Source organism: Corynebacterium stercoris, assembly GCF_024160105.1.
Taxonomy (GTDB): Bacteria; Actinomycetota; Actinomycetes; order Mycobacteriales; family Mycobacteriaceae; genus Corynebacterium; species Corynebacterium stercoris.
In genome coordinates this window covers 114,360-227,394 of sequence record NZ_JAMFTQ010000003.1, presented here as the reverse complement: position 1 = coordinate 227,394, position 113,035 = coordinate 114,360, and the positions used below count along the sequence as shown (strand labels likewise).

At 66.6% G+C, this 113,035-nt stretch carries 104 protein-coding genes, 1 tRNA gene and 1 pseudogene (2 of these 106 only partly in view); 50 read left to right on the top strand and 56 right to left on the bottom strand.

Features of this window, described 5'->3' with window-relative positions; translation table 11 throughout:
• From cmtR to arfB, 5 genes and pseudogenes are all read right to left on the bottom strand, one after another.
• A protein-coding gene (gene cmtR, locus M5J20_RS04545; protein WP_253576847.1) for a Cd(II)/Pb(II)-sensing metalloregulatory transcriptional regulator CmtR crosses the window boundary here: on the bottom strand, positions 1–330 show its 5' portion. The gene continues 30 nt to the left of window position 1, outside the view; 330 of the gene's 360 nt are visible here — the first part of the coding sequence; it begins with the start codon at positions 328–330; the stop codon falls past the left edge of the window.
• An 82-nt stretch (positions 331–412) separates the two neighbouring features.
• A pseudogene (locus M5J20_RS04540) lies at positions 413–529 on the bottom strand (LLM class flavin-dependent oxidoreductase); the annotation flags it as partial.
• A 142-nt stretch (positions 530–671) separates the two neighbouring features.
• Complete coding sequence (locus M5J20_RS04535; RefSeq protein WP_256478076.1) at positions 672–956, bottom strand: type II toxin-antitoxin system RelE family toxin; 285 nt, start codon at positions 954–956, stop codon at positions 672–674.
• Positions 956–1,168 (bottom strand): type II toxin-antitoxin system RelB family antitoxin, encoded by a 213-nt coding sequence (gene relB, locus M5J20_RS04530; RefSeq protein ID WP_253576842.1) that lies wholly within the window; start codon positions 1,166–1,168, stop codon positions 956–958. The genes M5J20_RS04535 and relB overlap by 1 nt, the downstream gene beginning before the upstream one ends.
• A gap of 423 nt (positions 1,169–1,591) precedes the next feature.
• Entirely contained in the window at positions 1,592–2,032 is a 441-nt protein-coding gene (arfB, locus tag M5J20_RS04525) for an alternative ribosome rescue aminoacyl-tRNA hydrolase ArfB (protein ID WP_253576839.1), read from the bottom strand.
• A 236-nt stretch (positions 2,033–2,268) separates the two neighbouring features.
• Between arfB and M5J20_RS04520 the strand changes: the two genes are divergently transcribed.
• Positions 2,269–3,984, top strand: coding sequence for an FAD-binding protein (locus tag M5J20_RS04520; protein ID WP_253576836.1), 1,716 nt, complete (start codon positions 2,269–2,271; stop codon positions 3,982–3,984).
• A 72-nt stretch (positions 3,985–4,056) separates the two neighbouring features.
• Here the strand turns inward: M5J20_RS04520 and M5J20_RS04515 are convergent, their stop codons facing one another.
• Positions 4,057–4,212, bottom strand: a complete 156-nt coding sequence (locus tag M5J20_RS04515) for a hypothetical protein (protein ID WP_253576833.1) — start codon at positions 4,210–4,212, stop codon at positions 4,057–4,059.
• 189 nt (positions 4,213–4,401) lie between these two features.
• Here M5J20_RS04515 and chrA point away from each other — a divergent pair, with 189 nt between their 5' ends.
• Together chrA and M5J20_RS04505 are read left to right on the top strand one after the other, a co-directional pair.
• Positions 4,402–5,589: a chromate efflux transporter gene (chrA, locus tag M5J20_RS04510; protein ID WP_253576830.1), complete on the top strand. Its 1,188-nt coding sequence runs from the start codon at positions 4,402–4,404 to the stop codon at positions 5,587–5,589.
• A complete protein-coding gene (locus M5J20_RS04505; protein WP_253576827.1) occupies positions 5,589–6,233 on the top strand; it encodes a Fic family protein in 645 nt (214 codons plus the stop codon). Before chrA ends, M5J20_RS04505 begins: the two co-directional genes overlap by 1 nt.
• A 125-nt stretch (positions 6,234–6,358) precedes the next feature.
• Here M5J20_RS04505 and M5J20_RS04500 read toward each other — a convergent pair whose 3' ends face one another.
• Together M5J20_RS04500 and M5J20_RS04495 are read right to left on the bottom strand one after the other, a co-directional pair.
• Entirely contained in the window at positions 6,359–8,278 is a 1,920-nt protein-coding gene (locus M5J20_RS04500) for a vWA domain-containing protein (protein ID WP_253576824.1), read from the bottom strand.
• Positions 8,271–9,665, bottom strand: a complete 1,395-nt coding sequence (locus M5J20_RS04495; RefSeq protein WP_253576821.1) for a MoxR family ATPase — start codon at positions 9,663–9,665, stop codon at positions 8,271–8,273. The genes M5J20_RS04500 and M5J20_RS04495 overlap by 8 nt, the downstream gene beginning before the upstream one ends.
• 84 nt (positions 9,666–9,749) lie before the next feature.
• On the opposite strand from M5J20_RS04495, the gene M5J20_RS04490 reads away from it, so the two are divergent.
• From M5J20_RS04490 to M5J20_RS04475, 4 genes are read left to right on the top strand one after another with little or no spacing between them, the layout of a single operon-like run.
• The gene (locus tag M5J20_RS04490; RefSeq protein WP_253576819.1) at positions 9,750–10,028 is read left to right on the top strand and encodes a type II toxin-antitoxin system Phd/YefM family antitoxin; all 279 of its coding nucleotides are present in this window, start codon (positions 9,750–9,752) and stop codon (positions 10,026–10,028) included.
• Positions 10,028–10,444 (top strand): type II toxin-antitoxin system VapC family toxin, encoded by a 417-nt coding sequence (locus tag M5J20_RS04485; protein WP_367614882.1) that lies wholly within the window; start codon positions 10,028–10,030, stop codon positions 10,442–10,444. Before M5J20_RS04490 ends, M5J20_RS04485 begins: the two co-directional genes overlap by 1 nt.
• Positions 10,441–10,983, top strand: a complete 543-nt coding sequence (locus tag M5J20_RS04480) for a histidine phosphatase family protein (RefSeq protein WP_253576816.1) — start codon at positions 10,441–10,443, stop codon at positions 10,981–10,983. Before M5J20_RS04485 ends, M5J20_RS04480 begins: the two co-directional genes overlap by 4 nt.
• On the top strand, positions 10,980–11,708 hold the full coding sequence (locus tag M5J20_RS04475; RefSeq protein ID WP_253576813.1) for an SCO1664 family protein: 729 nt from the start codon (positions 10,980–10,982) through the stop codon (positions 11,706–11,708). Before M5J20_RS04480 ends, M5J20_RS04475 begins: the two co-directional genes overlap by 4 nt.
• 5 nt (positions 11,709–11,713) lie before the next feature.
• Here the strand turns inward: M5J20_RS04475 and M5J20_RS04470 are convergent, their stop codons facing one another.
• The 6 genes from M5J20_RS04470 to M5J20_RS04445 form a co-directional block, all read right to left on the bottom strand.
• Positions 11,714–12,505 carry an ABC transporter ATP-binding protein gene (locus tag M5J20_RS04470; RefSeq protein WP_253576810.1) on the bottom strand — a complete coding sequence of 264 codons (792 nt, stop codon included), beginning with the start codon at positions 12,503–12,505 and terminating at the stop codon, positions 11,714–11,716.
• Entirely contained in the window at positions 12,498–13,397 is a 900-nt protein-coding gene (locus M5J20_RS04465) for an ABC transporter permease (protein ID WP_253576807.1), read from the bottom strand. The genes M5J20_RS04470 and M5J20_RS04465 overlap by 8 nt, the downstream gene beginning before the upstream one ends.
• Before the next feature lie 11 nt (positions 13,398–13,408).
• Positions 13,409–14,407 carry an ABC transporter substrate-binding protein gene (locus tag M5J20_RS04460; protein WP_253576805.1) on the bottom strand — a complete coding sequence of 333 codons (999 nt, stop codon included), beginning with the start codon at positions 14,405–14,407 and terminating at the stop codon, positions 13,409–13,411.
• Between the two features lie 112 nt (positions 14,408–14,519).
• Complete coding sequence (locus tag M5J20_RS04455; protein ID WP_253576800.1) at positions 14,520–15,428, bottom strand: ADP-ribosylglycohydrolase family protein; 909 nt, start codon at positions 15,426–15,428, stop codon at positions 14,520–14,522.
• An 86-nt stretch (positions 15,429–15,514) separates the two neighbouring features.
• Positions 15,515–16,609: a sensor histidine kinase gene (locus M5J20_RS04450; protein ID WP_253576798.1), complete on the bottom strand. Its 1,095-nt coding sequence runs from the start codon at positions 16,607–16,609 to the stop codon at positions 15,515–15,517.
• Positions 16,609–17,283, bottom strand: a complete 675-nt coding sequence (locus M5J20_RS04445) for a response regulator transcription factor (protein ID WP_256478075.1) — start codon at positions 17,281–17,283, stop codon at positions 16,609–16,611. The genes M5J20_RS04450 and M5J20_RS04445 overlap by 1 nt, the downstream gene beginning before the upstream one ends.
• Positions 17,284–17,360: 77 nt before the next feature.
• Between M5J20_RS04445 and M5J20_RS04440 the strand changes: the two genes are divergently transcribed.
• Together M5J20_RS04440 and M5J20_RS04435 are read left to right on the top strand one after the other, a co-directional pair.
• Positions 17,361–18,347, top strand: a complete 987-nt coding sequence (locus M5J20_RS04440; protein WP_253576795.1) for an acyltransferase family protein — start codon at positions 17,361–17,363, stop codon at positions 18,345–18,347.
• Complete coding sequence (locus tag M5J20_RS04435; protein ID WP_253576793.1) at positions 18,244–19,104, top strand: trypsin-like serine protease; 861 nt, start codon at positions 18,244–18,246, stop codon at positions 19,102–19,104. The genes M5J20_RS04440 and M5J20_RS04435 overlap by 104 nt, the downstream gene beginning before the upstream one ends.
• 68 nt (positions 19,105–19,172) lie before the next feature.
• Here M5J20_RS04435 and M5J20_RS04430 read toward each other — a convergent pair whose 3' ends face one another.
• From M5J20_RS04430 to M5J20_RS04420, 3 genes are read right to left on the bottom strand one after another with little or no spacing between them, the layout of a single operon-like run.
• Positions 19,173–19,925 (bottom strand): ABC transporter ATP-binding protein, encoded by a 753-nt coding sequence (locus M5J20_RS04430; RefSeq protein ID WP_437177617.1) that lies wholly within the window; start codon positions 19,923–19,925, stop codon positions 19,173–19,175.
• 2 nt (positions 19,926–19,927) lie between these two features.
• On the bottom strand, positions 19,928–21,010 hold the full coding sequence (locus M5J20_RS04425; protein WP_253576790.1) for a FecCD family ABC transporter permease: 1,083 nt from the start codon (positions 21,008–21,010) through the stop codon (positions 19,928–19,930).
• A gap of 3 nt (positions 21,011–21,013) precedes the next feature.
• The gene (locus M5J20_RS04420; RefSeq protein WP_256478074.1) at positions 21,014–22,246 is read right to left on the bottom strand and encodes an ABC transporter substrate-binding protein; all 1,233 of its coding nucleotides are present in this window, start codon (positions 22,244–22,246) and stop codon (positions 21,014–21,016) included.
• A 283-nt stretch (positions 22,247–22,529) separates the two neighbouring features.
• Between M5J20_RS04420 and M5J20_RS11475 the strand changes: the two genes are divergently transcribed.
• Entirely contained in the window at positions 22,530–22,739 is a 210-nt protein-coding gene (locus M5J20_RS11475; protein ID WP_253576951.1) for a DUF3072 domain-containing protein, read from the top strand.
• A gap of 6 nt (positions 22,740–22,745) precedes the next feature.
• On the opposite strand, the gene M5J20_RS04410 is transcribed toward M5J20_RS11475, so the two are convergent.
• The 3 genes from M5J20_RS04410 to ku are packed head-to-tail and all read right to left on the bottom strand — an operon-like array spanning position 22,746 to position 24,908.
• Positions 22,746–23,030: a hypothetical protein gene (locus M5J20_RS04410; RefSeq protein ID WP_253576785.1), complete on the bottom strand. Its 285-nt coding sequence runs from the start codon at positions 23,028–23,030 to the stop codon at positions 22,746–22,748.
• Positions 23,020–24,054, bottom strand: coding sequence for a hypothetical protein (locus M5J20_RS04405; protein WP_253576782.1), 1,035 nt, complete (start codon positions 24,052–24,054; stop codon positions 23,020–23,022). The genes M5J20_RS04410 and M5J20_RS04405 overlap by 11 nt, the downstream gene beginning before the upstream one ends.
• 44 nt (positions 24,055–24,098) lie before the next feature.
• The gene (ku, locus tag M5J20_RS04400) at positions 24,099–24,908 is read right to left on the bottom strand and encodes a non-homologous end joining protein Ku (protein WP_253576779.1); all 810 of its coding nucleotides are present in this window, start codon (positions 24,906–24,908) and stop codon (positions 24,099–24,101) included.
• Positions 24,909–24,945: 37 nt separating this feature from the next.
• Between ku and M5J20_RS04395 the strand changes: the two genes are divergently transcribed.
• Entirely contained in the window at positions 24,946–27,285 is a 2,340-nt protein-coding gene (locus tag M5J20_RS04395) for an ATP-dependent DNA ligase (RefSeq protein WP_253576776.1), read from the top strand.
• On the opposite strand, the gene M5J20_RS04390 is transcribed toward M5J20_RS04395, so the two are convergent.
• Entirely contained in the window at positions 27,286–27,489 is a 204-nt protein-coding gene (locus tag M5J20_RS04390) for a hypothetical protein (protein ID WP_253576773.1), read from the bottom strand. It abuts the gene before it with no gap.
• Positions 27,490–27,562: 73 nt separating this feature from the next.
• Here M5J20_RS04390 and M5J20_RS04385 point away from each other — a divergent pair, with 73 nt between their 5' ends.
• Complete coding sequence (locus M5J20_RS04385; protein ID WP_253576770.1) at positions 27,563–28,945, top strand: MFS transporter; 1,383 nt, start codon at positions 27,563–27,565, stop codon at positions 28,943–28,945.
• Complete coding sequence (locus M5J20_RS04380) at positions 28,945–29,442, top strand: 2'-5' RNA ligase (protein WP_253576767.1); 498 nt, start codon at positions 28,945–28,947, stop codon at positions 29,440–29,442. Before M5J20_RS04385 ends, M5J20_RS04380 begins: the two co-directional genes overlap by 1 nt.
• Here the strand turns inward: M5J20_RS04380 and M5J20_RS04375 are convergent.
• Genes M5J20_RS04375 through M5J20_RS04365 form a run of 3 tightly spaced genes read right to left on the bottom strand, consistent with a single transcriptional unit; the run spans position 29,439 to position 33,268 of the window.
• Positions 29,439–30,221: a spermidine synthase gene (locus M5J20_RS04375; RefSeq protein ID WP_253576764.1), complete on the bottom strand. Its 783-nt coding sequence runs from the start codon at positions 30,219–30,221 to the stop codon at positions 29,439–29,441. The genes M5J20_RS04380 and M5J20_RS04375 overlap by 4 nt on opposite strands.
• Positions 30,209–31,651: a DHA2 family efflux MFS transporter permease subunit gene (locus tag M5J20_RS04370; protein ID WP_253576761.1), complete on the bottom strand. Its 1,443-nt coding sequence runs from the start codon at positions 31,649–31,651 to the stop codon at positions 30,209–30,211. The genes M5J20_RS04375 and M5J20_RS04370 overlap by 13 nt, the downstream gene beginning before the upstream one ends.
• Positions 31,652–31,660: 9 nt before the next feature.
• Entirely contained in the window at positions 31,661–33,268 is a 1,608-nt protein-coding gene (locus M5J20_RS04365) for a DUF4185 domain-containing protein (RefSeq protein ID WP_253576758.1), read from the bottom strand.
• 139 nt (positions 33,269–33,407) lie between these two features.
• Between M5J20_RS04365 and fdnG the strand changes: the two genes are divergently transcribed.
• The 3 genes from fdnG to nrfD are packed head-to-tail and all read left to right on the top strand — an operon-like array spanning position 33,408 to position 38,790.
• A complete protein-coding gene (gene fdnG, locus M5J20_RS04360; protein ID WP_253576755.1) occupies positions 33,408–36,674 on the top strand; it encodes a formate dehydrogenase-N subunit alpha in 3,267 nt (1,088 codons plus the stop codon).
• 13 nt (positions 36,675–36,687) lie between these two features.
• On the top strand, positions 36,688–37,707 hold the full coding sequence (locus tag M5J20_RS04355; RefSeq protein WP_253576949.1) for a 4Fe-4S dicluster domain-containing protein: 1,020 nt from the start codon (positions 36,688–36,690) through the stop codon (positions 37,705–37,707).
• Positions 37,708–38,790 (top strand): NrfD/PsrC family molybdoenzyme membrane anchor subunit, encoded by a 1,083-nt coding sequence (nrfD, locus tag M5J20_RS04350; protein WP_253576752.1) that lies wholly within the window; start codon positions 37,708–37,710, stop codon positions 38,788–38,790. It abuts the gene before it with no gap.
• A gap of 10 nt (positions 38,791–38,800) precedes the next feature.
• Here the strand turns inward: nrfD and selD are convergent, their stop codons facing one another.
• Positions 38,801–39,778, bottom strand: a complete 978-nt coding sequence (selD, locus tag M5J20_RS04345) for a selenide, water dikinase SelD (protein ID WP_253576749.1) — start codon at positions 39,776–39,778, stop codon at positions 38,801–38,803.
• A 24-nt stretch (positions 39,779–39,802) separates the two neighbouring features.
• Here selD and M5J20_RS04340 point away from each other — a divergent pair.
• The 3 genes from M5J20_RS04340 to selB all read left to right on the top strand — a co-directional run bounded on the left by M5J20_RS04340 (position 39,803) and on the right by selB (position 42,956).
• Positions 39,803–39,897, top strand: a tRNA-Sec gene (locus M5J20_RS04340).
• 21 nt (positions 39,898–39,918) lie between these two features.
• Positions 39,919–41,220, top strand: coding sequence for an L-seryl-tRNA(Sec) selenium transferase (selA, locus tag M5J20_RS04335; RefSeq protein WP_253576747.1), 1,302 nt, complete (start codon positions 39,919–39,921; stop codon positions 41,218–41,220).
• The gene (gene selB / locus M5J20_RS04330; protein ID WP_253576744.1) at positions 41,217–42,956 is read left to right on the top strand and encodes a selenocysteine-specific translation elongation factor; all 1,740 of its coding nucleotides are present in this window, start codon (positions 41,217–41,219) and stop codon (positions 42,954–42,956) included. Before selA ends, selB begins: the two co-directional genes overlap by 4 nt.
• Before the next feature lie 6 nt (positions 42,957–42,962).
• Here selB and M5J20_RS04325 read toward each other — a convergent pair whose 3' ends face one another.
• The 9 genes from M5J20_RS04325 to M5J20_RS04285 all read right to left on the bottom strand — a co-directional run bounded on the left by M5J20_RS04325 (position 42,963) and on the right by M5J20_RS04285 (position 53,007).
• Complete coding sequence (locus M5J20_RS04325) at positions 42,963–43,385, bottom strand: cupin domain-containing protein (RefSeq protein ID WP_253576741.1); 423 nt, start codon at positions 43,383–43,385, stop codon at positions 42,963–42,965.
• 88 nt (positions 43,386–43,473) lie between these two features.
• Positions 43,474–44,589: a hypothetical protein gene (locus tag M5J20_RS04320; protein WP_253576738.1), complete on the bottom strand. Its 1,116-nt coding sequence runs from the start codon at positions 44,587–44,589 to the stop codon at positions 43,474–43,476.
• A gap of 22 nt (positions 44,590–44,611) precedes the next feature.
• Entirely contained in the window at positions 44,612–45,544 is a 933-nt protein-coding gene (locus M5J20_RS04315; protein ID WP_253576734.1) for a DUF808 domain-containing protein, read from the bottom strand.
• A 149-nt stretch (positions 45,545–45,693) separates the two neighbouring features.
• A complete protein-coding gene (locus tag M5J20_RS04310) occupies positions 45,694–47,649 on the bottom strand; it encodes a dipeptide ABC transporter ATP-binding protein (protein ID WP_253576731.1) in 1,956 nt (651 codons plus the stop codon).
• Positions 47,646–48,608: an ABC transporter permease gene (locus tag M5J20_RS04305; protein ID WP_253576946.1), complete on the bottom strand. Its 963-nt coding sequence runs from the start codon at positions 48,606–48,608 to the stop codon at positions 47,646–47,648. Before M5J20_RS04305 ends, M5J20_RS04310 begins: the two co-directional genes overlap by 4 nt.
• Positions 48,609–48,678: 70 nt before the next feature.
• Positions 48,679–49,662 (bottom strand): ABC transporter permease, encoded by a 984-nt coding sequence (locus M5J20_RS04300; protein ID WP_253576728.1) that lies wholly within the window; start codon positions 49,660–49,662, stop codon positions 48,679–48,681.
• A 150-nt stretch (positions 49,663–49,812) separates the two neighbouring features.
• Complete coding sequence (locus tag M5J20_RS04295) at positions 49,813–51,525, bottom strand: ABC transporter family substrate-binding protein (protein ID WP_253576726.1); 1,713 nt, start codon at positions 51,523–51,525, stop codon at positions 49,813–49,815.
• 261 nt (positions 51,526–51,786) lie between these two features.
• Positions 51,787–52,323, bottom strand: a complete 537-nt coding sequence (locus M5J20_RS04290) for a ribonuclease FAU-1 family protein (protein ID WP_253576723.1) — start codon at positions 52,321–52,323, stop codon at positions 51,787–51,789.
• 3 nt (positions 52,324–52,326) lie between these two features.
• Positions 52,327–53,007, bottom strand: a complete 681-nt coding sequence (locus M5J20_RS04285; RefSeq protein ID WP_253576720.1) for an Rv1157c family protein — start codon at positions 53,005–53,007, stop codon at positions 52,327–52,329.
• Positions 53,008–53,251: 244 nt separating this feature from the next.
• On the opposite strand from M5J20_RS04285, the gene M5J20_RS04280 reads away from it, so the two are divergent.
• The 7 genes from M5J20_RS04280 (at position 53,252) to M5J20_RS04250 (ending at position 58,856) form a co-directional block, all read left to right on the top strand.
• Positions 53,252–53,572, top strand: a complete 321-nt coding sequence (locus tag M5J20_RS04280; protein WP_253576718.1) for a hypothetical protein — start codon at positions 53,252–53,254, stop codon at positions 53,570–53,572.
• Between the two features lie 94 nt (positions 53,573–53,666).
• The gene (gene typA, locus M5J20_RS04275; RefSeq protein WP_253576715.1) at positions 53,667–55,583 is read left to right on the top strand and encodes a translational GTPase TypA; all 1,917 of its coding nucleotides are present in this window, start codon (positions 53,667–53,669) and stop codon (positions 55,581–55,583) included.
• Positions 55,583–56,458 (top strand): N-acetyl-1-D-myo-inositol-2-amino-2-deoxy-alpha-D-glucopyranoside deacetylase, encoded by an 876-nt coding sequence (gene mshB, locus M5J20_RS04270; protein ID WP_253576712.1) that lies wholly within the window; start codon positions 55,583–55,585, stop codon positions 56,456–56,458. The genes typA and mshB overlap by 1 nt, the downstream gene beginning before the upstream one ends.
• On the top strand, positions 56,458–56,820 hold the full coding sequence (locus tag M5J20_RS04265; protein WP_253576709.1) for a hypothetical protein: 363 nt from the start codon (positions 56,458–56,460) through the stop codon (positions 56,818–56,820). The genes mshB and M5J20_RS04265 overlap by 1 nt, the downstream gene beginning before the upstream one ends.
• A gap of 16 nt (positions 56,821–56,836) precedes the next feature.
• Positions 56,837–57,160, top strand: a complete 324-nt coding sequence (fdxA, locus tag M5J20_RS04260; RefSeq protein ID WP_253576704.1) for a ferredoxin — start codon at positions 56,837–56,839, stop codon at positions 57,158–57,160.
• Positions 57,161–57,163: 3 nt separating this feature from the next.
• Positions 57,164–58,261, top strand: a complete 1,098-nt coding sequence (gene dapC / locus M5J20_RS04255) for a succinyldiaminopimelate transaminase (protein ID WP_253576701.1) — start codon at positions 57,164–57,166, stop codon at positions 58,259–58,261.
• A 4-nt stretch (positions 58,262–58,265) separates the two neighbouring features.
• The gene (locus M5J20_RS04250; protein WP_437177616.1) at positions 58,266–58,856 is read left to right on the top strand and encodes a GtrA family protein; all 591 of its coding nucleotides are present in this window, start codon (positions 58,266–58,268) and stop codon (positions 58,854–58,856) included.
• 9 nt (positions 58,857–58,865) lie between these two features.
• On the opposite strand, the gene M5J20_RS04245 is transcribed toward M5J20_RS04250, so the two are convergent.
• The 6 genes from M5J20_RS04245 to M5J20_RS04220 form a co-directional block, all read right to left on the bottom strand.
• Positions 58,866–59,612 carry a hypothetical protein gene (locus tag M5J20_RS04245; RefSeq protein WP_253576697.1) on the bottom strand — a complete coding sequence of 249 codons (747 nt, stop codon included), beginning with the start codon at positions 59,610–59,612 and terminating at the stop codon, positions 58,866–58,868.
• Positions 59,613–59,703: 91 nt separating this feature from the next.
• The gene (locus M5J20_RS04240; RefSeq protein ID WP_253576695.1) at positions 59,704–60,291 is read right to left on the bottom strand and encodes a GNAT family N-acetyltransferase; all 588 of its coding nucleotides are present in this window, start codon (positions 60,289–60,291) and stop codon (positions 59,704–59,706) included.
• A complete protein-coding gene (gene dapD, locus M5J20_RS04235; protein WP_253576692.1) occupies positions 60,281–61,255 on the bottom strand; it encodes a 2,3,4,5-tetrahydropyridine-2,6-dicarboxylate N-succinyltransferase in 975 nt (324 codons plus the stop codon). Before dapD ends, M5J20_RS04240 begins: the two co-directional genes overlap by 11 nt.
• Positions 61,256–61,288: 33 nt before the next feature.
• Positions 61,289–62,641, bottom strand: a complete 1,353-nt coding sequence (locus M5J20_RS04230) for an amino acid permease (protein WP_253576689.1) — start codon at positions 62,639–62,641, stop codon at positions 61,289–61,291.
• Positions 62,642–62,645: 4 nt separating this feature from the next.
• The gene (locus tag M5J20_RS04225; protein WP_253576686.1) at positions 62,646–64,016 is read right to left on the bottom strand and encodes an amino acid permease; all 1,371 of its coding nucleotides are present in this window, start codon (positions 64,014–64,016) and stop codon (positions 62,646–62,648) included.
• Between the two features lie 48 nt (positions 64,017–64,064).
• On the bottom strand, positions 64,065–65,021 hold the full coding sequence (locus tag M5J20_RS04220; protein ID WP_253576684.1) for a 2,3,4,5-tetrahydropyridine-2,6-dicarboxylate N-succinyltransferase: 957 nt from the start codon (positions 65,019–65,021) through the stop codon (positions 64,065–64,067).
• Positions 65,022–65,065: 44 nt separating this feature from the next.
• On the opposite strand from M5J20_RS04220, the gene dapE reads away from it, so the two are divergent.
• From dapE to M5J20_RS04185, 7 genes are all read left to right on the top strand, one after another.
• Positions 65,066–66,151 carry a succinyl-diaminopimelate desuccinylase gene (gene dapE / locus M5J20_RS04215; protein ID WP_253576681.1) on the top strand — a complete coding sequence of 362 codons (1,086 nt, stop codon included), beginning with the start codon at positions 65,066–65,068 and terminating at the stop codon, positions 66,149–66,151.
• A gap of 31 nt (positions 66,152–66,182) precedes the next feature.
• A complete protein-coding gene (locus M5J20_RS04210; protein ID WP_253576678.1) occupies positions 66,183–66,983 on the top strand; it encodes an LOG family protein in 801 nt (266 codons plus the stop codon).
• Positions 66,976–67,812 (top strand): dihydropteroate synthase, encoded by an 837-nt coding sequence (gene folP, locus M5J20_RS04205; RefSeq protein WP_253576676.1) that lies wholly within the window; start codon positions 66,976–66,978, stop codon positions 67,810–67,812. Before M5J20_RS04210 ends, folP begins: the two co-directional genes overlap by 8 nt.
• Complete coding sequence (locus M5J20_RS04200) at positions 67,809–68,549, top strand: glucosyl-3-phosphoglycerate synthase (protein ID WP_253576673.1); 741 nt, start codon at positions 67,809–67,811, stop codon at positions 68,547–68,549. Before folP ends, M5J20_RS04200 begins: the two co-directional genes overlap by 4 nt.
• Before the next feature lie 10 nt (positions 68,550–68,559).
• Positions 68,560–68,955 (top strand): hypothetical protein, encoded by a 396-nt coding sequence (locus M5J20_RS04195; RefSeq protein ID WP_253576670.1) that lies wholly within the window; start codon positions 68,560–68,562, stop codon positions 68,953–68,955.
• The gene (locus M5J20_RS04190) at positions 68,927–69,094 is read left to right on the top strand and encodes a DUF3117 domain-containing protein (RefSeq protein ID WP_234948652.1); all 168 of its coding nucleotides are present in this window, start codon (positions 68,927–68,929) and stop codon (positions 69,092–69,094) included. The genes M5J20_RS04195 and M5J20_RS04190 overlap by 29 nt, the downstream gene beginning before the upstream one ends.
• A 75-nt stretch (positions 69,095–69,169) precedes the next feature.
• The gene (locus M5J20_RS04185; protein ID WP_253576668.1) at positions 69,170–70,033 is read left to right on the top strand and encodes a methyltransferase domain-containing protein; all 864 of its coding nucleotides are present in this window, start codon (positions 69,170–69,172) and stop codon (positions 70,031–70,033) included.
• A gap of 3 nt (positions 70,034–70,036) precedes the next feature.
• Here M5J20_RS04185 and M5J20_RS04180 read toward each other — a convergent pair whose 3' ends face one another.
• Both M5J20_RS04180 and glgA read right to left on the bottom strand, forming a co-directional pair.
• On the bottom strand, positions 70,037–71,455 hold the full coding sequence (locus M5J20_RS04180) for a GH32 C-terminal domain-containing protein (protein ID WP_253576665.1): 1,419 nt from the start codon (positions 71,453–71,455) through the stop codon (positions 70,037–70,039).
• Positions 71,455–72,615: a glycogen synthase gene (gene glgA, locus M5J20_RS04175; protein ID WP_253576662.1), complete on the bottom strand. Its 1,161-nt coding sequence runs from the start codon at positions 72,613–72,615 to the stop codon at positions 71,455–71,457. Before glgA ends, M5J20_RS04180 begins: the two co-directional genes overlap by 1 nt.
• Before the next feature lie 145 nt (positions 72,616–72,760).
• Here glgA and glgC point away from each other — a divergent pair, with 145 nt between their 5' ends.
• Complete coding sequence (gene glgC, locus M5J20_RS04170) at positions 72,761–73,978, top strand: glucose-1-phosphate adenylyltransferase (protein ID WP_253576659.1); 1,218 nt, start codon at positions 72,761–72,763, stop codon at positions 73,976–73,978.
• Here glgC and M5J20_RS04165 read toward each other — a convergent pair whose 3' ends face one another.
• Positions 73,979–74,635: an O-methyltransferase gene (locus tag M5J20_RS04165; RefSeq protein ID WP_437177618.1), complete on the bottom strand. Its 657-nt coding sequence runs from the start codon at positions 74,633–74,635 to the stop codon at positions 73,979–73,981.
• Between the two features lie 134 nt (positions 74,636–74,769).
• Between M5J20_RS04165 and sigE the strand changes: the two genes are divergently transcribed.
• Genes sigE through tatB form a run of 3 tightly spaced genes read left to right on the top strand, consistent with a single transcriptional unit; the run spans position 74,770 to position 76,203 of the window.
• Positions 74,770–75,372, top strand: coding sequence for an RNA polymerase sigma factor SigE (sigE, locus tag M5J20_RS04160; protein ID WP_253576653.1), 603 nt, complete (start codon positions 74,770–74,772; stop codon positions 75,370–75,372).
• Between the two features lie 47 nt (positions 75,373–75,419).
• Positions 75,420–75,761, top strand: coding sequence for a zf-HC2 domain-containing protein (locus M5J20_RS11415; protein WP_367614878.1), 342 nt, complete (start codon positions 75,420–75,422; stop codon positions 75,759–75,761).
• Between the two features lie 10 nt (positions 75,762–75,771).
• The gene (tatB, locus tag M5J20_RS04150) at positions 75,772–76,203 is read left to right on the top strand and encodes a Sec-independent protein translocase protein TatB (protein ID WP_253576651.1); all 432 of its coding nucleotides are present in this window, start codon (positions 75,772–75,774) and stop codon (positions 76,201–76,203) included.
• On the opposite strand, the gene M5J20_RS04145 is transcribed toward tatB, so the two are convergent.
• Positions 76,200–77,342 (bottom strand): Mrp/NBP35 family ATP-binding protein, encoded by a 1,143-nt coding sequence (locus M5J20_RS04145; protein ID WP_253576635.1) that lies wholly within the window; start codon positions 77,340–77,342, stop codon positions 76,200–76,202. The two genes, tatB and M5J20_RS04145, sit on opposite strands and share 4 nt — an antisense overlap.
• Positions 77,343–77,437: 95 nt before the next feature.
• Between M5J20_RS04145 and M5J20_RS04140 the strand changes: the two genes are divergently transcribed.
• On the top strand, positions 77,438–77,944 hold the full coding sequence (locus M5J20_RS04140) for a YflT domain-containing protein (protein WP_253576633.1): 507 nt from the start codon (positions 77,438–77,440) through the stop codon (positions 77,942–77,944).
• 12 nt (positions 77,945–77,956) lie between these two features.
• Positions 77,957–78,622, top strand: a complete 666-nt coding sequence (locus tag M5J20_RS04135; RefSeq protein WP_253576630.1) for a substrate-binding domain-containing protein — start codon at positions 77,957–77,959, stop codon at positions 78,620–78,622.
• A 76-nt stretch (positions 78,623–78,698) separates the two neighbouring features.
• Here the strand turns inward: M5J20_RS04135 and M5J20_RS04130 are convergent, their stop codons facing one another.
• From M5J20_RS04130 to M5J20_RS04120, 3 genes are all read right to left on the bottom strand, one after another.
• The gene (locus M5J20_RS04130; protein ID WP_253576627.1) at positions 78,699–82,439 is read right to left on the bottom strand and encodes a multifunctional oxoglutarate decarboxylase/oxoglutarate dehydrogenase thiamine pyrophosphate-binding subunit/dihydrolipoyllysine-residue succinyltransferase subunit; all 3,741 of its coding nucleotides are present in this window, start codon (positions 82,437–82,439) and stop codon (positions 78,699–78,701) included.
• Positions 82,440–82,540: 101 nt separating this feature from the next.
• Positions 82,541–86,269: an ABC transporter ATP-binding protein gene (locus M5J20_RS04125; protein WP_253576618.1), complete on the bottom strand. Its 3,729-nt coding sequence runs from the start codon at positions 86,267–86,269 to the stop codon at positions 82,541–82,543.
• A complete protein-coding gene (locus M5J20_RS04120; protein ID WP_253576610.1) occupies positions 86,250–87,143 on the bottom strand; it encodes a hypothetical protein in 894 nt (297 codons plus the stop codon). The genes M5J20_RS04125 and M5J20_RS04120 overlap by 20 nt, the downstream gene beginning before the upstream one ends.
• Before the next feature lie 120 nt (positions 87,144–87,263).
• Between M5J20_RS04120 and M5J20_RS04115 the strand changes: the two genes are divergently transcribed.
• Together M5J20_RS04115 and M5J20_RS04110 are read left to right on the top strand one after the other, a co-directional pair.
• A complete protein-coding gene (locus M5J20_RS04115; RefSeq protein ID WP_253576607.1) occupies positions 87,264–88,853 on the top strand; it encodes a carboxylesterase/lipase family protein in 1,590 nt (529 codons plus the stop codon).
• A 72-nt stretch (positions 88,854–88,925) separates the two neighbouring features.
• A complete protein-coding gene (locus M5J20_RS04110) occupies positions 88,926–89,843 on the top strand; it encodes a hypothetical protein (RefSeq protein WP_253576605.1) in 918 nt (305 codons plus the stop codon).
• A gap of 30 nt (positions 89,844–89,873) precedes the next feature.
• Here the strand turns inward: M5J20_RS04110 and M5J20_RS04105 are convergent, their stop codons facing one another.
• A complete protein-coding gene (locus M5J20_RS04105; RefSeq protein ID WP_253576604.1) occupies positions 89,874–90,398 on the bottom strand; it encodes a hypothetical protein in 525 nt (174 codons plus the stop codon).
• 222 nt (positions 90,399–90,620) lie between these two features.
• Between M5J20_RS04105 and M5J20_RS04100 the strand changes: the two genes are divergently transcribed.
• The 5 genes from M5J20_RS04100 (at position 90,621) to M5J20_RS04080 (ending at position 95,723) form a co-directional block, all read left to right on the top strand.
• Positions 90,621–91,937, top strand: a complete 1,317-nt coding sequence (locus tag M5J20_RS04100; RefSeq protein ID WP_253576602.1) for an MFS transporter — start codon at positions 90,621–90,623, stop codon at positions 91,935–91,937.
• Positions 91,934–92,932 (top strand): nucleoside hydrolase, encoded by a 999-nt coding sequence (locus tag M5J20_RS04095; protein ID WP_253576600.1) that lies wholly within the window; start codon positions 91,934–91,936, stop codon positions 92,930–92,932. The genes M5J20_RS04100 and M5J20_RS04095 overlap by 4 nt, the downstream gene beginning before the upstream one ends.
• A gap of 101 nt (positions 92,933–93,033) precedes the next feature.
• Positions 93,034–93,858 carry an ECF transporter S component gene (locus tag M5J20_RS04090; protein ID WP_253576598.1) on the top strand — a complete coding sequence of 275 codons (825 nt, stop codon included), beginning with the start codon at positions 93,034–93,036 and terminating at the stop codon, positions 93,856–93,858.
• On the top strand, positions 93,859–94,539 hold the full coding sequence (locus M5J20_RS04085; RefSeq protein WP_253576596.1) for an energy-coupling factor transporter transmembrane component T family protein: 681 nt from the start codon (positions 93,859–93,861) through the stop codon (positions 94,537–94,539).
• Entirely contained in the window at positions 94,530–95,723 is a 1,194-nt protein-coding gene (locus M5J20_RS04080) for an ATP-binding cassette domain-containing protein (RefSeq protein WP_253576595.1), read from the top strand. The genes M5J20_RS04085 and M5J20_RS04080 overlap by 10 nt, the downstream gene beginning before the upstream one ends.
• A gap of 7 nt (positions 95,724–95,730) precedes the next feature.
• On the opposite strand, the gene M5J20_RS04075 is transcribed toward M5J20_RS04080, so the two are convergent.
• The 5 genes from M5J20_RS04075 to M5J20_RS04055 form a co-directional block, all read right to left on the bottom strand.
• A complete protein-coding gene (locus M5J20_RS04075) occupies positions 95,731–96,798 on the bottom strand; it encodes a ParA family protein (RefSeq protein ID WP_253576594.1) in 1,068 nt (355 codons plus the stop codon).
• Positions 96,799–96,847: 49 nt separating this feature from the next.
• Positions 96,848–99,784 carry a DEAD/DEAH box helicase gene (locus tag M5J20_RS04070; protein ID WP_253576592.1) on the bottom strand — a complete coding sequence of 979 codons (2,937 nt, stop codon included), beginning with the start codon at positions 99,782–99,784 and terminating at the stop codon, positions 96,848–96,850.
• A 2-nt stretch (positions 99,785–99,786) separates the two neighbouring features.
• Positions 99,787–100,182: a (deoxy)nucleoside triphosphate pyrophosphohydrolase gene (locus tag M5J20_RS04065; RefSeq protein ID WP_253576590.1), complete on the bottom strand. Its 396-nt coding sequence runs from the start codon at positions 100,180–100,182 to the stop codon at positions 99,787–99,789.
• A gap of 86 nt (positions 100,183–100,268) precedes the next feature.
• Positions 100,269–101,264, bottom strand: coding sequence for an L-lactate dehydrogenase (locus tag M5J20_RS04060; RefSeq protein WP_253576588.1), 996 nt, complete (start codon positions 101,262–101,264; stop codon positions 100,269–100,271).
• 75 nt (positions 101,265–101,339) lie between these two features.
• Positions 101,340–102,761 (bottom strand): amino acid permease, encoded by a 1,422-nt coding sequence (locus M5J20_RS04055; protein WP_253576586.1) that lies wholly within the window; start codon positions 102,759–102,761, stop codon positions 101,340–101,342.
• A 381-nt stretch (positions 102,762–103,142) separates the two neighbouring features.
• On the opposite strand from M5J20_RS04055, the gene M5J20_RS04050 reads away from it, so the two are divergent.
• Both M5J20_RS04050 and M5J20_RS04045 read left to right on the top strand, forming a co-directional pair.
• The gene (locus M5J20_RS04050; RefSeq protein ID WP_253576584.1) at positions 103,143–105,473 is read left to right on the top strand and encodes a DEAD/DEAH box helicase; all 2,331 of its coding nucleotides are present in this window, start codon (positions 103,143–103,145) and stop codon (positions 105,471–105,473) included.
• 187 nt (positions 105,474–105,660) lie between these two features.
• Positions 105,661–106,608, top strand: a complete 948-nt coding sequence (locus M5J20_RS04045) for a trypsin-like serine protease (protein WP_253576582.1) — start codon at positions 105,661–105,663, stop codon at positions 106,606–106,608.
• A 60-nt stretch (positions 106,609–106,668) separates the two neighbouring features.
• Here the strand turns inward: M5J20_RS04045 and M5J20_RS04040 are convergent, their stop codons facing one another.
• The 3 genes from M5J20_RS04040 to putP are packed head-to-tail and all read right to left on the bottom strand — an operon-like array spanning position 106,669 to position 109,385.
• Positions 106,669–107,151, bottom strand: a complete 483-nt coding sequence (locus M5J20_RS04040; RefSeq protein ID WP_253576580.1) for a DUF2269 domain-containing protein — start codon at positions 107,149–107,151, stop codon at positions 106,669–106,671.
• A gap of 11 nt (positions 107,152–107,162) precedes the next feature.
• Complete coding sequence (locus M5J20_RS04035) at positions 107,163–107,807, bottom strand: HNH endonuclease family protein (RefSeq protein ID WP_253576578.1); 645 nt, start codon at positions 107,805–107,807, stop codon at positions 107,163–107,165.
• Between the two features lie 3 nt (positions 107,808–107,810).
• Positions 107,811–109,385 carry a sodium/proline symporter PutP gene (putP, locus tag M5J20_RS04030; protein WP_253576576.1) on the bottom strand — a complete coding sequence of 525 codons (1,575 nt, stop codon included), beginning with the start codon at positions 109,383–109,385 and terminating at the stop codon, positions 107,811–107,813.
• Positions 109,386–109,483: 98 nt separating this feature from the next.
• Here putP and M5J20_RS04025 point away from each other — a divergent pair, with 98 nt between their 5' ends.
• Positions 109,484–112,441 (top strand): DEAD/DEAH box helicase, encoded by a 2,958-nt coding sequence (locus M5J20_RS04025; protein ID WP_253576574.1) that lies wholly within the window; start codon positions 109,484–109,486, stop codon positions 112,439–112,441.
• Positions 112,434–113,035 carry the 5' portion of an SWIM zinc finger family protein gene (locus M5J20_RS04020; protein ID WP_253576572.1) on the top strand. It continues 220 nt past the right edge of the window, so only the first 602 of its 822 coding nucleotides appear in the window; it begins with the start codon at positions 112,434–112,436; its stop codon lies off the right edge, out of view. The genes M5J20_RS04025 and M5J20_RS04020 overlap by 8 nt, the downstream gene beginning before the upstream one ends.

Here is a 113,035-nt window from a genome sequence, read left to right as displayed (position 1 = left end):
GGGCACCGAGCACTCAGGGTCAATGCAGGGGGCGTTTTCGTCGACAGCCAACGTCGCGTTCACCAGGGCGTCGAGCGCTGCCGCGAGGTGCGGATCGGCGATTTCGTAGCGGGTCTTGCGGCCCTCCGGCTCGGCAACGACAATGCCGCAGTCGCGCAGGCAGGACAGATGGTTCGAGACGTTCGAGCGGGTCAGATCCAAGCTGTCCGAGAGCTCGGCGGGGTAGCTCGGACCGTCGAGTAGGGCCATCAGGATTCGGGAGCGCGTCGGATCCGCCATGGCCCGGCCGAGCCGGTTCATGACGTCGAGGCGTGAAGCAATAGTCAGCATGATCTGAACTATACAGCACACGATGAACTATTCAAGATAAGCTGAACTGACAATAACGCGAAGAACCTGCGACCTGCAGGAACTAGCCGATGGGATAGCCGGTAACTGGGCCTTCGCTGTTCGGCTGCCACCCCAACGCGGGCGCGACGTGGGTGGCGAAGTTCTCCAAAAACTTCACATTGACGTCCACGCCCAGCCCGCAAAACCTATACGTGTTTCCGTGCGCCCCATATGTTCTCTGTGTACTGACGTAAATTCCTGTTTTGTGATTGTTGCAGGCTAACGAGAAAGTAACTTTGCGACGGCATACCGTCGAGTTCAAGTTCAACGTGTAGACGGGGTCACGAGTCGTAGACCGTGTCACGGCGCCCGATCGTGAATGCCTCGATGATCACAAGATCGTCGTAGATATTAGCGAGAATCCGATAGGAACCCACTCGGTACCGCCATTCTCCGGAGTGGTTGCCTGTGAGGGCCTTACCGATTGCTCGTGGGTTGGTAGATCCTTCCAGATTCTTTTCAATCCAGCCTGCAAGGATGCGAGCATCGAACTTATCCATCTTGTGAAGCTGCTTGCGCGCCTTTGAAGTTAGTCGCACGCTGTATCTGGAAGTTAGTTCTTCCATTAGCCGAGTTCGTCGAGTATTTCCTGGATGGTGAAGCGCTGCCCATCGTCTTCTGCCATCGCGTCCCGCAGTTCCTGAAGATCGTGTGCATCCTCGATCTTTTCCAAAATTGCGTTCCGGGCGAAGTCCGAAAGGGTAATTCCTTCAAAACTTGCGAACCTACGCACCAGCTCAGCATCTCGATCATCCATGCGGATAGTCATCGTGGCCATGAGTGTCCTTCACTTTCGATGAATACAATGTATTCCATTATTTCCGTGAGGTTTCAATACGTCAAGAACAGCTACCGCTGGATCCGTTTCCCGCGACTGCGGAGTGCTCTCTTTATTGGTTTCCGCCGACCACATGCCTTGCTCGGACCTAACCAGCTTGAGGCTTCGCCCCATCCGTCGCCTTCTACGTGCACCGATACGCGTTCGGTCACCCAGTTCTCCGCGGCGCGCAGCTCCCACGTGGCCTCGTAACCATCGCCGTATTGCACTCCGGAAGCGGTTAAACCGCCTTAGAACTCCTAGAGGAAGACGGGTTTTGCCTGAAGTTCGGTGGAGCTCAAATTCAATGTGTGCTTCACCAATGGGCTAGCTGAATGCGGTAACCGACCAAACCCTCGTAACTTTGGCGGAGTTCCATCGAAATCACAGCTGGGGCTTACGCCTCGTCGACTTCAACTCCGAGCGCCGCTTCTTCGCTTCGAGACGGCGCCGCACCGAGCTGCGCGTCGGCTTCGTTTTCCGCCGCGGGGGAGGCAGCGGGGCGAGCGCCTCGCGCAACAGGGCGGCCATTCGTTCCCGCGCCTCGGTACGGTTGCGGACCTGCGAGCGCTGCGTCGACGCGCTGACGGTGAGCACAGTGCCATCCAGGCGGTGTTCGAGGTTGTGGAGGGCGCGGCGGCGTTGGGCGTCGGAAAGCGATGCGCATCCCGCGATGTCGATGGAGAGCTGTACCTTGCTGTCGGTGGTGTTGACGCCCTGGCCGCCGGGGCCCGACGCCTTCGCAAACCGCTCCGTCAGATCCGCGGCGGCGACGACGAGGCCGCCGGGGATACCCGGGCCGGGTGCGATGGGCAGGTCCTGCATGCCCAACACCCTACGTTCACCCTGGGGCCGAAGACGAGACAGCTGGGAAAGGGCTGAGGCGGAGCCCGTCGCAAAGCACATGCTTTACCTGGAGGAACTGCAACACCCGACAAAGAAGGACAGCGCGGCACCCGAGAAACCATTGGTTGAATCACGCTTCTATAGGTGACAGACGCCAGATCACGACCTACCTTGGTTGTATACCCCGTCACATTGCAATATAAGGAGCGAAGCAAATGACTGTCCCATCTGGACCGAAAGCTCACGATACTGATGTTGACCTGCTAGTCGTAGGATCCGGCTCCGGTCTCGCAACCGCGCTGTACGCACACTCCCTCGGCTTAAAGACGTTGGTGGTTGAGGCAAACGAGTACGTAGGCGGCTCGTTGTCGATGTCGGGCGGCGCCTTCTGGGTGCCCGGCAACCACGTCCTGCGCCGATCCGGGTTTAAGGACACCGTCCAGCGAGGCCTTGATTACGTGGAAAGCTTGGTGCCTGAAAACGCCCCACGCGAGCGTTGGGAAGCGTTGATTGAGCACGGTCCCGAAGCAATTGAGGCCCTAGACAACCTGACGGATCTCAACTTGTTCTGGTCCAAGGGTTACTCCGACTACCACCCGGAGCACCCTGGCGGCGCCTCTATCGGCCGCACCTGCGAGGCTCGACCCTTCGACCTGAAGCAGCTAGGAGAAGAGCGCGACCGTTTCCACCCCACCGCGGTGGCGGCACCGTTCCCCATGCCCATGACGGGCTACGACTACAAGTGGGTTAACCTCATCACCAAGACCCCGTTGAAGTCGCTGCCGATTTCCGCCATCCGCACAATTCAGGGTGTTGGGGGCATGGCGTTTGGCAAGGAGTATGTCGCCACTGGCCAAGCCACGGCCGGTGGTCTGTTCCTCGCCGCGATTAAGAACAACATCCCGGTGTGGACGAGCTGCCCCATGACGGAGCTGATCGTGGACGACAGCGGCAAGGTTACGGGTGCCGTGGTGAAGCAAGACGGCTCCGAGTACACCATCAACGCTTCGCGCGGCGTGGTTCTGGCCGGCGGTGGCTTCGACCACAACACCGAGTGGCGTATGAAGTACCAGAGCGAGAGCCTCACCGACGACAACTCGATGGGTAACTCCGAGAACAACGGCGACACCATCTCGATCCCAGTCGAGCAGCTCGGGGCGAAGACCGGCTTCATGGACCAAGCCTGGTGGTTCCCGGCCATGGCCCCGCTGGAGAAGGACGAACAGCCGAAAATCACGCTCGCGGAGCGTTCACTGCCGGGCTCGTTCATGGTGGACCAGACCGGTCGGCGCTTTATCAACGAGGCGGAGGACTATATGACCTTCGGCAACGAGGTGCTGGCCATGCGCGAGGAGGGCCGCGCGAACGAGATGTGGATCATCTTCGACCAGAAGTACAAGATGTCCTACTTGTTCGGCTCCGAGGTGTTCCCGGGCATGCCGCTGCCCAAGAGCTGGTACGAGGCAGGGGTCGCCTTCAAGGCGAAGACCCCGGCTGAGCTTGCGCGGAAGATCGGCGTGCCCGTGGACGCGTTCACCGCGCAGTTCGACGAGTTCAACCTGGACGCGCAGGCCGGTATCGACTCGACCTACCACCGCGGCGACTCCAAGTACGACAACTACTACGGCGACCCGACTAACACTCCGAACCCGAACCTGCGCCCACTGAGTGGCCAGCTGTACGCGGTGAAGATGGTGATTTCGGACCTCGGCACCTGCGGCGGCCTGATGACGGACGCCAACGGCAGCGTCGTGCGCGAGGACGACACCCCGATCGCCGGCCTCTACGCCCAGGGCAACAACGCCGCCAACTACTTCGGCGATGTCTACCCGGGTGCCGGTGCAACCATTGCCCAGGGTCTGGTCAACGGGTTCATCATTGCGAACCACGCAGCCGGCACCCCGCTAGGTGGTTCCTCGAAGGTGCGCTAGCTGGAGCTTGCGGCCTATCGACGCCCCCTTGAACCCGCCATCCCCACAGAACCGGATGGCGGGTTCTTTGTGCTACTGGCGGGAGCTCTTGCTCCTCGCGTCCTCCACCTCGCTGGAGTAGTACCCGCTGCCAAAACCTTTCACGATACGCACCACCAGCCAGATGACTGCGATCACGATGAGAGCGAGCACGGCAAAGATAATGATTTCCTGGTACGAGATATTCACAGCTTCTCCTTTGACTTTCACCGTCCGAGTCCGAATTCACTAGCGATATTCGCGGCACCCTTGTGCTCCCCGCAACGGCATCGGGCGATGTGTGAACGAAAGTCTGCGAACTCGATGCGAAAGTTCATGACGGCGGTGTGGTTCCCGCCACCGGGCGAGCGGAAGAGCCGTTGTGTAGCGTGGCTTGCGATGTTAGAAGTTCTCACCATCTTCACGCGTCTTGGTCTCACGTCGTTCGGCGGCCCGACGGCGCACCTCGGTTACTTCCGCGACGAGTTCGTGGAAAAGCGCAAGTGGATGACGGACGAGGAGTACGCCGACCTCGTGGCCCTGTGCCAATTCATGCCGGGCCCGGCGTCGAGCCAGGTGGGCATGGCGATCGGCCTGAAGCGCGCGGGCTACGCGGGCATGCTCGCGGCGTGGGTCGGCTTCACGATGCCCTCGGTCATCGCGCTGGTCCTTTTCGCGCTCGGCGTGGGGCAGCTTGGCTCGCTTGCCGACGCCGGCTGGCTCGCCGGATTGAAAGCGGCCGCCGTGGCAGTTGTGGCGCAGGCGGTGCTGGGCATGAGCAAGAGCATCGTCACGGACGGGAAGCGCGCGGCGATCGCGCTCGCGGCGTTCATCCTGGTCCTCGTGGTGCCGAGTCCGTTCACGCAGGTCGGCGTGATCGTGCTCGGCATGGTCGCGGGCGTGGTGCTGTTCGGCCTCGGGGAGAAGCAGCAGGCGGCCGGCGGGGCGGGGACGCGGGTGCGCACCCAGTCACGCACCCAGTCCCGCACGGTGGGAGCCGTGGCGCTCGCGGCGTTTGCCGGGCTGCTGGTCGCGCTGCCGGCTCTTGCCGGAATGATGCGCTCCACCGGCATGGACATCTTTGACAGCTTCTACCGCGCCGGCGCGCTGGTGTTCGGCGGCGGCCACGTCGTGCTGCCGCTGCTGGAGCAGGCGACGGTGCCGACAGGGCTGGTGGATCACGACACGTTCCTCGCCGGCTACGGCGCGGCGCAGGCGGTGCCGGGTCCGTTGTTCACTTTTGCGTCGTATCTGGGAGCGTCGGCAAGCGGGATCAACTGGCTCTGGGGCGCGATTCTCGCCACGGTGGCGATCTTCCTGCCCGCGGCGCTGCTGGTCATCGGCGTGATGCCGTTCTGGGATCAGTTGCGCCAGCACCGCCTCGCGTCCGCGGCGTTGGCCGGCGCGAACGCCGCGGTGGTGGGCATCCTCGCCGCCGCGCTGTACAACCCGGTCTTCACAGCCGGCATCACCGGCCCGATCACGATGGCGATTGCCGCCGCCGCGTTCGTGGCGCTGCACATGTGGAAGCTGCCGCCGTGGGTGGTGGTTGTCGCAGCAGCCGTCGTCGGTGGAGTGGTGGTGTGATGCAAGTTCGTGAGCTGCTCGATGTCATTTACACCGCTGGTGTTGTTTTTGATGGTCTCTCCACGAGCAAACCCGCGACGGATCGATTCTTGCGGTCCGGAGACACCCATGGTGTCCGCGGGCGCGGAGATCTCGCGCTGTTGGAGGATCTCCGAAGTGCTGCGCAAACTGTCATCGACCACGGTGGGGCACCGGTCACAGGGCGCTTGGTGACCAGCATCAATGCGTCCCTCACAAGGAGCGCCGCGCTTAACCCGGGCCGGCTTCGCACCGCGGAGCAGGGTATCGGTGTACGAACTGTCTATGGACGGCACGAGCCACCGGCAATGACCAGTGACCAGCTCGATGAGCTTGTGGAGGTGGCGCTCACGCATCCCGATCCGCGTCGTGGAGCTATCGCCCTTTTCATCGACATCGCCCGTGCCCAACCGTTCGAGGACGGCAACAAACGAACAGCGATCTTTGCTGCCAACGCGCACCTCATAGCCGAGGGAGCGGGCTGCTTTCTCACCGTTCCCCAGAGCGACGGTGATCCATCGGTAGCCGCCGCGTTCAATGAGGCCCTAGCCAAGGCGTACATCTACGGGGAGCGAGAACCGTTAGAGCGAATGCTTTTCGACGATGGAATTATCGACCGTGTCTGAGGTGAGGATTGCGGGCGTGGGTGATGAGGGGAACGTCGCAAAGCAGTGCTTGATTTCAACGCGGAATTCGATTCCCCCTCGCCGCCTTTGCTTGACCTCGGGCGGCGCTTGGGGGAGCTTCTGCTTTACCAGCGGAGGTACTCGCCCACCACAGCGCCTCCGAGTTCATTGAGGTCGGGTGCGACGACGTTGGCGCCTGAGCGGTTGGCAAGGGCGTTAATAAGCGCCACAAGCCCCGGGTCGTCCCCGAGGCGGAAGAAGGTGATCTTCGTCCCGCGCTTGGTCACCGTATCGAGCGCGTCGACCGTGCGCGCGAGCGTGATGCGGTCGGTCGGCCAGTTGAAGTAGGCCTCGCCCCATTCGGTCAGGATGGAGGTCGGCTCGCCGTCGGTGACGATGAGCAGCGTCGGGTCGTAGCCGGCGTGGCGGGTGAAGAACTCGTTGGCGAGAAGCAGCGCGTGCTGCAGGTTGGTGCCCTTCTCCTGCATCGGCGGCAGGGCGGTGAGTTCCTCAATCGTCAGCGTCTGAGCGTAGAGGCCGAAACCGATAAGCGCGAGCTCGTCGCTGCGAAACTGCGTGGTGATGAGGTGGTTCAGCGCCAACGCGGTCTGCTTCATCGGCGTCCAGCGGCCTTCCATCGCCATGGAAAAGGAGGTGTCGACAAGGAGTGCGACGGCGTTTTTCGTGCGCGCTTCGGTCTCGACCACCTCGATGTCGTTGACCGTGATCGCGAATGGATCGCCGCTTGCGGCGGTGCGTTGCAGCGCGTTCGTGATGGTGCGGGTGGTGTCCCACGCCTGAGTGTCGCCGAACCCCCAGGGGCGGGTACCGCCGGTGGGCTCGCCCTGCTGGCCGGCGAGGCGGGAATCGCGCTGGCCACGGGATAATTGGGAGGTCGCGCCCTTCAGCAGCTCCTTGCCCAGCATGCGCAGCGCTTTCGGGGACAGCTGCAGCGAGCCGGACTCACCCTTGTTCAGCAAGCCGGAGTCGCGCAACGCTTTCTCTAGGTCGCGCAGCTGCTTCGCGCTGGTGGCGGCATCAGCGCCCAAGAGGTCGGCGACGTCGTCCAAGTCGATGTCTCCAGGGCGATCGCCGCCGAGGGTTTCCGCGAGCTCGTCGAGGCGTCCAAGGTCGCGCATCGCGCGGGTGGCTTCGCCGAGGCCCATGCCGTCCGTTGCCCCGTCGCCGTCGAACGATTCGGACCCGGTCCAGTCCAAATCGGGGCGGATGCCGCGCAGGTTTGCGTCGAGCTCGCCAACCAGGTTCATCAGCTCCTCCGAGCCGAAGGCCTGGGCAGCGAGCTGCATGAGCTCCGCGCGTTGCTCGGGTGTCATCGAGTTGAGCAGTCGCTGGGCTGCCGCAGATCGCTGGGCGAGCAGTTCCACCAGCTCATCGATGGTTCTCGGGTTCTCTGGGAACTGGTCGCCGTGTTTGGCCATGAACTCCTGAAAGTCCTGCTCCGTGGCCATGCCCGCCCGGTGCTTGCCCAACAGCACGTTGAGATCCCTCAGCATCTCGGCGACGGCTGCTCGATCTTCATCGGTGGCGCCTTCGAGCGCCTCCTTCATGCCAGCAAAGCGTTGGTCGAGCAGCTCGCGGCCGATGAGGTCTTTGATTCTCTGGTACTTCTCGCGCGCTTCGGAGGAAGCCCAGTTGTAGTCGTTCAGTTCGGTCACCGCGGCCGCGGGGGAGCTGGGCAGGTTGTCCAGTGTCATCTCGCGCATGGTGCGGTCGAGGTCGTCCATATCTACGTCGCGGGCGAGCTGGCCCCGTTCGGCGAGCACCGCCTCGTCGAGAAGCTTCTTTGCTTCCTGGAGCGTGCCCCCGAGGTTGGTCTTGTGCAGTAGCTCTTGGCGGCGCTCCGCGATCTGGCGCAGGAAGTCGTCATACCCCTCACGACGCAGGTACTCGCGCATTGCCTGCTCCGCGGAGTAGCCGTACATAACGTCGCCGGCGATGGCGCGCACCGCCTTGGCCAGGTCGGGCGGCGGGGCGAGCGGATCCGGGCCCGGGGTGTATTTGCGGTACCTGCGCTGGTTAACCATAAATGGTCTCGCCTTCGCCGGAGTCCTTGGAGATCTTCTGGGTGAGGTAAAGCGCCTCCACCGCGAGCTCGATGGCCGCGGCGCGCTCGCCTTCGCTTTCGGCGTTGAAAGTCGAAGCGATGTCGTCGTAGAGCGTGCCTTCGAGCTGGGGTAGGCCGTTGAGGAACTCTGCGGCCGTAATATTTTCTCCGGTGGTGATGAAGGTTGATCCGTCGAGCGCTTCGATCAGCGGGGCGAAGTCGAGTCCTCTCACACGGCTGCGAAGAGCCTGGGCCACTGAGTTGCGCAGGAGGTATTCGAGAATGTCCCACTCGCGACCCTCTTCGCCGTGCTCGAACTCCACCTTGCCGCCGAGGACGTCGACAGCGGCTTCCAGGTCAACGAGGCGCGCGACCGGGTCCTCCCCGGTGATGGCGGCGCGGCGGGCGGCGGAGGCTGCGACTGTCTCGGCGCCTGCGATGGCGAATCGGGCTGAGACGCCGGCGCGCTGGTTCACAGCGTCAGATTCTCGCAGTGAGCGGGTGAACCGGGCGAGGGCCTCCATGATGGGTTGCGGGACAGTGGCCGTGAGCTGGGATTCCTGCTCGATGACTCGGATCTCGTCGTCCAACTCGACGGGGTAGTGGGTGCGGATTTCGGCGCCGAAGCGGTCCTTGAGCGGGGTGATGATGCGCCCGCGGTTCGTGTAGTCCTCCGGGTTAGCCGATGCAACCACCAGTACGTCCAGCGGCAGGCGCAGCATATAGCCGCGGATCTGGATGTCGGCCTCCTCCATCACGTTGAGCATGGCCACCTGGATGCGCTCCGCCAAGTCAGGCAGCTCGTTGATGGCCACGATGCCGCGGTTGGAACGCGGGATGAGGCCGTAGTGGATGGTTTCCGGGTCGCCCAGGCGGCGACCCTCGGCCACGCGCATCGGGTCCACGTCGCCGATCAGATCCGCCACGGAGGTGTCTGGGGTGGCCAGCTTCTCGGAGTAGCGAGCCTCGCGCGGGATCCAGGTGATGCGCAGCGCGTCGCCTTCCTCCTCGATGCGGCGGCGCGTGGCCTCGGTGGTGGGGTGCAAGGGGTGTTCGCGCAGCTCGGAACCCTCGACGGCGGGCACAAAGGCGTCGAGAAGCAATGGCAGCGTGCGAAGCAGGCGGGTCTTGCCCTGGCCGCGCTCACCGAGCAGCACGATGTCGTGGCCGGCGATGATGGCGCGCTCGACCTGCGGCAACACGGTGTGCTCGAGGCCGTGGAGGCCGGGCCACGGGTTGTCGCCGGCGCGCAGTTTGGCGATGAGATTGTCGCGCATCTCCTCGCGCACGGTCTTGTAGGTGTAGCCGGCAGCCTTGAGCTCACCGAGGGTGTTGATGGATGGCCGGGAGTTGGGCACTTCAGTCATGCGCGCCAGGGTACGCCCGGGTTGTGGGGGTGGGTGCCCGCGAATACGATGTAGTGACGTAACTACATGGGAAAAGGGGTAGCGATGACTATCGCAAAACCGCTCGTAGGGGCCGTATCAATGTCGGCCCGAGAGTTCAATCAGAATCTCGCTAGAGCAAAACGTGAGGCCCAGGAGGCGCCGGTTGTAGTAACCGACCGCGGCGAGCCAACGCACGTGCTGATGTCCTACGAGGAGTTCACCAAACTGCAAAACGGCGCTGACGGAGAAGACCTAGTGAGCCGTCTCAGAATGAAAGAGCCCATCGATGATGACTTTGAGTTCGAACCGGTAACCATCGGGCTCAAACCTGCGGAATTCTGATGTTTCTGCTTGACACCAACGTTGTCAGCGAGTTGCGGAAGAGCCAGCCAGACTCGGCGCTGCTTGCTTGGTTGCGGTCGCGGAGCAGCACCGATCTTTATCTTTCTGTCATCACGGTGATGGAACTTGAAATTGGCGCGCAGCGTATGGCGAGGAACGATCTCGATCAAGCTCGTCGTATTCGTTCGTGGATCGACAATGATGTGCTGAAGGTTTTTGACGGCCGAATTCTTCCCGTCGATCTCGCGACAGCGAAGCTGTGCGCGGCAAGCCATGTCCCAGATCCTGCGCCGGAGCGAGACGCCCTCATTGGCGCAACGGCATCGGTGTACGGCCTCACCGTTGCCACGCGCAACGAGAAGGACTTCCGCCGCCTTGGCGTTCCGGTGTTCAATCCCTTTGGAGCAGCGGAATGACCATTATCTACCTCATCCGCCACGGCGAGACACCCACCACCGGCAAGGTCCTGCCTGGTCGCGCGCCGGGGCTGCACCTTTCGGAGCGGGGGCGCATGCAAGCCGCGAACGTCGCCAAGCATCTAGCTCGCGTCGACGCGGCGTATTCCTCACCGCTCGAGCGCGCCCGCGAGACCGCTCTACCCACCTGCGAACGATTCGGGCAAAAGCTTGTGCTTGACGACGGCCTCCTGGAAGCCGATTTCGGCACGTGGACCGGCAAATCCTTAGAAGAGCTTGCCAAGTTGCCCGAGTGGCAGGTGGTGCAAAGGCGGCCCGGGGAGTTCCGCTTTCCCGGCGGGGAGTCGTTCGTGGAGATGCAACACCGCGTCGTGGGATGCGTGCGCGCGATCGCGGCGCGGCACCCGGGCGAGGCGGTGGCCTGCTTCACCCACGCCGACCCGATCAAGGCGGCGCTGGCGCACTTTACGGGCCGGGGTTGGAGCGCGTTTCAGCAGATCCCGGCGGAACCGTGCTCGGTGTCGGAGCTTGAGCTGTGACCACGCTTGTTGAGCTGCTTGACGTGCTTCAGCACGGCGAGGTCGGTTTCGTGGGCCAACTCTCGGATTCTTCGAACCTCACGGTGCTTGTGGACGTAACGCTTGTTCGCGACGGTGGCCAAGAGGACTACTGCTGGGGCATCTTCAAACCTGAGGCGGGGGAGCGCTACCTCCACGACTTTCCGGCGGGGCTGTGGCGGCGTGAGCGGGCCGCGTACCTGCTCAGCGAATGGTTGGGCTGGGGCATCGTGCCGCCCACGGTGGTGCGCGAGATCGTGCCGCTCGGTGTCGGGTCGTTGCAGTACTACGTAGATAACGACGGCTCCCACTACTTCCCGCTTTATGAGACCCGCCCCGACCTGCATCCCCAGTTTCTGCGCATGGCTGTTTTCGACTTGCTAGTGAACAACACGGACCGTAAATCGGGCCACGTCTTGCTCGCGGGCTCTCACCCCGCCGACCACGTGTGGGGCATCGACCAAGGATTGTGTTTTCACCAGGACCCGAAGCTGCGCACCGTGATCTGGGACTTCGCGCACGAGGCGATCCCACCTGAGCTGGTGGACGCGGTCGAGCCGCTCGCGGGGGAGGTGCCGGAAGAGGTGGCTTCGTTGTTGTCACCGGAAGAGGTCGCGGCGTTGCAATCACGCGCCTCGCGCATCGTTCGCCTGCCGTGGTTGCCGGAGCCCCAGTCCGAGTTCCCTTACCCTTGGCCGCTGGTGTAGGAGATTTAGCCCAGGAAGGCCTTATCGGAGAGCGTTGCGCCCTTGATCTTGGCGAACTGTGCGAGCAGGTCGTGGACGGTGAGCGTCTTCTTGGTGGCGTTGTCGGCCTCCCAGACGATCTTGCCCTCGTGCATCATGATCAAGCGGTTGCCAACGCGCAGCGCTTGCTCCATGTTGTGGGTGACCATCAGGGTGGTCAGGCCGCCTTCCTCGACGATGGAGTGGGTGAGGTCTGTGACTAGGGCTGCACGCTCTGGGTCGAGCGCTGCGGTGTGCTCATCCAGCAGCATCACTTTCGGGTGGGTGAACCCGGCCATGAGCAGGGAAAGCGCTTGGCGCTGGCCGCCGGAGAGCAGGCCCACCTTGTGGGTGAGGCGGTTCTCGAGGCCGAGTTCGAGGGAGCGCAGCTGCTCGACGAAGAAGTCGCGGCGCTGCTGGTTTAGTGCGCGGCCGAGGCCGCGGCCCTTGCCGCGCAGGTAGGCGAGCGAGAGGTTTTCCTCGATGGTCAGGTTCGGCGCCGTGCCTGCGAGCGGGTCTTGGAACACGCGGCCGATGAGTTTGGCGCGTTGGTGCTCGTGCATTTTGGTCACATCGGTGCCGTCGATACGCACGGTGCCCTGATCGGGGCGCAGCCGGCCGGAGACGGTGTTGAGCAGCGTCGACTTGCCGGCGCCGTTGGAGCCGATGATGGAGACGAAATCCCCTTCGGCGAGGGTCAGGGTGACGCCGTCGAGGGCGACGCGCTCGTTGGCGCTGCCGGGGAAGAACGTTTTGTGGACGTTCGTGATCTCAAGCATTGACCTTCTCCTTCTTGCCGCGGGAGCCCGGGTTGGCAATGCCCTTGCCCATGGACTGGAACTTCGGCACCAGCAGCGCGATGACCACGAGTACCGCGGAGACGAGCTTCATGTCGTTCGGGTTCAGGCCGAGCTGCAGCGCGAAGAAGATAATCAGGCGGTACACCACCGCACCCACAACCACCGCGAGGATGGCTTGCAGGAGCCGGCGCTGGCCGACGATCGCCTGGCCCACGATCACCGATGCAAGGCCCACGACGATGAGGCCGATGCCCATCGAGATGTCGGCGAAGCCCTGGTATTGCGCCACCGCCGCGCCGGCGAGGCCGACCAGGCCGTTGGAGATGGCCAGGGTGAGGATTTTGGTGTTGTCCGTGGACACGCCAAAGGAGGTGATCATCGGGCCGTTATCGCCGGTGGCGCGGATCGCCAGGCCCAGATCGGTGGAGAGGAACCAGAACACGATCAGCGCGAGCACGAGCACGACTACCAGCAGGATGGCGACACCGCCCCAGCTGCCCATCAGGCCGCGACTGCGCAACGGAGTGAACACCGTGTCCTGCCGCAGCAGCGGCAGGTTCGCGCTGCCCATGATGCGCAGGTTGATGGACCACAGGCCGATCTGGGTGAGAATACCGGCGAGCAGACCGTCGATGCCGCCCTTCGTGTGCAGGACACCGGTGATGATGCCCGCTCCGAAGCCCACCACGAAGCCCGCCAGGGTGGCCAAGAACGGGTTGACCCCGTTGATGATGAGCATGGCCGCGGTGCCGCCGCCGGCGGTGAACGAGCCGTCCACCGTCAGGTCGGCGAAGTTGAGGACACGGAAGGTCAGGTAGACCCCCAGCGCCATCACGCCGTAGAGGATGCCGAGTTCGAGCGCGCCAATCATTGTGCTGCTGTTTACACCTTCTCAGCCTGGTCCAGGATTGCCTGCGGGAAGGTGATGCCCTGCTTGTCGGCGGCCTTCTCATTGATCACGTAGGAGAACTCCGTCGCGGTCTCGACCGGCATCTTTGCCGGGTCCTCGCCGTCACGCAGCACCTTGAGCGCCATTTCGCCTGTCTGGTAACCCAGCTGCTTGTAGTCGATGCCGATGGTGGCAGCCGCGCCGCCCTCAACCGTGCCGGCCTCGGCGGCGATCACCGGGATGCCGCGCTCTTCCGCCGCCTGCACGAGGGACGCGATGCCGGAGACGACCATGTTGTCGGTGGGCACGTAGAACACGTCCACATCCTTCAGTGCCTCCACGGCCTGCGGGATCTCGTTGACGCTGGTCACGGTCTGGTCCGCAATCTCCCAGCCGCGGCCGGCGGCCTCTTCCTTTGCGTTGTCCACCTGGATTTGGGAGTTGATCTCGCCGGAGGAGTAGACGATGCCGACCTTCTTGGCATCCGGCACGAGCTCGGCGATGAGGTCGAACTGGTCCTTGATCGGGGTCATGTCCGAGGTGCCGGTGACGTTGCCGCCCGGCTCCTCCATGGAGTTGACCAGCTGCGCCTCGACCGGGTCAGTCACGGCGGTGAAGAAGACCGGAACGTCGGTGACGTTTTGCACCATGGCCTGCGCGGCCGGCGTTGCCACAGCCAGCACGGCGTCGAGCTTCTGGCCCGCGAACTGCTGCGCGATGGTCAGCGCAGTCGCCTGCTCGCCGTTCGCGTTCTGCTCGGTCCAGTTCACGTTCACGCCGGCATCCTCGAAGGCCTGCTTGAAGCCTGCGGTCGCGGCATCGAGCGCCGGGTGCTGGACGAGCTGGCTGATGCCGATGCTGTACGACTCGCCGCTGGCGTTGGAGCTGGTGCTTTCCGACGACTGCTCACCGCAGCCTGCGAGCACAAGCGCGGTAACGCCGAGCGTCGCCGCGACGGCGCGGGTGCGGCGGGAGAATACGCGAAGAGACATGGTAGAGCCCTCCTTGAGAATCGGTACCCAACCGGGGCGGTTGCGGTGTTATGTGCAGAGCATAGATTATTGCCCGGCGCATAATATGAACTAGCCCGTGGTTTGCGTCACGTTAGGTGCCGGCAAGCGCCGCGAGGCCGTCCGCGACATCGCGTAGGTCGTGCGGCGAGTACTCCGCGGGCCGGTTCGCCATATCCGGGTGATACGCGTCGACGACATCGCGCCAGCGCTGGGGAATAGCGTCTTCGCCCAGTGCACCGCCGAGGAACGCGCCGACGATGGCCGCGTTCGTATCGGTATCGCCGCCCATGCCAACAACCGCGACGAGCGCCTCCTCGAACGAGGTGTCCTGCGCGGCGTAATAGCAGGTCAAGTGGAAGGCGTGGCGCACGAAGCCTATGCGGTACTCCACGTCCTCCGGCGGTGCCTCGAAGTACGCCGCGACATCGTCGCGCAGTGCACCCGCGTGGGCGCGCAGTGCCTCGACCGGGTCCGCGCCGGCGATGACCTCTGCCAGTGCTGCGGTATAGGTCGCGTTCACATCGCCGACGTACTGGTTCGGGTGGGTCAGCGCGGCATCGCGGCGCGCGAAGTGGGCGGCGCGCTCCGGTTCGCCGGCGTACGCCACTGCCAGCGGGCTGACTCGCATGAGCGCGCCGTTGGCCATGCTGTCCGGGTTCGGAATGTACGGCGGCAAGAGGGCCGCGCCGCAGGTGTTGCCGATGTCGAAAGGTCCGGACTCCGCCCAGCGGCGGTAGCTCTCGCGGACGTCATCCTCGTCGAAGCCGCCCTGGCGCAGCACGCTGCGGGCGAGGGCGAGGGCGAGTTCGGTGTCGTCCGTCGGCTGGCCCGGGGCCACGGCGTGAGGGCCGCCGCCAGTGAGCTCGCGGACGCCGTTGGGATAAAGCTCGCGGATGCGGCTGGCGCTGGAAAACTCGACCAACGCGCCGAGGTTATCGCCGATGAGTTGGCCGCAGAGCACGCCGCGGGCGCGGGACGCGGGGGAAATCGTGGTGGTCATGGTGCCTCCTTGGAATTCATGCAGTATTACCCGACAAGTGTATCGGCGCGGTCCTGCATGCGGCCCGCCGTAATCGAATGCGCGTACTAAAGGCGAAGTGTTGCGGTCAACCCTCCCTCCGGACGTGCCTGCAGCTCAAGTTCCCCGCCGTGAGCCGCGGCGATCGCCCGCACCAGCGCCACGCCGAGGCCGTGTCCGCCCGTGCGGCGACCCCGCTGGCGGGCGCGGGCGAACGGCTCTGCAAGCGCCGCCACCTCCGCGGGGTCCAAGACCTCGCCCCCGTTGACCACCGTGATTGCCGCGCCGCTGTTATCCGCAGGACGCAAACTCAGCGCTGCAGTGCCCGCCTCGCCGTGCTGCACCGCATTGCGGGCGAGGTTATCTACCGCGTGCCGGAGCAGGTCCCGGTCCCCGGTCACGGTCACGTGCTCCGCGACGTCGTAAGTAATGCCGTGCTCCTGCGAAATTGCGGTGCACAGCGCCGACATGTCCACCGGTGCTGCTGCGATCGCGGCGCCGCCTTCGAGCTCGGCGAGGCTGAGCAGAGCGGCGGTGGTGCGCGCGTTGCGGGCATTCACCTCGCGGATGCGGGTGAGTCCGGCGCGCAGGTCCTCGGTGCTCGCGTCGGGGTCGGCGAGGGCGACGTCGGCGACCGTCTGGATGGTGGTGATAGGGGTGTTCAGCTCGTGCGAGGCGTTGGCGGCGAAGCGTCGCTGGGCGGCGATGGAGGCTGCAAGGGAATCCAGCATGGTGTTGAGGGCATCTGCGAGCTCGGCGGCCTCGTCGTCGGCGCCGTTGTGCTCGATGCGCCTGGTCAGGTTGCCTTGGGTGATGTCGCCGGCGGCGTCGGCAATGGTGCGCAACGGGCGGATCACCAGCCCCGCCGCCCACCAACCGATGAGACCGCTCAATGCGGTGAGCACGGCGAGACCGCCGAGGGAGGTCGCGAGCACCACGCGGAGGATCTCCTGGGTGATGGGCACGGCCGCGTCAATGACGGCGGTGCCGGGTGCGCCGCTGGGATCGGCACCCTCGGTCGCCTCCGCGCCGAGGACCGCCTGGAACGGCACCGGGGTGAGCCGCAGGTAGGCGTACACGATCCCGATCAGGGCGAGGCCGACGCCGAGCACCGTGAGCACGAACATCACGGTGATGCGGGCGCGCAGGGAGAGTGAGCGCATCAGCGTCCCTCGTCCGCCACGTAGTAGCCGGCGCCGGTGACGGTGTGCACGATCCACGGGTCGCCCAGCTTGCGGCGCAGGTGAGAGACTGTCACGCGCGGCGAGTTGGTGAATGGGTCCGCGTTGGCGTCCCACGCCTCCTCAAGCAGTTCCTCGGCGGAAATCACTCCGCCGTCGGCAGCCATGAGGACCTCGAGCACCGAGAATTCTTTGGGGGAGAGCGCAACCGGCTCGCCGCCGCGGGTGACCTGCTTACGGAAGGTGTCCAGGCGCACGTCGCCGCAGCGGTAGACCTCGCCGCGCTGCGGGGCGTTGCGCCGTGCAAGCGCTTCGACGCGGGCGATCAGCTCCGGCAGTTCGAAGGGCTTGGGCAGATAATCGTCGGCGCCTAGCGAGAAACCTTCCAACCTGGCATCGAGCGTGCCCGACGCCGTCAGCATGATCACGCGCGTTGCGGGGTGCGTATCGACGATCTCCTGGCACACCGCGTCGCCGTGCACCACCGGAAGGTCGCGGTCCAGCACGACAACGTCCGGGGCGAGTTCGCTCACTTTGTCCAGGGCTTCCCGGCCGTCGAAAGCCAGGGAGACGTCCATGCCGGCGCGGGTGAGCGCCGTGCCAATGGCCTCGGCCAAGTAGTCCTCATCATCCACCACGAGCACACGGATTGTCATGGGAAAAGATGGTATCGGCGGCGGTGTTGCAGCGCCGTTAACGCCGTTGCAACATCGCCGGTTTTACGCTCGCTTCCATGCAGACGCGAAACGCACGCCGCATCACCGGCATTGACGTGGCCAGGGCGGTGGCACTGGTGGGCATGTTCTTCTCCCACCTCACCTTCCCCAACGGCATCGCCGTCGAAGTACTCTACGGCTTCCCCTCGGCACTCTTCGCTTTCGTGGCGGGCGTGTCCATGTCGCTCATGGCGTCGAAGGGGGCCACACCGGCGCACTTCATCGTGCGCGGCGTGCTGCTTATCGCGCTGCACCCGCTGCTCGCGCTGGCGCCGACCAGCATCTACATCGTGCTCGGCACACTCGGTCTCTGCATGGTGGCGCTGGCCTGGGCCCCGAAGTGGGACTCACGGTGGCTGCTGGCGCTCATGGCGCCGCTGGCGATCCTGTCGGCGGCCCAGGTGATTCCGGCGATGTACTCGCCCGCTATGTGGGCCGTACTCATGTTGGCCGGCATGCTGTTCCACCGCCACGTGATGGGCAACCGTGCCCGGCTTGCGGCGAGTGCCGCGGTCGGCCTAGTTGCGATGGCGGCCGACATCGCTACCCGCTGGTACGTGCCGCTGCACTGGTTCTTTGACGCGGATGGGCACACGGGCGGTCTTTTCGACGTGGTGGGTTCAACCCTGGCGTCGATAGGCATCAGTGCCCTGTGCTGCCTCATCGCGCAGCCCTGGCAACGCGTGCTGCCGCGGATGGGCGCGATGCCGCTGACGCTGTACTGCCTGCATGTGGTCACCGAACCATTCATCGGCATCTGGCCGACACTCGTCGGCGCCGCGCTGCTGGCCATGGCATGGCTGCAGTTCTTCCCCCGCGGCCCGCTTGAAGAGGCCATGCGGCGCACCGTTGCAATCTGCGCGCGCGAGATCAACAACAGACTTTCTAAGGAGACGAAGCATGAACACGAAGCGATTGACGGGCCTGACGCTGGCCGGAATGCTGCTGGCTGGGACGGCGGCGCCGGCGGCGTTCGCGATGGAGAGCGACACCTTCGCGGGTGACGCCCAAGAGGCGACCCCGGTGGTGTCCGTCCGCGTCGAGGACAAGGACCCCGCCGACGGCGTGTGTACCGGCACCGCGATCGGGGAGCACTGGGTAATCACCGCCCGGCACTGCGTCGAAGCCGCGAAGAAGCTGGGCGGCTCCGTGCGCACCGGGCAGGGCGATGAACAGAAGGTCTACGAAGTGGACCGCTGGGAGATCGCTCCCCGCGGCGACATCGCGCTGGCGCACACCGCGCAGCCGATGCAGCTCGACCACTTCGCCGACATCGCAGACGCTGTCCCGTCCGGCGACGTGACCCTCTACGGCTGGTCGAGCGACGGCGTGGGAGGATCCACCAAGCTCCCGTCTGCTGCGGGCAAGGTCGAGGGCGAATCTCCGCTCGCGCTCTTCGAGGCACCGACCGCGCTCCAGGTGAACCTGCAGAACGGCGCGCGCATCCAACCGGGCGACTCCGGCGGGCCGATCTTCAAGGACGGCAAGGTCGCCGCCATCATGTCTGCGGGCCTCTTCGAGGACCCGGACAATCCGAAGGAAGAGGAGCTGACCAGCAACGGCGCTGTCGCCGTCGCGCCGGTAGCGGACCAGGTGGCGTGGATCCGCGAGACCATTTCGCAGCCGGAGGCCGACCAGGCCGCGATGCAGGGGGAAGCCTCGGGCCTGTGGTGGAAGATCGCCGCCGGCGCGGGTGCCCTCGTGGTGTTCGCTGCGCTGGCAATGGCTTCAGCTCGCAACCGGAAGGCGCCGCTCGACTAAGCGCGGTGTAATAACGGGCGTGACACTGTTTTCCGGCATTGATCCGCCCCGTCGTCATGCCCGCGTTTCTATACCGGGCAGATGACCGGCACGCCGGCGTCGTCGAGGATGCGGGCACTAATGCCGTACACCTCGTTGAGGAGTTCGGGGTTGAGCACCGCCGCAGGGGTATCCAGCGCTACGACGCGGCCCGCTTTGACCACGAGCAGCTCGTCGCAGAAGCGTGCGGCGAGGTTGAGGTCATGGATTGCAACCAGGGCAAGCCTGTTGGTCCCCGCCACTTCGTTGCGGATGATGTCGAGCAGGTGCACCTGGTGGCGCAGGTCGAGGGCGGACGTGGGTTCGTCGAGAAGCAAAACGCTCGGGGAGCGCACGAGCATCTGCGCGACGCCGACCAACTGGCGCTGGCCGCCGGACATGTCGGAGACCATGCGGTCGGCGAGGTGCGTGATGTTGAGCCGCTCCATGATGTCCGCCGTTGCCGCGACTGGATCAAAATCGGCCGCGCCGCGGCGCTTGGCGGACACCATGATGGACTCGAACGCGGTGAGTGACGCGGTGGTCAGCATGTCCTGGGGCACGTAGCCGATGGCGGTGGTGCGAGACTTGCCGGTGACTTCGCGCCCGTCGACGACGATGGAGCAGGTGCCGTCCGACGGCTTCTTAATCCCCGCGATGGTTTTCACCAGCGTGGACTTGCCGGCGGCGTTCGGGCCGATGAGCCCGACGACTTTGCCTTCTTCGAGCGGGCCGAAGGTCATGTCGTCGATAATCGTCGTGCGGCCGTAGCCGACGGTGAGGTGCTCAGCGAAAATTGCCACGGTTAGCTCCTCTTTCGAGCGCGGGTGAAGATCAGGAAGACGAAGAATGGCACGCCCACCAGAGACGTGATGATGCCGATCGGGATCGCCAGCCCCGGGATGATGGAGAGCGATACCGCGTAAGCCACGCTCAGCAGCATCGCGCCCGCGGCTGCCGCGCCGGGCAGGAAGAACTTCTGGTCCTCGCCCACCAGCATGCGGGCGACGTGGGGGCCGACAAGGCCGATGAAGCCGATGATGCCGGTGAAAGCGACCGCCGAGGCGGCTAGGAAGGATGCCACGAGCAGGGTAGTGAGGCGGAGGCGCTTGACGTCGATGCCGAGGGCGGCAGCGCGATCGTCGCCAAGCCGAAGTGCCGTGAGGCGCCAGGAGTTGGCCACGCAGAAGGGGATCGCTGCGGCGACGACCACGGCGAGGATGATGTTCGCGGTCCAGTTCGCGCGCTGCATCGAACCCATGGTCCAGAACACGATCTGCTGGAGGGCTTCGATGTTGGCGCTGTATTGCAGCAGCGAGAGCAGGGCCTGGAAGAAGAAGCTGAGCGCGATGCCGAGGAGGATCATCGATTCGGCGGTGGCGCCGCGCCACACGGACGCGGCTGCCACAATAGCGACGGCGAGAAGTGCTGCGATCGCCGCGGTAAGGGCCAGGTTGAACTGCGGGTTCGGGATGAGCGTCCAGCCCATCACGATGGCGATCGCCGCACCGAACGCGGCCGCCGCCGAGATGCCGAGGGTGAAGGGCTCGGCAAGGGGGTTATCCAAGATGGTCTGCATCTGCCCGCCAGCGAGGCCGAGCGCGGCGCCGCACAGCAGTGCCATCACTGCGGCGGGCAGGCGGAGGGTGCGGATGACCACGCGGGTCTGATCGTCCACCAGCTCGGGGCGGAAAACGGCGTTGTAGACGTCGGCAAGTGCGATGTCGATGGGGCCGACGACGACGGCGACGAGGAAGCTCGCGAAAGCCGCGATGACCAGCCCCACGATGGCGAACGCTTTGTTGCGCCCGCGCTTGTGGTAGCCCGCAATCGCGGCCTGGCGAGCATCCACGGTTACTGCGGGTTCCGCGGATACTCGAGTTGTCATGGGTTAGCTCTCGTCCGGGTTGGCAGGATCGTAGAAGAACACGCCGCTGTATTCGAACGGCATCCACTCCTTGTGGAACTCGATGAAGTCCTTGGTGGGGTGGTAGTCGGAGAACTCCTCCGGGTGAATCCACTTGGCGAAGGCTTCAAGCGCGAAGACGTTGAACGGGTTGTCGTAGAACTGGTGGTACACGGCGAAGTAGTTGCCGGTCTGTGGCGCTTCGAGCAGCTCGAAGCCGGGCAGTTGCAGCGGGCCGCTGGAGGTTTCCTTCGCCAGCTCGGCGTCAGACTGGTAGCCCATCTCGACGTGGCGGAAGAGGTCGGTCTTGTTCGGGTCGCGCGCCCACTCGCCGCCGGTGACAATGATCTTCTCCGGGTCGAGCTCAATCAGCTTCTCAGGGGTGATGGTCTTGGTTTCCGGGCCGAGGACTTCGGGGCCGAGGTTGTGGCCGCCGGCCGCGGTGACCAGGGTGCCCAGGTGCACGTTGCCTGCGATGGCGCAGCACTCGTTGTAGCCGGCCGCGGTCCACAGCAGCACGTCCGGCTTCTCCGCAATCTTGGCTGCGCGCTCGGAGATTTCCTTGACCTTCGCGTCGTAAAACTCGTTGTACTTTGCGGCGCGCTCGCTCTGACCGAGCAGGTCACCCAAGAGCTGCATGGACACGGTGGTGTTTTCCAGCGGCTTCTGGCGGAAGTCGATGTAGGCGTAGGTGATGCCGGCGGCGTCCATGTCCGCGATCATGCCGGCCTCTTCGGCGGCCTTCTTCTGGTCCAGGGTCATGATCACCACGTCCGGGTCCTGCGCGAGCAGGTTCTCAACGGTGACGTCGCCCTTCTGGATCATGCCGATCGCCGGTAGGTCCTTTGCTTCCGGCTGCAGTTCGAGGAGCTTTTCGCGGAACGCGCCCGCGTTCTTCACCAGGTCCTGGCCGTACGCAACGATGTTGTCCAGCGGATTCTCCTGCAGCAGGGCAGTGGCATAGGCTGCGCGGCCCTCAGCCAGCACGATGCGGTCCGGCATCTCCTCGAACTCGATGGTGCGGCCCGCTGCATCCTTCACCGTCAGCGCCGCGTCCGCAGTGCGTGCCGACGTCTGCTTCTCCGCCGCTGCTGCCGAGGTGGCAACCTCAGAGGATGTGGTGCTGGCGGTGGTGCTGCCGGAGTCGGAGCAGGCGGCCAGGCCGAGCGTGGTGGCGAGTGCAACCACGGTTGCACCGATCTTTCGCGAAAGCTTCAACACTTCCCCTTTAATCAAGTAAGCCTAAGCTAAAGTACAGGAACGTTGGGAACATTAAGGTAAGGCTTGGCTAATGTCAACAGTTTCGGTTGCGCATTGCGGGTACGATGGCGCCATGATTAACGAATTCCCAGAACAGCCCGCAGTGGACGGCCAGCAGGCGGCCGCCGGCCAGCCCGTGACCGAAGCCAGCCAGAAGCAGGCGGAAGCCGAGTACGCCGGCGGTCAGCAGAACGATCCGCTTGAGGCACCGGTGGGCCAGGACCCCGCCGGGCAGGGCGAGATGATCGGCGCAACCGGGGATGCGCAGGAGGACAACACCCTGGAGAAGGACCCCTCCGAGTGGGTCTCGGGCGATGACCCGATGACGGAGGCGCAGAAGTCCTACCTGGATACGTTGGCGAAGCAGGCCGGCGAACAGCTCCCGGGGAACCTCACCAAGGCAGAGGCCTCGCAGCACATCGACCGGTTGAAGGGCATCACCGGCAACTAGCTAGCGTTAGAGCGCGCCGTGGTCGAAGACGAGGTCATCGAACGCGGCGGACTGAAACGGCATCTCCACCTCGACGATCTGCAGGAGCGTGAGCGCGTAGTGGCGCTGACAATAGGTCGTCGAGTCGCCGGCGTGCGCCCGCCCGTGCTCGGGGCATGGTGTGGAGATGAAGTGGGTGGGCAGCTCGCCGCAGGGGGATGCGTCCCACCCGCAGCCTTTGTGCGACCAGCCTTCGTCCTCCTCGATCGGAGGCAGCACATCAACGTTTTCGATTTTGGTCCTAGTCAGCACGGTTGCCTCCGATGGCGTTCAGCGCCGCGTCGACGGCGGCTGCGATTTCTGCGTCGGTGTGGGGAACGGCGTCGTTCGCCAAATGCCCCCAGCGACGCTGGTAGCGGTCCTGTAAACGTTGGCGGCGGGCGTAGGTGCGGCCAAACAGGATCTCCACTCGGACATGGGAATTGTCGCCGTCGATGGTGAAGTTCAGCACCGTCTCGGCGGGGGAGACGAGGAACAGCACGTCGAGCCTGGGGAAGGTCAGCGCCCACCACTCGGCGTTTTCGCTGGGCATCCCGATTTCGACGTAGCCGGGCAGTTGGGAGAGGCGGTACGCCACCGCAGCCTCGACGTCATCCGCTGCGGCGTTCTCGCCGAAGTCGGAGAAACTGGCCTCCATGAACGAGCGCCATCCCTGATCCTCGAGAATTTCGTACCAGCCAGCCGGGTAGTAATCGGTGCTGTACGGCATGGGGTAGAAGCCGTCCTCCTCGCAGGTCGCAATGCGCAGCGTGAAGTCGCCGTGTTCGAAATCCGCATCATCAATCGGCCACGAGCGCACCGGCCGCACCGTGGCGCGCAGCGGCGTGGGGGCCAAGATGGCGTTGACATAGGCCTCGCACGGCGCGGGATTGTCGAATGCCGAAAGCCGCACCGGGTGCTCCGAAAACGCCACGACGTTTTGCCCAGCACGTTCCATCGCCGTCGCAATGTCGTCGCCGGTCCACCGTGGATCCACAGTCTCCTCCACACGTCCGCGGGCATCGAGGTACGCGATGGCATCGAACCATTCCAGGACGGTTTCGGGGCGCTCGGCGAGCGACGGCAGGTCGCTCACGACGTCGCCGTTGACGCGCACTTCGGTGACGGTGCCCGCATCGTCAATGCGCAGCGCATAATCCACCGGCGCGCCCTCGCGGGAGAGCGCCGTGGTGCGCCATGCGCCGTCGGCAAGCGTGAAAGCCCCGGGTGTGACGCGGGTGAGGTAGTTGGGGACGTAATCGGGCGTCTCGGCGAGCGCGCGCTCGAATGGGTTCATGCGCCGATTATCACCCGCCGGTGAGCTCGAACGCGCGCTAGGCCTTAGGCGCTGCTCTTGCGCTTATCCAGCGAAGCCTTGAGCGCCTCCATGAGGTCGACGACGTCGGCATCGCTGTCGTCGTCACGCTGCTGCTCGCCGAAGGTGGCCTCGGTGTCGATCGTGTCGCCCTGCTCGAACTTCGCGTCGATCAGTTTGCGCAGCTCAATCTGGTAATCGTCCTCGAATTCCTCCGGAGTGAAGTCGGAGGAGTAGGACTCGACGAGCTGGGACGAGAGGTTGAGCTCCTTGTCCGAGATTTTCGCGCGGGACTTGACACCCTTGAACTGGCCGTCGAAATCGAGTTCGCGCAGCTCGTCGGCCCACATCATGCCCTGCAGGACGATGACTTTGCCCACGACGCGCAGCACGCCGAGGCGGGTCTTCTGGCGCAGCGCGAAACGCACGACGGCGATGAGGTCGGTGTCCTGCAGCGTCTGGCGCAGCAGCAGGTAGGACTTCGGGGTCTTGCCCTCGGGCGCGAGGTAGTAGGACTTCTCCAGCATGATCGGGTCGATCTGCTCCGCGGGCACGAACTGGACCACTTCGATCTCGTCGTTGTCGGCTTCGGGGAGGCTGGCAAAGTCTTCGTCGGTAAGCACGACGGTGTCCCCGTCCTCCTCGAAGGCCTTGTCGATGTGCTTGTATTCGACTTTCTCCCCGCACACCTCGCAGCGGCGCTCGTAGCGGATGCGGCCGCCGTCCTTGTCGTGGACCTGGTGGAAGCTGATGTCGTGGTCCTCGGTGGCCCCGAATGCCTTCACGGGGACGTTGACGAGGCCGAAGGTGATGGAGCCAGACCAGATCGCGCGCATAGAACGCCAGTGTACGGGGAAATCTACAATGGCCCGCATGTCTACCACCAAGGTCAGCGTCGGCGGCCGCACGCTCTCGGTGAGCAACTTGGACAAGGTGCTCTATCCGGAAACTGGCACCACCAAGGCTGACGTCATGCGCTACTACCTCGAGGTGGCGGACGTGCTCATCCCGCAGGTGCGCGACCGGCCGGTGACGCGCAAGCGCTGGCCCGAAGGCGTCGACGGCCAGAGTTTCTTCCGCAAGGACCTGGAAACTTCCGCGCCGAGCTGGATCCGCACCGGCGAGATTGAGCACAAGACCAGCACGAACGCGTACCCGCTTATCGACGGTCCCGAGACCCTGGCCTGGCTGGCGCAGGTCGCCGCATTGGAGCTGCACACCCCGCAGTGGCGCTTCGATTCGCAAGGCACGGCGCAGAACCCGGACCGGCTGGTGCTGGACCTCGACCCCGGCGAGGGCGTGACCATGGCCGAGATCGCCGAGGTGGCGCGCTGGTGCAGGGAGATTCTCGACGACATGGGCCTGACCTGCGTGCCCGTGACTTCCGGCTCGAAGGGCATCCACCTCTACGCGGGTCTCGACGGCAGCGCCGAGGCCGCGGCAGTGAGCCAGGTGGCGAAGACGCTGGCCCAGGCGCTGGAGGAGGAGCACCCCGACCGCGTTACCGCCGTGATGCGCAAGACCGAGCGCGCCGGGAAGGTGTTTCTGGACTGGAGCCAGAACAACGGCAAAAAGACGACAGTGAGCCCGTACTCGCTGCGCGGCAGGACGCGCCCGATGGTCGCCGCGCCGCGCACCTGGGATGAGCTGGAGGACCCAGATCTACGCCACCTCGACTTCGAGGAGGTGATCGCGCGTGTTGCGGAGGGCATCGACCCAATCGCGTCGCTCGGGTCCGGCGAGGGTGATGCCGGGGAGGCGGCACCCACCGACCGGCTGACCACCTACCGCTCCATGCGCGACGCCACTAAAACCGGCGAGCCGGTACCCGAGGCGGCGCCGACCCCGCGTGAGGGCGAGCCGATCTTCGTCATCGGCGAGCACGACGCCACCCGCCTGCACTGGGATTTCCGCCTCGAGCACGAGGGCGTGCTCGTGTCCTGGGCGGTGCCGAAAGGCCCGCCGCTGGACCCCGACCTCAACCGCCTGGCCGTGCAGACGGAGGACCACCCGTACGAGTACGCCTGGTTCGAGGGCACGATCCCGAAGGGCCAGTACGGCGCGGGCACGGTGAAGATCTGGGACATCGGCACGTGCGAGATCGAGAAATGGCGCGACGACGAGGTCATCGCCGTGCTCTACGGGCGCGCCGACGGCGGGCTCGGCGGCATCCCGCGCCGCTACGCACTCATCCGCACCGAGGGCGACAACTGGCTGCTGAAATTCATGAAGCGCCAGCCCCCGGCCGAGCCCCACAACCGCTCGGCACCGGCGGCGCCCGAGGTGGGGAAGGAATCGAACGTCGGAAAGCTTGAGCCCCCGGCCCCGATGCTGGCGACGACCGCGACGGAAGCGGACATCCGCCTGGGCCTCAAGGACGGCGCGACGTACGCGTTCGAGATGAAGTGGGACGGCTACCGCATCATCGCCGACACGCGCGGCGGCACCACGCGCCTGATCAGCCGCAACGGCAAAGATTACACCCGCCTCATGCCGCACATTGAGCTCCCGCTTGCCGACGCCACCTTCGACGGCGAGCTCGTCGCCATCGGCGCAGACGGGAAGCCGAACTTCTCGCTGCTGCACCACATCGACAAGGAGGGGGGCGCGGACGCTGAGCTGCGCTACATGGCCTTCGACCTGCTGCGGGTGGAGAATCGGGACCTCACCGGCGCGACTTACGACGAGCGGCGCGGGGAGCTCGAAGCACTCGACGCGACGGATAGCGTGACCATCCCGCCTGCGTACCGGGGCAGTTTCGCCGCCGCGTGGCGCGTGGCGGAGGAGATGGGCTTGGAGGGCGTCGTGGCGAAGGAGACCAGCTCGACGTACCGCCCGGGACGCAGCGGGGACTGGCTGAAGGTGAAGCGCGCGCTGCACCAGGCCGTGGTCGTTGTCGGTGTGCGCGAGGGGAAATCGCTGCTGGTGGCGGTGCCCGACGAGGAGGGCGAGCTGCGCTACGCCGGACGCGTGGGCACCGGGTTCACCTCCGGCCAGCTCGCGCAGATCGAGCGGGATCTGCGGCGCATTAAACGCAAAACGCCGCCGGTTGAGGTGCCGGCGGCGGATGCGGGCGACGCGTGGTGGGTCACCCCGAAGCGCGTCGCGGAGGTGGCGCTCGCCGGGGCGACCGGCGGGCGGAAGGTCCGGCAGGCGTCGTGGCGCGGCTGGCGCGACGACCTCGACCCGCAGGACGTGCGCTGGGAGGTCTAACTACTGCTCGATGGTGGGGTGCTCACCCTCGTCGTCGGCAGAGATATCGTAGGTGAGCTGGGCTTCTTCAACACCGTCCTCCGCCTCCTGGCCGTAGCCGAGCGCGGAGCCGGTGTCCTGGGCGAACTGGTCCTCATCGTGGTCGACGGGCTTGTTGGTGCTGCCGTCGGTGGTGTAGCCGGGCTTTGCCGGATCGTTCTGCATGGTGGGAACCTTTCGTTGAACGTTCTTTGAAAAAGCGGTGAACCCGATAGTAGCGCGGTGATACGTTGGGGCCATGTCTACCGCTACGAGTGCCGCGCCTAACTCGGATGCCGCCGCGGCCGGCAAGATGCCCGGCGCGCATAAGCGCGTCGCGGTCGGTGCCGCAATCTCCGAGATCGGCTTCGCCGTCACGCTCACTGGCTTGAGCTTCTTCACCCCGATGGTGCTGAGGGACTTCCCGGAGTTCACCACCTCGAGCTTTCTGATCTATTACACGATTTACGGCTTCGCCTCGGCGTTCACGATGCTGGCCGCTGCGCAGCTGATTGACAAGCTCAAGGCGCAGGGTTTGATGATCATCGGCGGCGCGGTCGCCACCGCCGGTCTGGCGCTGTTCGCGTTCTCCCAGTCGCTGTGGATGTTCTATCTGGCGGGCCTGATCATCGGTGTCGGCGTCGGTTTGTCGGTGCAGTATGTGCCGGTGGTGGTGGTCAACCGCTGGTTCATCGAAAAGCGCGGCACCGTGCTCGGCGCGGTCCTCGCAGGTTCGGGTGTCGGCGGTGTGATCCTGGGCTACCTCGTGCCGCCGCTGATGGGCTCCATCGGGTGGCGCTCTACCATGCTGGTGCTCGCGGCGATCATGGCGGTGGCGACGATCCTGCCGGGCCTGTTCATGATCCGGAACAACCCGGAGGATGAGGGCCTGCGCCCGTACGGTGCCCCGCCGACGGACAAGATGAAGACCACCGCGAAGGACGAGTGGGAGCCGGGCTTGCCGCAGGAGCAGGCGCTGAAGTCCCCGTGGTTCTGGGTGCTGCTCGCTTCGCTGGCCATCTTCGGCATCACCTACGGCATGACCCAGCACCTGGTGAATTACCTGAACTCCAGCCCGTGGGGCATGGACGTGAGTGCGCAGCTCCTGTCCACCATCGTGGTTTTGGCGACGGTGCTGCTGATCCCGTACAAGCCGCTGCTCGGCTGGGTCGTGGACAAGATCGGCCTGGAGAAGGCCCTGGTGCTGTGCTTCACCATTGCGTCCGTCGGCTTCGTCATCTTCGCGTTCGCGCGCACCCCGTGGGTGTTCATCGTCTCCATGTTCCTGGTCGCCGTCGGCCTCGCCACCGGCACTGTGACCCCGCCGCTGATCGGCGAGCGGGCTTTCGGCCAGCGCGACTTCTCCAAGCTGTGGGGCATCCTGGGCATGGCCTACCCGATCGGCCTGTCCGTCGGTGCGTCGCTCTGGGGCCTGATCCCGGACCTCACCGGCACCTACTTCTGGGGCTTCGTGGGCGTGCCGGTGGTCACCGCCATCTACGTCATTGGGTTCCTCATTGTCATCCGCAAGGCCCGCGGCCTCTGGGTGCCGCAGGCGGAGCAGCGTCTCGCGGCGAAGGTCGAGCAGGGCGAGGTCTCCCCGGCGGAGGCCGAGGCTATCGCCGAGGACGTCACCGAGTAGTGGCAGGCTCCCCGGAGAACATTCTGCTCCGCTTGCCGACGGAGCAGGAGCGCGCCATCCGGGACATCTATACCGCGCTCGCCGAGCGCGGCCTGCCGGAGCAAAAGCAGCGCCCGCACATCTCGGTGACCTTCGCGCCAACCATGGCCGCCAAGGTGGTGGGGGAGGCCGCGGTTATCCTGCCCCCGCTTATGCCCGCTGAGCTGCGCCGTGTCGGCACCGTGGTCTTCGGCACCAAATCGAAGCAGACCGTGGCGTGGCTGCTTGAGGCCCCCGAGGAGCTAGAGCGCGCTGCCAGGCGCTTGAGCGCCATGAACCCGGAAGGGCGCGGCGACCGCTGGATCCCGCACCTCACCATGGGCCTGCGCATCCAAAAGGCCATCGTGCCGGACTACCTCGCCGCGCTCGCCGAGGTCACCTCGCCGCACCTGAACGCCGTCACCGCAGAGCGGGCCGCGTTCTACCAGCCCGGCCTGGGCACAGAGCTGCGGCTCTAGTCTCGGTTCGGCCGGGTGCCGTCGAGGTAGTCGGCACCGTCGCGCCACGGCACGTCGCCCGCGAAACTGAGCGGCGCGTCCGAGGCTGCGACAACCAGGTTGCCGTACGCCCGCCCGTCAAGCATCTCGGCGGGGCCGGCAACGGCGGTGTGCGAAAAGAGCGTCGTCAAGCCGGCGAGCTCCGCGCGCGTGACGGGAAGCCCGGCGCGGTCGCCGACGTTGGCCACGAACAGCCCGCCCGGGGCGAGGGTGCGGCGCGCGGCGCGGTAGAACTCGACCGTCGTGATCGGGCGCGGGGTGTCGGGGCCGGCGAAAACGTCGCGGACCAGCACGTCGATGCTGCCCGGTGCGAGTGCGTGCGTGAAGGCGCGGGCCTCCGCGACGCGGATCTCAACTGGGGGATCGAATGCCCAGCGCACGAGCTCGGCGAGGCCGCGATCCACCTCGACGGCGATGTTCTCGCTGGCCCAGCGGTGCGCGACGTAGCTCGGCAGCGCGCACCCGGCAGCCCCGAGGTGCACGGCGCGAAACGGCGCAGACAGCTCGTGGCCAGCGATGAAGCCGGCGATCCAGCGCATGTAGTCGTATTCCAGCACCTCCGGCGCGCCGGGCACGACGTATGACGAGGGCACGCGGTTGACTTCGAGAACGTAGCCGCCGTCGCGTTCCGGGTCCGCGACGATTGCGGCCTCGCCGGTGTCGATCGGGTACGTGCCGACGATCGTCTTTTTCGGTGCGCGGGGCTTGCGGCCGGTGCGGGCCGGGGTTAGCTCTTCCACGATTCCGTTTTGTCGAAGCAGCAGGCCAACGCCGCTCCCGCGACGAGCACGCCGAAGGGCAGCCAGATGGTGGAGCTCATGGCCTGGGCGAAGGGTTCGTGGAGTACGGGCGGGAGCGGGCCGGCGAACCGCCCGCCGCCGGCCTGGGCCGCGCCGTCGCCGAGGTTGGCTCGCAACTGCGCCGACATCATGGCGGCCACCGCGGCAGAACCGATCACGGCGCCGATCTGGCGGGTGGTGTTATACACGCTGGACCCGGCGCCGGCGAGCTGCCGCTCCAAGTTGCGGGTGGCCACCATGGACAACGGCCCCCAGATCATCGCGTTGCCCACGCCGTAGAAGACGGAGGAGAGATACATCCACCGCGGATCGATGGCCGGGTCGGCGATGACCGCGCCCATCCCGATGGCGAACGATGCCGTGAGGAGTCCCGCGATAGCGAACGGTTTCGGGTCGAGCGTGTTGGTGAGTTTGCCGATCTGCGGGGAGAGGAAGAATGACACCACGCCGGAGGGCAATACGAGCAGGGCCGCGCGGGTGGGGGAGTATTCCTGCACGGTCTGGACGTAGATCATCCACGGGATGGCGAAGGTGGAGATGGCGAAACCAACCGTCGCGATCGTCACGCTGGCGAGGGCGAAATTGCGGTTGGCGAAAAGGCGCAGCGGCACCAGCGCGTCGTCGCCGCGGCGCGACTGCCAGCGGATGAAGACCGCCATCGCTGCTGCACCGGCGAGGAGCAGCGCCCAGAAGCGCCAATCCCACCCGAAGCGTTCTGCCTCCTGGATGCCGAAGACCAGACAGAACATGCCGATGGCGCTCAAGACGGTGCCTACCCAGTCGAAGCTGCGGTTCGTCTGTTCCAGGCGCGGCACGAACTTCCATGCCAGCGCGATGCCGAGGATGCCAACGGGCACGTTGACGAAGAAGATCCAGGGCCAGCCGCCGGCGTCGGTAAGCACGCCGCCCAAGAGCGGGCCGGTGACGGTGGCAAGTCCCGCGGTCGCGCCCCACACGCCCATCGCGCTGCCGCGCTGGGTGGGGGAGAAGGTACGGATCATCACCGACATGGATTGCGGGGTGACCATCGCGCCGCCCAGGCCCTGCAACGCGCGGGCTGCGATGAGCGCTGCGGCGGAGCTGGCCAGGCCGCAGAGGAGCGACGCCAGGGTGAACAGCGCGAGGCCGATGAGGTAGATTGTGCGCGGGCCGTAGCGGTCGCCCATGCGCCCGGTGATGAGTAGCGGCACGGCGTACGCCAGCAGGTAGGCGCTGTTGACCCAGATGACCTCGTTATACGTGGCGTCGAGGCCTTCGGAGATCGCGGGGATTGCCACCGAGACAATGGTGGAATCCACCAGGATCATGAAAAATCCGAGCATCATCGCCCACAAGGCGGGCCACGGCGAGGGCTGCTGCGCGGTAGTCATCGCGCCCAGCTAGAACGGCAGCACGGAGCGCACCTGCGGCGGCAGGAGCGGGCGGAGCGTCTGCCAGTTCACGGCGACAAGGCCTGCGACGAGACCGAGGACGCTGAGCACGGCGAGCGTCACCTCGGCGTCGCTGGAACCCTGCGGCTGCGACGGCTGCTCCGGATCGGGATCGGGCAGCGGCGCGGTGTGGTCGACGATCGGCAGCAGCGGGTTGTCCGTGCCGCTCGACGCCACGCCGAAGAAGCGGTCCAGGCCCTCGACGTTGAACTGGGTGGCCATGTAGCGGCTGTGGTTTTCGGTGTTCCACTGGGATACCACGATGCCCATGTTCGCAAGCGTGGACCCCGGCACGATGTAGCCGCCGTAGGGCTGGGACCAGTTCAGCGGCTCCTGGGGGTTGCGCCATGAGCCGTGCTTGGCGACGACAGCGACCGGCACACTGTCCCAGTTCTGCGCGAGCGTGTCCGAAATGCGGACCTCGACGGCCAGCGTGGCCTCGTTGAACATCACCAGCACCCACTTGCCGTCGATGCGGCGCAGGCACATCTCGCCGGCCTTCACACCCGCATCGAGGATCGGGCTGCCCTCCTGGCCCCACTCGCCGGTGCTCGGGTCGTAGAGCTCCCACTTTTGTCGGTCGCCCATGTCCGTCTCCAGGAAACGGGCCAGGTAGACGGGGTTGCTGCGGGTGAACGAGGAGGAGACGACGTAGATGTAGCCGTCGCCGCCTTCTTCCCAGGAGATGAGGTCGCCCATGCCGCTCATGTACTCCGTCGGCGTGACACCGAGGCTGCGCCAGGTCTGGCCGCTGTCGTAGGAGCGCCAGATCTCCGAGGATCGGACGTTACCCAACCCGTAGTTCCACATGCCCTGCATGTAGAGCGTCCCGCCGATGTTCAGGATGTCGGATGGGATGAGCGTGAGGTCCGGGTCGTTGTAGCGCTGGTACGCCACCATCTGCTCGACCTGCGAACCGCGGTTGAGCGGGCCCGTGATCTCAATCGCACCAGTTGAGTCCACCTTCGCGGCCACGCCGACGGGGCTCATCCACTCACCCGTGCCGATGCGGTCGCCGCGGAACGAGTCGCCGAAGATCATGGCGAAGCGGCCGTCACCGATGGGGGCCATCGCACCCAGGTCGCCGGAGCGGAAGCCCACGTGCGCGGCATACGGCCCCAGCACGTCGCCGCGGTTTTGAATGGTCAGGCCCTGCGACGTCACCACCGGCGCCGACGCGCGCTTCGCGGGCGGCTTTTTAGGGGTCCGGGTTCCCGCGCTCGAGCTACTGGAGCCGGAGGAGCTTTCCGATGAACTCCTGAAGGCCGCCGAGCCCGCGGAGCGCGGCGCTTCGGGTTCGTCAGCCTGCACCTCGGGCTCGCGCACCTCGACCTGGGGGGCCGGCTCGGGGGTGTTCACCGCCTGGACGGTAAGCCGCGTCTGTTTCGTCGCCGCCTGCACCGTCTCCTTGCCCGTCAGCGCCGCGCGCAGGCCGCTGATACCGGCCTGCTTCGTGTCGTGCTGGCTGAATGCCTCGGGGGCGGCGATGGAGCCGAGCACAAGGGTGCCGGCGGTCGCGGCGCAGACAAGCGCCGTGGGCTTGGAAAAGCGGGGCATGGGGACTCTCGCCTTCGGGTGGGAAACAGACGTCGATAAGCGTGGTGCTCAGCACGCCAACCGTAACAAACCAACGAGCTCGAAACAGGCAAAGAAACGGGTGCCGCGCTGAAGGGGTGCATGGACTAGGGTTGGACACATGTCACGAATTAGTCCCCTGAACTGGCCAGTTCTGCGCCAGCTTCGCGGAGCGGACCCCTTTGCGCGTGGCGAGCACACCGAATCCACCCGCACCCAGGAGATGGAAGGGCGCATCGCGGAGGCTGACCGGGTGGTCAAGTCCGTGTGCCCCTACTGCGCCGTGGGTTGCGGGCAGCGTGTGTACGTCAAGGACGAGAAGGTCATCCAGATCGAAGGTGACCCGGATTCGCCGCACTCCCGCGGCCGTCTGTGCCCGAAGGGTGCCGCATCCGAGCAGCTGGTGAACGCGCCGAACCGCCTCACCGACATTCTTTACCGCGCACCGAAGTCGAAGGAATGGGTCAAGCTCGACCGCGAGACCGCCCTGGAGATGGTCGTGGACCGCTTCATGGAGGCGCGCGCCAACGGCTGGCAGGACGTCGACGAGAAGGGCCGCCCGGTGCGCCGCACCATGGGCATCGCCGGCCTCGGCGGCGCCGCGATGGATAACGAGGAGAACTACCTGATTAAGAAGCTCTGGACCGCCTCGGGCGCGGTGCAGATTGAAAATCAGGCACGTATATGACACTCCTCCACGGTTCCCAGTTTGGGATCCTCCTTTGGCCGCGGCGGCGCAACCCAGCCGCTGCAGGACATGGCAAATGCGGACTGCATTGTCATTCAGGGTTCAAACATGGCCGAGGCGCACCCGGTGGGCTTCCAGTGGGTCATCGAGGCGAAAAACCGCGGCGCGCGGATCATCCACGTCGACCCGCGTTTCACCCGCACCTCGGCGGTGGCGCATAAGCACATCCCGATCCGCGGCGGCTCCGACGTGGTGCTGCTCGGCGCGGTGATCAACTACGTGCTGGAAAACGAGCTGTACTTCGAGGAGTACGTCAAGAGCTTCACCAACGCGTCCACGATCATTTCCGACGACTTCCGCGACACCGAGGATTTGGACGGTCTGTTCTCCGGCTACGACCCGGAGACCGGCGCGTACGACAACTCTTCGTGGCAGCCGAAGCCGGCCTGGGACGCGCAGGTGTCCTGGGACGTGGAGAAGGACGAGACGCTTCAAGATCCGCGCTGCGTGTTCCAGATTCTCAAGCGCCACTACTCGCGCTACACCCCGGAGATGGTGGAGAAGGCCTGCGGCATCTCGCAGGAGGACTTCTACTACCTCGCCAACTCCATCGCCGAGAACTCCGGCCGCGACCGCACCACCTGCTTCGCCTACGCCTTGGGCTGGACGCAGCACACCATGGGTGCGCAGTTCATCCGCACCTGCGCCATTCTGCAGCTGCTCATGGGCAACGTCGGCCGCCCGGGCTCCGGCATCATGGCGCTGCGCGGACACGCCTCCATCCAGGGCTCCACCGACGTGCCGACGCTCTTCCACCTGCTGCCCGGCTACCTGCCGATGCCGCAGGCAGAGGTGCAGACGTGGGACGACTACGTCGACGCGATTGCCAAGCGCGACCAGAAGGGCTTCTGGCAGAAGGGCGACACCTACGCCGTCTCCCTGATGAAGACCTACTGGGGTGACGCCGCGACCGAGGAGAACAACTGGGGCATGGACCTCATGCCGCGCCTCACCGGCGCGCACTCCACGTACCACACGCTGCAGCTCATGCTTGAGGGGCTTGTCGACGGCTACTTCGTGTTCGGCCAGAACCCCGCCGTGGCCCAATCCAACGGCCGCATGCAGCGCATGGCGCTGGCCAAACTGAAGTGGCTGGTGGTGCGCGACTTCCAGGAGATCGAAACCGCGACCTTCTGGAAGGACTCCCCGGAAATCGCCTCGGGTGATCTGGTGACGGAGGAGATCGACACCGAGGTGTTCCTCTTCCCGGCCGCCAACCACGTGGAGAAGGCCGGCACCTTCACCCAGACGCAGCGCATGCTGCAGTGGCGCTTCAAGGCGAAGGACGCCCCGGGCGACGCCGACAGCGACCTGCAGTTCTTCTACGAGCTGGGCTGCCGCATCAAGGACCGCGTGAAGGATTCCACCGATCCCCGCGACCTGCCGCTGCAGAAGATCACCTGGGATTACGATCTTGACGACGACGGCGAGGTGGACGCCGAAAGCGTCCTCCGCGAGATCAACGGCTACTACCTCTCCGGCCCGCGCAAGGGCGAGTTGGTGGACAAGTTCGCCGACCTCACGGCCGACGGCTCCACCAGCTGCGGCTGCTGGATCTACTCGGGCGTGTACGCCGGCGGCGTGAACCGCGCCGCCAACAAGCGCCCGGGCTCGGAGCAGAACGAGATGGCGCTGGACTGGGGTTGGGCGTGGCCCATGAACCGCCGCGTGCTGTACAACCGCGCTTCCGCGGACGCGGACGGCAAGCCGTGGTCCGAGCGCAAGAAGCTCGTCTGGTGGGACGAGGAGAAGGAACTGTGGCAGTCCAATGACGTGGTGGACTTCCCGGTGGACCGCGCCCCCGGCTACAAGCCGGACCGCGACGCCGTGGGCCCCGCCGCGCTTGCCGGCGACGATCCGTTCATCATGCAGCCGGACGGCAAGGGCTGGCTCTTCGCCCCGCGCGGCATGGTTGACGGCCCGATGCCGACGCACTACGAGCCGCAGGAATCCCCGTTCCCGAACTTCCTGTACTCGCAGCAGCAGTCCCCGTCCCGCATCGTCATGCGCGGGCCGAACAACCTCTCCGCGCCGAACTACGGCGAGGCGGGCACCGAGGTGTACCCGTACATGCTGAACACCTACCGCCTGACGGAGATGTACACCTCCGGCGCCATGACCCGCACCCTGCCGTACCTGGCGGAGCTGCAGCCCGAGCTGTTCTGCGAGGTCTCTCCGGAACTCGCGGCCAAGGCGGGCCTGACGCACGGGGAGTGGGCCACCATCATCTCCCCGCGCGGCGCCATTGAGTCGCGCGTGCTGGTGACGGACCGCATCCAGTCCCTCGTCATCGGGGACCGAGAGTACGAGCAGGTGGGCATGCCCTTCCACTACGGCCAGGGCGCCTACGCAGAAGTTGAGGGCGACGGCCCGAACGACCTGCTGGGCATCATGCTCGACCCGAACGTGAACATTCAGGCCTCCAAGGTCTCCGCGGTGGATATCCGCCCGGGCCGGCGCCCCCGCGGCGAGGCCCGCGACGAGCTGATGCGCGAGTACCAGCGCCGCGCCGGGCTGACGGAGGACACCGGCTCGACCCTGGGCAATAAGGCCGCCGAGGAGGCGGCGGGCCTGCGCGACGGTGACGATGCCGCCGAGGCGGACAACACGAAGCACAACATGTCGGAGAGGGAAGGGTAGCGCCATGAGTCGCATGAGCACAAAGAATCGGGTCACCGAGGCGCCGTACCACGTCTCCTACGACCGCTCGGAGCGCAAAGCGTTCTTCACCGACACTTCCATCTGCATCGGCTGCAAGGCCTGCGAGGTGGCGTGCAAGGAGTGGAACCGCAACCCGCAGGACGGCGGCTACGAGTTCTCCGGCATGTCCTACGACAACACCGGTTCCCTCGGCGCGGACACGTGGCGCCACGTGGCGTTCATCGAGCAGTCCGAGGCGCAGATCGAGCGGGCCCGCGAGGAGGGCGCGCAGCTGATTTCGCTCGGCATGCCGGGAGTGCGCGCCGCCGATGTGGATGCTGCGACGCCGGATCCTGCGTCAGCGATGCCGCACGGCACCCCAGATTTCCGCTGGTTGATGTCTTCCGACGTGTGCAAGCACTGCACCAACGCCGGCTGCCTCGACGTGTGCCCCACGGGTGCGCTGTTCCGCACGGAGCACGGCACCGTCGTGGTGCAGGACGACGTCTGCAACGGCTGCGGCACGTGCGTCGCGGGCTGCCCGTTCGGAGTCATCGAGCGGCGTGCCGACGGCGGCGTTGAGAAGCGCAACGAGCGTTCCCCGCGCGTGGGCGAGGATTTCACCCCGGGTGAGGTCGCGCCGATCAAGAACGTCGGCGTGGCGCAGAAGTGCACGATGTGCTTCGACCGCCAGGCGGTGGGCGAGGGCCCGGCGTGCGCCAAGACCTGCCCCACGACGTCGATCAAGTACGGCAGCTACGACGAGATGCTGGCCACTGCCCGCGCCCGCGTCGCCGAGCTGCACGCCCAGGGCCAGACCGAGGCGCGTCTCTACGGCGCGAACAGCGAGGACGGCGTCGGCGGCACCGGGTCGATCTTCCTTTTGCTCGATGCGCCCGAGGTGTACGGCCTGCCGCCGGACCCTGAAGTGCCCACGGCGAACCTGCCGGAGATGGCGAAGCGCGCTGCTGTCGCGGCCGCCGGCCTCATCGGCGCCGCCGCCGCTGCGTTTGCGATTGGAGGTCGAGGCTAAATGGCGCAGTTCGATAACTACCGCCCGCCAGAGGAGCCGCGCCGCCCGCGCGGCGAGCGCAAGCCGGGCGAGCGCAAGCAGCGCCGCGGCGAAGAAATGATGGTGCCGCGCGCCGAGTTCGAGCAGTACGACTCGTACTACGGGCGCCCGATTGTGAAGTTCCCGCCGTGGGAGTGGCCGATCGCCGGCTACCTGTTCCTCGGCGGCGTCGCCGGCGGCTCGGCGCTTCTGGGCGTCGGCGCCGGCGCGACAGGTAACCGTGAGCTGCAGCGCAACGCGCGAATCACCGCCGCGGGCGCGTCCGCGCTGGGATCGCTGTTCCTCGTGGCCGACCTCGGCCGCCCGGAGCGCCTTTTGAACATGTTCCGCGTGTTCAAGCTGTCCTCGCCGATGTCGGTGGGCTCGTGGATCCTCGGGCCGTTCTCCACCGCCGCCGCGGTCGCCGCTGCAGCGGAAGTGGACGAGCTGAGCGGGGAGATCCTGCCGTTGCCGGACTTCGCGCGTTCCTTCCTGCACGCAGCAGCCACCCCGGCCGGTGTGTTCTCGGGTCTCTTGGGCGCGCCGCTGGCCGTCTACACCGCCGTGCTCCTGGGCGACACCTCCGTGCCGCTGTGGCAGCACGCCCGCAAGGACCTTCCGGCGCTGTTCGTGTCGTCTGCGGCCTCGGCCGCATCGGGCGCGGCGCTGGTGACAACGTCGACGGAGCACAACGGCCCAGCCCGCGCGCTCGCCGCTATCGGCGCGGCCTCCGACATCGCGGCGACGAAGGTGCTGGAGAAAAACCTCGAAGCCCCGCTCGAGGAGACGATGCACGACGGCAAGGCCGGCACCCTGCTGAAAACTGCTGAGGTGCTCGTCGCCGCCGGCGGCATCGGCGCAGCGCTCGGCGGCCGCAACCGCGTGGTCGCGGCGCTGTCCGGCGCGGCGCTCATGGCGGGTTCCTGCCTGACGCGTTTCGGCATCATGGCCGCCGGCAAGCGCTCGACCGAAGACCCGAAGTACGTGGTGGAGCCGCAGCGCGCCCGTCTGGCAAAGCGCCGGGAGCAGGGCAACGTCGCCGACTCCATCACCACGGCCGGGTAAGGCGGGCGGGCTAGACCACGCGCACGCGCCCGGTGCCGGCGACGGTCTCGCCGATCACCGGGTAGCCCGGCACCTCGCCGATGACGAGGAGGCCGCCGGATGTCTGGGCGTCGGCAAGCACCAAAAGCTCGTCGAAACCCAGGTCGGAGTCGATGTTGGGCTGCACCCAGTCGAGGTTTCGGCGCGAGCCGCCCGGGATGAAGCCATCCTGGAGGGTCTGGAGAGCGCCGTCGATAAGCGGGACGCGCGAGAAGTCCACCACGGCATCGACGCCGGAGGCGCGGACCATCTTGTAGAGGTGGCCGAGCAGGCCGAAGCCGGTGACATCGGTCGCGGCGCGCACGCCGGCGGCGACGGCAGCCTCGGAGGCCCCGCGGTTGAGCGTGGTCATCACGGCGACGGCCTCGTCAAACCACTCGCCGGTCGCCTTGTGGCGGTTGTTGAGCAGGCCAGAGCCGATCGGCTTGGTCAGCGTGATGGGCAAGCCCGCCTCGGCGGCGTCGTTGCGCATGAGCTTCGCCGGGTCGGCGGTGCCGGTCGCGGCCATGCCGTAGATCGGCTCGGGCGCGGAGATGGAGTGGCCGCCGGTCACGGAGATGCCGGCTTCGGTCGCCGCGTCGAGGCCGCCGCGCAGCACCTCGCGGATGAGTTCCTGCGGCAGCACGTCGCGCGGCCAGCCGAGCAGGTTGATCGCGGTGATCGGGGTGCCGCCCATGGCGTACACGTCGGACAGCGCGTTGACGGCGGCGATCTTGCCCCAGGTGTAGGCGTCGTCGACGACGGGGGTGAAGAAGTCCGCGGTGGAAATCACCGCGAGGTCGTCGCGCACGCGGATCGCGGCGGCGTCGTCGCCGTCGTCGAGGCCGACAATTACGTTCGGATCGGCGAAGCCGACGAGCCCGGCGACCGCGTCCTCGAGCTCGCCGGGAGGGATCTTGCACGCGCAGCCGCCGCCGGCCGCGAACTGGGTCAATCGAATTTCGCTCATACCCGCATGGTAGCGTCGCGCGGTGGAGGCGTACGTGTCCTGGTGGGCGCCCCAGTCTTCAAAACTGGTGAAGTCGAGCATCTCGGCTTGGCAGGTTCGATTCCTGTCCGTCTCCGCCACGCTTTTTTCAGGGAGGCACCATGGACCCGCGACGCGCCATCCCGCGCACTGACACGCTGCTTGCGCGTATCGACGGCGGGGACACACCCGCCCTCAACCAGCACACCCTCAAAGCGCTCGCCTCGAGCGCCCAGGACAGGGCGCGCCGCGGAGAGATCGCCCCGGACGAGGTGGAGGCGAAATTCCTGGCCGACGTCGCGCGCGGGGCGTCGGCGCTCACGCCCGTGATCAACTGCACCGGCGTGGTGGTGCACACCAACGTCGGCCGCGCGCCGCTCGGGGACGCGGCGGTTGCCGCCATGGTCGATGCCGCAGGCTACGTGGACGTTGAGATGGATCTCGCGCGCGGGGAGCGTTCGCGCGAGCGCGGCAAGCAGGCCAACGACGCGCTGCTCGCCGCCTGCCCCGCGGCGGAGGACGCGCTGGTGGTCAACAACGGCGCGGCCGCGCTCCTGCTGGCCGCGGCGACGTTCGCAGAGCACGGCAAGCTGGTCATTTCCCGGGGCGAGCTCATCGAAATCGGCGCCGGCTTCCGCCTGCCGGAGCTCATCGAATCGGCCCGCGTGGACCTCGTCGAGGTGGGTGCGACGAACCGCACGCACCCGGCCGACTACGAGCGCGCCGCCGCGGCCGGCGCCAGGGCGATCCTCAAGGTGCACCCCTCCAACTACCGCGTGGAGGGCTTCACCGCCGCCGTCGGCGTGCGCGAGCTGCGCGGGATCGCGGACGCGCATGGCATGGCCCTGATCGTCGACACGGGTTCCGGGCTCCTCGCGCCCGACCCCGCGCTGCCGGACGAGCCGGATGCCGCCACAGCGCTCGCCGAGGGCGCCGACGTTGTGCTCTTCTCCGGCGACAAGTTGCTCGGCGGGCCGCAGGCGGGCGTGGTGCTCGGGCGCGCCGAGGCGATCGCGGCGATGCGCAAGCACCCGCTGGCGCGCGCGGTACGCATCGACAAGCTGCGCCTCGCCGCGCTCGAGGCGACGCTGCGCGCGAGCGCGAACCCGACGCACGCGTACCTCCACGCCGACGAAGCCCAGCTCAAGGCCCGCGCTGAGGCACTCGCCACGGCCACTGGCGGCACGGTGGTCGCGCACGACGGCCGCGTCGGCGGCGGGGGAGCGCCCGGCCACCCGCTGCCGGGCTGGGCCGTGCGTTACGACGCTTGGTTGGCTGCCCCCCTGCGCCACCGCACCCCCGCAGTGCTGGGGCGCGTGCATGACGGCGGCCTGCTCGTCGACCTGCGCTGCGTGCCGGAGGCGCGCGACGGCGAGGTCGCAGCCGCGATCGCTGAGGAGCTGACGAAGGGGGAGGGGCGATGAGCTACGTCGTCGCCACCGCCGGGCATGTGGACCACGGAAAATCGACGCTGGTCAAACGGCTGACCGGCATGGAGCCGGACCGCTGGGAGGAAGAGCAGCAGCGCGGCCTGACCATCGACCTCGGGTTTGTGTGGGCGGACATCGACGGCGAGGACGTGGCCTTCGTCGACGTGCCCGGGCACGAGCGTTTCATTGCGAACATGCTCGCCGGTGTCGGCCCCGCGCCCGTGGTCATGCTCGTCGTCGCCGCCGACGAGGGCGTGATGGCCCAGACCAAGGAGCACCTCGCCGCCATCGACGCCTTTCGCATCCCCACCGGCGTGATTGCCGTGACGCGCGCCGACCGCGCCGACGAGGCGCGCCGTGCGGCCACCCGCAATGAGATCGTCGACGCTGTGGCCGGCACGACGCTTGAGGATTGGCCCGTCGTGGAGGTCTCGGCCGTGACCGGCGAGGGCCTCGACGCGCTTACCGCGGCGCTGGCAGAGGTGTTGCGCGCGGCCGCCACCCCCGACCCGGACACCCGGGTGCGGTTCTGGGTGGACCGCTCCTTCACCGTCAAGGGCGCGGGCACCGTAGTGACCGGCACGCTCACCGCCGGCACCATCCGCCCCGGCGACAGGCTCGAGCTCAACGGCCGCGAGGTGCACGTCCGCGGCGTGCAATCCGAGGACGCAGCCGTTGACTTTGCCACGCCTGCCCGCCGCGTGGCGCTGAACCTGCGGGACGTGGACGTGGAGCGCATCGGGCGCGGCGACGTGCTGACCACGCCGGACGCCTGGCAGCGCACGAGCGTAGTCGATGTCGCGGTGACTGGCGACCTGCCGCGCGAGGCCGTCGCGCACATCGGCACGGCGGGGATCGGCTGCCGCATCCGCCAGCTGTCGCCGGACTTCGCGCGGCTCACGCTCGACGAGCCGCTGCCGCTCACCCTCGGCGATGCGATAGTCCTGCGCGGCTCCGGCGACCAGCGCATCCTCGCCGGCGCGCGGGCCGTCGACGTCGACCCGCCCGAGTTCACCCGCCGCGGCGACGCCGCCCGCCGTGCGGAGGAACTCGCACCGGAACCCGACATCAGCAAGGAGATCGCGCGCCGCGTTGCGGTCACCCCGGCGCAGCTTCAGCGCCTCGGCTTCAACGTGCCGGACGCGCCGCCGCAGGGTTCTATCGCCTTCGCCGGTTACTGGATCCGCGCCGAGCAAGTCATGGCGTGGAAGGACCAGCTCACGGCCGCCGTCGCCGAGTTCGAGCGGGCGAATCCGCTGGCTGCGGGCGTGTCGGTGGGGGCGGGCGTCGAAAAGCTCAAGCTCCCCGATGCAAAGCTGTTGCCGCTCGCGGCGGCCGCGGCGAAGCTCACGGTGCACGACGGCGTGATCTCTTCGGGGCGTTCGACGGACCTGGGGCCGGGGATTGAGAAGCTGGAGGCGCACCTGCGCGAAAGCCCCTTCGCGGCGCCGGAGGCGGCGGACCTCGCGAGATGGGGTGTGGGCACGAAGGAACTCGCCGCCGCCGAGCGGGCGGGGCGCGTGCTGCGCATCGCCGACGGCGTGGTGCTGCTGCCCGACGCGCCAGCCCGCGCCGTCGCGCTGCTGCGCGGCGTCGACCAGCCGTTTTCCGCCTCGGACGCGCGCAAGGCGTGGGATACGACGCGCCGCGTTGCCATCCCGCTGCTGGAGCTGCTCGACGCGCAAGGAAAAACCCGCCGCGTCGACGGGACGCAGCGGGTGCTGACCTAGAGGCGTTTAGACGCCGTCGGTCTCCTGAGGATCGTTGTCCGCGTCGGCCTTCGTCTCGTGGCGGGTGCCCGGCTCGTGCTCGGCGGGAGCGTAGATGGAGTACAGCTTCGCCGGAGCGTCGGACTCGTTGACAAAGTTGTGCCACTTGCCGGCCGGGACGAATGCCGCCCAGTCAGCGCCGACAACCTGGTCGATCTCGAGGTCGTTCTCGCTCGCACCGATCTGCGCGCGCAGCTCGCCCTCCTCGAGGCGGAGGAACTGATCGTGATCGTCGTGGATCTCAGCGCCGATCTCGCCGCCAACCGGAATCGTCATCACAGTCAGCTGGAGGTTCTTGCCGGTCCACAGCGTGTCGCGGAACGCCTCGTTCTCCACGGTGGCCTTCTCAATGTCAACCACGTACGGGTTGGGGCCGTGATCGTTGCTCATAACGTGCTCCTTTACGTTCGCTTGCAATCGGTCACCGCCCAGCGTAGCGATTTTCGCTGGTGAGAGGCCACGCTAAGTGAGGTTTCGCTTACTTACGGTGCCGCCCGCCCTCGCCCGCGATCCGCTTCGCGCGCCGCAACCGCACCTTCTCCACCTCCGTGAGGTAGCCCTCGGAGGGCTCCACGCTTGCCGACGTCTGCTTCGCCACCAATTGCGCCACCCGCACCGCGCTGCCGCTCGCACCCTCCGGCGCTGCGTGGCGGCCGCGGCGGAGCTCCGCATCCGGGATGTCGACGCGGCCGAACATTTCCGTCGGCGCCGCAAGATCCTCAGGACGCTCGCCGCCCGCGAGTGAGACGTAGCGCGCGGTGTGGCGCGGCTTCGGCGCTTCGGTCTCGTCCATGACGTGGCCGCGGTCGACGAGGACTCCCCACGTCCCATCCGCGTATTCCTCGACCCGCCAGGGGGAGAGGGAGCGCTGGTCGGGGACTTTGAGCGTCGGCACGCGTTGGAGTCCCTCCTCGGGGCCGGCGACGCTGATGCCCGCCATGCCGTCAAGCAGGAAGGCGCGGGCATAGACGGGGCGTTCGCCGGCCTCGGCGGCGGTGTCTTCGAGGATGTAGCCCAGCTCCTCGGCATCCGCGGCATCGAAGCCGCCGAGTACCTTGTCGCCCAGCGTGGCAGCGACCGAGTCGCCGATGCGGTGCAGAGCCACAAACCACTGGCCGGGGGAGCGGGCCCCGAGCAGCTCTGCGTTGTACTCGCCGCGGGCGGTGTCCACCACCACCATGTCACCCGGCGGCAGCACCACCGCGTCGGCGGGGACGTCGTTGCGCGGCACCGCGAGCACCGGCGGCGGCAGCAGCACCTGCACCGCGAACTTCCCAGTCGCAGGGTCCAGGGCGATGGCCGCTGTGGTTTGGGGGCGGAGCAAAGAAGCGTCGATACGCGAGGTGTCCTCGAAGCGCGCGCGTTTGGCGGCGGGAACCTCACCGAGTACCGGACCCTGCGCGCTGTTCGGGCCGACGCGGCGGACGCGCCACGTAGCGGTGAGCGGGTGCGGCTCGAGCAAGACATCCACGTACGCCGCGCCCACGTGACCGCCGAATTCGGCGAAGAGCAGGGCTTGGACCACGCCGGTCGCCGTGATTTCTTCGGCCGCGCCCCACACCGACGGGGCGAGCGGGTATAGGCGGGTGCTCATTGCACCACTGTAACCCGCGGGGCTACACGGCAGCCTCGGCGGTGCGGCCGCGGGTCTTGCCGATCAGCTTCACCACGGCCAGGATCAGCAGGCCGGTGATGAGGCCGAAGACCAGCGAGACACCGGTATCCACCAGCCAGCTTGCGAAGCCGCCGCCGACGGCTTCGGCACCGCGCTCGATGATGTCGTGCGGCCAGTGCCAGCCGAAGACCTCGTGGAAGCCCCGGACGATCAGGTGGCCGCCGACCCAGAGCATGGCGATGGTGCCGATCACGCCGATCGCGTTGAGCACATGCGGCATGCCCTTGACCAGCGCGCGGCCGGTGCGCGGGGCGTTGCCGCGCTCGATCATGCCGCGGCCGATGTCGTCGATTTTGACCAGGAGCGCCACCGCGCCGTACACGGCGAGGGTGATGAAGATGCCGACGGCGATGAGGACGGCGGCCTGCATCCAGAACGACTCATCTGCGATCCCGTCGAGCGCGATGATCATGATTTCCGCGCTGAGGATCAGGTCAGTGGTAATTGCACTCTTGACCAGCGAATCTTCATCCTCAGGGCTTTTGTTCACCGCCCGCTCCTGCTCCGCCTCGTGGTCCGCGGTGAGCTTGTGCACGATCTTCTCCGCGCCTTCGAAGCACAGGTACGTGCCGCCGATCATGAGCAGCGGCGTGAGCGCCCACGGTGCGAACGCGTTGAGCAGCAGCGCGATCGGCAGAATGATGAGGAGCTTGTTGCGCAGGGACCCCTTGGTGATCTTCCAGATCATCGGCAGCTCGCGCGCTGGGGTGACGTTGGAGACGTACTGCGGGGTCACGGCAGCGTCGTCGATGACCACACCGGCCGCCTTCGCGGACGTCTTCGCAGTGAGCGCCGCGACATCGTCGACGGAGGATGCAGCGGTGCGGGCGATGAGCGCGACGTCATCGAGCAGAGCGAGGAGGCCACCGGCCATCGGGGATCCTTCCGGAAAATGTGCAGTAACGCAACGAAACTACCACCAGTTGCGCAGCGGCGGGGGTTTTGGTCCCGGCGCGGAACGGCAAAACCCGCGCCGGGCTCTGGTGCTGAGCTCGGCACGGGTTCTCGCGGCAGCGTCCGGCGCTATTGCGCGGCCTCCTCGGTCGGCGTGTAGCGGATCCGCTTGCGCCCCCGCTCCACCTCCGGATCCGGAATCGGGATGGCGCTCAAGAGCGCCTTGGTGTACGGGTGCTGCGGGTTGTCGAAGACGTCGTCCGCCTCACCGAACTCCACGAAGTCGCCCTTGTACATCACTGCGACGCGGTCAGACAGGTGGCGCACCACCGACAGGTCGTGTGCGACGAAAAGGTAGGACAGGCCCAGCTCGCGCTTCAGCGATTCGAGCAGGTTGATCACGCCCGCCTGGATCGACACGTCGAGCGCGGAGACCGGCTCGTCGAGCACGATGATCGCCGGGTTCGTTGCCAGCGCGCGGGCGAGGCCGATGCGCTGGCGCTGGCCGCCGGAGAAGTGGCCGGGGAAGCGGTCGATCTGGGACTCGTCGAGGCCCACGGTGCGCATGAGCTCCGCGATGCGGGCGTCCTTGTCCCCCTCGTAACCGAGCGCGTCGAGCGGCTCCTGGATGATCTCTTTCACCGTCATGCGCGGGTTGAGTGAGCTCATCGGGTCCTGGAACACCATTTGCAAGTTGCGGCGCGCCTTCTGGCGGGATGCGGTGTTGAACTTCGAGGCGTCCTCGCCGCAAATGACGATGCGGCTGCCGGGCGCCGGGTCGAGATTCATGATCTCCAGCAGGGTGGTGGTCTTGCCGGAGCCGGACTCGCCCACGATGGCCATGCACTCGCCGGCGCGCAGGTCGAAAGACACGTTCTTCACGGCGTGGACGGTGCCTACACGGCGCTTCACCAGCGCGCCCTTCGTCAGCGGGAACTCTTTGTTCAGGTTCTCCACCTCGAGGGTCACCTCGCGCTCCTCGCGCGGGATGCCGGCGTACTTGTCCTCCGGCAGCACCGGGGTGGGGTAGAGCGGCTTGCCGTTGAGCTTGCCGTCCTGGATCTCCTCGTGGCGGATGCAGGCCACCTGGTGGCCCGCGGCATCATCGACGGCGATCATCGGCGGCTCGCCCTGGAGGCACGCGTCGACGGCGATGGGGCAGCGCGGCGCGAACTGGCAGCGGGCCTGCATGTTGACCAACTTGGGCGGGGTGCCTTCGATGTAGGTCAGCGGTTCGGTCGACGGCTGGTCCACGCGCGGGGTGGAGCCGAGCAGGCCGATGGAATACGGCATGCGCGGCTGTTTGAAGATGGTGTGGACGTCGCCCTTCTCCACCGGGCGGCCGCCGTACATCACCAGCACGTCGTCGGCGGTGCCGGCGACGACACCCATGTCGTGGGTGATCATGATGCAGGCGGCGCCGGTCTCGCGCTGGGCCACCTTGATCACGTCGAGGATCTGGGCCTGGATGGTCACATCCAGTGCCGTCGTCGGCTCGTCGGCGATGATGATGTTCGGGTTGTTCGCAATCGCGATGGCGATGACCACGCGCTGGCGCATACCGCCGGAGAATTCGTGCGGGAAGGACTTCAGGCGCTTCTTCGGTTCCGGGATACCCACGAGGTCCAACAACTCCGCGGCACGGTCCAAGGCCTTGCCCTTGGGGATGTTGTTGTGAGCCTGCAGGGCTTCGACGAGCTGGGTGCCGATGTCGTACACCGGGGTCAGCGCCGAGAGCGGGTCCTGGAAGATCATGCCGATCTCCTTGCCGCGGATCTTCGACATCTCCCGGTCGTTCTTCGTCAGCAGCTCCTCGCCGCCGTACATGACGGAGCCAGTTACCTTGGCGTACTCGGGCAGCAGGCCCATGACGGCCATGGACGTCACGGACTTACCGGAGCCGGACTCGCCGACGATGCCGAGAGTGCGGCCGCGGTAGAGGTCGAAGTCGACGCCGCGCACCGCGGAGACCACGCCGGCCTCGGACGGGAAGGAAACGTGGAGGTCGCGAACGCTGAGCACCGGGTCGCCGTACGACGGATTCTGCGGGGCTGCGCCGCCGCTGGTGGAAATACTGGTTGTCATGCTCGGCCTCCGGAGTTCGAGTTCGGGTCGAGCGCATCACGCATACCGTCAGCCATGAAGGCGAGCGACACCGTCAAGAGGGTCAGAATCAGAGCCGGGAAGTAGAACTGCCACGGCGTGGTCAAAAGCGTGCCGGTACCGGTCTGCAGGAGGGTACCCAGGGAAACGTCGGGAAGCTTCACGCCCAGGCCCAAGAAGGACAGCGCCGTCTCGGACATGATCGTGGACACCACGCCCATCATGAACTGGATGATCAGCAGCGAAGAAACGTTCGGGATGATGTGGCGCACGATCGTCTTCGGGCGGGAAACACCCATGAAGCGCGCGGCGCGCACATAGTCGTTCTCTCTGATTGAGAGTGCGAGGGACCAGATCACACGGGCGGGGTACATCCAGCCGAAGGCGATCAGCACCACCGTGAGCACCTTCCAGTCGCCGCCGGAGCCGGAGACCAGAAGAGCGATGAGCAGGAAGGTCGGGACTGCGAGCATGAAGTGGATGACGGCCAGGACGACCTTCTCCAGCGAGCCGCCGTAGAGCGCAGCGCCGGCGCCGATGATCGCGGACAGGATCGTGATCGCCAGCGCCGCCGGGACCGCGATGGTCAGCGAGCGGCCGAGGCCGTGCACCACTTGTGCGAACAGGTCGTTGCCGGAGTCCGTGGTGCCGAACCAGTGCTCGGCGCTCGGGCCGGTGGCGAGGTTGAAGAAGTCCGGCTCGTCGTAGCCCCACGGGCTGATGAACTTGCCAAACACGGCGAGCAGCACCAGCAACAGGAAGATGATGGTGCCCACGACGGCCATGCGGTTACGTAGGAAACGTCGCAAGTAAATGCGGCTCTTGGACGTGCCGCGGAGCGCGGCCACCTGGGTGGGCGGCTCCTCGGTGACAACGCTGTCAGCCTGGCTGCTGGGATCGGAGGTCGCGGTCATGTCGTTGACCGGGAGAGCGGCGTGCATGACGCGGGTGCTGCCGCCCGCCGTCGTCTTGCGCACCTCTTCAGGTTTGCGGTTAGTCATGGCGCTCTCCTTAGCTCACGCGGACGCGGGGATCGAGGGCGACGACGAGGATGTCGGCCAGGATGGCGGACACCGCAGTCATGGCGGCACCGAAGGCGGCAACGGCCACTGCGCCGTGGACGTCGTTGCGGGCGATGGTCTGGATGAAGTACTGGCCCATGCCGTTCCAGGCGAAGATGCGCTCCGTCATCACCGCGCCGGTAAAGATGCCCGGCACGGAGAAGGCGACGGAGGTGGCCACCGGGATCAGCGAGGTTCGCAGCGCGTGCTTGCGCACCGCCTGCGCCTTGGTCAGGCCCTTTGCGCGCGCGGTGCGCACGTAGTCTGCGTTCAGGTTGTCTAGGAGCAGGGTGCGCTGCATGAAGTGGTAACCGGCGTAGGAAATGATCAGCAGCGAGACCGTGGGCAGGATCAGGTGCTGGCCAAAGTCAATCGCCTTATTCCACGCGCCCGTCACACCGCTCGACGTCGCACCGGTGACGAAGAAGATTCGCTTGCCGGTCCACTCGTTGATCTTGATACCAAGCCACACCACGGCGATCGAGGCAACCACCACGTGCGTGTTCATCGTGATGATGGAGATGCCCTGCCAGATGCGGTCGGCCTTCTTGTATTGGCGCGACGCGGTGTACACACCGATAGCCACACCGATGACGATGGAGAGCAACGTAGCTACCAACGTCAGCTGTGCGGAGACCCAGATGCGGAAGGAAATCTGCTCATTGACTGAGTCGCCGAGCGGGGAGTTGCCCCAATCCCAGCGGGTGAGAATGCCGGTGAGCCAGGTCCACCAGCGCTCCAGGATTGGCGTGTTGGGGCTCAGGTTGTTCGGCAGCAACAGGGCGTCAATTTGGTCTTCGCTCAAAGGTGGGCGACGGCCTTGATAGTTGGCGCGTGGATCCAAGAAGAAGCTAGCTAGGAAGAACGTGAGGTTGGTGGCCAAAAACACGATGAGGCCCCAGCTCAAGATCTTCCTGATCAGGTATCGAAACATTCTTACTCGCAGTCGTTAAGTGCGTCCCGCGTCACACGGGCGATAGCTTGGTGATGCAGTCTACGGGATGCAAAAATCCGCCGAAGCACAAGTGGCCCCGGCGGATTATTGCGGCAGCATCAGCGGTTCAAGCGGTGAGCTCGACGCTGCTTACTTGGCCCAGCCGACGTTCTCGATCGGCACGACGCCGAAGGACATGGCGCCGAAGTTCGCCAGACCCGGCTTGGTGGCAACCATCTCCGGGCCGTTCGCGTACGGCATGATGCCGTACTCGCGCAGAGCTTCCTTCTCCAGCTCGTTGGCGCGGGCAATCTGCTTGTCCGCGTCCTCGATCTTCTGCAGCTCCTCGATCTTCTTGTCCATTTCGGCGGAGCCGGTGCCGGACTTGTTCAGCTCGGAGTCAGATGCGAAGATCTGGCCGAAGTACGCCACACCGAACGGGTCGGAGGAGGCGAAGCCGGACATGAACAGGTCGAAGTCGCGCTCGGAGGTGACCTTGGAGAAGTCGGAGCTCGGGCGCTCCTCGATCTGGACGTCGATGCCGACCTGCTTCAGCATCGCCTGGATGGCGGAAGCGGACGCCTGGACCATCGGGTTGTCGCCCAGCAGCACGTAGCGCACGGACAGCGGGTTGGACGGGCCGTAGCCTGCCTCCTCGAGCAGCTTCTTGGCCTTCTCCTGGTCGTAGGAGACCACGGCGCCGAAGTTGTCCTCGTAGCCCGGCTGCGTCTGGAAGAGGGTGAAGGAACCCGGCAGCTCCTCGGTGTAGCCCAGGCCGTTAAAGCGGATGGCCGCGAGCTGGGAGCGGTCGATGGCGGACATGATCGCCTCGCGCACCTTCGGGTCGTCAAGGCCCGGTGCCTGCGAGTTGATGGTCATCAGGAAGGTGGCCGGGCGCAGTGCGACGCGGATGTCGGCTGCGTCACCCATCTGCTTCGCGGTCTCGAGGCGGTCGCGGGTGCCCACACCGGTGGCGTCGATCTCGCCTGCGCGGAATGCGTTGATGGAAGCCTGGTCCTCCATCGCGCGGTAGGTGAAGCGCTCGAGCTTGGCCGGCTCGCCCCACCACTGCTCGTTGCGCACGAAGGAGACCTCGCCGGTCTCGAAGTTCACGTTCTCAACCTTGAACGGGCCAGCGCCCCACTCCGGGTGCAGCTGCTTTAGGTAGGCGTTCATGAACTTGTCGGCGGTGTCAACCTGCGGCGGCACCAGGCCGTCGAAGAGGCCCTGCCACCACGGGTAAGCCTGCTTGAAAGTGACAACTGCCTGCTTGTCGTCCTCGCCGCGGACGACGGACTCGATGAGCTCGTAGCCGTCGGTGGAGTTGACCTGCACGTCCGGGTTGGAGCCGTTGTTGAAGCGCCAGGTGTTCTCGTACGCGGTCCAGTCGATCGGGGTGCCGTCGTTGTAGGTGGCGTCCGGGTGGATGGTGTAGGTGACCACGGTCTTGCCGTCCTTGGTCTCATCCGTGACGTCGGTGAGGTAGGCCGGGTTCGGGTGGTAGGTGCCGTCACCGTCCATGAGCGTCATGACCGGGTTGTACTTGGTCCACACATTGCGGGTGTACAGGTTCATGTTCGCGTGGAAGAGGTTCTGCTGCTCAGCCAGCTCGGTGAGGGCCAGGGTCAGCTCGCCGCCGTCCTTGATCTGGTCGCGCTCAAGCGGGTTGTAGTCGCCCGCCGGCTTGACCTCGATGGTGTCGCTGCCTGCGGTTTCAGTTGCGGCCGCGACGGTCTCGGTAGCCGTGTTGGTCTCGGTTGCGGTCTCCGTTGCGGTCTGGGTCTCGTTGCCGGCGCAGGATGCCAGGACGAGGGAAACGGAGGAGAGGCCAGCGATCGCGGCAACGCGGAAACGGTTCTTCATTCGGCCGGTGATCCTTTCAGGTAATCCACCCATCGCGTCGGCGACGGTTGGAGGCAATCTTCACAGGGGAGCCAGCTGCCTACGGGAATGCGAACAGCAGGTAAACATCACGCAGACAGCGGGTTGCTACAAAATCTAGCGTACTGGGTGCCAGATCACAGCATTTTCAAGAATCTTAGCGCGTCACAATTTCGCAACAGGGGTAACCCCGAGCGTCGAAAAAAGCCCCTCAACGGGGCTTTTGCTTTTCGACGCTTGTAACTAACCGACAGGCGTCAGTTCCACCTCATCGGCCCACGTGAGCTCGATGCCGAGTGTGCGCAGCCACTCCATCGCGTCGTCCTGGTGGCGGGTGATGCCCTCCACCGCGGTCAGCGTCACGTCGATCGCCTTCTCGGCCTCCTCCGCGGTGATGAGCCCGGCGGAGGTGGCGGCGGCGAGCTCGTCGATGTCGAGCACGTCGATCGGGTTCCCGGTCAGCGAAACCAGGTCGACGTAGAGGTCGCGGGTGTGCCACACGTCGCCGTCCGTATCGATATCCGCGACATCGAAGTAGAAATCCTGCACGTGGCCCGCGCCCTCGCGGAAGTGGAAGATGTTGGCGCGCAGGCTCAGCTCCGGCAAAAGCCAGCTCTCCAAGTAGCCGAAATCGGGGTGGTCGGCGCCGCGGGCCATGTAGAGGCCGAAGTCGGTGACGCGGAACGTATCAACTTCGCGGAGGTAGCCCTTCGGGTCGATGTTGGTCTTCCGAGCCGTGTCGAACGTCTCCTGCTTCACGGGGTGAAGATCGGTGCTCATTGGTTACCTCACGGAGAATGTAGCGGCGGTCGGGGCAAAGGAACAGACGTTAGTGGCGGTGCGAACACTGCCGTCAACCACCGCAATCACGCGGCCGAAGCCCGTGTCCGCGGTGCCGGACAAGGTGGCCGGTCCTGCAATGTTTATCCGATTGTTATCAAGTGGCGTTACCCCGGTGCGCATCGTGTCGACGTTGATCCAGTACACGCGCATCAAACCCTGGGCGTCCGCGGCGGCCGGAGTTCCCAGCGCAGTGAACACGAATGTGGCCTGTCCGGCGCCTGCGCCAGGGGCTGGAGTGGTGGTCGGGCCGGGCACCACGATTGCCGACGCCGTGGAGTGCAGCCCCTCGCCGATGCAGTTCGAGGAGACCGTCGGCCAATAGAACTGAGTGAACGGGGGAGCGTCCTCCGGCAGCGGCGGCCCGCCGAGCTCGCCGGTGCCCGCGTAGAACCCGACCGCGGTGCGCAGCGCGTTGGCGACCTGCGGCGGCACGAACGGCTGATCGGCGAACGCGTGCACGCGTTCCACAACGTACGGAGTGGGGCGCCCGAGCTCGTCGAGGTACATCGACGACTGCGCCATTGCCGGAGTGGCGGCAGCTGCGCCGACCGCAAGCGCCGCGGCGGCGGTTACTGCTGCGACGCGCGTCGCGGCATGCGAAATCGAACGGAAAAAGCGCACGGCTGTCCTTCAAGGCACGGGAAACAGGAAAGCGCACTGGGGCACAGTGAAACCACTGCAGTGTATTCCAGCAACAGCAGTAACATTAGTCACGCGCGTAACAACGTCAAGGTGAATCCATGGACTTTCTTGGGTATTCGCTCGAGCGATCCTGTGCTCTCCGACGCTCCTCTGCAGCGCCTACCAGCGAAAAGCACGAAAAGTCACGGCGGAAACTCGCGTTGTCGCTCCTACAATGAATCACATGAAAAACCCGACATTCACTATTCCCTTGACCATCGACCAGATCGTGGAGCGCCTTTCGGCATTCGACAACTTCAGCGTGAAATCCCAGTCGGATGACGGACTGAAAGCCAGCGTCGGCAGCGAGCTGAAGTACCGCATGGTGGGTTCCTGGGTGAGCCAGAACTACCAGGCCCCGGTCCTGATCGAGGTTGCCGCGAACGACGACGCCACCTCAACCGTCCAGCTCTCGCGCCGGCCGGTGGGCCTGTTCAGCACCGACAAGGACGACCGCTTCTTCGAGGAGGCGTACGCCGAGATTCAAAAAGCACTCGAGGCGTAGGGCTTTGCTTGCCGACGGGCTCAGGTGTGCGTCGGCAAGCAAAAAGCCCTAATGTGTAAGCGTTCAACCCCCTCAAAGGCAAAGGATGCCGCACGTGTCTCACCCCGAATTTCGCAACGTAGCTATTGTCGCCCACGTTGACCACGGCAAAACCACTCTGGTCAACGCCATGCTGGAGCAGTCCGGCGTGTTCGGCGACCACGGCGAGCACGGCGACCGCGTCATGGACTCCGGTGAGCTGGAGTCGGAGCGCGGCATCACCATCCTTGCCAAGAACACCGCCATCCGCCGCGCCGGCCAGGGCAAGGACGGCGCGGACCTTGTCATTAACGTCATCGACACCCCGGGCCACGCCGACTTCGGCGGCGAGGTCGAGCGCGGCCTGTCCATGGTGGACGGCGTCGTGCTGCTCATCGACGCGTCCGAGGGCCCGCTGCCGCAGACCCGCTTCGTGCTGGGCAAGGCGCTCGCCGCGAAGAAGCCGGTGATCATCTGCGTGAACAAGACCGACCGCCCGGATGCGCGCATCGACGAGGTTGTCGAAGAGGCCCAGGACCTGCTTCTCGAGCTCGGCGCCGGTCTGGAGGACCCGGAGGCCGCCGAGGCCGCCGAGAACCTGCTCGAGCTACCGGTGCTCTACACCTCCGGCCGCGCAGGCCGCGCCTCGCTGAACAACCCGGGCAACGGTGAGCTGCCGGACAACGAGGACCTGCAGCCGCTGTTCGACGTCATCTACGACGTGCTGCCGGAGCCGTCCGCTGATGTCGACGCGCCGTTCCAGGCGCAGGTGACCAACCTCGACTCGTCGTCCTTCCTCGGCCGCATCGCGCTCATCCGCGTGTACAAGGGCGCCGTGAAGAAGGGCCAGACCGTGGCGTGGGTGCACTACGACGCCGACGGCAACCAGCACGTCAAGAATGTGAAGATCGCCGAGCTGCTGGTCACCGAGGGCCTCGACCGCGTGCCGGCGACGGAGGCCGTGATCGCGGGCGACATCGCGGCGATCTCCGGCGTGGACGAGATCATGATCGGCGACACCCTCTGCGATCCGGAGCACGTCGAGCCGCTGCCGCGCATCAAGGTGGATGACCCGGCGATTTCCATGACCATCGGCGTCAACACCTCCCCGATGGCCGGCCGAAACGGCGGCGACAAGCTCACCGCACGCATGGTGAAGGCCCGCTTGGATCAGGAGCTGATCGGTAACGTCTCTATCAAGGTGCTGCCGACGGATCGCCCGGACGCCTGGGAGGTTCAGGGCCGCGGCGAAATGGCGTTGACCGTGCTTATCGAGACGATGCGCCGCGAAGGCTTCGAGCTGACGGTGGGCAAGCCGCAGGTGGTGACGAAGGAGGTCGACGGCAAGGTCTACGAGCCGTACGACCACATGGTCATCGACGTGCCGTCCGAGCACCAGGGTGCTGTCACCCAGCTGCTGGCCAACCGCAAGGGCCAGATGACCAACATGTCCAACGCCGGCTCCGGCGACTGGGTGCGCATGGAGTTCGACGTGCCGTCCCGCGGCCTCATCGGCTTCCGCACCACGTTCCTGACCGAGACCCGCGGCGCCGGCATCGCCAACTCCTACTCCATTGAGCACCGCCCGTGGGCCGGCGAGATCAAGGGCCGCCCGACCGGCTCCCTGGTCGCCGACCGCTCCGGTCAGGTCACTGCGTACGCGCTACAGCAACTCGCGGACCGCGGCGACTTCTTCGTCGAGCCGGGCGCGGAGACCTACGAGGGCATGGTTGTCGGCGCGAACTCCCGCGATGAGGACATGGACGTCAACATCACCAAGGAGAAGAAGCTGACCAACATGCGCTCCGCCACCGCGGACGCGACCGTGACGCTGCAGAAGGCACGCACGCTGTCCCTGGACGAGGCCATCGAGTTCTGCGACGATGACGAGTGCGTCGAGGTCGCCCCGGAGGCCATGCGCGTGCGCAAGATCATCCTCAACGCCACCGAGCGCGGCCGCGCCCGCTCCCGCGCGAAGCAGCTGAACAAGTAATGGCCGCGCGCGACCTCGCCGGCTACCGCGTGGTGGCCGTCCACGCCCACCCGGACGACGAGGCCATCACCACCGGCGGCACCCTGGCCAACCTGGCCGCCCGCGGCGCCGACGTGCTCGTGGTGACGTGCACCCTCGGCGAGGAGGGCGAAGTCATCGGCGAGACCTACCAGCACCTGGTCAATGACGAAGCAGATCAGCTGGGCGGTTTCCGCATCGCCGAACTCAAGGCGTCGCTGGCGGCGCTCGGCGTGCGCGGGCAGTTCCTCGGCGGCGCCGGGCGCTTCCGCGACAGCGGCATGGCAGGCTCCGCGGCGAGCGATGACCCGCGCGCGTTCGTGAACTCCGGCAAGCTCGCCGTGGATCTGCTCGCCGAGATCTTCGCCGCCGAGCGCCCGCACATCGTGATCACCTACGGTCCCGACGGCGGCTACGGCCACCCCGACCACATCCGCGCGCACGAGATCACGCACACCGCGGCGAAGATCGTCGACGTCCCGCGCATCCTGTGGACGGTGCGCCTCGCCGCCGAGACCGCCGCGCTCCTCCCAGCCGAGGCGCCCGAGGGCTGGCGCTTGCCCGACGACGGCGAGTTGGACGGCGTGGAGCGCTCCGACGTGAGCATGCGTCTCGACGAGCACGCTTACAGCGCCAAGGTCGCAGCCATGCGCGCCCACGCCACCCAGCTGTGGATCGCCGACGGCCGCATCACCGAAACCAATCCGCACGCTGTGCTCGCGGACGGCCCGGTGGTGTACTACGCCCTGTCCAACCTGATCATGCAGCCGATCCAGCGCGTGGAGCACTACCAGCTGGGTGCGGGTACCCCGCCCGCGGATGCCGGGGCTGGCCTCTTCGGCGGCCTCGAGCGCTAGTGACGCAGCCGTCCTACCGCGAGGACTTCTCGCGCGGCGAGGTTATCCAGGCGTTCATCTGGCTCGCCGCGTTCGCGCTCTTTTCGGCCATCATTCAAGTGGCGTACCTTGACGCGCACCTCGGTCAGCTGCCGGTGCCGTGGCCCGTCCCTGCCGCGTTTGCATTCAACCTCGTGCTGACGAAGGCCGCTCGCCTGTGGACGCGCTCCCGGGCACTGCAACTCGCGCCCCTGGTTGCCTGGCTCGCTGGTTGTGGGCTTGGGGGTTGGACGGTGGCGTCGGCAAGCGTGGGGCTCCCGCTGAGCGCGTGTTTGCTGGTGGCGGGTGTTGCGGGCGGCGTTTGGCCCGGGGCCCGGGGGTAGTGCCATACTGAAGGGTATGACTTACGTGATTGCCCAGCCTTGCGTCGACGTGAAGGACCGCGGCTGCGTCGAAGAGTGCCCCGTCGACTGCATTTACGAGGGCAAGCGCATGCTCTACATCCACCCGGACGAGTGCGTGGACTGCGGTGCCTGCGAGCCGGCCTGCCCGGTTGAGGCCATCTTCTACGAGGATGACATCCCGGACGAGTGGAGCGAGTACTACGACGCGAACGTCGGCTTCTTCGACGAGCTGGGTTCCCCGGGCGGCGCCGCGAAGACCGGCCCGCAGGACTTCGACCACCCGTTTGTCGCCGCGCTGCCGCCGCAGAACCAGGACTAGCTCATGGAGCGCACCCCGCTGGGCGCCACCCTGCCCGATTTCCCGTGGGACACGATTGCCGACGTCAAGGCGAAGGCCGCCGCGCACCCTGGCGGCCTCATCGACCTCTCCGTCGGCGGGCCGGTGGATCCCGTCGCGCCGGCGATCCAGCTCGCGCTGACGGAGCACGCCGCGGTGCCGGGCTATCCGCAGACGGCCGGCACGCCGGAGCTGCGCGAGGCGATCGTGTCCGCGTTGTCGCGCCGCTTCGGCATCGACGGCCTGGACACGGACTCGGTGCTGCCGGTGATCGGCCTGAAAGAGGCGATCGCGTGGCTGCCGACGCTGCTCGGCCTGCGCGGCCACACCGTCGCGATCCCGGAGGTCGCGTACCCGACGTACGAGGTCGGCGCGCTCATGGCGGGCTGCGAGGTCGTGCGTTGCGACGATCCCTCCGCCGCCGACGGCGCCTCGCTGGTTTTCCTGAACTCGCCGTCCAACCCGACGGGCCGGGTCATGAGCGCGGACGAGCTGCGCGCGTGGGTCGAGTTCTCCCGCGACACCGGGGCCATCATCGCTTCCGACGAGTGCTACCTCTACCTCGGCTGGTCAGCGGAGCCCGTGTCGCTGTTGCGCCCCGAGGTAACCGGCGGGGACAACACCGGGTTGCTGGCGCTGCACTCGCTGTCCAAGACGTCGAATATGGCGTCGTACCGCGCCGGCACGATCTCCGGCGACCGCGAGCTGGTGCAGGAGCTGCTGCTGGTGCGCAAGCACGCCGGCCTCATCGTGCCGGGGCCTGTGCAGCACGCGATGGTCGCCGCTCTCGCAGACGATACCCACGAGCAGATGCAGCGCTCGGAGTACGCGATGCGCCGCCTTGCGCTCATGAAGGGGCTCGCAGCCGCGGGCTTCACTATCGACGAATCCGACGCCGGCCTCTACCTCTGGTGCCGCAAAGACGGTCTGAACTCCCGCGAGGCGCTCGATTGGCTTGCCGAGCGCGGCATCCTCGCCGCCCCGGGCGACTTCTACGGCCCCGCCGGCGCGAACCACGTCCGCGTCGCCCTGACCGCCACCGCCGAGCGCGTCGCCGAAGCGGCCGAGCGCCTCGCCGAGTAGCGCCTTGGCCAGCACGACCCGCACCTCTCACCCCGCCGCAGCAACGCCTGCGGCGGGCGTTTCGCGTGCGCACCGGCTGGTAGCGGGGCTGCGGGAGTTTGTGAAGTTCGGCATTGTCGGCGGTTCCGGCGTGCTGGTCAATTTCCTGGTGTTCTACGCGGTGAAAAAATCCCTCGACGCCGGCTTCAACATCCACGAATCCGAGGTCTTCGTCAACCTCCTGGGCACGCGGTGGAACATCCGCTGGTACCACGTGCTGTCCACCATCGCGTTCGTGGTGGCCAACACCTGGAACTACCAGCTCAACCGCTCCTGGACGTTCCGGCACGTGCCGCAGCGATCCTGGTTGCGCGGTTACTTCCCGTTCCTGGCAACCGGCATCGTGGCGCTGGTGGTGTCGCTGACGGTGATGACGCTGCTCATGAACCCGACGTCGCCGATCGCTTTGCCCGAGCATATCCTCGACGATTCCACGGGCCTGCGCACCAAGTCCTACTGGGCCCAGGCGATCTCGACGTTCGTCGCTATGCCGGTGAACTTCATCATCAACAAGCTCTGGACGTTCGGGAAGCCGAAGGTTGTCGCCGTTTCCTAAGCCGCGGCACTAACTCGCAGCCGCCAGCGCCCGCTGTACCGGCCCCGGTTTCCCGCCCCGCTTGGCGCTCGCCCGCTCCGTGCGGTACATGTTCAGCGAGCCAATCACCGGGTGGATGAGCGCTACGTTGAGGTCTATGGCGTGTTCGCGCGAAACGTACTCCGCGCCCGTCATGGTTGTGCCGTCGGTGCGCCGCAGCACCACGTCCCTGTCTCCGTTTGTGATCTGCATGTGTTCCTCCAACGTCAGCAAGATCAGTGCCTGCTCCTTGCCCTCGCTCGGGCTGTGGCCGCTGCGCTGCAGGGCGTCAATGAGCAGCTCGATGTCTCTCGCCACCTGCTCGATCGGCATCGTGGGAGGTGTCGGCTTCGGCTTCTTCTGCGGCTTCTCGTCCTTCTTCTTGGGCTCCCGCTTCGGGACGCTCGTTTTCACCGCCTGCTCGAACTCGGCGTACGTGCAAGCATTCGCGAGCAGCCGTACGCGGTGGCGCCACTGCTCGCCAGGGGCGAGGTGCGCGATGCGGCGCTCCAGCATGGCCAGTTGGTCGAGCGAGAACCCGCCGGCTCGGGCGCGGCTCAACGCGCGGCGCTGGAATTTGCCGTGCTTGGTCGGGCCGAAATAGAGGTCCTGTAGTTTGGCCCACGCGCGCACGGTGGTGGGCTGGATGCCGGCGGCGAGCGCCACCTTGCGGTCGAAGTCGGCGAGGGTGTCGATGTTGGCGGTGGACAGGGCGTCGATGAATGCGGTGAAGTTCATGCCCCGCAAGCTATGCGGGTTCCGCGGAGCCGTAAAGTGCGCGGCGCGAAAGCCTGTGGAATCCGAAAAATTAATCCACAGGCTATTTTCATTAAGCCGGACGCGGGTCCGTGACCAGCAGTGAATACTGTGCGAGGTCGTGGAACTTCCCGTGCAGCAGTTCGCCGTCGCGGATGATGCCTTCGAAGGTGTAGCCGCACACCTCCGCAACGTGGCGGGAGGCAGCGTTGTCTACACCGGCGCCGATCACCAACCGATGGACTCCCTGGTCGAAGGCGTGGGAGGAGACCAACGCAACGGCGCGGCGCATGAGTCCCCGGCCGCGAGCCCACGGTGCGGTGCTGTACCCGAACTCAAGGCAGCGGTGCTGCTCCGATCCGAGCCGCAGCGCAATGTTGCCGCTGTAGCGGCCGTCATGGACCAGCGCCCATTGGGCTGTGGTGGACCTGTCGCGGCGGATGTACTCCTCCGCATCGGCGGCGGTGTATTCCAAGGGAACCTGCGTCCACTGCACCATGCGCTCGTCGCGGCAGGTTAAGACGATGTCATCGACGAGGTTGGGCAGCGTGTCCACCTCCGACCACGGAAGCAAGGTCAGGTCGCCGTCGACGAGCGTGGGGCAGGAGATCGGCCAGGCAAACTCAGGCAGTGAGTTTGCGGCTAACGCGTTAGTTGGCATGCAGCGCTTCGTTGAGCTCGATGCCCTTGGCGGCCACAACCTCGATGGCGCCGGTCATGGAGTTGCGGCGGAACTGCAGGCCGTTCTTGCCGGACAGCTCGAGCGCCTTCACGGTGTCGCCGGCAGCGAACCCGAGCGCCTCGGCGACGGCCTCGGTGAGCACGACCTTGGACGAGGCGGTGACGTAGAGGCCGGCTTCGACAACGCAATCGTCGCCAAGCGAAATGCCCACGCCCGCGTTGGCGCCGAGCAGGCAGCGCTCGCCGAGGGTGATGGTCTCCTTGCCGCCGCCGGACAGGGTGCCCATGATGGACGCGCCGCCGCCGATGTCGGTGCCGTCACCGACGACGACACCTGCGGAAATACGGCCCTCAACCATGGACGCGCCGAGGGTGCCGGCGTTGAAGTTCACGAATCCCTCGTGCATCACTGTCGTGCCTTCGGCGAGGTGTGCGCCGAGGCGGATGCGATCCGCATCGCCGATGCGCACGCCGGACGGCACGACGTAGTCGACCATGCGCGGGAACTTGTCCACGGAGTACACCACGACCGGCCCCTTTGCGGCGAGGCGGCCGCGGGTCATCTGGAAATCGGACACCTCGCAGGGGCCGTAGTTCGTCCACACCACGTTAGCGAGCAGCCCGAACACGCCGTCCATGTTCGCGCCGTGCGGGCGAATCAGGCGGTGGGAGAGCAGGTGGAGGCGCAGGTACACGTCGTACGCGTCCACGGCCGGCTCGGACAGGTCGGCGATGGTCGTCTCCACAGCGACGCGCGCCACGCCGCGATCCTCGTCGGGGCCGATGAGGTGCGCGAAGCGGGCGTCGCCCTCCTCCAGGCGGCGGGTGCCGGTCGGGGCTTCCTGCTTATCGACGCTCGGAGCCGGATACCACACATCCAGCACCGTGCCATCGTGAGTGACAGTGGCGAGACCGCGCGCGTAGGCGGAGGTTGGAGAAGTCATGGCAGCTACCTTAAGCCATTCGTAAAGGAGTACTTACGCGACGCTCCGGCCGCGGGTGGTAAAAGACAACCCGATCAGCGCAGCGGAGAGGATTGCCACGGAGATGACCTGGCTGCGGGAGGAATCGTCGAAAAGCATGAGTACGACGAGCCCCAGCAGCGCCGCGAGCGCCACCCACGGCACCCAGCTGGAACCGCGGACCTGCACGGCGGAACCCGTGATTTCGGGCTTGAGCTTGATGTAGCTCAGCGTGATCATGATCCAGGTGACGATGAGGCAGCCGCCGGTGGCGTTCATGATGAAGTCGATCATCCCCGGCGGGTTCCACCACTGCAGGCCGACGGCGACGAACGCGAAGAAGACGGAGACAAGGACCGCGTTCATCGGCACATTGTTGGCGTTGACGCGGGCCATCCAGCGCGGCGCGTCGCCCTCGAGCGCCTGCTGGTAGGCGAGGCGCGAGGTGCCGTAGATCTGCGCGTTGAAGGCGGAGAGCAGCGCGAGCACGATCACGGCCTCCATGAATCCCGCCGCGCCGGGGATGTTCGCCATGTCGAGTACCTGGGTGAACGGGGAGTTGGCGGCGGTGTCGGCGCCGTCGATCTGCGCGTAGGGGAGCAGCAGGATGATGACGATGACGGAGCCGACATAGAACAGCGCGATGCGCCAGATGATGGAGTTCACGGCCGTTTTGACGGACTGCGCGGGGTTCTCCGACTCGGCGGCGGCGATGGTGACCACCTCGATGCCGCCGAACGCGAATGCGACCGCGAGGAGGCCGGCGGCGATGCCGGTGATGCCGTTCGGCGCGAAGCCGGACTCGCGGACGTTGTCGAAGCCCACGAAGCCGCTCGCGGGCAGCAGGCCCATCCACAGCGCGATGCCGATGAGCAGGAAGCCGAAGATCACGGCGATTTTGATCATGGCGAACCAGTACTCGAACTCGCCGAAGCCCTTGACCTGCGCGAGGTTCACTGCGGTGAGAATGCCCACGACGATGAGCGCCGGCACCCACTGCGGGACGTCGAACCAGCCAGCCATGATGGCGGAGGCGCCGGTGATCTCCGCGCCGCACGCCATGATGAGGAGGAACCAGTAGATCCAGCCGAGGAGGAATCCGGCCCAGTGGCCGAAGGCTTGGCGCCCGTAGGTGGCAAACGATCCCGACGAGGGCCTCGCTGCGGCCATCTCGCCGAGCATCCGCATCACGGCGATGACGATCGCGCCGGCGATGACGTAGGCGATGAGGATCGCAGGGCCGGCGGCGCGGATGCCCACGCCGACGCCGAGGAAGAGCCCGGCACCGACCGCGGTGCCGAGGCCCATGAGCGTGAGGTGGCGGGTTTTCAGTCCGTTGCTGAGCTCGGAGGTGGTGTCGGGGGACATAGCTTTACGACGCCTTTCTATTCCACAGCGTGCTGGCGAGGGCGATGACGCCGACGACGACGGTGACTGCCAGCACTTGGAAGCGGCCGTCCGGGTTGGTGAGCATGAGCGCGACGATGCCGGCGGCGAGAGCGATGGTGGCCCACGGCAGGACGGTCGGTGCCCACATGCGCACGTTGGTGAGTTCGCCCGCGTCCTCGAGTTGCGGGTGCAGCTTGAGGAAGGAGAACGCGATGGCGAACCAGATGACGATCAGGCAGCCGCCCACCGCGTTGAGCAGGAAGGCGAGCAGGCCCGGCGGGTTCCAGTACTGCAGGCCGACCGCGACGAGGCCGAAGAGCACGGAGACGACGACGGCGCGGCGCGGAACCCCCCGAGCGTCGGTACGCGAGAAGCGTGCGGGCGCATCCCCGCGCACGGCGAGGTTGTGCAGGAAGCGGGAGGAGCCGTAGACCTGCGTGTTGCAGGCCGAGAGCAGGGCGATGACGATGACCGCCTCCATGATGCCGACTGCGCCCGGGATGTTCGCCATGCGCAGCACGGCGGTGAAGGGGGACTGGGAGGCGTCGGAGGCGCCGCCGATCTGCGCGAACGGCAGCAGCAGGACGATGAGGAGTACCGAGCCGATGTAGAAGATGCTGATGCGCCAGATGATGGAGCGGATCGCGGCGTGGACGGCCACCTCCGGGTCCTCGGACTCCGCGGCCGCAATGGTGACCAGCTCGATGCCGCCGAACGCGAACGCGACGGCGAGCAGCGCCGTGGCCACGCCGCCCCAGCCGTTGGGCATGAAACCGACCTCGCGCACGTTGCTCAAGCCCACGAACGTGGTGCCGGGCAGAAGCCCCAGCCACAAAAGCGTGCCCAGCACCAGAAACGCGACGATGACCAGCACCTTGATCAGCGCGAACCAGAACTCGAACTCGCCGTAGTTGCGCACCGCCGCGAAGTTGATCAGCGTGAACGCGGCGATGGCGATGAGCGCCGGCACCCACGGGGAGATGCCGAACCACGCGGCGATGATCGCGGACGCGCCGGTGATCTCCACCGCCATGATCATGATCATCATGAACCAGTACAGCCAGCCGACGGTGAATCCGGCGCGCGGTCCGAACGCCATCTCGGCGTAGGTGGAGAACGTGCCGGACGACGGCCTGGCCGCGACCATTTCGGCGAGCATCTGCATGATGCAGACGGTGATGGCACCGGCGATGACGTACGCCAGGAGCACTGCCGGGCCGGCGGCGGCGATGCCCACCCCGGTACCGAGAAAAAGCCCCGCGCCGATCGCGGAGCCGAGGCCCATCATCGTCAAGTGACGGGTCTTGAGGCCGCGTCCGAGCGACGTGGCCTCAGGGGAGGCGGTTGCAGACATGCGTCACAGAATAAACCCCGAATGATCCGACGTATCAACCGCCCGAAACTAGATGCGGATCGCCGGACCGGTGTCCGGGCGGGTGCGCAGCACGGGGGAGTTCGAGAACGGCTCGTTGGAAATGAGCAGGTTGCTCTGCCCGGCGATGTCGCGGGCGGTGACGGATTGCCCGTAACGAGCGTCGAAAAGCACGGTGTCCGGCTCGATGATGACGCCGAGCCCGATCTCGCAGTTGTCGCCGAGGTTCACCTCGATGATGCCGGACGCGTGCCGCAGCAGGCAGTTTTCGCCGATGTGCAGCGGCTTGCGGTTGCGGCCGGAGCCGGCGCGCGCCATGACGACGGCGGACAGCGCGATCTTCGTGCCCTGGCCGACGGTGACGGAGGAGGACATGCGTCCCTCGATGCGCGCCGGGCCGAGCGAGCCCGCGTTGTAGGACACGAAGCCTTCGCGCAGCACCGCGGTGCCCGGCGCGAGGTGCGCGCCGAGGCGCACGCGCTCCGCCTCCGCGATGGAGACACCGGACGGGACGACGTAGTCGACCATGCGCGGCAGCCGCTCGATGCTCCACACCTGGATCGTGCCGCGGGAGCGCAGGTTGGTGCGGATGTACTCGAAGTTGTCGGACAAGCACGGGCCCTTGTTGGTCCACACCACCGGCACGAGGTGCTCGAGGCAGTCTTCCATGTTGATGGTCGTCGGCTTGACAAGGCGGTGGGAGAGCAGGTGCAGGCGCAGGTACACGTCGTGCGCGTCGACGGGCGGCTCGTCCAGGTCGGCGATGGTGGTGCGCACCGGCACGAGCTCGACGAGGCGGTCGCGGTCCATGCCGACGAGGTTGAGGAAGCGGTCCGACAGGTCGCGCGCGCTGACTCGCTCGGTGCCGGTGACGCGGTGGGGCTGCGCGTCGGCGTCGAAAAGCGTGGGGTTCGGGAACCAGGTGTCCAGCACCGTCCCGTCCATTGCGATGTTGGCGATTCCGGTTCCCTGTGCTCCCTGCGGCATGGCCACATCATAACCGCCCGCCCGCGGTCCGTAGGATCGCATGTGTGACTGAGCTTTCGCTTTTCGACGATCCCGTGCAGCTGACCGCAGCGCTCATCGACATCGAGTCGCCGTCCCACCACGAGGAGGCGATTGCCGACGCTATCGAGGCAGCCCTGCGCGCCCTCGACGGCGTGGAGGTGATCCGCACCGGCAACACCGTGGTCGCGCGCACCAACTTCGGTTTGCCGCAGCGCGTGGTGCTGGCCGGCCACATTGATACCGTGCCGTTGGCGGATAACACGCCGCACCACTTCGACGAATCGGGCGAGGTGCTGTGGGGCTGCGGCGCCGTGGACATGAAGTCGGGCCTGGCCTGCTACCTCAACGCGTTTGCGCGGCTGTCCCAGGGCGGGGCGGCCTTCGACCTCACCTTGATCGCCTACGAGTGCGAGGAGGTGGCCACGAAGTACAACGGCCTTTTCCACTTGGAGCAGGAGCGACCGGATCTCTTGGCCGGCGACATCGCACTGCTCGGCGAGCCCTCCGGCGGCATCATCGAAGCCGGCTGCCAGGGCTCGATCCGCGTTTTCGTCGACGGCCACGGCACCCGCGCCCACTCCGCGCGGAGCTGGCTCGGCCACAACGCCGCCCACGACCTGGCGGGGGTGCTCACCCGCGTCGCAAAGTACAAGCCGCGCAGTGTGACCATCGCCGGCTGCGAGTACCGCGAGGGCCTCAACGTTGTCGGCCTCGAAGGCTTCGTGGCCACCAACACCATTCCCGACGAGGCGCGACTGGTCATCAACTTCCGCTACGCCCCCGACCGCTCCGTCGAGGACGCGAAGGCGCACCTGGAGGAGGTCCTCGCACTGGAAGAGGGGCTGACGCTCACGTACGACGACATCGCGCCGGGTGCCATGCCCGGCCTCGACGACCCGGTCGCCGCGAACCTGGTCAAGGCTGTGGGCGGGAAATTCCGCGCCAAATTCGGATGGACGGACGTAGCCCGCTTCTCTAGTCTGGGTATTCCGGCTGTCAACTTCGGGCCCGGCGACCCCGGTTACGCCCACAAGCGCGACGAACAGTGCCCGGTGGACCAGATCAGGCACGTTTCCGAGCAGCTCATTGAGTACCTGACGGCGCAGTAGACCGAACATCCGAAAACGCGAAAGATCGAGCATGGCCCCGCACATCACCCCCCGCCCGAACCGCGACCGCAAGCTCCGCGGCCCCATCATGGTGCGCAGCGAGGACAACGAACAGCAGCCCAGCACCTACGACCAGCGCCTCTTGGAATCCCTCGGCCACTCCGACCACGACTGGAAGCACGCCGATCCGTGGCGCGTCATGCGCATCCAGTCCGAGTTCGTCGCGGGCTTCGACGCGCTGTCTGAGCTGCCGAAGGCCGTGACCGTCTTCGGTTCTGCGCGCCTCGGCGAGGGCACCCCAGAGTACGAGCAGGCCCGCCAGGTCGGCCGTGCGCTGACGGAGGCGGGCTACGCGGTGATCACCGGCGGCGGCCCGGGCCTCATGGAGGGTCCGAACCGCGGTGCCCACGAGGCCGACGGCATCTCCGTGGGCCTGGGCATCGAGCTGCCGTTCGAGCAGGGCTTGAACGACTGGGTCGATCTCGGCCTGAACTTCCGCTACTTCTTCGCCCGCAAGACCATGTTCCTGAAGTACTCGCAGGCGTTCATCTCGCTGCCGGGCGGCTTCGGCACGATGGATGAGGTCTTCGAGGTGCTCTGCATGGTGCAGACCGGCAAGGTAACCAACTTCCCGATCGTGCTCATGGGCACCGACTTCTGGTCCGGCCTGGTGGACTGGATGCGCAACCAGCAGCTCGCCCGCGGGCTGATCTCCCCGGGCGACGACGAGCTGTTCATCGTCACCGATTCCGTCGACGAGGCCGTGGAGCACATCGTCGAGGCGCACCGCGTCATGACTGACGAGCGCATCAACAACCAGCGCGATGTCTAAACCGCTCGCCCGCGTGATGGCGATCGTGAACCGTACCCCGGACTCGTTCTACGACAAGGGGGCGACGTTCGCCGTCGACGCGGCGGTCGAGCGCGCCACGAAAGCCATCGCGGACGGGGCGAGCATCATCGACATCGGCGGCGTGAAGGCCGGCCCCGGCGACGAGGTCGACCCGGCCGCGGAGATGGACAGGGTGCTGCCCGTCATCGCCGCCGTGCGCGCAGCCGATTCGCACGTGACTATCAGCGTCGACACGTGGCGCGCGGACGTCGCGCAGGCGGCGATCGACGCCGGCGCGACGCTGATCAACGACACCTGGGCAGGGTGGGACCCCGAGCTCGTCGAGGTCGCCGGCGCGAACCGCGTGGGCTACGTCTGCTCCCACACGGGCGGTGCCACCCCGCGCACCCGCCCGCACCGGGTGCGTTACGACGACATCGTTGCCGACGTCATCCGCGAAACCACCGCCCTTGCCGAGCGCGCCGCCTCCCTCGGCGTGCCCGAGGAGCAGATTTTCATCGACCCGACGCACGACTTCGGCAAGAACACCTTCCATGGCCTGGAGATCCTGCGCCGCGTCGACGAGCTCGTGGCTACCGGCTGGCCGGTGCTGATGGCGCTGTCCAACAAGGACTTCGTCGGCGAAACCGTGGATCGCGGCGTGGGGGAGCGCGTCGCCGGCACCCTCGCGGCGACGGCGTGGGCGGCGGCGCGCGGGGTCGCCGCCTTCCGCGTCCACGAGGTGCGCGAGACTGTCGACGTCATCCGCATGACCGCCGCCATCGCGGGCGACGCGGCCCCGCTCAACACCGTTCGGAGCCTCGCGTGACGACGAGCGTTGTCATCCCCGCCCTCAACGAAGCCGCGACCGTCGCCGCCGTCGTCGAGGCGTGCCTCGCTTCCAGCGCCGCCGAGGTGCTGGTCATCGACTCCGACTCTGGAGACGCGACCGCGCGCGAGGCCCGGGCCGCCGGGGCGCAAGTACTGAACTGGCGCGAGATCGACCCCCGCGAGCCGTGGCCCGGCAAGGGTGAGGCGCTGTGGCGCGGCGTGCGCGCGGCTAGCGGGGAGACGGTTGTGTTCGTCGACGCCGACGTCACCAACGTGCAGCCGAGCTGGATCGACGCGCTCGCAGCACCCTTCGCCGCCCCTGCTGTCCACCTGGTCAAAGCTTCCTACGAGCGCACCCCCGGCGCCGACGGCCGCGGCGGCGGGCGCGTCACCGAACTCACCGCCAAACCGCTGCTCAACCTCTACTTCCCGGAACTCGGCCACATCGACCAGCCGCTCGCCGGCGAGTACGCGATCCGCCGCGCCACCGCGCTCGAGCTGCCGTTCGTGGCCGGATACGGGGTGGAGGCCGGGCTGCTGATAGACGTCGGCACGCGCTACGGCCCAGCAGCCGTCACCCAAGTGCCGCTGGGGGCGCGCACCCACCGCACGCGGCCGCTCGCTGAGCTCGGGCCGATGGCGGAGGTAGTTGCGCGCACGATTCTTTCTCGGGCACACGTGCTTCCCGACGGCGCGGACGAGGTGGCGCAGCGACCCCCATGGCGCGCGGGTTAAACTGATCCCCATGCTTTCCTGGATCATGCTCATCATCGCGCTGGTGCTGTTCAGCGTGCTCGGCGTCTGGATCTTTGCCGGGGTGTTCGGCCGCGGCGAGGCGCTGCCGCCGATGATGGAGACCGCTGACGTGAAGGAAGCCAACCGCGCGGCGGTCGAGGCGGGGGAGTTCGACAAAATCCAGCTCGAAGTTGTGCACCGCGGCTACCGCATGGACCAGGTCGATGCGCTCATCGCGCAGCTGACCGGCGCGGACCCGGCGGGGTACGAGGCGGGCGCGGAGCGCGAGATCGCCGTTCCCGCCGCCGCGGATGTGCCGGCCGAAAACCGCGTAGACTTAGAGGAAGAGCAAGTTGAACGTGAAGGAGAGCTGACGCATGGCAGCAATGAAACCGCGCACCGGTAACGGCCCGATGGAGGCCGTGGAGGAAAGCCGCAAGATCGTGATGCGCATCCCGTCCGACGGCGGCGGCCGCCTCGTGGTGGAGATGAGCAAGGAAGAAGCTGCCGAACTCGGCCAGCTGCTGCTCGACGCAGCCCAGTAACCTCCGCACCCGTTAACTTCTCAGCCCCGTCGCTGGCGTTGTCTCGCCGGCGCGGGGCTGCGCTACTATCACCACATGCTTAACCACATTGTGGACGTCCTCGCCGACCCGGCTGACCTCACGCCGCTTCAGGGCGCGGACGATTTCACCCGCCTCGTGTCCGAGTCCGGCCACTCCTACGACGTCGCCCGCCAGGGCTACGTCACCCTCGCCGGCGGGAAGGGGCTGAACCACGAGGGCGATTCCCTCGAGATGGTGCAGTCCCGCGAGGCGTTTCTGTCGCACGGTTACTTCGCGCCGTTCGTTGAGTGCGTGTCGGCTGCGGTCGAGGACGTGCTGGAGCGCACCGCCGCGGGAGTCGACGAGCCGGTGGTGCTTGAGGTCGGCGCCGGCACCGGCTACTACCTGGCGCACACGCTGGATTCGATCGAGGGCTCGCGCGGCATCGGCCTGGACATCTCGGTGCCGGCCGCGAAGCACCTGGCAAAGTCGCACCCGCGCGTCGGCGCCGTGGTTGCGGATGTGTGGGAGCGCATCCCGGTGCGAGATAGCGCCGTGCACGCGATCACCGTCGTGTTCGCGCCGCGCAACCCGGCCGAGTTCCGCCGCGTGCTCGCCGACGACGGCGAAGTCATCGTCCTCACCGCCGACCAGGGCCACCTGGACGAGCTGCGCGAGCCCCTGGGCATTCTCGGCGTTGAACAGGGCAAACTCGAGCGCATGCTGGAGCAGGCCGAGGGCCACCTGGTGCCGGTCGGGGAGCCGGAGCTCATCGAGTTCCCGATGCAGCTGGAGCGCGAGGCCATCGCGGCGCAGGTGGGCATGAGCCCGTCGGCGCGCCACGTGGACCCGGCCACGCTCCAGGAGCGCGTCGCCGCGCTGCCGGAGCGCATGGAGGTCACCGCGCGCGCCCAGCTGGTGCGCCTGCGCAAGGGGTAGGCGCTAGAAATTCAGCGTGGTGTGGCCGCGGCGCCACTCGCTGTGGATTGCCGCGTCGCCGCTGGTGCGCACGCGGATCCCGGCGACCGGGTTCTCCGGCCAGAAGCGCGAGGACATGACGACGCTGCCGCCGCCGGCGTACACCTCGATGGTGGAGCCGTCGACGATGACGGTGATGTTGTCCTCGTCGTCGTCGTGAAGCGCGGCGCTCTTGGGGGAGCCGTCGAAACGGTCCAGCTCAATCCGCTCGCCGTCGTGGGTGATGCGGACCGCGACGCTGCCGTCGGCCTCGACCACCTCGGCGACGATCTCGGAGCCGTCCGGGATCTCGCACAGTGCGGTCCACAGCAGCGCGCGCTCGGCCTCGTCGATCGCGTTCGGCAGGCCCGGTGCCGGCACCTGGTAGAGGTGGCCGTGCTGCAGTGTCACGCGGCGCGGCAGGGTCAGGGCGTTGGCCCAGCCCTCGCGCTCCCAGTTCGGCTCGCTGGTCGGGTCGCCGTTGCGGCCGGAGTCCGTCATGAAACCGTAGATGTAGGCGCGCTCGTAGCGCACCAGCTCATCCGCCACGTCGCGCGCGTAGTTGGTGTTGCGCGGACGGGTGAAGTCGTGGCCGTGGTCGAACAGCTGGCTCGGCGTGACCACCGTGAAAGTGTTGCCCTCCAGGCGGCCGATGATGTAGCTGGAGTAGTCCTTGTTGTCGCGCTCGATGGTGAGGAAGAGCACGTCGTAGATCTTGCCATCCACCTGGTCGCGCAGGCGTACGAGGCGCGGTGCCACCAGTGTCTCGTCGAGCTCGATGCCCGGGTCGCCGTCGAACTCGAGCGGACCCTCGAACGTCCAGCTGCGGCCGTCGGCGGAGCTGAGCACGACGGGCTTCGGGGCATCGGTGCCGCCGGCGACGGCGAGCATGAGCCAGCCCTGGTGTCCCTCGTTGCGGTCGCCGAGCGCGAACCAGCCCGGGATCACGCAGGGGGAGCGGAAGTTGGTCCACTCGCCGGCACCCTCGATGGTGATGTCGAGGCGCTCGGCCGCCGCGGACACGTCGAGGTCGTCGTCGAGATCGTCGCACAGCTCGTCCACGTCTGCGACGCGCGCGAGCTTGATCTGGTTGCCGGCCTCGCTGACGGAGGTGAAGTACATGTCCACGCCGCCGTCGGCAGCCTCACCGCCGACTACGGCGCCTGCCCGCACCTGCGTCTCGCCGTCCACCGGCACGATGGCGTCGTTGCACTCGTACCAGCTGAACGGGTCGTCCTCGCTCGCGTGGTGGCCCCAGCGGCTCGCCCCACCGGGGGCGGGCTTGTACTGGTAGAACATGTGCCAGACGCGCTCGCCCTCCTTGCCCAGGCGAATCACGCCGGCGGGGCCTTCGAGAATGCCGTCGTCGGCAGTAACGTGCAGTTCCGGTCGCAACACCGCCATCAGCTCGCACCCAGTTTCTTGTAAATGTCCACCGTCTCCTGGGCGATGGTGGCCCAGGAGAAGTCGGAGACGGCGCGCTCGCGACCGGCGTCACCCATGCGTGCCGACGATTCCTTATCCGCCGCCACAGCATTCACAGCCTCGGCGATGCCGCGCTCGAACGTCTCCGGATCGTTCTCGTCGTAATCCACGAGCGTGCCGGTGGTGCCGTCGACGACGACCTCCGGGATGCCGCCCACGCGGGAGGCGACGACGGCGGTGCCGCACGCCATGGCCTCGAGGTTGACAATGCCCAGCGGCTCGTAGATCGAGGGGCAGACGAAGACGTCGGACGTGGAGTAGACCTCGCGGATGCGCTCCGGCGGCAGCATGTCCTGGACCCAGAAGACGCCGTCGCGCTCGGCGCGCAGCTGCTCAACCAGTGCGTTGGTCTCCTCGGCGATCTCCGGCGTGTCGGGGGCGCCGGCGCAGAGGATCAGCTGGATGTCCTCGTCGAAGTGCTGCGCCGCCTTGAGCAAGTGGGGGACACCCTTCTGGCGGGTAATGCGGCCGACAAACGACGCAACCGGGCGGGAGGTGTCCACGCCGAGCTCCTCGGCGATGGTGCCGGTCTCCGGGAACCAGCGCTCCGGGTCGATGCCGTTGAGTACCACGTGCACCTTGTCCGCGTCGATGCGCGGGTAGGCGCGCAGGATCGCGTCCTTCATGCCGGAGGACACCGCGATAACGGCGTCGGCGTGCTCCATCGCGTTCTTCTCGCTCCACGACGAAATGTCGTAGCCGCCGCCGAGCTGCTCGCGCTTCCACGGGCGGTCCGGCTCCAGCGAGTGGGCGGTGACCACGTGCGGAATGTCGTACAGCAGGCCAGTGAGGTGGCCGCCCAAACCGGAGTACCAGGTGTGGGAGTGGACGACATCGAGGCCGGTGGCGGCGTTCGCCATGCGCAGGCCGGTGGAGAGGGTCTTAATGGCGCCGTTCGCGTTCTCCAGCTCCGGGTCCACGCCGTGCACGTAGACGTTGGCTTCGTCGCGCGGGGCGCCCATGCAGTGGACATCGACATCGACGATGTCGCGCATGAACCTGGTCAGCTCGGTGACGTGCACGCCCGCACCGCCGTAAATCTCCGGCGGGTACTCTCTGGTCATCATTCCGACTCTCATATCCGCCGAGCTTAGTGACGTTCATTCCGCGCTGCACGAACCTTGAGCGGCGTGTGTCTGCGAACGTCGGCACGCATACCCCCGCATAAGGTGCAGGCGGATAAATGCCCTGCGCACCAGAGCTTCTTTCAATACGCTGGCGGGTATGAAGAGTCAGCCTCGAGTCCTTGCCATCGTCCTCGCTGGCGGTGAGGGGAAGCGTCTGTTCCCCCTCACCGCGGACCGCGCCAAGCCGGCGGTCCCGTTCGGCGGTAACTACCGCCTCATCGACTTCGTGCTTTCCAATCTCGTCAACGCGGGCTACATGCGCATCGCCGTGCTGACGCAGTACAAGTCCCACTCGCTGGACCGCCACGTCGCCACCGCGTGGAACGTGTCGGGCCCGACGCCGCAGTACATCGCCTCCGTGCCGGCGCAGCAGCGCCGCGGCAAGCGCTGGTACAACGGCTCGGCGGACGCGATTGTGCAGTCCCTGAACCTGATCTACGACGATATGCCGGACTACGTCCTCGTTTTCGGCGCGGACCACGTCTACCGCATGGACCCGTCGCAGATGGTGGAGGACCACATCGCCTCCGGCAAGGCCGCGACCGTCGCGGGCATCCGCGTCCCGCGCGCCGAGGCGACCGCGTTCGGCTGCATCCAGGCTGACGACGACGGCACCATCACCGAGTTCCTGGAGAAGCCGGCCGACCCGCCGGGCACCCCGGATGACCCGGAGATGACCTACGCGTCCATGGGCAACTACGTGTTCTCTACCGAGGCGCTGATCCAGGCGCTGTTGGAGGATGAGCAGAACGAGGACTCGGCGCACGACATGGGCGGCGACATCATCCCGTACTTCGTGTCCAAGGGCGAGGCCAACGTCTACGACTTCTCCGGCAACGAGGTCCCGGGTGCCACGGAGCGCGACAAGGGTTACTGGCGCGACGTAGGTACCATCGACTCCTTCTACGAGGCCCACATGGACCTCATTTCCTCCCACCCGATCTTCAACCTCTACAACAAGGCGTGGCCGATCCACTCCACCGAGGACAGCAACCTCCCGCCGGCGAAGTTCGTGCTGGGCGGCATTGCGGCGGAGTCCATCGTGGCGTCCGGCTCGATCGTCTCCGGCGCGACGGTGCGCAACTCCGTGCTTTCCACCGACGTGCGCGTCGAGGAGGGCGCGACCGTCGAGGGTTCCGTGCTCCTGCCGGGCGTGCGCGTGGGCAAGGGCGCCGTGGTGCGCCACGCCATCCTGGACAAGAACGTCTACGTCTCCGACGGCGAAATCATCGGCGTGGACCTGGAGCGCGACCGCACCCGCTACACCGTCTCCGACGGCGGCGTCGTGGTCGTGGGCAAGAACGAAGTGGTGTAGCTACCGCTTCGTCACCAAGGTCAGGCCGCCGTCGAGGGGCAGGCGGCTGACCACGGCACCGGTATCGGCAGCGAGCGCGTCGAGGCGGACATCCGCCTCACGCGCTGCTTCTGTTTCGCGGTCGCGCCGCGAGGGGTCGGCAACGGTGCCGTCGAGCAGCGAATCGGCGATGACGAGGGTGCCGCCCGGGGTGAGGAGCGGCCACGCGACGTCGATCAGCGCGGGCAGCTCCAGCGGCGCGACGTCTGCGTACACCAGCTGGTACGCGCCGTTGGCGAGCCTGCCCATCACGTCGAGCGGGCGGGCGGTGAGGAAGCGCGCGCGGGAGGCCGCGTAGCCGCCGAGCTTGAACGCGGCCTTCGCCTCGGCCTGCAGCGCGGCCTCGGGCTCGATGCAGGTCAGCGTCGCTTTCGCAGGCAGGCCGCGGAGGATGTGCAGGCCGACGACGCCTGCCGCCGGCGTCACGGCGACCGCACCCTGGCTCGCCGCCCCCGCCGGGTGCGCCGCCGCGAGCGCGCTCAGCAGCGTGCCGACGATCACGGACGGCGCGCGCACCCCGTTTTCCTCCGCCTCGACGTGGGCGTGGCTGAGGCCCTCACGGAACTCCTCGGTGAATTGGGCCTGGGAGCCGTTGCGCTCGTTGATGAAGGCGGTCATTTGGGAAAACGCGGTCTCACTCACGCGTTTCAGCATAGTCGCCGCCGGGTTCTCATCGGGCCGACTCGCAATGCACAGGCACTTCCCAGGCCGTTAGTTGGTCCGGTGGATGTTGATCTGCCACAATTTCGGGCATGACTGTCGAGTCCGCGCCCGCCGAGCCCCTCACCGGCACCGCCGCCTTCGATGCCGGACACGGCGAGATGCCGTCGTGGGCAGAGCTCGTGGCCGAGCACGCGGACAGCGTCTACCGGCTGGCGTTCCGCCTCGCCGGCAACCAGCACGATGCCGAAGACCTCACGCAGGAGACGTTCATGCGCGTCTTCCGCAACCTGAAGGACTACCAGCCGGGCACGTTCGAGGGCTGGCTGCACCGCATCACCACGAACCTGTTTCTGGACATGGTGCGCCACCGCTCCAAGATCCGGATGGAGGAGCTGCCGGAGGATTACGAGCGCGTCCTCGGCCCCGGCCCCACGCCGGAGCAGGCAGTCGCTTCGACGACGCTGGACCCGGCGCTGCAGCGCGCGCTGGACGAGTTGAGCCCCGAGTTCCGCGTCGCGGTGGTGCTCTGTGACGTTGTCGGTATGACGTACGAGGAGATCGCCGAGACCCTCGATGTGAAGATGGGCACGGTGCGCTCGCGTATCCACCGCGGCCGGACGCAGCTGCGCGAGTCGCTGGAAGCCCAGGCGCTGTACGACACGGCCGCGAAGGAGCTGCTGCGCACCCGTTAGACCTGCACAGGAGTAGCCTGGGTCGCATTGCTGAAAGGAGGCGCGCGGTGTTCGCATCAACGGAGCATTTGAGCGCGGAGGCGGTAGCTGCTTTCGTCGATGAGGAGTTGTCCCCGTCGGCTGCGCGCCGCGCGCAGGACCACATCGCGCAGTGCCCCGAGTGCCACGATGAGGTGGTGGCGCAGCGCGGCGCCGCCGAGCGCGTCCGCGGGTGCCAGGACGAGGTGCGCGCGCCGCGCTCGCTGGTGGATCGCCTGGCTCAGCTGCGCGACGAGGACGTGCCGGCGGGTCGCAAGTGCGCCATCAAGCCGCCGCGCCCGGCGGGGGATCAGCCGGATCTGCTGCGCAAAATGGAGTCCGCCCTGAAGTCGCTACGGCGCCGGGGGTAGGGTGACGTAGGTGTTTTCCAGCTTCGGATGGTTTGAGTTTTTCCTCATCCTGATCATCGGGCTGATTGTGATCGGCCCGGAGCGCCTGCCCGCCGTGATCGAGGATGTGCGCGCCGCGATTTACGCCGCGCGCAAGGGCATCGCGAACGCGAAGCGCGAGCTCAACGGCGAACTGGAGGAGTTCGAGGAGTTCCGCAAGCCGCTGGACACCGTGTCCAAGTACGCGGCGATGGGGCCCGCCCGCGCGGTGTCCTCGCTGCTCTTCGATGGCGACGAGGAATACCTGGAGAGCTTCGATCCGCGCCGCGCGCTGGCGGACGAGGATCAGCCGACCCCGTCGGGCCCGCGTCCGGCGCCTGCGCGGAACAAGCGTGCGTCGGCACCCGCGCCGGCCCCGGAGGAGCCGAAGCGCGCGGGCTTCAACTGGGAAGACGTGCTCTAGCTCGGCGTTACGCCGAGGCTCTTGCCCGCGAGCGAATTGCGGCGCACTTTGAGCTTGCCGACGATCGCTTCCACCGCCTGCGCCGCCGGCGACTCGGGCTGGGCGATGACGACGGGGGTGCCGTCGTCGCCATGCTCGCGCAGCGTCGGGTCGAGGGGGATGGAACCGAGCAGCGGGACGTCCGAGTCGGTGAGCGCGGTGAGGCGGTCGGCGACGCGCTGGCCGCCGCCCTCGCCGAAGACGTGCATGGTGGTGCCGTCCGGCATGGCGAGGCCCGCCATGTTCTCGATCACGCCCGCGATGCGCTGGTTCGTCTGCTGCGCGATGGTGCCGGCGCGCTCCGCGACCTCGGCGGCCGCGGCCTGCGGTGTGGTGACGATGATCAGCTCCGCGTTAGGCACGAGCTGCGCCACGGTGATGGCCACGTCGCCGGTGCCGGGCGGCAGATCCATGAATAGGACGTCGAGGTCGCCCCAGTAGACGTCGGCGAGGAACTGCTGGATCGCGCGGGTGAGCATCGGGCCGCGCCACACGATCGGTGCGTTGCCCTCCACGAACTGGCCGATGGAGATGTGGCGCACGTTGTGGGTGATGGGGGGCATGATCATGTCGTCGACAAGCGTGGGCCCCTTGTCCGCGGAGCCCATGAGGCCAGGGATGGAGTGGCCGTAGATGTCGGCGTCGACGATGCCGACGGTGAGGCCCTGCGCGGCCATCGCGGTGGCGAGGTTCACCGTCATCGAGGATTTACCCACGCCGCCCTTGCCGGACGCGACGGCGAAGACGCGGGTGCGCGTGTCCGGGTCGGCGAAGGGGATGACCGGGCCGGTCTGCTCGCCGCGGAGCTTCTCGGAGAGGGCGCGGCGCTGCTCGTCGGTCATGGAGCCGAGCGTGATGTCGACCTTGCCGACGCCGGGGAGTTCCTCGAGCACGGCGCGGACGTTGCGCTCGATGGTCTCGCGCATCGGGCAGCCGGCGATGGTGAGCAGGATAGTGGCGGCGACATCGCCGCTCTCGTTCACGGTGACCTGGTCGACCATGCCGAGCTCGGTGATGGGTTTGCCGATTTCCGGGTCCTCGACGCGCGCGAGTGCGTCCAGGACGGCAGCTTCTGTGATGGGGGAGTGCGTAGTAGCCATATCAATGCGCAAGTATAAGCCCCGCCCGAGACGTGGGAAAACACATGTATAGTGGGGCGCTGCACGTTGATTGAACCTTCAAAAATAGGAGCGCTATGACGAACCCCAAGCAGGCGGCCGCGAACTCCCGCCAACTGCCCACCGGCTGGCCGGTCGGCAGCTTCAACACCTACGCCGAGGCGCAAACCGCTGTGGACAACCTCTCGGATCGCGAGTTCCCGGTGGAGAAGCTCACCATTGTCGGCGTCGACCTCATGCAGGTGGAGAACATCACCGGCCGCCTGACCTGGGGCCGCGTGTTGGGCGGGGGCGCGCTCTCCGGCGCGTGGATGGGTCTGTTCATCGGCCTGATCTTCGCGCTGTTCGCGATGCCGGGCACCGGGTGGGCCGTGTTCTTCTGGTCGCTGCTCATCGGTGCGCTGTTCGGCGTGGTCTTCGCCGCCATCGCGTACGGTTTCAGCGGCGGCAAGCGCGACTTCGCCTCCGCGACCACGATCGTCGCCGGGCGTTACGACGTATTGTGCGAGCCCGAGCTCGCCCCGCAGGCCCGCGACATGATTGCCGGCGGTAGAGTCAACGAGCAGACTCAATCGCCGCAGTAAAGGAGCAACGGGTTGGGAAACCGCACACTCGCCGGCACCGCACTTGTCGCGGTGTCGGCGCTTTGCGTTTCGTGTGCGCAATCGAGCGGGCTGCCGCTTCTGGGCGCGCCGGACCGCACGCCGGTGGCCATCGGCATCGACTCGGCGTCGGCGGAGCAGGTCGCGCTCGGCGAGATTTACAGCCGCATCCTGGACCAGATGGGCTACGCCGTGGGCGTGACCAGCCTGCCGCCGCGCGCGGAGGCCGACGCGATTGAGGTGCTCCGCACCGAGCAGATCGACCTCGTCGTCACGTGCACCGGAGCCCTGCTGAACTCGCAGAACCCGGCGGCGGCGCGCGAGCTCGCGGCGAGCGGCGAGGAGGGTGAGGCGCTGTCGCAGGCGGCGTATGACGCGACCGTCGGCACGTTCCCGACCGACGTGCGCACCGTGGACCCCTCCCCGGCGCACGGTTGCGCGGACCTCGGCCCGGACGAGCTGCCGCAGAACATCATCCCCGTCTTCGTCGACGGCACGTTCGACCGCGCGACGGTCAACCGCATCAACTTCATCACCCGCGTCATGGCCACCGAGGACATCGCGGAAGCCGCCGAGCGCATCGAGGGCGGCGAGCCCATCGCCGAGGCCGTGGGGGAGTGGCTCATGGAGTACGCCGGCATCGCTCCACGCGAGGCATAAGCGCCCCACACTTTTCGACGGCAGCAAAAAACCGGCCCACAGGGAATTCCTCCCCGCGGGCCGGTTTCTTACCTACTTACTTGGCAAACGCTTCGTCGATAAGCGCCTGCTCCTCCTGCTGGTGCACCTTCGCCACACCGGTAGCGGTGGTGGACTGTGCGCGGCGGGAGACGCGGACCATCTCCGGCATGTCCGGGATCAGGTCGCGCAGGTGCTCGTTGTAGAACGGCCATGCACCCTGGTTGGCCGGCTCATCCTGCACCCAGCGGATCTGCTTCGCGTTCGGGTAGTTCGCGAAAGCGTCCTTGAGGCGGTTGAACGGGATCGGGTGGAGCATCTCGACGCGGACGATCGCGACATCGTCGCGGCCGTCCTTCTCCTGGCGCTTCGCAAGCTCGTAGTAGATCTTGCCGGAGCACAGCAGGATGGTCTCAACCTTGTCGTGCTTCGCGCCGTCGACCTTCGTGTTGCCGCGGGAGACGAAGTTCGGGTCGTCGATGACGGACTCGAACTTGTCCGTTTCGATGAAGTCGGCCGGCTGGGAAACTGCAGCCTTGTTGCGCAGCATGGACTTCGGGGTGAAGACGACCAGCGGGCGCTTCATCTCGCCGAGTGCCTGGCGGCGCAGCAGGTGGAAGTGGTTCGCCGGGGTGGACGGCTGCGCCACGGTCATGGAACCCTCGGCGCACAGCTGCAGGTAGCGCTCGATGCGTGCCGACGAGTGGTCCGGGCCCTGGCCCTCGTAGCCGTGCGGCAGCAGCATGGTCAGGCTGGACAGCTCGCCCCACTTGGTCTCGCCGGAGGAGATGTACTCGTCGATGATGGTCTGGGCGCCGTTGGCGAAGTCGCCGAACTGTGCCTCCCAGGCCACCACTGCGTCCTGGTCGCCCAGGGAGTAGCCGTACTCGAAGCCCAGGCCCGCGTACTCGGTGAGCGCGGAGTTGTAGACCTCGAAGCGGCCGCCGTTGTCGGCCTCCTGCGCGTTGTGGTCGAGCGGGTTGTAGCCCTCGCCGTTCTCCGGGTTGTACAGCACCGCGTGGCGCTGGGTGAAGGTGCCGCGCTGGGAGTCCTCGCCGGCGAGGCGGACAAACTTGCCCTGCTCCGCCAGGGAACCGAAGGCGAGCAGCTCGCCCCAGCCCCAGTCGATGTCGCCGCCCTCGAAGGAGCCGCCGCGGTTCTTCAGCACGTTCTTCAGGCGCTTGTTCGGGGTGAAGTCCTCCGGCAGTTCCGCGTAGGAGTTGGCCAGGCGCTTGAAGGTGTCCTCGGAAATCGAGGTGTCCAGGCCGCGGGTGAGCTTCTGCGCCTCGGTGATGCCGGTCTGCTCGCTCGGCTGGCCCTCGGACGCCTTGACGTCGGAGAAGACTGCGTCGAGCTGGTCGTGGAAGTCCTGGGCCGCGATCTCGGCCTCTTCCTGGGTGATGTCGCCGCGGCCGATGAGGTCCTTGGTGTAGCGGGTGCGCACGGACTCGTGGCTCTCGATGCGGTCGTACATGATCGGCTGGGTCACCGTCGGGTCGTCGGCCTCGTTGTGGCCGCGCAGGCGGTAGCAGATCAGGTCGATGAAGACGTCCTTGCCGAACTCGCGGCGGTACTCGGTGGCCAGCTGGGCAACCCAAGCTGCTGCCTCCGGGTCGTCGCCGTTGACGTGGAACACCGGGCAGTCGAAGCCCTTGGCCAGGTCGGTGGCGTAGTAGGAGGAACGGCCGGACTCTGGCGTGGTGGTGAAGCCGATCTGGTTGTTCACCACGATGTGCACAGTGCCGCCGACGGAGTAGCCCGGCAGGCGGGAGAGGTTCAGCGTCTCCTGGACAATGCCCAGGCCGGCGAAGGAGGCGTCGCCGTGGAGCATGAGCGGCACAACCGGATAGTCCTCGCGGCCCTCGGTCACCTTGAGCTGATCGGTCTTGGCGCGGGCCATGCCCACCAGGACCGGGTCGACGGCCTCGAGGTGGGACGGGTTGGCGGCCAGGGAGACCTTGATCTCGCCGTCGCCGAACATCTGGATGTGCTCGCCCTCGAAGCCGAGGTGGTACTTCACGTCGCCGGAGCCGCCCTGCTGGGCTGCCTTGAAGTTGCCCTCGAACTCGTTGAAGATCGTCGCAACCGGCTTGCCCACGATGTTGAACAGCACGTTCAGGCGGCCGCGGTGCGGCATGCCGATGACAACCTCGTCGAGGCCCTGGCCGGCGGCGGTGTCGATGACTGCGTCCATGAGCGGGATCAGGGTCTCGGCACCCTCGAGGGAGAAGCGCTTCTGGCCCAGGTACTTGGTCTGCAGGAAGTTCTCGAAGGCCTCGGCGGCGTTGAGCTTCTGCAGGATGTACTTCTGCTCCGCGGTGGTCGGCTTCGGCATGCCGGCCTCCATGCGGTCGCGGAGCCAGTCGCGCTCGTCGCGGTCCATGACGTGGGCGTACTCGGCGCCGACGTGCAGGGTGTAGGCGGCGCGCAGGCGGGAAAGCACCTCGCGCAGCGTCATGGTCTCCTTGCCGCCGAAACCGCCGACGTGGAAGGTGCGGTCGAGGTCCCAGATGGTCAGGCCGTGGGACTCAAGCAGCAGGTCGCGGGAATCCGGCTTCGGCAGACCCGGCTGGTGCCAGCGCAGCGGGTTGGTGTCGGCGATGAGGTGGCCGCGCGCGCGGTAGGAGTGGATGAGCTGCATGATGCGGGTGTCCTTGTTGATACCCGTGTCCGGCAGGTCCTGTGCCCAGCGCAGCGGCGCGTAAGGGATCTGGAGGGAATCGAAGATCTCGTCCCAGAACTTGTCGTCGATAAGCAGCTGCGAAATGTCGCGCAGGAACTCGCCGGACTCCGCACCCTGGATCACGCGGTGGTCGTAGGTCGAGGTCAGCGTGACCAGCTTGCCCACGCCCAGCTCGGCGAGGCGGTCCTCGGACGCGCCGGCGAACTCGGCCGGGTAATCCATGGCACCGACACCCACGATGGTGCCCTGGCCCTTGGTCAGGCGCGGGATGGAATGGCGGGTGCCGATGCCGCCCGGGTTGGTCAGCTGGATGGTGACACCGGAGAAGTCATCCATGGTCAGCTTGCCGATGCGGGCGCGGTCGACGATGTCCTCGTACGCCTTGACGAAGCCGTTGAAATCGAGCGTCTCGCACTCCTTGATCGCGGCGACGACGAGGGAGCGGGAGCCGTCCTTCTGCGGCAGGTCGATGGCCAGGCCGAGGTTGATGTGCTCCGGCTGCACCGCGAAGGACTTCTTCTCCTCCTCGCGGTAGCTCTTGTTCATGTCCGGGTGCAGCTTGGTGGCCTGGACAATGGCGTAGCCGATGATGTGGGTAAACGAGATCTTGCCGCCGCGGGTGCGCTTGAGGTGGTCGTTGATCAGCGCACGGTTCTCAAACATGAGCTTGACCGGCATGTCGCGCACGGTGGTCGCGGTGGGGACCTCGAGGGACTCGTTCATGTTCTTGGCAATTGCCTTGAACGCGCCCTTGAGCTGGGTCTCGCCCGGGGTGGTCTCCACAGAGGCGATGCGGTCCAGCGGGGAGGTCTTCGGCTTGGCCTTCACCGGCTTGGACGGCTTTGAGGTGGCGGCGGCAGCCTCGTCCACCTTGGTCTCGCGCCCGTCCTGGGAAGGAGCTGCGGTGGTGCGGGCGACCTTCGGGTCAGTCTTCGCCTCGGACGCGCCCTTGGCGGACGGGGAGACGTTGGCGGTGCCCTTCGCAGTCTTGGGTGCGCCCTTCTTCTCAAAGAGCTCGCGCCACTCCGGGTCCACGGAGTTTGGATCCTCCTGGAACTGCTGGAACATCTCGTCAACCAGCCAGCTGTTCTGGCCGAAAGTGTTTTCGCTGCTCACGGCAGGTGTTCACCTTCCTACATCGGTGTGAAGATACTTGTGTCGATAGACTTCAACCCGATGTTAATGAATCCCGCCTGCGAGCGTGGATATTCCCCCAATTAATGGTTGTCGCGCGCCGTGCCGGCGGCCCACATCGCGGCGTAGCGCCCGCCCGCGGCGAGCAAATCCTCCGGCGAGCCGTCTTCGACGATGCGCCCGCCGTCGATCACCAGGATGCGGTCCGCGCGGGCCGCGGTGGCGAGGCGGTGGGCCACAATCACGGAGGTGCGCCCGGCCGTGGCGGAGTCGGCGGCGTCGAGCACGGCGCGCTCGGTGGCGGGGTCCAGGGTAGCGGTGGCTTCATCCAGCAGCACCACGTCGGGCTCGAGCATCTCGGCGCGCGCAAGGGCGATGATCTGCCGCTGGCCCGAGCTCAAGCCCCGCCCGCGCCCGCCGACGTGCGCGTTGAACCCGCCGGGGATCGCGGCGATGACGTGAAGCGCGCCGATGCGCGCGACTGCGGCCTGAACCTCCGCGTCGCTCGCCCCGGGCACGCCGTACGCGATGTTCTCCGCCACCGTGCCCTCGAAGAGGTAGGACTCCTGCGGCACCTGCGCGAGCGCGCGCCGCCAGGCGGGCAGCGGGAACTCGGCGATGTTCCTCCCGGACGCGCGCACCTCACCCGACGACGGATCGTAGAACCGCGCAAGCAGCTTCACGACGGTCGATTTCCCCGCACCCGTCGGCCCCACCAGCGCCACGGTCTCGCCGGGGGAGAGGGTGAGATCCATGTGCTCGATCACGGCGTCGGTGGCAGTGTCGGTGTCGGTGTCGGCGGTGCGGTAGGAAAATGAGACGTCGGCAAGCGAAAGCTCCCCGCGGGCCGCGGTGCGTGCGCCGGGGGCGGTGCCGGTGTCGGGGACGGTGGTGCGCTCGCCCAAGAGCGCGGTGATGCGGTCGAAGCTGACGGTGGCTTGCTGCCAGGAGTCGAAGATTTGGCCGAGCTGCTGGATCGGGCCGTAGAGCTGGCCGAGGTACATGGTGAACGCGACGAGGACGCCGACGGAGAGCTCGCCCTCGGCGACGCGCTGCGCACCGACGCCGATGACCAGGGCGGTCATGATCTGGGAAATCGCCTGCATGCCGGGGAAGTAGGTGGCCATGAGGGTGACGGTGCGCATCCGCAGGCGCCGGTAGGTGTCGCTGGCCTCGGCGAACGCGGCCTCGGCATGGGCCTCCCCGCGGTGCATCTGGGTGACGCGGATGCCGCCGATGAGCTCGGCGAACTCGCCGTTGACGGCGGAGATCTGCTGGCGCGCGGCGGTGTAGGTGCGCTTAGAGAAGTGCCGGAACACCACCGTGGCCGCCACGATCACAGGTACGGCGAGCAGCGCCACGCCGGTGAGCTCGAGGTCGGTGGCCACAAGCATCGCGGCGACGCCGATGAGGCTGCCGACGGACACGATCGCCTGCGCCAGGCCGGTCTGCAAAAAGGACGACAGGGTGTCGATGTCCGTGGTCATCCGCGTCATGATTTTGCCGCTCAGCCGCGACTCGAAGTAGCTCAAGCCGAGCTGCTGCAGGTGGGCGTAGCTGCGCAGACGCAGGCCGTAGAGGAGCCGTTCGCCTGCTCGGGCGGCCAGCACCGTCACCGCGGCGTCCGCGGCCCACGCGAGCACCACGACGCCGAGGGCCGCCGCGCCCACCTGGATGAGGAAGCGGGTGTTTTCCGGCTCGATGCCGCCGTCGATGGCCGCGCGGATGAGCGTCGGGAAGGCGAGGTCCGCGGCCACGCCCACGACCAGCAGTACGACGGTCGCGGCGATGAGCCAGCGCACGGCCTTGAACAGGCTCGCGACCTTGAATTCGCTCGACGGGGTGCGCAGCCGCTCAAGCGTCGCCGCGGAAAGCTCGGGGCGCTCGGTGGCGGCCGGGAGCTTGGCCACGCGCGCCATCAGCTCCGGCGTCGCGGTCACAGGTGCGTTGCGCCCGCCGCCGCCCTTCGCCCCGGACGGCGGGGGCAGCACGTGCACTTCGTCGTGGTGCGCAACGTCCGGCCACAGCTCTCCAGGACAGGGCTCACGCTTGACGACGCTTCCTTCCTCCACCTCCGGGTCCATCACCTGCCGGTAGGCATCGGTGGCGGTGATCTCGGCGCGCAGGCCGTCGGCGACGATGCGGCCGCGGTCCATGACCACGACGCGGTCGGCGAGCGCCACCGTGGACTGGCGGTGCGCCACGGCGATGACGGTCACGCCGGTGAGGTGTTCGCGCAGGTTAGCCAGGATGGCGGCTTCGTTCTCGGCGTCGATGGCTGAGGTGGCGTCGTCGAGCACGAGCACCGCCGGTGCGGCGATGAGCGCCCGGGCGAGCGCGATGCGCTGGCGCTGGCCGCCGGAAAGGGTCAACCCGCGCTCGCCGACGAGGGTGTCGTAGCCGTCGGGGAGGCGCTCGATGAACTCGTCCGCGCGAGCGAGGCGGGCGGCGTGGCGCACGGCCTCAGCGAGCGCCGCGGGGCCCTGGCGTCGCAGCTCGTCCGGGGCCCCGAGGGCGATGTTGTCGAAGACCGAGGTGGAAAACAGGAACGCCTCGTCGAAGACGCAGGTGACCCTGCTGCGAATCGCGTCGAGCGGGAGGTCGGGGTAGGTGATGCGGTTACCTGCGGCGTCGGTAAGCGCGATGCTCCCCTGATCCGGCTCGTAGAAGCCGCCGGCGAGCTGTACGGCCATGGACTTGCCGGCGCCGGGCGGGCCGACGACGGCGACGGTTTCGCCCGGTGCGACGTCGAGGGTGAAGCCGCTCAGGACCTGGTAACCGTTGGTGGAGAAATCGACGTGCGAGAACGCGATGCCGCAGTCCCCGCTCGGGGCCGCGCCGGTTGCGGCGTGGGCGGGTTCTGGTGCGAGTGCGAGGACTTCTTCGAGCCTGTCGACGGAGCTCATGCCCATCTGCATGCGCACGTACTGGCTGGTCAGCGCCGCCATCTGGGAAGTCATGGAGCTCAAGTACGCGGTGAATGCGACGAAGGCGCCGACGGTGATGCCGCCGCGGATCGCCGTGATGCCGCCGGCGACAATGGTGATTACGAGCGCGACTTTGGGCAGCTGGGAAAGCACCGGCTGGAAGCGCGCGGTGAGCTTCGCGGCGCGCATTTTGACGGCGTAGAGCTCGCGGCCGAGGTCGTCGAGGCGGTCGATCTCTCGCTGCTCCTGGCCGAAGGCCTTGACCACGCGCACTCCGGAGACGGTTTCCTCGACGTGCTGGGTGAGGTCGGCGGCCGTCTGCTGGTTCACCCAGGTGGCGGCGTAGAGGGCCTGGCGGGAGCGGTTTGCCTCGATGAGGATGAGGGGGAGCAGCGCCAGGGCCATGAGGGTGAGCGGGATGTCCATCGCGAACATCACGGCGAGTGTCACCGCGAGCTGGAGGGCGCGGGTGAGCAGCATCGGCGCGGAGGCCAGCACCATGTGGAACTGGTTGAGGTCGGTGATCGAGCGCGACACGATCTGCCCGGCCTCGATGCGGTCTTGACCGTTGCCGTCGAGGCGGTGCAGCGAGCGCAGATGCTCCACGCGCAGCCAGTGCTGCGAATTGGAGGCGAGCCTGCCGGAGGTGAAGCGGCGGACCCAGTTGAAGGCGTAGGTGAGAAGCGCCACCGCCACCATGGTCCAGGCGACCCGGGTGACGGAGCCGTCGGCGTTGCCGGTGGCGATGTCCACCGCGCGGCCGGTCAGCGCCGGCACCGACGTTTGCAGGAACGCGCTGAGGGCTGCGGCGGTGAACGCGGCGGCGGCTGGGGCCGCGTTGGCTTTGAGCGCGCGGGTGAGCAGGCTATTCCGCGTCGTTCTCATCCCCCTTCTGCTTGCGGCCGAAAATCTGCATGATCCAGGCGGCGAACTCGCGTGGGTTGGCGCTCAGCTTCGCCTCGACGGCGCGCTCCGCCTCATCCTCCTCCTCGGGTTCCGGCAGCGGCTCGGCGAAGTAGGCCGGCGGGGTGCCCAGGGCGTCGTTCACGTTGTTCAGCACAACGTTGGCTAGCTTGCGGTTCGCCGCGGTGCCGGCGGCCGCGCCCAGGCCCAGCGGCAGGAGTTTACCCAGCCACGCGCGGCGGAATTTCTTATTGAAGGAGCGCAGCGCGGCCCGGGTGAGAATGTTGTTCGCCTCCGCCAGGCCCGGGCCGGAGAACTTGGCCATGGTGTTTTTGCCGGGGAGCTTGGTGGAGTCCTCGCCGAGCAGCGCCTCCACGATGGCCACGCCCTGGGTGCCCATGAGGGTGGTCAGCACCATGGCGCGGCGGCGGTCCGGGTCCTTGATGTCCTCGCCGCGCAGGTAGGCGGCGGCGACGGTGTAGAACGCGGCGAGGTCGAGGAAGAGCACGGACTCCGCCGCGATCGCGGCAGTGCCCGTGATCAGGCCGATGCCGGGCACCGCGGCGGTCGCGCCCGCGCCGGCGCCGGTGACGGTCACGGTGTTGCGGAAGTGCTTCTCCATTATCTTCTGGATCTCGGCCGGGGAAGCGTCCGGGTTCTGGCGGCGCAGCCAGTGCACGTAGGCCTTGATGGTGCCGGACTGCAGATTCACTACCTTGTCCACGGCGCTGATGAAGGCGCGGCCGAGCGGTCCGGCCTCCTCCTGGAGGCGCTCCGGATCGGATGCGAGGACATCGGTGATGATCTCTCGCGCTTCCTCGCGCTTGGCAATTGTGTCGCTCTTGCGGTTAAACATGGCGCCTCCTTGTAGGGCCTCGGGGTCCGGCTAGGACAATCGCGAAAAGTGCAGCATCTGCACAGGCCACGCCATTCCCGCGGTAATTGAATTGTGATCTTGGTAGCTAGGCTTGAGGGTGTGAACGCTGCGACAACTTTCAACGTGCCCACCACCGCGGGCACCGTGCGCGGCATTCTCCACGACCGTACAGGGGTGCGCACGTGGAGGGGCGTGCCGTACGGCGCATCGACGACGGGGGAGTGCCGCTTCCGTGCCCCGCGTCCCGCCGAGCCGTGGCGCGGCGTGCGCGACGCCTCCCGCTTTGCCCCGCCCGCGATGCAGGGCAGCTTCGGCTGGAAGGACACTGTCATCGGCACCGAGGACTGCCTCACACTCGACATTGTGCGCCCCGATACCGACGACGAACTCCCCGTCGTCGTGTACTTCCACGGGGGCACCTTTGTCACCGGCGCCAGCAACGAGAAAGTGCTGCGCGGCTACCACCTCTCCTTGGCGACGGACGTGGTCTACGTCTCCGTGAACTTCCGCCTCGGCGTGCTGGGCTACCTGGACTTCCGCTCCATCGGCCCGGATTGCGCGGCGAATCCGGCGATGCTCGACCAGATCCTCGCGCTCAAGTGGGTCGCGGCGAACATCGCGAACTTCGGCGGCGACCCGTCGCGCGTGACCATCATGGGCGAATCCGCCGGCGGCGCCGCCGTGATCCACCTCATGTGCGCCCCGGCCGCGCGGGGCCTGTTCCACGGGGCGGTCGCGCAGTCCCCGCCGTCGGCAAGCGTGCACTCGCGAGTGCAGGCTGCGATGTGGGTGCGCGCGCTGATCGACGGCATGGGCATGTCCCGCTTATCGACGCTCGAGGACCTGCGCGACGCCGACGCCGAGGACCTGGTGCGGACCGGGCAGTCGATGCTGCTCAACAGCAGGGAACTGGTGCAGCTAAACACCAGCTTCATGCCAACGGTGGACGGCGTGACCCTGCCGGAACACCCGATCGACACGTTCGAGGGCGGCAGGCAGGCGGCGGTGCCACTCATCATCGGCACCAACGCCGAGGAAACCAGCTTTGCCAAGGCGATTTATCAGACCACGAAGCAGCGGCACCGGGCCGCGCGCCGGGCGCTCGACGTGTACGACCCGGAGAACGCCCAGCTAGTGATCGACGCCTACGGTGACGCGCTGGGCCGCGCCGATTTCGCCGATCTCATCGCCGACGCCGTGTTCTGGGCGCCGTCGGTGATGCTGGCCACGGCACACCGGCGCGTGGCGCGGACGTGGATGTACCGCTTCGCCTACGCCTCCGAAACAATGCGGCGCCTGGGCCTGGGCGCCATGCACACCGCCGACCTGGGCGCGGTGTTCGGCGACCCGCGCGCCACCCGCGCCTCCCGCATCGACCGCCTCGGCTCCTCCGAGGGCTACGAGGAGGTCAAGGAGGTCATGCAGTACCACTGGGGCTCCTTCTTCCACACCGGCGCGCCGGGGGAGGAGTGGCCTGAGTACGGCTTCCGCAACGAGGACGTGCCCGGACGCGCGACCCTGGTGGTGGACCGCGAATCCTACGTTGAGCTGGACCCGAAAGCGGATCAGCGGCGCGCGTGGGAGGAGTTCGACATGCGCGAGTGGGGCAACAGCCGCGCCGATCTGGCCGAGTCCCTGGCCTTCGTGTTCGGCTTCGGGCTGCCGGGCGAGAACATTTCGGACGCATAAGGGTTCCGGCGTGCCCGTTTGGTGGCTAGGCTGGGGCACGCCTCACGACAACTGGAAGGTAGGGGTACGGCCATGAGCTTTTTCGAGGACCTTGCTGCCGCGCTTGACCGCGACGGTATTGAATCCCGCGTGCACGACGAGACCATGTTCGTTCCCATCACGGCAGATGTGGAGATCCAGTTCGTGGAGATCGACCCGCACCTGCCCGCCGCGAACGTGTACATCGCCGCTGCGGACGTGGATGAGGACGACGACGAGTTCGAGGCCGTGCTGGTCTCCGTCGTCTTCTCCGTCGAGAATGCGGTGCAGACGGTGGCGGACCACGTGGCCACCGACCAGGTGGTGACCGTGCTGCGCGACCTGCTCGAAGGCACCGACGAGCGCATCGGCGACCTGGAGTTCTTCCAGGACCGCGTGAACCCGCAGCTGGTGCGCGCCGAGGTCGGCGAGAACGCCGAGCTGCAGGTGCTGGTCGAGGTCGTCGACGGCGTGCCCTGCGCCGAGGTGCAGTTCGTTGCCCTCACCGACTCCTACGACGACATGATGGACGACGCAATCGGCGAGCTGTGGGAGTCCGACGGGGACGCCGAGCTTTCCGACGAAGACCGCATCCGCCTCTTCGAAGCCATCCACGCCGAGGTTGTCGATGAGTCCGAGATCCTGGACCTCGGCCGCTTCTCCGATTTCGACCGCCTCTTCGAGGTGCTCTCCCTGGCCGCCGACCACGCCGAGGACTGGGAATCCCAGCTCCTGCCTGTCGACAACGACTTCGACGAGCCCGATGTCTACGACATCTTCGGCGCAGACGACCACGGCGAGGAGGACGACGAGGACGACGAGCTCGACGAGGGCGACGAGGTGGAGCTCGACGACGACCTCGACGACGACGGTCTCGACTTCGAAACCGTCGACGCCATGGACTTCGAGGACGACGACGCCCCGACCGGCATCGACCCCGACCGTGCCGTCGACACCGAAGACGAGATCTAGCCGCTGCGAGCGCACCCGTCCCGCGAGCCGCTAGGCCGCGACCATCCCCTCGAACAGGGAAGAAGGCGACGGGATGGGTGTGTAGGAGCCGTCGACAAGCCAGACGTACGTCGCCGCGCGTGCCGACGGGAGCTCGTGGACGGCGCTGATATCAGTGTCGTCGATTAGCGCGCGCACCCACGCCTCCGTGTAGCGGCGATCGGCCGGCAGCCCGGATGCGTCGGTGATGCGCAGCTCGATGACGTACGCCGGGACCTGCGTTTCGCCGTAACCGCGGATGCGGGCCTGCGCGCGCGGGCCGACGCGGCGGCGCGTGACCGCAATGGACAGCTGCGGGCCGGAGCCGATCCGCGGTAGCAGTTTTGTCGGCGGCCGCCAGGTGGCCTGCGGGCGCGCGAGGCTGCGCGGGTGGTGGATGACGGCATCGAGACGCTCGAGGGTCTCGGAGTAGAGTTCCTCGATCTCAGCGGCGATCGCTTCGGGCGTGGTCAGCGGGGTGTAGTTGGAGGGGCGGGGGGACTTGTGTGCGGTGGAACCGAATGCTGTGTTGAACATGACCCGCACGTTACGGGGTGGGTCCGGCACGGGGATTGGGCGAGTAGAACGTGTGTGCGAAACCTGGGCTTGGTTGCGTGGTTGCTGAGCGGGCGAACAGACCTTCCGGCCCCGCTCGGCCACAAACCCGGCTAAACCCCACCCTGCCACCCCGGAACCAACCACCCGCGCACCCGGCCCGCCACCCACCCCGCCAGGGAACGGGCTACGCTAGCGAGCGCTATGACCACGCCTCAGCAACCTGGCCAACCGCCAGCCGCCAGCGCAGCAGCCGGCAACGCAGCAACCAGCAGCGAACCAGCCGCCAGCTCAGCAGCCGGCACCACCACCGACACCCCCAAACCGCCGATCCCGCGCACAATCTGGGTGCTGTCGATTGCGGCGTTCATCATCGCGTTGGGGTACGGCTTTATCGCGCCGGTGCTGCCGCAGTTCGCGGTGAGCTTCAACGTGTCGATGGCCGCGGCGGGTGCGGTGATCTCGGCGTTTGCGCTGGCGCGGCTGATCGGCGCGCCGGGGGCGGGCCGGCTGGTGGACAAGCTGGGGTCGCGGCCGGTGTATATAACGGGCCTGCTGATCGTGGCTATCGGCACGTTCTTCGTGGCGTTCGCGCAGGCGTACTGGCACATCCTGGCGCTGCGGTTCTTCGCGGGCTTCGGCTCGACGATGTTCACGCTGTCGGCGCAGGCGCTGATCGTGCGGGTGACGCCGCCAAGTATCCGCGGCCGGGCGAATGCGATCTACGCTACCGCGTTCCTGCTGGGCAACATCTTCGGTCCGATTATCGGCGCGGCGCTGTCGTTTCTGGGGTACCGCATCCCGTTTGCGGTATACGGCCTGGGCGTGGCGCTGGCGGCGCTGATCGTCTGGCTACTCACCAACCCGAAGCCTGGCGCGCAGCCGCTGCCGCCCACCAAGCCGGCGATGCAGTTCACCCAGGCGTGGCGGCTGCCCACGTACAAGTCGCTTTTGGCGGTGGCGTTCGTGTCCGGATTCGTCAACATGGGTGCGCGTGTGGCGGTGGTGCCGCTGTTCGCGGCGTCGGTGTTCGAGCACGGCGCGGCGGCGTCGGGGCTGGCGTTGACGGCATACGCGGTTGGCACGGCGATCATACTGCAGTTTTCGGGCCGGCTCGCGGACAAGCTGGGCCGACGCCCCATGATCGCGATGGGCCTGGGCACGATCGCCCTCTTCACGGCCATCCTGGGCTTCTCCACGAGTTTCTGGCCGCTGATGATCATCTCGGCGTTCGCAGGTGTCGGCGCAGGCCTGATGGGCCCGGCGATGCAGGCGGTGCTGGCGGACATCATCGGCAATGACCGCTCGGGCGGTAAGGTGCTGTCCACGTACCAGATGACGATGGATGCAGGCCAGATCCTCGCACCCGTCGTGGTCGGGTGGGTGGCGCAGGTCGCCGGGTTCGCCGCGGCGTTCGGCGTGTGCGGCGCGCTGGCGGCGGTCGCGCTCGCGGTGTGGCTGATCGGCGGCACCGAAACCATGCCCACCCAGCCGGCAGCACAGAAGGGAGCCCGCCCGTGACACGCGTCATCCTCGACTGCGACCCCGGCATCGACGACACCTACGCGCTGATCTACCTCGCGGCGCTCAACCACGCGGGCCGCATAGAGCTGGACTGCGTGACGACGTCTGCCGGCAACGTCGATGCGCAGCAGTGCGCTCGCAACGCGGCGTGGGTGCTCACGCAGTGCGGGCTGCGCACGATCCCGCTGGCCGCGGGCCTGCCCGGCCCGCTCAAGTTGCCGCTGACCACCACGCCCGAGACGCACGGCGACACGGGCCTCGGCTACGTCACGGCGCCCGAGCGCCATGTGGAGCACGACTGGGACCTGCTGTGGATCGACTCGATCGAGCGCGGCACGGAGGATCTCCACCTCATCGTCACCGGCCCTGCGACCAACCTGGCGGCGTTCGCGCGGCTGCACCCGGAGCACTTCGCCAAGCTCGAACACATCACCGTCATGGGCGGGGCGGTGAACTACCCGGGCAACACCACGCCCACGGCGGAGTGGAACTTCTGGGTGGATCCGCACGCGGCGCAGGAAGTATTCACCGCCGCGCACACGCCGATCACGCTCTGCCCGCTGAACACCACGGAGCAGATGGTGTTGGAGCCTGAGCGGCTGGAAATGATCGTCGAAAAGCTTGGGCCCACGCCGATTGCGGAGGACCTGAAGGAGATCACGCGGTTCTACTTCGAGTTCCACGAAGACGTGGGGGAGGGCTACCGTGCGCAGATCCACGACCTGCTCACGGTGCTCGTCGCGCTCGGCGATGTGGCAACGAGCGACTGCTTGGCGACGATCGATGTCGAGCCAACCAGCGAACTCACCCGCGGTACCGTCGTCGCGGACCTGAGGGGGATGTGGGAACGCGAACCGAATGCGCGGGTGATTACGGGCGCGGAGATCGCCAAAGCGTGGGAGGCGTTCGAGCGGGCCTGCGCCACGCACTCGGACTTCTTCTCGGGTGACGCGGCGCTGGCGGCGGGTTACCACCGCAAGGCCGAGGACTGAACAGGCTGCTAGACTCCCTGACCGAATGCGCGGGTGCCGAGGTGACATAGGCCGCCCGCAATTGCATGCACCTCGTCTTGACCCGATTTAAGGGAGCACCTATGTCTACCGCCACCACCACTCCGGCCGGCCAGCCTGCGCGCGGCGCCGAGTGGACCCCGGCCCGCCGCGGTCTCGTCATCGCCGGCGCGGCCGTCATCGCCGCCACCTGGCTCTACCTCGTCCTGGTCCGCCCGGCGGATTGGGAGAACGTCACCGGCTCCACGCAGGGCATCATCACGCTGCTGGGCTATGGCATCGGCACCATTTTGCTGCTCATCGCCACGGTGCCGGTGCTGCCGGCGCGCACGCTGGGCCTCATCCCGATCGCGATGATCATCAACTCCGTGGTCGGCGAGATCGTCGGCTCCTCTGGCCTCCCGCTGTACCTGGACTCGGTGGGCACCGTGCTGGTCGCCGCGCTGGCCGGCCCGGTTGCGGGCATGACTACCGGCGCGCTGAACAACGTGGTGTGGGGCCTGCTCAACCCGGCGGCGCTGCCGTTCGCCGCGGGCGCGGCCCTGATCGGCTGGCTGTCCGGCGAGTTCATCCACCGCTTCCACGCGTTCAAGAACATCGGCACCGTGATCATCTACGGCCTGCTCCTCGGCGTTGTCGGCGGCATGGTGGCCGCCCCGGTCGCGGCGTTCGTCTACGGCGGCACCGCCGGCGTCGGCACCGGTGCCCTGGTGTCCCTGTTCCGCGAGATGGGCGGCTCCCTCATCGCGTCGGTGACCACCCAGGCGTTCATCTCTGACCCGGTGGACAAGCTCATCGTCATGCTGGTGGCCTTCTTCACCGTCAAGGCGCTGCCGAAGCGCACCGTGGATGCGTTCGCCCCGCGTGAGGGCCAGGGCTCCGCAGGCGCTACCGCCGCCACCGTCTAAGTGGTCAACCCGCTCACCGCGCTCGCCGTCGGCGCGTCCGGGTGGATCCTCGTCATGGGGATCAACACCCCGGCCGCATCGGCGGCGATTGTGCTTCTCTCCCTGATCGTCGCCACCGCGAAGACGAGAAACCTCGCGCCCATCATCGCCGTGGTGGTCCTGGCGCTACCGGTAGCAGCATCGATGGTGCTCATCCACGCCCCATACGGCGAGGAGCGGATCGCGCCGCTCATTACTGCCGACGGCCTCGCCACCGCCGGCGAGCTCGCCCTCCGCTTCACCGCGCTCATGGCCTGCCTGCTCGCCGCCGGCACGTTCGTGCGCGTGCCGGACCTGGCGAAGGCGCTCCAAATCCTGCCCGGCGGCAACCGCCTGAGCTACATCGCCGGTTCCACCCTGCAGCTGTTCCCGCAAGGCAGCCAGCGCGTCCGCATCACACGCGACGCAAACCGCCTCAAAGCGCGCCCGATCACGCTGAAAACCTCCGTGCCGAACCTGATCATGCCGGTGCTCACCGAGCTGCTCACCCTCAGCTCGCACCGCGGCCGCGCGCTGGAAACCGCAGGCTACGACCTCCCCGGCCGACGCACCGTCCTGCGCCCCGTCCCCGACAACACCCTGCAGCGCACCATCCGCTGGGCCACGCCCCTCATCTGCCTGGCGGTGGCAATATGGCTCTGACCTTCAACCTCACCCCGCTCACGGACGCCCTCGAGCGCAGCGACACCGTCCAGATCATCGCCGATTCCGGCGCCGGGCTGACCTCGCTTGCCAACCAGATTCATGAGACGTGGCCGAATGCCGCCGTCGTCGGCCAGGACCCCGTTGCCCACATCACGTACCTGCGCGAGACGGTTATCGAGGAGGTCGCCGTCGGTCTCGAGCAGCGCGGCGTGCCGCAGGCCGAGATGCTCGAACGCTGCCAGCGCATCCTCACCGCCGCGGACCTCAGCGACCTCGCCGAGCGCAACCCCGCCAAACTTTCCGGCGGGCAGACACGCCGCGTGGCCATCGCCGCCGTCGCCGTCCTCGAGCCAGCAGTCCTCGTCCTCGACGACCCCTTCGCCGGCCTCGACACCGACTCCGCCGCGCGCATCGCCGCACTCCTCGAGGCGCTGCCCTCCCGCATCGTGCTGCTGGGCACCCGCCCGCGCGACATGCGCGGGGAGCAGCTTTCGCTTCACGACGCTTCCTTGCACCCCTTCACCCCAACCCCAACCACCACGGCCTCACCCGCGCCGGTGACTGCCCTCGACCTGCCGGACCTCGACCTCGGCGAGGTGGCCGCCACCCGCGGCGGCAAGAAACGCAAGTGGTGGCAATTCCGCGCGGCGGAAGAGCCCGTGTTCACCGCGGGACCAATTGATCTGCGGGTGCGACCCGGTGAGGTGGTCTGGCTGCGCGGCGCGAACGGCGCCGGCAAGACCACACTCCTGCGTGCAATGGCCGGCCTCGACGGCAACCCGGGCCTGGAAGCCGAGCGCGGCATCACCGTCTCGCTGGCTTTGCAACGCGCCGCGGACCAACTCGCCGAATCCACCGTCGGCGCGTTCGTGGGCAATGACGAGGCCCTGGCCCAGCTCGCCGACCTCGGCGTAACGCTGGATCCGGACGAGCACCCGCTTGACCTGCCCGCCGCGCACCTACGGCTTGCGCAGCTCGCCCAGGTGTTCTCGCAGCGGCGCCAGCTCGTGCTTCTCGACGAACCCGACGTAGGCCTCGACATCCCCAACCGCGCCCGCGCCCACGCGCTCATCGCCGAAGGCCTCGCCGCCGGCGCCGCCGTGATCCTCACCTGCCACGACGCCACCTTCGCCGCCGAGGTGGGGGAGTATGCGGCGGTGGGGGAGCGGGTGCTGGGCTAGGCGACGGCTACAGCGCCATCAGGCGAGAATGCACCGCGTCGGACACCTTCTTGATGTCCTCCGCGTAGCGGTCGCGCTGCTTACCGGCGGATCCTCTGATGCCGTCCGCGTACGTGAGTTCTGCGATCGGTGAGTGGCTGTCTTGTGCAGTCGCCGGCATTGAATACATGTGCGGGACGTGGCCGAGCAGGTACTGATCGTTCTTCTGGCTCAGCGAGTCGCCGATCCGGAGGGCTTCATCTTCGAATTTGTCGCGGAATCGCTCGAAAGCACCGACGAGGACGTCCTGGCCGTTGGACGTTTTCTTTACGTACTCGAGAGTGGTGTAGCCGAGGTAGCGCAACTGGCTACCGCCATGTCCAGGCAGGCGGAGGTTCCGGGCTTTCTTTTGGTAGTTCGGGTTGTAGTCCTTCCAAGCGAGGATGTTGCCTTCCGCCATCTCCGAGTATTCGGTTACCCAGTTGTCGAACCAGCGCGCCAGGTTTCCGAAGGCGTGGTAGCTGAACAGATCGGTGGCCGTAGGGGTGACAAAGGCGTCGCAGCCGAGCAGCACGGTGCGGTTGAACGGGCCGAGGCTGGGACCAACGTCGAACAGGATGACGTCGTAGCGGTCCTCATCCTCCATCGCGGTCACGAGCTGCCCGGCCCAGTGCACGCGCCTGAACGCCGCAGTTTCGCGGCTGAGAGCCATCTGCCAGGCCGCAGACATCACGTCTTCGATCTGTGAAAGAGAAGGGTTACCCGCGAGCACGTCAATTCCGAAACGCTCGGACCGGTACACCGGGAAGTCCGTGTCGATCTCCGGCTCGCCCTCCCGAAGCGGGATGAAGATGCTGTAGACGGTCTTAGCCAGGGATTCCTGGAGGGCGTCCTTCGGATCGTCAGCGCCGTCGTAGATCTCGGAGGTCTGCTTTTCAGTCAGAAGCAGTTGCGTGGCGTTGCACTGGGGATCGCAATCCACATACAGCACCCGAAGGCCACGCTCCGCGAAGTGGTACGCGACGTTGGTGGACAAGGTCGTCTTGCCGACGCCGCCCTTGTTGTTGAAGAAGCTCAGGGTCTTGACGCCAGCCACGATTCCTCCATCAGTTCACGAACTGCTCGATCGTATCGCACCTACCGACTCACTGCCCGTGCTTGTCGACGAGCTTGCTAGCGGTGATCGTGTTGAACAACGAAGCCTCGATCGGCACTCGAATTTTGAGATCTGTCGAGACCACGTCGAGCTGCACCCCCTTGTCGTTGAACATCGTTCGTTGCTGGGGGTTGGTGGCATCCGCCTGCCCGAGGTAGTAGTGATCGGAGCCGTCAGCGTCTTCACGCTGCACAAACAAGTGAAGGTCGACATCGCCAGCGAGAATTGGAGCGAGCTCGCGACTTCGCAGGGTACGGCCGTGGCGGCTAAACCAATGCATGGTTGAGCGATCCACGAGCGTGTCCTCGTAGCGAATGCTCGCTGGGGCGTCTGCGTCCTTGTGATAAGTCACAAAGATCGGGCACGTGGCCGATTCTTCGTCCACCCGGTACCCGTACATTGTTGACTCCAGGTTCTTGGACCAGTTCAGCAGCCGCGCTGCGTCCTTACGGGTGTAGGTCTTACCAACTAGGAAGGAATCCTGCTTGGCATACTGCTGGGCGTTGAGGAGTAGGCCGGTATGTAGGGCATCGTCAACGTGCGCCCGGAAACTAGTCTCCGGGGCGAGGTGCTGGCCGGCGTAGGAAAAGTAAATTCCGGCGAATGTTTCTCCTAGCTTGAACTGATTCCCATTCCGTACGACGATCGGTTGCCCCCCGTACTTCGCTGCGGTCTGCTCCTTGAACCAGGTGAGGTCAAGGACGCGTTCGACAGACTTCAGGGTCAGCTCCGAGACTGCGAGATCAGCATTCCAAGCGCGAACAACGTTTTTGAATTCATTGAGTTGCAAAGCGCCGTTGGGACCTCGATTCAGCAGTTCCCGGAGCAACAGCAGCTCTTGAGGTCTCTTCCCGTTCATGAGCTCGACAGTGAGCATTGAAAGGATTGCATCCTCCGCCGAGCTAGGGCCGGCGTCCACAAAGCGGAGTTCTTTGAGCAGTGCCCAGTAGTTACGTGCCTTATTGTCAGTAGCTGCAAGTACATAGGGGTCCATCGCCTCATGGAAGATGAAGTCCGCAAGTTGAGGGATTTTGCCAAGCCGAACCTGGAGCTTGTTGATCTCGTCTCGCCTCGTTCGGCGATCCGAGATTCGTGCCTTCCTCAGGGACTCGAGTACTCGGCGAGTGGACACCTCGTCGAAACTGACTGTGGAGTTGCCGGCCGTCGGGTGGCGACGGGTCCGGCGAAGCTTGTCGACGATTCGGTCCTTGTTGTGCGAACGGTCGCCGGTGAGAGCAATCGGGATCAGGTAGTTGTTCGCATAGTTGCCGATGAAGTCGATAACGCGCAGGGATCGCTTCCCTGTAGACCTTCTCAGTCCGCGACCCAGCTGCTGCGTGAAAATGATCGATGATTGGGTGCTGCGGAGAAGTACTACGACGTTGACTGAGGGGATATCGATGCCCTCGTTGAAAATATCGACGGTCAGGATGTAATCCAGGGCACCGGCTTCTAATTGTGCAACGGCGGTCTCGCGCTCCTGAGTCGTGTTCAGACCTGAAAGGGCGACGGTTCGGAGCCGTTTGCCGTGAACGATCCTCCTGTTTAACTGCGCCGAAAGCTCCGCGGCTTCGTCGTTGCGGCTGCAAAAGAGCAGCCCCTTCGTCCCCTGGGCAAACGAATACTCCCGCAGAGTTTGCACGATGTAGTCGACTCGAGCGTCAGAAACGAGTTCTGCCAGGTCGGAACGATCGCCGATAGATCCACGAGCGGTTTCGAAGTCGGTGACGCCGTAGTAGTCGAAGGGAACCAGCATGTGGTTCTCAAGCGCACCCTCAAGGCGGATCTCGTAGGGCACGTTGTAGTCAAAGAGCTCGAAAATGTTGAAGCCATCGGTTCGTTCTGGGGTTGCAGTGAGACCCAGCATGAACTCCGGTCGGAAGTGCTTCATTACCGCTTGGTAGGACTGCGCACCGGAGCGGTGGACCTCGTCGAAAATGATGAGATCGAACTGCAGCGGTGAGATCTCAGCTAGGTTCTCGGGCCGCGAGAGGGACTGGATCGTGGAGAATACGACAGTGCGATTCAGTTCCTTCTGCTGGCCGACGAAGAATCCAATGGCGGAGTCGTCGAGTTCGAGCACTGCCTTGAACGACTCCGCGGCTTTACGGAGGATTTGCTCCCGGTGCACGATGAACAAGACATTTCGCGGTTTCATTTGTCGGACCGCTAGGGCAGCCAGAATCGTCTTGCCCGTACCAGTGGCAGAGATAATCAGAGCACGTTTCTCTCCAGCGCTCACAACACTGTCGAGTTCCGCAAGCGCCTCGACCTGCATGGCGTTGGGGAGAATCCGCTCACCGGAGGCGCTGATCTCCAACGGCTGGTCGTCTTGAATAACGATTGTCCGTGTGCTCCGCTTCTTCTCGTATTCTTGAATCCACTCTTCGGTCAATGGACGAGCGGAGTCGAGGTGCTTCTGAGCTGCCTCATGCAACTGCCAAGCGATGTCACCATCTCGGTGAGTGGAAACGCGAAGGTTCCACTCCTGGTTGCTCATCAACGCATTTCGGGTGAGGTTCGAGCTGCCCACAAGCGCCGTGATGTGGTCGCGATGAGTAAAGATGTAACCCTTCGCGTGGTGCGGGACATCTTCCATGACGAAAACATCGACGTTATTCAGCGTGAGGAGTTCGCGGAACGCGGCTGGCTCGTTGAAGTCGAGATAGGTACCGGTGATGATCGTTCCGCGGCCGGAAAAGTTTTGGAGCTGCTGCTTGATCGTGCCGATGCCGTCGGCGGACACGAAGGCAACGGAGAAGATGAACTCGTCAGCATCCTCAAGTTCCGCGCGGAGAACGCCAAACATGGTCGACTCATCTTGATTCTCGATCAGCAGCGGGTTCTCAATGAGGTTTGCTGGCGTATCGCGGTCGATGAAACCGTGGTTCAGATCCGCGCGAAGCGAGGGCAGGGAGCGTTCCACGGTTACCCGAGTTGCTCAGTTACGAGTTCGACGGCCTCGATATCTGCTGGTGCCCACTCGAGCTTGCCGAGGTCAGCGGGGCCAACCCAGCGGATTTCGGCGTGTTCTGACACGGTGGGTGTGCCGCCCACCAAGGTGCAGTAGTAGGTAGAGAGGTTCACGATGCCGAAGTCGTATTCGTGGCTCGTGGTGACAATGTGCTTTCCGACTTCGACTTGAATCCCAAGTTCCTCGAAAAGTTCACGGGCGAGTGACGCCTCGGGGGTCTCACCTGGTTCGATTTTGCCGCCGGGGAATTCCCACATGCCTGCCATGGACATTCCCGGTCCTCGTTGCGCTGCGAGGACGAGACCGTCCCTCACAAGGACGGCACCGACAACATCGATCTGCTTAGGCATGGGGCTCATTCTAGGGGCAGGCACTGGAAACAAACGTCGAAAAGCGAAAGCCTCCACGAGGGAGGCTTTCGGGGAAGGGGTAAGACCTAGTCGGTGAGGCCGGTGGATTCGACGACCTCGCGCAGGGTCTTGGCGGAGGAAGCGAACTTCTCGTACTCGTCCTCGGAGAGGCGCAGCTCGACGACGTTGCGCACGCCGTGGCGGTTGAGGATGGTCGGGGTGCCGATGTAGATGTCCTCGAGTGCGTACTCGCCCTGGAGCAGCGCGGAGACCGGCAGGGCCACGTCCTCGTTGCGCAGGATCGCGCGGGTGATGCGGGCGAGCGCGGAGCCGATACCGAAGGAGGTGTTGCCCTTGCGCTTGATGATGTCGTAGGCGGCGTCGCGGGTCTGGACGAAGAGTTCGTCGATCTTGTCGTAGATCTCCGGGTTCTCCTCGGCCTCCTTCTCAAGCATGGAGTGCAGCGGCACGCCGGCGACGGTGCCGGTGGAGATGACGGGCAGCTCGGAATCGCCGTGCTCGCCGATGATGTAGTTGTGCACGGCGGACGGGGCGAGGTTGAAGTGCTTGCCCAGGTTGTGGCGCCAGCGCGCGGTGTCGAGCACGGTGCCGGAGCCGATGACCTGGTTGGACGGCAGGCCGGTCTGCTTCCAGGTGACGTAGGTGAGCACGTCGACCGGGTTGGTGGCCACGAGGTAGATGCCGTTGAAGCCGTTCTCCATCACCTGGGAGTTGATGGAATCGAAGATCTTCACGTTGCGGGCGACCAGGTCCAGGCGGGTCTCACCCTCGCGCTGTGCAACGCCAGCGCAGTTGACGATGAGGGCGGCGTCGCGGCAGTCCTCGTACGTGCCGACGGTGACCTTGATGTTGTTGCCGGAGAACGGGACCGAGTGGGAGAGATCCTCCACCTGAGCCCAGGTGAGCTCCTCGTTGAGGTCGATGATGGCCAGGTGGTCAGTCAGGCCCTGGTTGAGGATGGCGTATGCGTACGCGATGCCCACCGCGCCCGCGCCGATGAGCACAACCTTGGTGCCGGGGGTAACGGGGGCAGGGTGCAGGTTCGGTTCCGGAGTTTGCATAGGGAGACAGACCTTTCGGGGGAAGTAGCGAGTGATTCCGTTATTTGCAACTTCCAGACTACGCCTAAGGTCGCACTATTTCCGGTCGTAGACCGACGGCGCCTCGGCGATGGCCTGCGGGCGGCCGGTGACAAAGTAGAGGATCGTCATGAGGACGGTGAAGCCCACGCCCACCGCGAGCGCCAGGTGGTACTGCGGCAGCCACGCCATGATGCCGAAGGTGAACAGGATAAACGCCACCGCGAACCACTGGCCGTAGGGCCAGAAGGGGACTGGGAAGCGGAGGTTCTGTTCCTGCTGCGGTGTCATGTGGCGTCGGGAAGCGAGGTGCGCCAGGAGGATCATCAGCCACACGAAGACTGTGGCGAATGTCGCAAGCGCGGCGATGGTCTCGAAGACGTTGGGGAACACGGCGTTGAGCGCCACGCCGACGACGAGGACGATGAGCAGCGAGACTGTGGTCATCACCGGGATGTCTCGGATGGTCTTGGACATCGCGCGGGGTGCCAGGCCCTCGCGGGCGAGGCCGGTCAGGACGCGGCCGGTGCCGAAGAGGTCAGCGTTGATCGCGGAGAGCGCCGCCGTGATGACGACGACGTTGAGCAGCGCCGCCGCCCAGTTCACGCCCAAGGTGGTGAAGATCTGCACGAAGGGGGATTCCTCTCCCGTGATGGTGCGCCACGGGTTGAGGATGAGAATGATCAGGATCGCCAGGACGTAGAAGATGAGGATGCGCGCCGGGACGGTGTTCACGGCCTTGGGGATGGCGCGGTCCGGGTCGTCCGCCTCAGTGCCGGCGACACCGATGATCTCCGTGCCGCCGAACGCGAAGAGCACGAGGATGAACGCGGCGATCATGCCCTGCGGGCCGTTGGGGAAGAAACCGCCGTCGTTCCACAGGTTGTCGATGCCGGTGTGCGTGCCCGGGTCGCCCAGGTTGAACGCGAGGATGGCTGCGCCGCCGACGATCATGGCGACGACGGCAGCGACCTTGACCAGCGTGAACGCGAACTCCAGCTCGCCGAACCAGCGCACGCTGGCGAGGTTCGCCGCGCCGATGATGAGGAGCGTGACAGCAATCCACACCCAGCTCGGGGTTTCCGGGAACCAGAACTTCATGTAGATGCCGATTGCGGTGAGGTCTGCCAGGCAGACAATCATCATCTCGAACGCGAACATCCAGCCCGTGATGTAGCCGCCCAAGCCGCCGAGGTGCTCGCGGCAGTACACGGCGAAGGAGCCGCGAACCGGGTGGCGCACACTCATCTCGCCGAGCGCGCGGAGCATGAAGTACACCACCGCGCCGCCGAGCAGGTAGACCAGCAGCACGGACGGGCCGGCCGCCTGGATCGCGCCGGCGGAACCGTAGAACAGACCGGTGCCGATCGCCGAGCCGAGCGCGATGAAGTGGATGTGCCGGTGCGTCAACCCCCTCCGCGGTGCTGCTTGTGCTGGTTGCGTGGGCGCACTGGTAGCGCCGGAAACGGGGGATGACATGGGGCTTCGTCACACCTTTGGACTAGGCGGGAGAGTTATGACGTAAGAAGCATAACGCCTGGGCCGGAGTTTCCATGACGGGTGTCTAGGTGTTGGTTGGTTAGCGCTTCGGCGAGCCGGGAAAGAGAGGAGGCAAATCGGGTTTACGAATTCTCCGGGTCGCACTAAAATAGGGCATAGGATCTCACCGACTTTAGGTGAACCAAACCCGCCGCACCCCCTGCTGAATGCAGGGGGTGACGCGCTTCGCTACCCCTGTGATTTGTAACAGACCATAGCGACACATCGGTTGATATGGGGTTCGGAAACTTCTGAACACTGGGAGGTCCCGGAAACGCGAAATAGCAGAACACGGCGCATGTGGCGTACGCTGGGGCAACAATGACTATTTCCGAGAACGCCACCGGCGGCGAGTTTGAGCCGGATATGAATACGTCGGAAAATCAGGACAACCCGCAGGATGTCGTGGCCGAGCAGGCCGCAGCTGAGGACACCAGGGATGCGGGAGCTTCTGAGGAGACCGGCGCTGCGGAGGATTCCGCGGCCACTGCCGAAACTGAAGAGAACGAGATTTTGACCGTCGCCGATGTCATCGGTGACACCGAAGCTGAGCCGGCTGGGGCTGAGCCGGTAGAAGAGCCGGCTGAGGAAGACGAAGCTGACGAGGCTGAGGCGGCGGAACCGAACGTCGGTACGCAAGAGCCCGAGGAGGAGCCGCACGGGTTTGAGAACCTCGGCCTGCCGGAGCGCGTGCTGGAGGCGGTGAAGCACGTCGGCTTCGAGCAGCCGTCGCCGATTCAGGAGCAGACCATCCCGCTGCTGATGGAGGGCCGCGACGTGGTCGGCCTGGCGCAGACGGGTACGGGCAAGACCGCGGCGTTCGCGCTGCCGGTGCTGAGCCAGATTGATCCGTCGAAGCGCTACCCGCAGGCGCTGGTGCTCGCGCCGACGCGTGAGCTGGCGCTGCAGGTGTCGGATTCCTTCCAGTCCTTCGCGGACCACCTCGGCGGCATCCACATCCTGCCGATCTACGGTGGCCAGGCGTACGGCATCCAGCTCTCTGGGCTGCGTCGTGGCGCGCAGGTGATCGTCGGTACGCCGGGGCGCGTCATCGACCACCTTGAGAAGGGCTCGCTGGACATCTCCAGCCTGCGCTTCCTGGTGCTTGACGAGGCCGACGAGATGCTGAACATGGGCTTCCAAGAGGACGTGGAGCGCATCCTCGAGGACACGCCGGACGAGAAGCAGGTCGCGCTGTTCTCGGCGACGATGCCGGGTGCGATCCGCCGCATCTCCAAGCAGTACCTCAACGACCCGGTCGAGGTGACGGTTAAGAGCGAGACCCGCACCAACACCAACATCACCCAGCGCTACCTCTACACCGCGCACCGCAACAAGCTCGACGCCATCACCCGCATCCTCGAGGTGACCGAGTTCGAGGCGATGATCGTGTTCGTGCGCACCAAGCAGGAGACCGAGGAGATCGCGGAGAAGCTGCGCGCCCGCGGCTTCTCGGCCGCCGCCATCAACGGCGACATTGCACAGGCGCAGCGCGAGCGCACGGTTGACCAGCTTCGCGACGGCCGCCTGGACATCCTCGTGGCTACCGACGTCGCCGCCCGCGGCCTGGACGTGGAGCGCATCAGCCACGTGCTGAACTACGACATCCCGAACGACACCGAGAGCTACGTCCACCGCATCGGCCGCACCGGCCGCGCGGGCCGCACCGGCGAGGCGATCCTCTTTGTCACCCCGCGCGAGCGCCGCATGCTCCGCTCCATCGAGCGCGTCACCAACGCGACCATCGAGGAGATGGAGCTCCCGACTGTCGACGAAGTGAACGAGAGCCGCAAGGCCAAGTTCATGGACTCCATCACCGAGTCCCTGGAGGCCGGCGACCTGCAGGTGTTCAAGTCGATGGTGCGCGAGTACTCCGCCGCCAACAACGTGCCGATGGACGACATCGCAGCGGCCCTGGCCACCCAGGCACAGGCCGGCGACGAGTTCCTGATGAAGGAACCGCCGAAGGACAAGCGCGACCGCCGCGACCGCGAGCGCTTCGACCGCGAAGACCGCCGCGACCGCGAGCGCGGGGACCGCCGCGGGCGTTTCGACGATCGGGGCGAGCGACGCGACCGCGGCCGCAGCCGCTTCGAGCACGACGACGAGAACTTCGACACCTACCGTCTGGACGTCGGCAAGCGCCAGCACGTGCGCCCGGGTGCCATTGTCGGCGCCCTGGCCAACGAGGGCGGCCTGAGCTCCAAGGACTTCGGCCGCATCACCATCGGCGGCGACTTCACCTTGGTTGAGCTGCCGAAGGGCCTGGACCAGGCGGTGCTCGATCGCTTGGAGGACACTCGCATCTCCGGCCAGCTGATCAACATCCAGCGCGACCACGGCGCGCCGGCCAGCGGGCGTGATCGTAGTGACCGCGGTGATCGTGGTGGTTACCGCGGCGGCCGCGACCGCGACTTCGACCGTGACCGTGACCGCGGGGATCGCGGCGGGCGCGGCGGCTACCGAGGTGGCCGCGACCGCGATGACCGCGGCGGACGTGGCCGGGGCGGCTGGGACCGTGACCGTGACGACCGAGGTGGGCGCGGCGGTTACCGAGGCGGCCGCGACCGCGATGACCGCGGTGGTCGCGATGATCGCCGCGGCGACCGGGGAGACCGCGGCGGTTTCCGCGGCGGCCGCGACCGTTACTAGCGTCGGCTAGCGTCGGCTAGCGTCGGTTTCGAGACCCTCGTCCCTTCCGGGGCGGGGGTCTTTTTCGTTGGTGGGGCGGGCGGTAGTGGACTACCCGTTTGCTGGGAGTCGTCGTAAAGCGAAAAGTGTATTGCCTGTGCACTACGCTGATGGTGTCGTAATCCTCTCTCCCAGAAAGCCTGTGAATATGAAGCGTTCCCGCACCCTTCTTGCTGCGCTCGGTGCCACTGCCATCCTGGCTAACCCGATGCAGGCCGTCGCCGCCGTGCCCACCACCCCGACTCAGGGCGATGCGATTCTTCTCGACGGGGGTCTGACCTGCACCATCGGTTACAACGACGCCGCGAAGGGCGTGAGCTACACCGCCGCGCACTGCGGCAAGGACGGCGCGCGCGTGAGCCTGGTTGACCGCAGCGTCCCAGGCGCCACCTACGGTGTCAACCTGTCCCAGCCGATGGGCACGCTGCGCCACTCCAAGAACTTCGACGGGATGTGGAGCAATGACATCGCCACCATCGAGTGGGACAAGGGCGTGAAGCTGGGCGGCAACCCGTACTCCGGCGACACCGTGCTCAAGGTCTCCAGCATGAAGCGGGGCGACAAGGTTTGCTACCACGGCGAAACCTCCCACACCGGCACGAAGAACACCAGCTGCGGCACGTTCTTCGCCGCGACGGATGAGCATTTCACCATGCGCAGTACCGCACCCTCCCGTGCGGGCGACTCGGGTGGCCCGATTTTCGTTGAGGGCAAGGGCCTGGTGGGCATCATCTCCCGCGGCCCGGATGAGCTGGGCAAGGCCGGCTGGGTGCAGATCGGTCCCCTGCGCATCCCGGCGAAGGACTACATGTGGGCGACCACGCTGAATGACAGCAAGAAGCTCACCCAGGCCCAGATCGAGGCTGCGATCAAGGGCGCCGCGGGCGTGGACGAGGCTGGTGTGGTCGACGGCCTGATTGACACCGCCGGCGGCCTGAGCTCCAAGCTGGGTCTGGAGGGCTCCTCCGGTTCTTCCAGCGGTGAGACTGTGGGCAACTCCGGCAAGTCGATTGGTGAGATCGTCGCCATCGTGGTGCCGATCCTCACCGTGCTGGGTGCGATCGCCGCATTCGCGGGCAAGTTCATCCGCTTCTAACCGCACACAACATAAAAGCCCCTGTTCACCGCGGTGAGCAGGGGCTTTTCGACGTTTGTTTTAGGCCGGTGCCGGCAGGAACATCAGGATGAGGATGATGAACCAGAGCAGGTTGAAGATGCCGGCGCCGGCTGCTGCGCCGCCCTTGGCCTTCTCGAAGTTGCTGGTGACATCGGACGGGTCGGCGTCGGCCGGGTTGAGGGCGCCGAGGGAGCCCATCATCTTGCGCTGCTTCGGAATCACGAGGCCGTAGAGCAGGCCCCAGGCGATGACGGCGAGCACGATCGAGGTGTGCAGGAAGAAGTTCGTCTTGTACGTGTCCCAGTCGAACGCCAGGACCACACCGCCGAGGAGCGGCACGAGGAGGGACAGCATGCCGTAGGTGGTGGTGATGCGGTGCAGCACGGATGCGCGGCCGGTGGACTCTTCGCCGCCGGCGCGGGCCTTGGCGGCCTCGCCCGGGAACATGGACGTGGCTACCATCACGGGGCCGAGCAGCATGATCGCCGCTGCGACGTGGATGAAGATGAATACTGTGGTCATGTCCGCTTACTCTACGGCACGCGCGGGTATTCCTCGCGCGGTGTCAGGAAGCGTCGGGAAGCGAGGCCCTGGAAGCCGGCGCAGGCGCGGCGCATCGCGCGCTGGTCCGGGGCGGGCAGGGGCAGGGCGTACTGCTTGGCGACGCTCGCGAGCTGGCGCGCGTACGCACAGCGGGCGCGGCGCTCGGGCGGGAGCCACTCGGAGGGCAGCATGTCGGATTTCGCCTGGTTGGCGGCCGAGGATGTGACGATGAGGTTGGCCGGATCATTGGCGAAGGCGAGGCGCTTCTCGCGGGGCCAGGCGTAGGCACCCATGTCCCACGCGGCGGCGAGGGGGTAGAGGTGGTCCAGCTCCACATCGCCGGGGAGGATGGGCTCGCCGGTGTAGGGGTCGCGGATGGGGGCGGCATCCCAGGCAGCATACGGGATGTGGCAGGAGACGGCGGCGCCGGCCTGCTGCCAGGCGTGGGCCATGGCTGTTGTGCGGGTGTCGCAGCCGTCGGAAAGCGGGGCCCAGGTGCCGAAGGCGGCCGTTCTGTCGTAGCCGAGGACGGTGTGACGGATGGGTGGGGAGGGGACGTCGATACGCAAAAGCCCCGTCGGGAACGGGGCGATGGCGATGGTGCAGAGGGTTAGAAGTGCTAGATAGAGTCTCACACCTTAGTTAGACGCTGGGTGCGGCGCTGCGGTTCCCTCCATGGCGTCGCTGAAGGTGGCCTCGGGGTGGGCGAGGGCGTATTCGGTGACGGCGACGGCGCGGTCGAACTCGGCGGCGACACCCGGTTTGGGCTGCGTGAACAGGGAGACGGCGACCATGGCGATGGTGGCGAAGATGACACCCGGGACGATCTCGTAAATCATCGCCGAGGTGGCGGGGACGGAGCCCCAGATGAACACGGTGAGCGCGCCGACGACCATGCCCGCGATGGCGCCCGGCGCGGTGAGGCGCTTCCAGTACAGCGACGCCACGACCACCGGGCCGAATGCGGCGCCGAAGCCGGCCCACGCGAAGCCGACGAGGCCGAGGATGGTGTCGGAGGGGTTGACGGCCATGAGCATGGCCGCGATGGCGACGAGGACGACCATGGTGCGGGAGAGCACCAGCAGGGTGGTCTGGGAGGGCTTTTTGTTGAAGATGCGGTAGAGGTCCTCGATGAGCGCGGAGGAGGTGATGAGCAGCTGCGAGGACATGGTGGACATGATCGCGGCGAGCACGGCGGTGAGGATGATGCCGGCGATCAGCGGGTGGAACATCAGGCGCGCGAGGTCGAGGAAGATCGTCTCGAAGTTGGTCTGGTCGGTGACGCTGGCGGACTTCTGGGAGAAGTACACGGTGGACACGAGCGCGGTGAAGATGGCGCCGATGTAGCAAATGGCGACCCAGATCATGCCGGTGCGGCGGGCGGAGCGGGCCTCGGCGGGGGAGCGCAGCGCCATGAAGCGGGTGACGATGTGGGGCTGGCCGAAGTAGCCCAGGCCCCAGGCGAGGTTGCCGATGATGGTGGCGGCGGAGACGCCGGCGACCATGTTGAAGTAGGTGGGGTTGCCCTCCGGGTGCGGGCCGTAGGCGTTGTCGGTGGCCCAGGTGAAGATGTCGGCCGGGTTGTCCAGCGCGAACAGGGCCATGATGGGGACGATGATGAGGGCGAGGAACATGAGCCCGCCCTGCACGACGTCGGTGTAGCTCACGGCGAGGAAGCCGCCGATGAAGGTGTAGAGCACCGTGATGGAGCCGACGATGAGCATGCCCGTCAAGTAATCGCCGCCGAAGGTGGACTCGTAATAGCGGCCGCCGGAGACCATGCCGGAGGAGACGTAGAAGGTGAAGAAGAAGATGATGATCACCGCGGCGGCGAAGCGCAGGATGCGCGAGGTGTCGTGCGTGCGGTTCTCGAAGAAGCTCGGCAGCGTGATCGAGTTGTTGGCCACCTCGGTGTAGGAGCGCAGACGCGGGGCGACCCACTTCCAGTTCGCCCAGGTACCGATGAACAGGCCGATGACAATCCACAGCTCGCTCATGCCGGCGACGAACAGCGCGCCGGGCAGGCCCATGAGCAGCCAGCCGCTCATGTCGGACGCGCCCGCGGACAGTCCGGCGACGAGCGGGTTGAGGCCGCGGTCGCCGAGCACGTAGTCGTCATACTTCTTGGTTTGCAGCCACGAGTAGAAGCCGATGCCCACCATCACGCCGAAGTACAGCACGATGGCCAGCACGAGCCAGAAGTTCTCAGTCATGTCTCTCCCTTCGCACGAATGCCTAGAGCGTACTGCATGAGCATTCGCGCATATTATGCTCCCGCGCCATTGCGGCCAGGTGAGTTACCATGATTGGCATGCCTAAATACCTCCTCCACGGGCTGTGGCTGCCTGGGTCCGGCCTCAACCTGTGGGTTGAGCAGGTCGAAGGCCACCGCATCATCACCATGGAGAAGGTCCCGGCGGGCACGTTCCCGGCCGCCGTGCACACGCTCCTCGACGCATCCCGCTTCCGCCGCCGCGCCAACATTCAGCTGCAGACACCGCGCGGCAAGCAAGTCACCTTGATGGCGCCGACGGCGGCGCTGACCCCCAACGACACGATCCGTTTTCTGGCCAGCCTGGAATTCCTGGACTCCGACTCGCCGGCGGCGACGCAGGCGCAGCGCGAGGCGATCGCGCCGGACCTGTACTGGCTGATCCGCATGTACGTCGGCCTGACCCAGTTCGTGAAGGCGGGCCGGGTGAGCATCCACGTGCCCAAGCGGGAAAACCAGTTCTTCGCCCAGTGGCAGCTGGGCACCGGCGTGGCCGAGCGCGGCTGGCTGGCGGAGATGCTCGCCGCCGCGCCGGGCGTGCTCGTGGCCAACAACGGCGGCTTGAGCGAGGATATGGCGACGACGCTGACGCACTGGATTGCGTCGGCACGCTTGCGCTCCGCAGGAGTGCTGGACGTGGAGCGCACGCACGCGCTGCACGACTTCGTGAACTCCCTGATCATGGGCGCGCCGCTGCGCCGCGGCGACGTGGCGCTGGCGCGCCGGGTGGGGCAGTGGAACGGCTCCATTACCGCGGTGAACCTGCAGCTGGTGTTCATCGTGGCGGAGCCCGCGGACGCGATCGGGGCGAACAAGAGCACGGTGTGGCCGGTGCGGGTGCAGGTGCGCTCGGGCACGGATTCGCCGCGCCCGGTGAGGCAGTACGACTTCGACGGCCAGACGGCGCAGCGGCTGCGCTCCGAGCTCACGCGCGCGATCTCGGTGACCGATCTGGTCAACCCGGTGATGCACCCCAAGCCCGCGGCGGTGCCCGAAAGCCCCGAGGACGGCGACTGGGACATCTACCTCACGTTGGAGGAGATCGGGGACTTTGTCACCAACGAGGCCTCGCGCCTGCGCTCCGCCGGGTTCACGGTCATGCTGCCGCGCGCGTGGGCGAAGGCGGAGACGAGATCCAAGCTCACGGTGTCCCGCCCGGCGAACCCGTACGACTCCTCGACGGTGACGCGCCTGGGCTTCGACACGCTGATGCAGTACGACTGGCACATCTCCGTCGGCGGCGTCGAGCTCACGGACGAGGAGATGGCCGAGCTGGTCAACTCCAAATCCGGGCTGGTGCAGCTGCGGGGCAAGTGGGTGCTGGCGGACAAGGCGGAGATCACCCGCACCGCCAAATACATGCAGCGCCTGCGCAGCGCGGAGGAGTCCGAGGGCGAGGTCACGGCGGCGGAGCTGCGTCAGCTCGCGCTCGAGGCGGCGGGCGAGGACGAGGCGATCGAGTTCGCCGGTTCCACTTGGTTCACCTCGCTCGTCGGCGGCACCGACCGGCCGGCCCCGGAGCGCGTGAGCGTGCCGACGACCGTCCAAGCCCACCTCCGCGACTACCAGCGCCGCGGCGTGGACTGGCTCTACTTCATGTCCCGCAACAACCTCGGCGCGATCCTCGCCGACGACATGGGCCTGGGCAAGACCCTGCAGCTGCTCACGCTGCTCGCGGTCGAGGCGGAGACCGGCACTCGCCAGGGCCCCACGCTCGTCGTCGCACCGACGTCGGTGGTGGGCAACTGGGCGCGCGAGGCCGGCAGGTTCGTCCCCGGCATGCGCGTGGTGGTCCACCACGGCACCCGCCGCCTCCACGGGCAGGAGCTTATCGACGCCTGCTCGGAGGCCGACCTCGTGGTCACCTCCTACGGCGTTGCGAACCGGGATGTGAAGGACCTGGCCCAAGTGCAGTGGGATCACGTGGTCCTCGATGAGGCGCAGGCGATCAAGAACGCGGGAACACGGTCGTCGAAAAGCGTGCGTGCCCTGCCGGCGCGCCACCGCATCGCGCTGACCGGCACCCCGATCGAGAACAAGCTGGCGGAGCTGCGCAACCTGCTCGATTTCGTGAACCCGGGAATGCTGGGTTCGCAGACGTTTTTCCGAAACCATTTCGCGAAGGCGATCGAGTCCGGGCGCGACGAGGCGCTGGCAGACGAGATGGGGCAGCGGCTGCAGCGGCTTACCGCGCCGTTCATCCTGCGCAGGTTGAAGACGGACCCCGCGATTATCGACGATCTCCCGGACAAAGCCGAGCACGTGATCAGCGTCGACATGACTGCGGAGCAGGCCGCGCTGTACACGGCGCTCGTGGACGCGATGCAGCGCGAACTCAGTGAGCGCGAGGGCATGGCGCGAAAGGGCCTGGTGCTCTCGACGATCACGCGCATCAAGCAGATTTGCAACCACCCGGCGCACTTCTTGGGCGACGGCTCGCCGGTGACGGTGAACGGGGTGCACCGCTCCGGCAAGGTGGAGCGGCTGGTGGAGATCCTGGACCAGGCGCAGGCGAGCGGGCAGCGCGTGCTGGTGTTCACGCAGTACAAGGCGTTCGGCGACATCCTGCAGCCGTATTTGTCGACGTATTTGGGCGAGGACATCCCGTTCCTGCACGGCGGCGTGGGCAAGTCCGGGCGCGACGCGATGGTGGAGCGCTTCCAGGCGCTCGACGGCCCACGCGCGATGCTGCTCAGCCTCAAGGCCGGCGGCACGGGCTTGAACCTCACCGCAGCGTCGGTGGTGGTTCACATGGACCGCTGGTGGAACCCGGCGGTGGAGAACCAGGCGACGGACCGCGCGTACCGCATCGGCCAGGAGCGCGACGTGACTGTGTACAAGATGATCACGCGCGGCACCATGGAGGAATCCATCCAGGATGTCCTCGACGGCAAAATGCAGCTTGCGGGCGTGGTCGGCGAGGGAGAGGGCTGGATCACGGAACTGGACACCGAGGATCTCGCCCGTTTGATCAGCTTCAGGGGGCAGCATGGCTAAGGGCGTGCGCGGATCAGACGACAACGTCATCTACGCGAACTTCGGGGCGAAGCGGCGCGTGTACACCGCCGAGGAGACGGGTGCGCCGCAGCTGGAGCAGGCGGCGGCCAGCATGTCGCCTGCGGCGATGCGGCTGCTCAACGCGGCGCTGCGCCAGACGGACGCGGGACGCGCCAAACGCGGCCACCAGTACGCCGCCAACGGGCACGTGCTGGACGTGCGCTACCGCACCGGCCGCGTCGACGCGAAGGTGGCGGGCAGCCAGAACGAGCCTTTCGACGTGACCATCCTCCTGCCGCCGCGTGGGAACCGGGAACTGCAGCAGGCCGTCAACGACCTGGCCGCCGCGCCGGGCGCGCAGGGCAGGGCAGAGCGCGGCGACTTCCCCGACGCATTCTTAGACGTGATGCTGGCCAAGAAGGGCACGGAGGTGCATTTCATCTGCGACTGCCCGGATTCCGCGGCGGTGTGCAAGCACGGGGTGGCGCTGGCCGAGGTAGCGGCGGGCGGCATCGACACCCAGCCGCTGCTCGTTTTCGCCCTGCGGGGCATGAGCGCGAACATCGTCGAGGAGCTGCTGCGCCGCGGCGCCCA

Excerpts from the sequence above, each read along its gene's own strand:
- M5J20_RS04405 (WP_253576782.1), bottom strand. The coding sequence starts at position 24,054 with ATGAACCCATTCGAGCGCGCGCTCGCCGAGACGCCCGATTACGTCCCC.
- M5J20_RS04460 (WP_253576805.1), bottom strand. The coding sequence starts at position 14,407 with ATGTCTCTTCGCGTATTCTCCCGCCGCACCCGCGCCGTCGCGGCGACG.
- M5J20_RS04185 (WP_253576668.1), top strand. The coding sequence starts at position 69,170 with ATGCTTAACCACATTGTGGACGTCCTCGCCGACCCGGCTGACCTCACG.
- M5J20_RS04050 (WP_253576584.1), top strand. The coding sequence starts at position 103,143 with ATGACTATTTCCGAGAACGCCACCGGCGGCGAGTTTGAGCCGGATATG.
- M5J20_RS04240 (WP_253576695.1), bottom strand. The coding sequence starts at position 60,291 with ATGCCAACTAACGCGTTAGCCGCAAACTCACTGCCTGAGTTTGCCTGG.
- glgA (WP_253576662.1), bottom strand. The coding sequence starts at position 72,615 with ATGAGAGTCGGAATGATGACCAGAGAGTACCCGCCGGAGATTTACGGC.
- M5J20_RS04450 (WP_253576798.1), bottom strand. The coding sequence starts at position 16,609 with ATGCGCTCACTCTCCCTGCGCGCCCGCATCACCGTGATGTTCGTGCTC.
- dapD (WP_253576692.1), bottom strand. The coding sequence starts at position 61,255 with ATGACTTCTCCAACCTCCGCCTACGCGCGCGGTCTCGCCACTGTCACT.
- fdxA (WP_253576704.1), top strand. The coding sequence starts at position 56,837 with ATGACTTACGTGATTGCCCAGCCTTGCGTCGACGTGAAGGACCGCGGC.
- M5J20_RS04315 (WP_253576734.1), bottom strand. The coding sequence starts at position 45,544 with ATGGCCGGTGGCCTCCTCGCTCTGCTCGATGACGTCGCGCTCATCGCC.
- M5J20_RS04290 (WP_253576723.1), bottom strand. The coding sequence starts at position 52,323 with ATGAGCACCGATCTTCACCCCGTGAAGCAGGAGACGTTCGACACGGCT.
- M5J20_RS04310 (WP_253576731.1), bottom strand. The coding sequence starts at position 47,649 with ATGACAACCAGTATTTCCACCAGCGGCGGCGCAGCCCCGCAGAATCCG.
- M5J20_RS04500 (WP_253576824.1), bottom strand. The coding sequence starts at position 8,278 with ATGGTTAACCAGCGCAGGTACCGCAAATACACCCCGGGCCCGGATCCG.
- folP (WP_253576676.1), top strand. The coding sequence starts at position 66,976 with ATGTCTAAACCGCTCGCCCGCGTGATGGCGATCGTGAACCGTACCCCG.
- M5J20_RS04140 (WP_253576633.1), top strand. The coding sequence starts at position 77,438 with ATGACGAACCCCAAGCAGGCGGCCGCGAACTCCCGCCAACTGCCCACC.
- M5J20_RS04355 (WP_253576949.1), top strand. The coding sequence starts at position 36,688 with ATGAGCACAAAGAATCGGGTCACCGAGGCGCCGTACCACGTCTCCTAC.
- M5J20_RS04065 (WP_253576590.1), bottom strand. The coding sequence starts at position 100,182 with ATGCCTAAGCAGATCGATGTTGTCGGTGCCGTCCTTGTGAGGGACGGT.
- selA (WP_253576747.1), top strand. The coding sequence starts at position 39,919 with ATGGACCCGCGACGCGCCATCCCGCGCACTGACACGCTGCTTGCGCGT.
- M5J20_RS04060 (WP_253576588.1), bottom strand. The coding sequence starts at position 101,264 with ATGCAAACTCCGGAACCGAACCTGCACCCTGCCCCCGTTACCCCCGGC.
- M5J20_RS04435 (WP_253576793.1), top strand. The coding sequence starts at position 18,244 with ATGAACACGAAGCGATTGACGGGCCTGACGCTGGCCGGAATGCTGCTG.
- M5J20_RS04385 (WP_253576770.1), top strand. The coding sequence starts at position 27,563 with ATGTCTACCGCTACGAGTGCCGCGCCTAACTCGGATGCCGCCGCGGCC.
- M5J20_RS04455 (WP_253576800.1), bottom strand. The coding sequence starts at position 15,428 with ATGACCACCACGATTTCCCCCGCGTCCCGCGCCCGCGGCGTGCTCTGC.
- M5J20_RS04425 (WP_253576790.1), bottom strand. The coding sequence starts at position 21,010 with ATGACAACTCGAGTATCCGCGGAACCCGCAGTAACCGTGGATGCTCGC.
- selD (WP_253576749.1), bottom strand. The coding sequence starts at position 39,778 with ATGAGCGAAATTCGATTGACCCAGTTCGCGGCCGGCGGCGGCTGCGCG.
- M5J20_RS04390 (WP_253576773.1), bottom strand. The coding sequence starts at position 27,489 with ATGCAGAACGATCCGGCAAAGCCCGGCTACACCACCGACGGCAGCACC.
- selB (WP_253576744.1), top strand. The coding sequence starts at position 41,217 with ATGAGCTACGTCGTCGCCACCGCCGGGCATGTGGACCACGGAAAATCG.
- M5J20_RS04325 (WP_253576741.1), bottom strand. The coding sequence starts at position 43,385 with ATGAGCAACGATCACGGCCCCAACCCGTACGTGGTTGACATTGAGAAG.
- M5J20_RS04505 (WP_253576827.1), top strand. The coding sequence starts at position 5,589 with ATGCAAGTTCGTGAGCTGCTCGATGTCATTTACACCGCTGGTGTTGTT.
- M5J20_RS04320 (WP_253576738.1), bottom strand. The coding sequence starts at position 44,589 with ATGAGCACCCGCCTATACCCGCTCGCCCCGTCGGTGTGGGGCGCGGCC.
- M5J20_RS04055 (WP_253576586.1), bottom strand. The coding sequence starts at position 102,761 with ATGTCATCCCCCGTTTCCGGCGCTACCAGTGCGCCCACGCAACCAGCA.
- M5J20_RS04485 (WP_367614882.1), top strand. The coding sequence starts at position 10,028 with ATGTTTCTGCTTGACACCAACGTTGTCAGCGAGTTGCGGAAGAGCCAG.
- M5J20_RS04100 (WP_253576602.1), top strand. The coding sequence starts at position 90,621 with ATGACCACGCCTCAGCAACCTGGCCAACCGCCAGCCGCCAGCGCAGCA.
- M5J20_RS11475 (WP_253576951.1), top strand. The coding sequence starts at position 22,530 with ATGATCGGCGCAACCGGGGATGCGCAGGAGGACAACACCCTGGAGAAG.
- M5J20_RS04105 (WP_253576604.1), bottom strand. The coding sequence starts at position 90,398 with ATGTTCAACACAGCATTCGGTTCCACCGCACACAAGTCCCCCCGCCCC.
- M5J20_RS04225 (WP_253576686.1), bottom strand. The coding sequence starts at position 64,016 with ATGTCTGCAACCGCCTCCCCTGAGGCCACGTCGCTCGGACGCGGCCTC.
- putP (WP_253576576.1), bottom strand. The coding sequence starts at position 109,385 with ATGACTGAGAACTTCTGGCTCGTGCTGGCCATCGTGCTGTACTTCGGC.
- M5J20_RS04535 (WP_256478076.1), bottom strand. The coding sequence starts at position 956 with ATGGAAGAACTAACTTCCAGATACAGCGTGCGACTAACTTCAAAGGCG.
- M5J20_RS04445 (WP_256478075.1), bottom strand. The coding sequence starts at position 17,283 with ATGACAATCCGTGTGCTCGTGGTGGATGATGAGGACTACTTGGCCGAG.
- M5J20_RS04180 (WP_253576665.1), bottom strand. The coding sequence starts at position 71,455 with ATGGCGGTGTTGCGACCGGAACTGCACGTTACTGCCGACGACGGCATT.
- M5J20_RS04280 (WP_253576718.1), top strand. The coding sequence starts at position 53,252 with ATGAAAAACCCGACATTCACTATTCCCTTGACCATCGACCAGATCGTG.
- arfB (WP_253576839.1), bottom strand. The coding sequence starts at position 2,032 with ATGCAGGACCTGCCCATCGCACCCGGCCCGGGTATCCCCGGCGGCCTC.
- M5J20_RS04370 (WP_253576761.1), bottom strand. The coding sequence starts at position 31,651 with ATGACTACCGCGCAGCAGCCCTCGCCGTGGCCCGCCTTGTGGGCGATG.
- M5J20_RS04025 (WP_253576574.1), top strand. The coding sequence starts at position 109,484 with ATGCCTAAATACCTCCTCCACGGGCTGTGGCTGCCTGGGTCCGGCCTC.
- M5J20_RS04220 (WP_253576684.1), bottom strand. The coding sequence starts at position 65,021 with ATGCCGCAGGGAGCACAGGGAACCGGAATCGCCAACATCGCAATGGAC.
- M5J20_RS04190 (WP_234948652.1), top strand. The coding sequence starts at position 68,927 with ATGGCAGCAATGAAACCGCGCACCGGTAACGGCCCGATGGAGGCCGTG.
- M5J20_RS04045 (WP_253576582.1), top strand. The coding sequence starts at position 105,661 with ATGAAGCGTTCCCGCACCCTTCTTGCTGCGCTCGGTGCCACTGCCATC.
- M5J20_RS04305 (WP_253576946.1), bottom strand. The coding sequence starts at position 48,608 with ATGCACGCCGCTCTCCCGGTCAACGACATGACCGCGACCTCCGATCCC.
- M5J20_RS04125 (WP_253576618.1), bottom strand. The coding sequence starts at position 86,269 with ATGAGAACGACGCGGAATAGCCTGCTCACCCGCGCGCTCAAAGCCAAC.
- M5J20_RS04480 (WP_253576816.1), top strand. The coding sequence starts at position 10,441 with ATGACCATTATCTACCTCATCCGCCACGGCGAGACACCCACCACCGGC.
- M5J20_RS04465 (WP_253576807.1), bottom strand. The coding sequence starts at position 13,397 with ATGATTGGCGCGCTCGAACTCGGCATCCTCTACGGCGTGATGGCGCTG.
- M5J20_RS04495 (WP_253576821.1), bottom strand. The coding sequence starts at position 9,665 with ATGACTGAAGTGCCCAACTCCCGGCCATCCATCAACACCCTCGGTGAG.
- M5J20_RS04245 (WP_253576697.1), bottom strand. The coding sequence starts at position 59,612 with ATGAACTTCACCGCATTCATCGACGCCCTGTCCACCGCCAACATCGAC.
- M5J20_RS04295 (WP_253576726.1), bottom strand. The coding sequence starts at position 51,525 with ATGAAGAACCGTTTCCGCGTTGCCGCGATCGCTGGCCTCTCCTCCGTT.
- M5J20_RS04080 (WP_253576595.1), top strand. The coding sequence starts at position 94,530 with ATGGCTCTGACCTTCAACCTCACCCCGCTCACGGACGCCCTCGAGCGC.
- ku (WP_253576779.1), bottom strand. The coding sequence starts at position 24,908 with ATGCGCGCGATCTGGTCTGGCTCCATCACCTTCGGCCTCGTCAACGTC.
- M5J20_RS04300 (WP_253576728.1), bottom strand. The coding sequence starts at position 49,662 with ATGTTTCGATACCTGATCAGGAAGATCTTGAGCTGGGGCCTCATCGTG.
- glgC (WP_253576659.1), top strand. The coding sequence starts at position 72,761 with ATGAAGAGTCAGCCTCGAGTCCTTGCCATCGTCCTCGCTGGCGGTGAG.
- M5J20_RS04145 (WP_253576635.1), bottom strand. The coding sequence starts at position 77,342 with ATGGCTACTACGCACTCCCCCATCACAGAAGCTGCCGTCCTGGACGCA.
- M5J20_RS04210 (WP_253576678.1), top strand. The coding sequence starts at position 66,183 with ATGGCCCCGCACATCACCCCCCGCCCGAACCGCGACCGCAAGCTCCGC.
- sigE (WP_253576653.1), top strand. The coding sequence starts at position 74,770 with ATGACTGTCGAGTCCGCGCCCGCCGAGCCCCTCACCGGCACCGCCGCC.
- M5J20_RS04520 (WP_253576836.1), top strand. The coding sequence starts at position 2,269 with ATGACTGTCCCATCTGGACCGAAAGCTCACGATACTGATGTTGACCTG.
- M5J20_RS04470 (WP_253576810.1), bottom strand. The coding sequence starts at position 12,505 with ATGCTTGAGATCACGAACGTCCACAAAACGTTCTTCCCCGGCAGCGCC.
- mshB (WP_253576712.1), top strand. The coding sequence starts at position 55,583 with ATGGCCGCGCGCGACCTCGCCGGCTACCGCGTGGTGGCCGTCCACGCC.
- M5J20_RS04040 (WP_253576580.1), bottom strand. The coding sequence starts at position 107,151 with ATGACCACAGTATTCATCTTCATCCACGTCGCAGCGGCGATCATGCTG.
- relB (WP_253576842.1), bottom strand. The coding sequence starts at position 1,168 with ATGGCCACGATGACTATCCGCATGGATGATCGAGATGCTGAGCTGGTG.
- M5J20_RS04440 (WP_253576795.1), top strand. The coding sequence starts at position 17,361 with ATGCAGACGCGAAACGCACGCCGCATCACCGGCATTGACGTGGCCAGG.
- M5J20_RS04490 (WP_253576819.1), top strand. The coding sequence starts at position 9,750 with ATGACTATCGCAAAACCGCTCGTAGGGGCCGTATCAATGTCGGCCCGA.
- M5J20_RS04110 (WP_253576605.1), top strand. The coding sequence starts at position 88,926 with ATGAGCTTTTTCGAGGACCTTGCTGCCGCGCTTGACCGCGACGGTATT.
- M5J20_RS04090 (WP_253576598.1), top strand. The coding sequence starts at position 93,034 with ATGTCTACCGCCACCACCACTCCGGCCGGCCAGCCTGCGCGCGGCGCC.
- M5J20_RS04120 (WP_253576610.1), bottom strand. The coding sequence starts at position 87,143 with ATGTTTAACCGCAAGAGCGACACAATTGCCAAGCGCGAGGAAGCGCGA.
- M5J20_RS04395 (WP_253576776.1), top strand. The coding sequence starts at position 24,946 with ATGTCTACCACCAAGGTCAGCGTCGGCGGCCGCACGCTCTCGGTGAGC.
- M5J20_RS04365 (WP_253576758.1), bottom strand. The coding sequence starts at position 33,268 with ATGCCCCGCTTTTCCAAGCCCACGGCGCTTGTCTGCGCCGCGACCGCC.
- M5J20_RS04165 (WP_437177618.1), bottom strand. The coding sequence starts at position 74,635 with ATGACCGCCTTCATCAACGAGCGCAACGGCTCCCAGGCCCAATTCACC.
- M5J20_RS04195 (WP_253576670.1), top strand. The coding sequence starts at position 68,560 with ATGCTTTCCTGGATCATGCTCATCATCGCGCTGGTGCTGTTCAGCGTG.
- M5J20_RS04230 (WP_253576689.1), bottom strand. The coding sequence starts at position 62,641 with ATGTCCCCCGACACCACCTCCGAGCTCAGCAACGGACTGAAAACCCGC.
- dapC (WP_253576701.1), top strand. The coding sequence starts at position 57,164 with ATGGAGCGCACCCCGCTGGGCGCCACCCTGCCCGATTTCCCGTGGGAC.
- chrA (WP_253576830.1), top strand. The coding sequence starts at position 4,402 with ATGTTAGAAGTTCTCACCATCTTCACGCGTCTTGGTCTCACGTCGTTC.
- nrfD (WP_253576752.1), top strand. The coding sequence starts at position 37,708 with ATGGCGCAGTTCGATAACTACCGCCCGCCAGAGGAGCCGCGCCGCCCG.